This is a genomic window from Afipia carboxidovorans OM5 (assembly GCF_000218565.1).
In the GTDB taxonomy this organism is placed as follows: Bacteria; Pseudomonadota; Alphaproteobacteria; order Rhizobiales; family Xanthobacteraceae; genus Afipia; species Afipia carboxidovorans.
This window is the reverse complement of record NC_015684.1, coordinates 1,651,441-1,765,227: the sequence shown is the minus strand read 5'-3', so window position 1 is coordinate 1,765,227 and position 113,787 is coordinate 1,651,441. Positions and strand designations below refer to the sequence as shown.

Genomic DNA, 113,787 nt, shown 5'->3' with positions numbered 1-113,787 from the left:
ACTTTAATGGCTTTGGTTCGCGACCCCTCGACGGGTGTGACCGTCGTGACTTCGACGATCGTACCCCGCTTCAGACCCTCGACAGGCAGGCGCGTGTCGACAGCCGGCGGCGGGAGGTTTCCCAGCGCGACGGCGATCTGATCGAGCAAAGCTGCCGCGTGAGCCGCATAGTCCTCGCGAAGCGGTTTACGCTCCTGCCTACGGGCCGGAAACGTGTAGGCCGCCGTCTCTCGAAAGGCATTGATTGAAATGTGTGTGCGGCTTCTCGCGCCGAAATCGTCAGGCTCCGCCATGAGACCCTACTTGCAGATGAGTTGTTCCTTTGCCTCCGGTCAGCGGAGCCTCCCTAACGACCGGATTGGCGGCGGAACTTTCCCTTGAGGGTCTGGCGGTTGTGAAGCGCGTCGCGCAACGCCTCGACCGACACTTTCGTTGCGCCTTCGAGAATTGCATCTTTAACCACGGCGTCAGCGGCTCGCACCAGTTCGCCCTGGCTAAGCCCTTCGAGGGTGGGCTCCAGTATCGGCCATGACTTCGAGGCGATCTTGAACTTGCCGAGGCGGCTCTCAACAATTGCCCGCGCCGCTGCGACGTCGGGCAGCGTGTATTCGATCACCTCGTCGAATCGCCGAGCCAGCGCTTGGTCGAGAATCTCGACATGATTCGTGGCGGCCAAGACGAGGCTGTCGGTCGAGTTCGGCTCCTCCATAAAAGCGAGCACCGAATTGAGGACACGACGGATTTCGCCAACATCGTTGGCCTCCCCGCGCCGAGCGCCGATCGCATCGAACTCGTCCAGAAGATAGACGCCGCGTGTCTGCGCAATCTGGTCGAAGAGCAGCCGCAACTTGCCAGCCGTCTCGCCGAAGAAGCGACTGAATAGCGACTCCAATCGCACGGTGAACAGTGGAAGCCGCAGTTCGCCTGCGAGCGCGGAGGCGGTCATCGTCTTGCCAGTGCCAGGCGGCCCAACGAGAAGCATGTGGGTGGTTGGTGTTTGGCCGTGCTCGCGCAAGGTGGCGCGTTCTTGCTGCTGGCGGACAATACGGTTCAGGCGGGCGCGAACGTCATCGGCCAGGACCATGCTTGCCAGCGTGATTTTCGGATAGGCGCTGTCGACCAGCCCCTGCAATTCACCTCTGGGCCGGGCCAACGGAATCGGGGTTTGACCGCCGGCCGGCTTGCCCATTCGCCGTTGATCGCGGGCCTTCTGGACGAGACGCTTCAGCTTCTCCGCCTCCTCCCCCCGGCCTTGGCGGGCCTCTTGGGCGGCGAGTTGGAGGGCGATGGAGAGGAATTGGTCCTCGTCGCCCTCAATGTGCGAATTGAGGAGCGCGAGAAGGTGTTTCGTCGACATGCTCGCCTCCTTTCTTCGACCGGGCGCGACTCGAGGATGCCCATAGACGCCTAAAATGGCGTAAAAGCGAACAAAACACTAACGGAATAAGGCGGCCCGCGCCATAGGTCGCGCGGAAATGGGCTGGGGACTTATCGGTACTCTGCGGGCGGGCCCCAGGTGATGGACGCCCGGGCCGACCGGCGTATCGCCCGATTCGAGGTGGCAGCGGCTTTGCGCCCTTATCGCACCAGACAGGCCGCGGAGCAAAACGATGATCGATGTCTTGCGAATGGGATTCTCAAAGGAGCATCTGCTTAAGATGACCCAGGAGGAACGCGCTGCGTTTCTTTTGTTCGGGTACACATCGAACCAAGCCAATGTGCTCTGGAAAGTAATCATCGCATCGTTGAACCGCGATCCGACCGACCCGGTCGATGCACGCGTCTCCGCGGCCCAAACCCAAGTCCTGGTAAGGCTCATGATCGGCGTGTTGTGGGAGGCTTGGCGGGCGGTCGAGACATATTTCCTGAAAAGCCCGCTCGGACGTGAATATCGGCCCTTGCTAGATGCAAGTGCAGGTGAAGCGCTGGATAGCTTGCAGAAGTATTTCGGTAAGCGGAACGAGATCGCCATTCTTCGCAATTCTTTCGCCTTTCACCATCCGAAGCCCAAGGAGATCGAAGCCGGGTTTCAAAATGCTTCCAACAGCGCAGACGTCGTCGACGACGAATGGGCTGTCTATTTTACGCGCGGGCTATTGAATTGCTGTTTTTTCATGTCGGACATGGCGATCGCGCACGGCATGGCTGAGGCGCTGAATGAAAGCGACGTACTGAATGCGCATAAGCGACTTCTTCCCAAATTGGGACCTATCGCCAATGAGCTTTCGGAGTTCACATTCGGCTTCGCGGCCGCCGTTTTCAAAAAACACGTCGGGCACGAGGTGTTGGCGGTCGTTGCCGCGAAATTCGATGACGTTCCGAATATGGACGACGTTACATTGCCCTTTTTTGTGGAACTAGAGCTTAAGGCTGGCGGGCTGCTGCGTCCCCATTTGACCCCACAGGAAGATACGAAGACCAGCTAACGTGGTGCGTCGCGGCCTCCCGGAACCGCAAACGGCGGTGAATTGAGGTTCTACCATTTTGGCGCCCAGTTCCTTCCCGACGATGACCGAAATTGAAAACTGGGTCATGTCGCCGCAGTCAGCCCCGCGCAGAACAGGAGCCCCTGTCATGTCGAGACTCGCAATTGCCCTCGCGTCGACACTCGCCGCAACCGCGGCCCATGCGCAAAATTCCGGCTCTGGACTGCCACAGAATCCCACAGTTGGCGGTGAGGACAGAACACGGCCATTTCTGTTCGATGCCCGATTGCCCGGTGACGGAATCCGGGAGCGCACGCACGGTCCCAATCATCATCCCGGCGTTGGCACCATCGTAATGCCCCCGAAAGCAAGCCAGCCTGAGCGGCGTTGAGGCTCCTACAGCCGCGTCTGTCGAAACTGCGCTCGCGCCTTCCGGAATGCTTTGTCCGTCGCCATGAAGCGCTGGATCATCGGCACGACCAGCTTGATGGGATCTGGTGCAGGAGTATTTCCGCCATCGCGCGCCAACACCTCGGCGTAAGCGGTCAGGTCCCGGTAAATAGCGCCTGGGAATTTGACCATGCGATTGACCGGCTTGTCATCCTCGATGGTCTCCAGCTTCAACTTGGTCATGACGGCTCCTTCGCCGCTCCATAGGGCTGCAATATGAGGTCACGATTGACGATCACGCGGACGGGGAATCCCGGCCGTATAGTGAGCGTCGGCTGAATGTTGAGCTGACGGCCGACGATTTGCCGACCGATCTGGCTGGTGCTGTTCGACGTGCCTTGCCGTAACGCTCGGGCAATATCGCTCTCATTGCCCGAATAGCCTGCCTCCGAGCCGACGCTGAGCAGCGTCGACAACAACGCCGCCTTGAAGAGCTGACCCCAATGATAGTCGACGTCGTCCTCGAGCCCGGAATAACCTTCGGCGTCGGCACCGGGCTGCCGCTCCAACACGATCGACGTGCCGTTCGGCATGATGATGCGATTCCAGACCAGCAGCACGCGCGACTGCCCGAACGCGACCTGACTGTCGTACTGACCGATCAGCCGTGCGCCTTGTGGGATGAGAAGCTGCTTGCCGGTCGGTGTATCGTAAACCTGCTCCGTCACCTGCGCGGTGATCGTACCGGGCAGATTGGATTTGATGCCGGTAATCAGCGCAGCGGGGATGACGGTGCCGGCCTGCACGACATAGGGCGACGCCTTCTCCTGCACGCGATCAGGCGTGACGGTGCGCCGATCGACGGCGGCATTGACGAAGGCGAGCTTGCGGTCCTGCATGTTCTGCGCCGCACCCGGATCGAGCGGCGGCGTTTCGGCCGGCAGCGTGAGACCCGCCGCCGGATCGACGCGGCCAATCGCGGGCGCAGATGCGACCGTCGCCTGCACGCCGCGGCTGTCGGTGAAGACCTTGGCGACGCGTGCGGCTTCGATCTCGGCGAGACGACGTTGTTCGGTCGGATCGGCGCGCGGCGTGCGGATATCCGGCGCGACGACGGGTTTGCCTTCATCCTGCGCACTCACGATCGGACGCCCCAGGTCGCCCGGCAGCGCCGGGCCGAGCTTGGGAATGCCGGTGTAGTCCTTCGGCAAGCCGGCGAGTCCGTCCGCCGGCGTGCGGTTCTCGGTGCTGTAGAGTTCGGTCGGCGATTGGTTGGCGCGGCGGTTGGCATCGAGCGCCCAGAACAGCGCGGCCATGATGGCGACGGCGCTGACGCTGCCGAGCGTGATGAGCACCTTGCGCGACAGGCGCGTGACGCGCGGCTGTTCGGGCCGCAAGCGCAGCTCGGCACGGATATCGCCGGGAGGCGGATTAGGTAGGTCGGTCATCAGAACAACCTCAGGCCACGCCCCGGCCGGCCGTCGGTGCGCACGATGCGCACGCGCTTCTCGCTGTCCTTGTCGCCCAGGCGCAGTTCGGCCGCGGCGAACAGACGATCGACGACGTAATAGTTCTGGCGGGCGCGGTAGTTGACCAATTCGGAATTGCCAGACGGTCCGATGACGAACAGCGGCGGCATCTCGCCCTGGCCGATCCCGGACGGAAACTCGATATAGATTTTGTTGCCGTCGTCGAAGGCGCGCAGCGGCCGCCACGGCGCGTCGTCGCCTTCGATCTGATAGCGGAAGTTTAGTTTCGAGATATCGACGCCGGACGCGACCGGCTGCATGAGCGCAGCCTGTTGGTTCCGCCGGCGCAGCGCGATCAACTGGTCCTGCGGATACTGCCACGATACCGAAGCCATGTAAGTCTTCTCGGTCGATCGCAGCTCCATGTGGTAGGTGCGCAGGTTAGTGTTGATGACGAGGTTGGTTTGAAGATCGGGCCGCGTCGGCTTGACCAGGATGTGGACCTGCGCGGCGCGACCGGAGCCGCTGAGCGTGTCGCCGACGATCCAGCGCACGGTGTCGCCCGCGGCGACCGGCCCGGCTCCCACAAGCTGCTCGCCGGGCTGAAGCGCGATGTCGGTTACTTGTCCGGGCGCGGCATAGACCTGATAGAGTGCGCCGACGACGAACGGATAGACCTGCACGGCATTGATGAAGCCGTTGCGCACGGGCTGCATCCGTGCCGCTTCGTTCGCTTGCGCCACGCGCTTCTTCGGATCGGCCGGTTCGGGTTTCGTCTTTCCCGCATTGACGGGCTTCAACTGGCCCGGCAGCGGCAACGGCTTCGGCAGCTCGACCACCTTCACCGGACCGACGGGATCGGCGCTGAGCACAGCGGGCGCGGCATCGTCGTAATTGATGTCCGGCGGAATGAACTTGTTGGCGCAGCCGGCGAGCGCCGTCGTCGCTAGGATTATGGCGACCAGCACTGACAACCGACGCAAGCTTCTGCGCGCGGCATTCTTCATATTGTTCCCCATCACCCCATCTCCTTCGACCAGTTGATTGCGTTGACGAACACACCGAGCGGATTAGCGCGCAGCTTGTCGGCGGTGCGCGGCTGCTGGATCACGACGCTCAGGATGGCGGTCCAGCGTTCCGTGCCGGAGAGCTGGCCGTTCTCGTAGCGGCGCTCTAGCCAGGCGATCCGGAAGCTCTCAGGTGATGCGCGGATGACGCTGGAAATCTCGACCGCGACCTGCTGCTTACCGACCTTCGCGAAGGGATCGTTGCCGCGCGCGTAATCGTTGAGCGCGATGGCGCCGCGATCGGTCGTGTAGTCGTAGGCGCGTAGCCAGTTTTGTCGCACGATGACGGGATCGGCGGGAATGCTGCGCACCTGCTCGATGAAGCGCGCGAGATGCCACGCGATCTGCGGATCGGTCGGCTTGTAGTCCGCGATGGCGGAGGCCACAACCTGCGCCTCGCCGAACTTGTCGACCTGCACCACCCAGGGAACGACGGTGCCCAGCGTCGACTGCCACACGAGCGCGGCCGCGAAGCCGCCGGCGAGCGCCAGTGAGCCGAAGGCCATCATACGCCAATTCTTGGCCTGAACGCGCGCGCTGCCGATGCGCTCATCCCACACCTGCGCGGCTTTGAGATAGGGAGTTTCGGGTTCGGGCGTGCGCGCATAGCGGACGGAAGGTCGGCGGAAGAGATTCATTTGCGGTCATCCTGGTCGAGAGAAACGGACATGGAGCCGCCGCCGTGATCGCCAGAGCGCACGGCATGGGCGGCGGCGGTCGCGCCGTGGCTCATGGTCTGGCTGCGTTTCATGCGCGCGGCCCAGTTGGGCGGCGCCGACGAAGCCGCTGCTCCCGCACCTGTCGCCCCGCCCGTTGAGGTATTGCCCGCAGCGACCGCCGACCCCGCAGATGCCTGTCCACCGGCAGCGTTCGATGCGGCGGCCCGGCCCGCCGCATAACTCGACCGAAGGGAATCCGCCCCCGACCGAAGGGATTGGGTGGCGCGCGACACCGCCTGCCGGACCGGTTGAACAGCCGCTCCAGCGCCAGCCTTGGCCACGCCACCGACGCCGGCAGCCGCCTTCCTCATACCGGATGCGCCAGAGGCCGAAGCCGACTGCCCGTAGGATTGGGCGACGCCGCCCGCGAGGTATGCGCCGCCGCGTGCGCTTGCCGCCGACAAGCGGCCGCCGGTTCCGATCGCGCTCGCCGCGCCGGAAATGCCCGCTGTCGCTCCCATCACGCCAGCCGCGCCGATGCCGGCGGCGGCAAGGCCGGTGCCAACGGCGGCTCCCGCACCGAGTTGCGGTGCGCCGGAGACGAGCCCGGTGGCGATACCGGGACCGAAGATCGACAGGCCCATCAGCGACAGCGCACCGAGCACGAGTGCCAGCGCGTCGGTGATGGTCGGCGTGCCGGAGAATCCGGTCGTGAACTCACTGAACAGGCCGGAGCCGATGCCGACGATGACGGCGAGCACCAATATCTTGATGCCGGAGGCAACGATGTTGCCAAGCACCTTTTCGGCGAGGAACGCGGTCTTGTTGAACAGCGCGAAGGGGATCAGGACGAACCCGGCTAAGGTCGTGAGCTTGAACTCGATCAACGTGACGAAGATCTGGACGGCGAGGATGAAAAAGGCGATGAGCACGATCGCCCAGGCGATCATCAGCACCATGATCTGCACGAAGTTCTCGAAGAAGGAGATGTAGCCCATCAGGTCGCCAGCGGCCTTGAGGATGGGAGTGCCGGCGTCGATGCCGACCTGCGCGACACGGCCGGGTTGAAGCAGCGTGTCGGCCGTCATCGACGATCCGCCGGCCTTCAGGCCGAGGCCGCTGAAGGACTGGAAGACGATGCCGGCGAGCTTGTTGAAGTTGCCGATGATGAAGGCGAAGAAGCCGATATAAAGTGTCTTCTTGACGAGACGCGCAAGTACGTCTTCATCAGCGCCCCACGCCCAGAATAGGCCGGCCAGCGTGATGTCGATGACGATCAGCGTGGAGGTGAGGAATCCGATCTCGCCGCCGAGCAGACCGAAGCCTGAATCGATGTAGCGGGTGAAGGTCTCCAGAAAGCGGTCGATGACGCCGGTGTTCATGGCTTCGCCCGCTCCGCATTGCCCTCAAGAAAATGATGGCGGCTGTCGGCCCACGCCTTCTTGCAACCGGCGTCGTCGAGCGCGGCGGCGCCGATCTCGCGGCAGCGGAGCAATTCGCCAGCGTCAGGCTCCCCGCCTCGGGATTTGACGGTTTGTTCTGGCGATCCCTCTGGTCCATTCGGACGCAGCGCAATGGCGCAAGCGGCCATGACAGTGGCAAATGCGAGGACAGCGACGACTTTGGCTGCAACTCTCCAATCCATGTCCGTCCCCTCAGTCGTGAAACATACGAACGGGTGTGGGGCTGTAGCTGCTTCCGATCATAAAGCGGCTGAACTGCTCGCGCGATTGCTCTTGCGCCGCGGCCTTGCGGGAGTTTTCAAGAGCGTCGGCCCTGCCCTGTGCGGCGAGCATCGCGGTGAGATCGGCAACCTGCCGTGCCTGAACGCCGAGAAGCTGGTTGCCGGCCTGCGTCGCCTGGAGCAGGCCGACGGCCGATTGGCTGGTGTCAAGCAGCGTGCTGGTCTGGGAGCGCGTGCCCTCGAGGTTCTGCACAGCGACAGCGCCCGCCTTCAGCGAATGTTCGTAGGCCGACAAGGATTGTTGCCAGCGATCGCGTGCCAAAGCGGCAAGTTGAGCGTCGGACTTGCCGGCCGCAAAGTTCTGGAAGGTCGGCGAGAACTGCGCCTCGATATTGCTGACGTTGTAAGCCAGCTTATCAGCCTCCCCCATCAGCCGCTTCATTTCGGCAAAATTGCCCTCAATCTGCGAGAGAACTGACGTCGGTAGCTTCGTTAGCTGCTTCGCTTGATTAATGAGCATCTGCGTCTGATTGGCGAGCGAAGTGACCTGATTGTTGATCTGTTGCAGTGCGCGCGCGGCAGTCAGAACGTTCTGCGCGTAGTTACTCGGGTCGTAGACGATGTCGAATGCGACCGCGCCGCCGGGCGCGAGCGCCACGACAAGCGCGAGCGCTCCCGCAGCGATCGAGCGGGGATAACTCAGGCGGGATACGGACAGAATCATGATGGCCTCTCCTGTTCTGACGGCGTGATGCGCGGCGGCTGACGCGTCGCGGCGGACGCATCGATCGCATCGATGACATTGGTGAGATTGGGAACGAGGTCGCCGGCCCAGGCGAGGTCGTTGGCGTAGAGCCACGCTTCGAGGAAGTACGGCCGTGCGCCGTCGCGCAGTAGCTCGTCGATCAGCGCGTGCGCGGCCTTGTCCGACGATGCGCAGAGCGCCAGTGCGACAGCGCCAAGACCAAGCTCGAACAGCCGGTTGCCGCGTCGTGACTGGCAGTAGTAGTCGCGCTTCGGGGTCGCCCGCGCGATGATTTCGATCTGCCGGGCATTGAGCCCGAACCGCTCATAGACGGTCATGATCTGAGGCTCGATGGCGCGTTCGTTGGCGAGGAAGATGCGTGTCGGGCAACTCTCGACCAGCACGGGCGCGATCGGCGACGCTTCGATGTCGGCAAGCGACTGCGAGGAGAACACGACGCTGACATTCTTTTTTCGCAGCGTCTTGAGCCATTCCTTGATCTTGTCGGCGAAACCGCCGTCATCGAGCGCGCGCCAGCCTTCGTCGATGACGAGTAGGCTCGGCCGTCCGTCGAAGCGGGCTTCGATGCGGTGGAACAGATACGAGAGAACCGCTGGCGCGGCCTTGGTGCCGATAAGTCCCTCGGTCTCGAAGGCTTGGACGGTCGCCGTGCCGAGATGTTCGTGCTCGGCATCGAGCAGACGGCCATGTGCGCCGCCGATGCAGTATGGCCGCAGCGCCTGCTTTAGCACCGAGGACTGCAACAGCACGGTCAGGCCGGTGATGGTGCGCTCCTCGACCGGCGCCGAAGCTAGCGAAGTCAGCGCGGCCCAGATGTACTCCTTGACCTCCGGCGTGATGGCGACGCCTTCGCGCAGGAGAATGTCGACCAGCCAGTCGGCGGCCCATGCCCGTTCGGGAACGTGATGGATGAGCGCCAGCGGCTGGAGCGAAACTGAGGTGGATTCCGCGTCCTCGGTGAGTGAACCGCCCAGGTCCAGCCAGTCGCCACCCATCGCCAGCGTCGCAGCGCGAATGCTGCCGCCAAAGTCGAATACGAACACCTGCGAATGATGATAGCGTCGGAACTGGAGCGCCATCAGCGCGAGTAGCACCGACTTCCCCGCCCCGGTCGGTCCCACGATCATGGTGTGGCCGACGTCGCCGATATGCAGCGCGAAGCGGAAGGGGGTCGCCCCTTCTGTCTTGGCGTAGAATAATGGCGGCGCGCCAAGATGTTCGTCCCGCGCCGGCCCGGCCCAGACCGCGGAGAGCGGCATCATGTGCGCCAAATTAAGCGTCGAGATCGGCGGTTGGCGGACGTTCGCGTAGGTCTGGCCGGGGATGGAGCCGAGCCAGGCTTCGATGGCATTGACGCCTTCGACGATGCAGGTGAAGTCGTGCGACTGGATGACCTTTTCGACCAGCCGCAGTCGTTCGTCGGCGACGGCGCGATCGGCGCTCCACACGGTGACGGTCGCGGTGACATAGACTTCGCCGACCTGATCGGAGCCGAGGTCCTGCAAGGCCGCGTCGGCATCGGCGGCCTTGTTGGCCGCGTCAGTGTCCAGCAACACCGACTGCTCGTTCGTCATCACCTCTTTCAGGATCGCGGCAACGCTTTTGCGCTTGGCAAACCATTGCCGCCTAATCTTCGTGACCAGCCGCGTCGCATCCGTCTTGTCGAGCATGATGGCGCGCGTCGACCAGCGATAGACGAAGGCGAGCCGGTTGAGGTCGTCGAGAATTCCGGGGAATGTCGTGGTCGGGAATCCGATGATGGTGAGCGTGCGGACATGGAAATCGCCAAGCCGCGGTTCCAGCCCGCCGGCAAGCGGCTGATCGGCCAGCAGCGCGTCCAAGTGCATCGGCGTCTCGGGCACGCGCACCTGATGCCGCTTGGTCGAGATGGTCGAATGTAGGTAGGTCAGCGTCTCGGCGTCATCGAGCCAGTCGGCTTCCGGCACAAAGCCTTCGACCAGGTTGAGCACGCGGTCGGTCCGGTCGACAAAATTTTTCAGCAGTTCCCACGGATCGACGCCGCCGTGCTCGCGGCCCTCATAGAGCCAGGCTTCCATGCGCGAGGTTTCCTCGGCAGGCGGCAGCCAGGCGAAGGTGAGGAAGTAACTCGACTCGAACAGGACGCCGGAGTCCTCGAACTGCTCGCGGCGCTCGATATCGAGGAGCGCGGATGCGGAGTCCGGAAACAGACTTTCCGGATAGTCGGTGGCGGGATGGCGCTGCGCCTCGACGAAGATCGCCCAGCCGGAGCCGAGACGGCGCAAGGCATTGTTAAGCCGCGCTGTCGTACCGACCAGCTCGGCTGGCGTCGCGCTGTCGAGATCGGGACCCCGAAATCGCGCCGTCCGTTGAAACGATCCGTCCTTGTTGAGCACGACGCCCGGCGCAACCAGCGCGGCCCAGGGCAGAAAGTCCGCAAGCTGCGCGCTCTTTTTCCGGTATTCGGCGAGATTCAGCATGGGCTCTCCTCACACGTCCATGTGCGCCGGGTAACGCAGGTGCCGGCGGCCGACGTCGACGAACTGCGCGTCACGCTTCGCCGCCCATATCGCGGCGAAATGCCCGATCGCCCAGATGACGAGGCCCGCGATCCACAGGCGCAGGCCGAGCCCGACCGCGCCTGCGAGCGTGCCGTTGGCGATGGCGACCGTGCGCGGCGCACCGCCGAGCAGGATCGGCTCGGTGAGCGCGCGATGCACCGGCGCGAAGAAGCCGCGGACGTCTTCCTCCATCACACCAGCGCTCCGCCGCCGAAGCTGAAGAAACTCAAGAAGAAAGAGCTGGCCGCGAAGGCGATCGACAGGCCGAATACGATCTGAATCAGCTTGCGGAACCCGCCACCCGTATCGCCGAAGGCGAGCGTGAGGCCGGTGGTGATGATGATGATGACCGCCACGATCTTAGCCACCGGCCCCTCGATGGATTCGAGGATTTTTTGCAGCGGTTCTTCCCATGGCATCGACGAACCGGAGGCATGGGCCGGCGCCGCCATCAACAGCGTGGTCGCGGCGAGCACGGTCGCATCGGTCAAGCGACGGCGCACACGAGACAAGGCAAGCAAGGTCATTCAAGGTCTCCTTTCGGAAATGCCGGGGATGGGAGCAGCGCGTTGAGCGTGTGATAGTCGCCGGTGGCCGGATCGAGCCCGTCAACATGAGCGATCTCGGCAAGACGCCGTTCGGCGCCGCGGCCTGAAAGAACGGCGACGATGTCGATGGTCTCGGCGATCAGGGCACGCGGCACCGTGACGACGGCCTCCTGCACGAGTTGCTCCAGCCGACGCAGCGCGCCGATCGCCGTGTTGGCGTGGATGGTGCCGATGCCGCCGGGATGTCCGGTCCCCCAGGCTTTGAGAAGGTCGAGCGCTTCGCTGCCCCGCACCTCGCCGACCGGAATACGATCGGGACGCAGGCGCAGCGATGATTTCACTAGATCGGAGAGCGAGGCGACGCCGTCCTTGGTCCGCAGCGCGACAAGATTCGGCGCGGCGCATTGCAGCTCGCGGGTATCTTCGATCAGCACCACGCGGTCGGAGGTCTTTGCCACCTCTGCCAACAGCGCGTTGGTCAGCGTGGTCTTTCCGGTCGAAGTGCCACCTGCGACCAATATGTTCTTACGACGCTCGACCGCGAGCCTGAGTACGTCAGCCTGCGCTGCGGTCATGATGTTCGCTGCGACGTAATCGGCGAGCGTGAACACGGCGACCGCGGGTTTGCGGATCGCAAAGGTGGGCGCCATGACGACGGGCGGAAGCAATCCCTCGAAGCGTTCGCCGGTCTCCGGCAGCTCAGCCGAGACGCGAGGCGAGCCGGGATGCACCTCGGCGCCGACATGATGCGCGACCAGGCGCACGATGCGCTCTCCATCGGCCGGGGTCAGCACGTCGTCAGTGGCGACAAGACCTTCGCGCAGCCGGTCGACCCATAGCCGGCCGTCCGGATTCAACATCACTTCGACAATGCCTGCGTCCTCAAGGTAGCGGGCGATCGCCGGACCAAGCGCGGTGCGCAGCATCCTTGCGCCGCGCGACAATCCTTCATTGCTGTGGTGATGACCCGCCATCGTGCCCCCGCCTCGGCCATCCGCAAGACGATCAGATGGCGACGGGGACAATCAAGAAAGGCAGAACTTGCAGATGGGCAACATGATTTATTGAAGCTCTCGTAGTCCGGCGTAGCTCATCGTAGGCCATCGAAAAAATACTTGAAATATTCGGAGCCGCCCGCCGCGTCCGACGCTGCCCGAGAACAGGTCAGGGCCGAATCAACATCGCCTCTTTGAGCGCATTGCGGAGGGTATTCAGGACCGGATTGATGTTGTCCGGCTTCCAGCAAACGATATAACCGACGCGCGTGGCGCCGTTGCCGTCATGCAGAGGCCGGAAGACGACGCCGAGGCCGGTTAAGCCCGACGCGGATTCACATTGCAGGCTGATGCCTTTGCCGCTGCCCACTTCGCTGAGAATATTATCGCGGTTGAGACGGAGGGTGACGATTTCAGGGCGGTCCGAAGGTGCAGCCAGATGGCGGAGCAGAATGTCCCGGATATCGGGGCCGGGATCGTGGTGGCCAATGATGAATCGCTCGCCCTTCAGTTCCGACCAATAGATGACGGATTTGTCCGCAAGCGGATGCCCCAGCGGCAACGCCACCATGAGATGCTCCGACCAGAGCGCGAGGGACCCGAGAACCTCGCACTTGCCGGTGTCGCCCAGGATAATCGCGGCGTCGACCCGTCCGGAATGAAGGCCGGCGATAATCTCCGCGAACGGCGCTTCGAGCAGCTCAAGATCAACGTCGGGATAGCGTTCGCGGAATTCGTCGATGAATGTGCGCAACGCGCCTTGCGAGAGCGATTTGTATAAACCGACAACGATCCGCCCAAGCGTGCCGGCGCCACTTGCTTTCGCGCGCTCGGCAAGACGGTCGAAATCTTCAATGATCCGGCGCGCGTCGACGACGAACTCCTCTCCGGCGGGCGTTAGACGGGCACCTGAGGTCGAACGAACGAACAACGCGACCGTAAGCTCATCCTCAGCCTCCTTGATGCGCTTGCTGATAATCGGCTGCCTCACATTGAACTCATGCGCGGCGGCGCTAAAGCTGCCGTTGCGAGCACTGGCAACGATATAGCGCAAATGACGCAGGTCCAACCCTTCCTTCCCTTCTATCACATAGCCGGACGATCGCCCTCGAAACGCTGCATCAGATATGAAGAACGGCTTCGTTCGCACGCGACTCTTCGTCCTCGATCTGAACCGTCACGTGATCAATGCCGAACTCCTCTCTCATGATCCGACGAACTTCCTGCAACACTTTCCGACCTGCCGCGAGGTCATCGACAACAACGTGACAACTCATCGCGTCAAATCCGGAGGTGATCGTCCAAACATGCAAATCATGTACGGCAGTCACTGCTTGGATACTCGCGAGCTTGCGCTCAAGTGCCGTGACGTCGACATTCGGCGGAACGCCTTCCATAAGAATGTGCGTAACCTGTTTCAACAAAACCCATGTTCGAGGTACGATGAATAGGCCGATTCCGGCACCGATGATCGGATCAGCAAGCCACCAGCCTTTCCACATCATCAACAAGGCCGCAACGATCACTCCAACCGACCCAAGCATGTCACCCAGGACCTCAAAGTAGGCTCCCTTTACGTTCAGGCTTTCGGATGAACCTGCCGCCAGCAGCCGCATGCTGACCAGATTGACGGCAAGACCGACGACAGCCACCGCCAACATAGGACCGCTCAGAATTTCCGGGGGAGACATGAAGCGCTTGTAGGCTTCGTAGAGGATGTAGACAGTCAGCAAAAGAAGGACGACAGCATTCGTCAGCGCGGACAGCACCTCCATTCGCAGATAGCCATAGGTCCGCTGTGGCGTCGCCTCACGCGCTGCAAAACGGATAGCCAGAAGGGCGAGCGCTAGACCACCCACGTCGGTCAACATGTGCGCGGCGTCCGCCAATAGAGCGAGACTTCCGGTAACCAGTCCGCCAATGATCTCAGCAAACATATACGTCGCGGTCAGTCCAAGCGCCCAACCTAACCTGTTCGCATGACGAGCTGCGGCCGTTCCAACGCTTCCTCCACCGTGCATTGATCAGCCCTCCTTTTCATCCATCGCGAGGTCAGTGCGAAGCTTAGTTTCGAGCTCGTCCAGAAGAAAGAAACTGACGTCGTCGATCGACCCATGCCCTTTAGCGAAAGGCTGCTCGAGAAGCCGGACGAGGTACAGTGCGTAAACGAACATGTACGTTATGAAGCCAAACATCAGGGCTGAAGCCGGATCTCCCTCGGTCTTCAACAACAACATCATGAACACGATCGAGATCACCAACGTTTGCACCAAAACATGTACGGAAGGTACAAATTCCACTCGTTGAATCTGGTAGATTCGCAATACGGACCGCCTGATCGAATCCTGCAATGTGCGCAGCCGGACAACGAAGTTCGCGGCCATTCCCATCCCCTCGAGACGACCCAGGATCGGCGTCAGCTTTCCGATCTCTTCAAGTACCGGCGGTAGATTCTTGTGTCCGTTGGTGTGGTCGAGGCCGGCACGCAGCTTCTCGATCATGCCGATGAGAACGGTTCGAGAACCCCGAAGGTCGAAATCAGGGTTGATCACTGCGAAGGATTCAAGATCACCGTCAATCGCCTCGATCGAGCTCCGGATATCCGCAGGAATGCGCTCAGCTTCCTTGTAATCGGCCAGAATACTCGAGAGCAGAAATCCGATAATGAAAATCGCGCCTCCAATGCCACTCGTCAGAAGCCTCGTAAGCTCGAGTATTTCGAATCCGAAATAGTGGACTGCGCCTTTGAGCGCTCCGAGCAGAACCACAATCGTTCCCACTAGGAAGAACAGCCGGAACTTCTTTCGAAGGCTGATATCCGCACCGCCAAAATGAAGATGCCCAAGGAGAGAGGTTGTCACTTCCAGATTTCCTTTACATCTGACACCGTGAAGTGCCTTCCATTCCACTGAAACTTCTGTGTACGTCTCCGCTTTAGAACCTCAAGACCGACCGTAGGGCCATCATTCGTCAACCTGACGTCGTCTGCATACGTGATGAACACAAGACGATGACGCTCGCCTGACTTCAGATAGACCTGATGCAGACATCCATTGTCGTTGCAGATCGCGGCGCGATTTGCGCATGCAAAATCCTCAAAATGAAGCGAAATGAACCTCGCCCCATAAGATTCTATCGAGAGTGAGAAATAATGAGCCGCTGCGGCTTTACTTCCGCACGCGCGCGCCCGCCGAAGCACCGCTTTGCGAATATCAGGAGGAAGTCTTTCAATATGTTCGGGCGCCCATGGATTCTCCGAAGCCAATCCGCCACGCGCCGACGCCGACTGGATGATCGGAAGGATCGCCACAGCGACTGTTCCCGCCATTGCAAGAAAGCATTTCATCCGCCTTCTCCCAAGTGTTCGAATAAACGGTAAGCGTTATGTCTTCCGATAGCCCATTCCTAACTGGTCGATCGGTTGAAGCGAACGCCAATCTGCTTATCCTTGATCCAGGTGATGTGGCACTCGCGTTTGAACGATTCCGCTGGAATCAGTAGCAGGAAGTGCGTCGGAATTCCGAGTGGCGATTCTACGTTCAGCAACGCACCGCTCGAACTGAGATTCCGTACAACACAGTCAATGGCGGCTCCTCGAAATGAAATCGTCCCAGCCTTGAACACTTTCTTTCGTCCTTCCTGTCGACGCTCCGCCATGACATTTCTCCACGCCCAATCAATCGAACCCCGTGTCAACATTCTCCATACGGGTTTGCTCAAGATCGACTTCGGTCCTTTGGCGAAAGCAGGCGCAACGCATTAAGAGTCACCAAGACGGTTGCTCCAGTATCGGCAAGGATCGCAGGCCAAAGGCCTGTCACACCGGCAATGGTCGTGACTAGGAATGCCGCCTTTAACCCGAGAGCAACGGCAATGTTTTGGTGAATGTTCGTCATAGTCCGCTTGGATAGAGCGACCATTGCCGCGACGTCGCCAACTCTTCCGTTCAGAATCGCGGCATCGGCCGTTTCCAAAGCGACATCCGTACCTCCTCCCATAGCAATTCCAACATCTGCCGCCGCCAAGGCGGGCGCGTCGTTAATGCCATCTCCGACCTTTGCAACAGACTGTCCGCTCCTTTGTAGGTCGGTTACCAGGCGCTGCTTGTCATGCGGCAGCAGTTCCGCTTTGACCTCAATGCCTAACCTGTTGCCGATTGCTGTTGCGGTACGTCGATTGTCGCCGGTCAGCATCAAAGTGCGGATACCTGCCGCTGTCAGTTGCTTAAGACCGTCCTTCGCGTCCGAACGCGGCTCATCACGCATGGCAATGGCGCCGGCGATCTCATCTCCGATCAAAAGCACGGAAACGGTTTTGCCTTCATCGTTAAGTGCTTCGATCTGGGCAATTTGGTCTGCGGTCAAACCCGATATTTCCCCGACGGCTGCGGGCGATCCGAGGAAAACTTTCTTTCCTTCGACGTTTGCCTGAACGCCCTTCCCTCCGATCGCTTTAGAATCCTCGGCGGAGGAAACGTGAATGCCCTTTTCGGACGCCAATGCCAGGATTGCGATGGCGAGTGGATGGCTTGATCCGGATTCCAGCGCGGCTGCGACTTGCAACACGTCCGTCTCCGGACGAACGAAGCCGATGACATCCGTCACTTGGGGTTTGCCGGCGGTCAGCGTGCCCGTCTTGTCAAAGCAAGCAACCGTAATTCTGCCAATGCGTTCAAGAACGGCACCTCCCTTCATGAGGAGACCGCTGCGGGCACCGGCGGCGAGGCTCGCGGCGATTGCTGCTGGCGTCGATATAACGAGGGCGCAAGGACAGCCTATCAGGAGGATTGCCAACCCCTTGTAGATCCAACCGCCCCAATCTGCGCCGAACCACCACGGAGGAATGATCGCGACCAGTGCCGCGACCACCACCACGCCGGGGGTGTAATAGCGGGAAAAGCGATCGATGAACCGTTCCGTGGGTGCCTTTGATTCTTGGGCTTCCTCGACGAGACGGACAATTCGCGCGATGGTGTTGTCTGTTGCGGCGGCGGTTACCCGAATGCGTAAAAGGCCATCGCCATTTACCGTTCCTGCGAAAACAACCTCATCAGGACCTTTCCGAACCGGCGTACTTTCGCCCGTAACGGGGGCTTCGTCGATCGAGCTATCCCCTGACAGGATCGCTCCATCGGCCGGGATTCGGTCACCCGGCCTGACATGGATTGTTGCTCCGACCTCAAGGCTCTCGGCCTGCACCTCTCGGAGTCGGCCATTGTCTTCGACGAGAGCTGTTTTGGGAACGAGATCACCGAGATTCCGGATGCTTGCGCGGGCGCGGCTGGCAGCGACCCCCTCCAACAATTCTCCGATCAAGAACAGAAACACCACCGCTGCCGCCTCTTCGGTCGCACCGATGACGATTGCTCCAACCGCAGCAATCGTCATCAGCATTTCGATCGAGAACGGCGTTCCGGCAATCGCGGCAACAACTGCACGCTTTGCGATCGGAATGAGTCCGACCATCATCGCGAGCAGAAATGCCCACTGCTCGATCGCCGGGCTGGCTTTTCCGACCACGAAGGCGACGGCCAAAGCTGCCCCGGAAGCGATGGTCAAAGCGCTTTTTCTTGTCCGCCACCATGGCTTGTCGTCATCATCACTCTCATGTGTATGAGAATGAGCGCTCTTTCCGGTTGAGGTCGATACTTCAACGGCATCTCTCTGGTCCGCTTCGCCTTTGAACTCCCGGGAGCCCGTTACCGTATAACCGAGCCTGACAATCTGAGTCTTTATCGCCTCGGCATTCAATCGATCATTTCGAACGGTAACCGTGCCGCCCGAAACCGATACTTTTACCTCCGCAACGCCGGGTATACGCCGAAGCGCGTTCTCAATCTTGACCGCGCAACTCGCGCAATCCATTCCTTCCACCCGCATGCGGATCGTGAATGCATCAGACTGCGTCATGATCGGACCTCGATATTTGATCACGATTCACTTCCGTAACGGACTCCGGGGGCAGAGATTCGCGACGAAACAGCACGTAGAGCGCAGGAAGAACGAGCAGTGTCAGAATGGTTGAGGAGATGATGCCACCGATGACCACGGTCGCGAGCGGACGCTGGACCTCGGCTCCTGCCCCTGTCGCAATGGCCATCGGAACAAAACCAAGCGAGGCCACAAGGGCGGTCATGAGGACCGGTCGCAGGCGGGTTAATGCACCCTCATGAACTGCCGCAAGGATCGATTTGCCTTCTGAACGCAAACGCTCAATGAAGGTGATGATCACCAAGCCATTCAGCACCGCGACGCCAGACAATGCGATAAACCCGACGCCCGCACTGATCGATAGCGGGATGCCCCGAAGCAGCAGGGCAAGGATACCCCCCGTCAACGCGAGCGGAACTCCACTGAACACCAAGAGAGAATCCGCAGCCGAACCGAAGGTCATGAAGAGCAGGATGAAGACGAGAAGCAAAGCGACCGGCACGACGATCGTCAGCCGCTTCGTCGCCGAAACCAACTGCTCGAACTGCCCGCCCCAACTCATCCAGTACCCGGCTGGCAATTTGACTTTCGCCTCCACGGCGCGCTGAGCCTCCTCCACAAACGAACCGAGATCTCGATCGCGCACGTTGGCCGTGACGACGATACGTCGCTTGCCGTTTTCGCGGCTGATCTGGTTGGGACCGGGCGCGGCGTCCACCTTGGCGATCGATGATAACGGGATGTAGCGCATGCGCGCCAACGGCGAAGACGACGACCACGACGCCTTCTTCGTGTTCGCCTCGGCTTCCCTTGGCGGCAACGGGATAGGTAACGCGCGGATTGCCTCGATATCGCCCCGAAGATCCTCCGGAAGTCGAACAATGAGATCGAAGCGACGGTCGCCCTCATAAACCTTTCCCGTGGCCTTACCGCCGACAGCAATCTCAACGAGGTTCTGGACATCACCGACGCTTAGCCCATACCGCGAAAGAGCTTCGCGATCGAGCTTTACCGTCAAGATGGGAAGTCCCGACACCTGTTCGGTCTTGAGATCCGCGACTCCTTTGATGGGTTCGATCGCGGACTGGACCTGTCGTGCCACTTTGAGGAGCGTTTCGAGATCATCTCCGAAAATCTTGACGCCCACATCAGCCCGGACGCCCGAAATCAGCTCGTTGAAACGAAGCTGAATCGGTTGCGATATCTCGTACTGGCTTCCAGGTATCTCATCGGCCGCCTGCTGTATCTCGCTTACGACGTCGGCTTTGGATTTTTCAGGATTTGGCCATTGGTCACGCGGTTTCAGCATGACGTATCCGTCCGATATCGACGGCGGCATGGCGTCAGTCGCGACTTCGGCAGTACCTGTTCGTGCGAAGACGTCCTTCACTTCCGGAATTTTCTTGACGCGCCGCTCAAGAGCCTTTTGCATCTCTAGCGACTGCGTGAGGCTGGTCCCTGGGATGCGAATCGCCGCCAAGGCAACATCGCCTTCGTCCAAGCTCGGAATAAACTCTCCGCCCATTTTAGTGGCAGCGACGCCGCTGGCGATCACGATCACGACGGCCGCGATCGCCACTGTTTTGCGGTGACGGATCGTCCAATCGAGGAGCGGCAAATAAACGTGCCGTGCCCCGCGCATGAAGACGTTCTCCTTTTCGGAAACCTTCCCGGTCACGAACAGAGCAATAGCGGCAGGCACGAATGTCATTGAAAAGATCGCGGCACCGAGCAAAGCCATCAGCACTGTCAAAGCCATCGGCGTGAACATCTTGCCTTCCACGCCGGTTAGCGTCAGTACCGGAAGATAGACAACCGCAATGATCATCGTACCGAACAAGCTGGGTTTGATCACCTCCCGCGATCCCGCGAGGATGGTTTCGAACCGTTCAGGCGCCGTCAAAAGTCGACCCCGTCGGTGTTGTTCCTCGGCCAATAGCCGCAAACAGTTCTCAACGATGATCACGGCACCATCGACGATGATGCCGAAGTCGATCGCACCAAGACTCATCAAATTAGCGCTCACGCGGGTTTCAACCATGCCCGTGATCGTAAACAGCATCGACAACGGGATGACGCATGCTGTCACGACGGCCGCCCGGATGTTGCCGAGAATGAGGAACAAGATCGCAATGACCAGAATTGCGCCCTCAATCAGGTTTTTCTCCACCGTCGCAATCGTTGCCTCGACGAGATGCGTACGATCGTAGACGGCGTTCGTGATGATCCCCTCAGGCAGTGATTTGGCAATTTCAGACAGTTTGGCCGCAACGGCTTGTGCGACTGTCCTGCTGTTGTCTCCGATCAACAGCATCGCAGTTCCAAGGACCGTCTCCTTTCCGTCTATCGTTGCCGCACCGGTCCGCAAATCCTTTCCCTCGCGAACTTGAGCCACATCGCGGACACGAATCGGGATTCCGTCCCGAGCGCCAATGACGATATTGCGGATCTCCTCGCTATTTGCGACCTGCCCGGGCGTGCGGACGAGATACTGTTCGCCGTTGCGCTCGATGTAACCGGCGCCGACGTTGTTATTATTGGATGCCAGCGCCGTCATGACGTCGCTGAATCCCAACTTGAACGCCATCAGTCGTGCCGGATCGGGTAGCACGTGGAATTGCTTCTCATACCCGCCGATGGTGTTGACCTCGACGACGCCCGGCACCAGACGGAGCTGCGGTTTGATGATCCAATCCTGAATAGTTCGCAGATCGGTCGGCGAATACTCTTTGCCGTCGGGGGTTTTTGCGCCGGGTTTTGCTTCAACCGTATAGAGGTAGATTTCTCCAAGGCCAGTGGATATCGGCCCCATGCCGGTCTCGATACCCGTGGGCAGTTGGTCTTTCACCTGTTGAATTCGTTCATTGACCAATTGCCGCGCAAAATAAATGTCGGTGCCGTCCTTGAATACTACCGTGACTTGGCTGAGGCCATAACGCGACAACGATCGGGTGTAGTCGAGCTTCGGTAAACCAGCCATCGCTGTTTCAATTGGGAACGTGATGCGCTGTTCCGTCTCGAGAGGTGAATAGCCCGGTGCCTGCGTGTTGATCTGGACCTGCACGTTCGTGATGTCTGGGACGGCATCGATTGGCAGTCGTGTGAAATTCCACACGCCAAAAGCCGCAACGCCAACGACGGCCATCATGACGAGCCATCGCTGTCTGATTGCAAAGGTGAGAATGCTATCAATCATCGATCAGTCCCCCTGCTTCCGTATTCCCGGATACGATGAAGCATCGCTATCGGCTGGGTGAAGATCAGACCGTCGCCCTTACTGCCGGTCCACGCCGAACGAGCGATGGCATCACAGATTCGATCCACAACGGCGGTCCGACAAACAACGCGAAGCTCAAGGTGGACTTGGTAAGAGAAATTGTGTTCGGTAGCGAGAAATTCACCTCCGGCTCCGCGCCCCCGTCCTTGACCCCGTACCTGACTCAGTGTGAACCCGGGAAACTCTGGAAGATCATGCAGGGTTTTCACGACATGCCCTTCCATGTTGGGCTTGATGAACGCAGTGATCATCATCAATTGGCCAGCGTCACTCATGCTCTGCCTCCGACTTTCCAATCTCTGCCTTCACGACGAAGCTGTTCTCGGCGACATACAGTTCGCCAGTCGACAGACCTTCGAGGATTTCCACGTGCTCCTTGTCACGATCCCCCGTCTTGACACTGCGTGCTTCTAGTCTTTCTCCTTCGCGCACGAATACGACGGGCTTGTCGTCTAGGGTTTGCAGCGCCGTCACCTTTACCGCGATTGCCGCGCGTCGATTACTCAAGGCAACGCGTCCTCGAACGAATAAGCCGGGCCGCAGGCGGCCGGTGGAGTTGGGCACTACTGCCCGAGCAACGGCACTTTGTGTCTCGGATGATCCAATTGGGGCGAGGTAGGAAATCTGACCAGTCACCGGAGGCATGCCATCTTCGAGATCGATTTCCACTCGATCCCCTACCCGTACGCGCTGCAGGTCTTTGCTGTAGACGGACAGATCCACCCAAACCGACGAAAGATTTGCGATCGTGAACGCAGGCTTCTGTTCCGAGGCGTATTCGCCGAGCGAAACCTGACGATCAATGACCGTACCGTCGATCGGTGCTTTCAGATCGTAAGCCGTGAGGCTTTGGTTGCTTTCGATCCTGGCCATCAGTTCGTCCTTTCGAACGTTGTCTCCGATGCGCTTCTGGATTGAGCGGACAATTCCCGGAAATCGCGGCGTTACCTGAACAAGGTTTTCCTGATTTTCTCGAATGATACCGTTCAGGACGAGCACGTCGTTCAAGGTCGCAGGCTTGACCGTTTCGAGTGACATACCGGCGGCCGCCACGCGAGCATCGCTCATTTGTGCGCTGTCGCCTTCATGTCCGTCGGCCGCTTCGGAGACCTTATTGTAAGCGGGCGCCCTTCCTGGGTTCTGAGAACCCGGGCCAGCCTTGAAATAGAGCGCAGCTCCCACAAGGAGGCCCAGACCGAGAACTCCAAAGATTGCCTTTCGGAAAACGTTTTTCATCGAGCGCTCTCCCGCGCCAAAGTAAATGGATTGCCAACCAAACCTTCGATGGTTGCAACGGCGACGTGGAAATTCTGTTGGGCTTCCTGCTCCCTCAGTTGCGCCTGCGTCAGGTTTGCTTGGGCGTCGAGCACTTCGAGAAGCGAGTAGCGTCCTTGGCCATACCCTTCGGAAATCTCTTCCGCGGCGGCTCGTGCCTTGGGAATTGCTGAGGTCCGTAGTATTGCAAGTTCACGTAACGAGCCTTGCAAACTGTCGTAGGCACGCCCCGCAATGACGATCAACGTGTTGCGATTCGCCTGGCGTTCGGCTCGCACCTTGGCAAGGTTCTCCTGTGCCGAGAGAATATTGCCCTGGTTCTGATCGAAGATCGGAATGGGAACGGATATCCCGAGACGCACTCCATCACTGCCGGTTTCGTTGAAGTGACGCCAACCCGCGCTAATGCGTACGTCGGGATATGGTTTGAGCCGCGCAACCAACAACTCCGCGTTGCGCTGAGCATAAACCGCAGTCCATCTTACGAGCTGCGGATTTTGGTCGATCGCGTGAATGACCGATTGGAACGATGGCGGACGCCCCAACGCCTCCAATTTTCCAGAGACGCTTGCGAATTTCGGCGCCGCATCGCCCATCAAGACCGAAAGTTCGCGACGCGCGCTTGCCAATGACGATCTAACGCGCTCTCGATCAGCTTTCACGAGAGCAGACGCCACCTCGGCGCGACCTACCTCCGCAGGCGAGGAGGCACCAGTATCGACGCGCTTCTGTAGAAGTGGGCTGAGTTTGTCGATGGCGGAGATCTGGTCGTCGAGTATCTGGATGCGCCGCTGCGTGCCAAGCACCGTCAGAAAGGCGATGGCTGTTTCAGAAAGCACTTCGAGCCGAACAGCCTTTCGTTGGATCGTTGCGGTCTCAACACCAGCGGTTCCGACTGCTATGCGCGCTTCTCGCTTGCCAAAGAGCTCGAAGAGCTGGCTGATTTGCAGAGTAGTTTCCGCAGACCTCGTTCCACGATATGGGCCTGAGCCGAAAGAGTTGTCCTGCTCGTACGACAACTCAGGATTGATGAGCTTACCAGCCTGAATGCGCTGACCAGACGCAATGCCGATATCTCGCTCCGCGGCAGTGAGGCGCGGACTCGCAGCGAGAGCGTGTTGAAGAGCAGTTCTAAGCGTTAGGGGTCGCGCATTGGCGGGACAAGCCAGCCAAGGAACGATGAGAATTGCGGCCGCACACGCGAAGCGCGTGGCAGCACCATTGCATGACATGGAATCAACCTGACAACGGACGAGATTTGGGCGCGAATGCGCCCGGCGATCACGTTCAGGTCAGGAACTTTGGCGGAGGAGGATCAATTCCGCTGTCCACCACGTGCAGCTCGGCGGAGCGGGTCGCAACCATTTTACGGGCTGGCTTAAGGACGACGATAGGGCCGACCGGAGTCGGCACCGAAACCGAAAAACAACCGTGGCAATGATGCTCGACGATGACGCCCTGATCCGGTTGCCCCGTCTTTCCCTTCACGAGGGAAATAACCATTTGACCCGATGGATTGGTTACGTCGACATCATATACGCCATGCAACACCCCGCTCACGATGTACGCGATCAGGACAAGCGCGGCCACAATACCGCGTGATGAACGCGATAACGTTAAGCTAAGCTTGGTAGTGGATGGCGACAAAGAAGCTCCCTTCGGATCAGGTGTTGCAGCTATTAACATGTGCCACGCCGTATGTCGACGCGAAACAATGTTACATTTCTATTGTTGCCAATTCCATTGATGCAATTTGGAACCGTCTATTTACCGAAACCATATGACGTTCGTTGCGACGGAATAAGTTCCGGCGGCGTTCTACGGGAAGCTTTTACAGAACATCTTCGTACTACGGCCTCGGGTCACGTGGGCGTGAAGTGTTTGTGCTGGAAGAGTCCATGTCTTCTGTAATCTCCTGCCTGAGCCTCGGCCCCTTGGCGAGACGCCGACCGAGCGCTTCAAGGAATTTATCGTAGCGCTCACCTCCCTTTGCTTGAGCGGCAGCCTGGGCGATTTCCGATAAGGACGCGGTTGATGTCAGCCAGGCTCGCATGAAGATGGCGAAGGCTTCGTTGGCAATACCGATGTCGCGTTCCAGCCGTTGGATGTTGCGATCGATCCGGTCAAGGCGTTTGGCCAAAGCGGCCTCCCGGCGCTCCTCGGCATCAGGCGACAGCAACGAGGCAATGGCCGCCTCGGCGATCATGGAGCGCGACTGGGCGTGACGCCCCGCGTGGTCGGCCAGGCGATCCGACAGATCCGGATCGAGATAGATCGAGAGCCGCTTTTTCCTTTGGGTCCGCGGCGCGATGTCGGAATGCTGCGACATGACCTACAACTCCATGCCATCGCCGGGGTCCAACGCGATCCGCCGGGCCATCAGTCGCATGTCGTGCGCCAGCACCCGGTTGGCTGCAACCTTACGCTCCGGCTCATCAGCATCGGGATCGAACTCGTTGGCAGGAGTCCTCACCGGCTCCGGCGCGATGTCCTTATGCCACTCAAGCCCAGGTTCGCGGCGGAGCCCCGAATTGGCTGGATCGTCATCCGGCTTGGCCGCACCTGTCGCTGGTGGCGCACTTTGCTGTGCAGCGGCGCTGTTGCCCGTCGGCGCCGCGACTGGCTTCAGCGCCGACCAGTCGTCAGGCTTCGGCGTGAGGCCGGCTTTCGGGTTCTGCGGAACAGGCAGCAACCGTTCCTTGAACCGCGCATCTTCGTAATAGCGCGCCTTTCTGGCGCGGACTGGCGGCACGCCGGCGACCATGACGATCTCGTCGTCGGGCGGAAGCTGCATCACCTCGCCTGCGGTGAGCAGCGGCCGCGCGGTCTCGGAGCGTGAAATCATCAAGTGTCCGAGCCAGGGCGCGAGACGATGACCGGCATAGTTCTGCATGGCGCGCATCTCCGTTGCCGTGCCGAGCGCGTCCGATACGCGCTTCGCGGTACGCTCGTCGTTGGTCGCGAAACTCACGCGCACATGGCAATTGTCGAGGATGGAGTTGTTCTGACCGTAGGCTTTCTCGATTTGGTTTAATGATTGAGAGATAAGAAATGCCTTGATCTGATAGCCGGCCATGAAGGCGAGCGCAGATTCAAAGAAGTCGAGCCGGCCGAGCGCCGGAAATTCATCGAGCATCAGCAACAGGCGATGACGGCGGCCTTTCGCGTGCAGGTCTTCGGTCAGCCGCCGCCCGATCTGGTTAAGCACGAGGCGCACGAGCGGCTTCGTCCTGCTGATATCGGATGGTGGCACCACTAGGTAGAGCGTGGTGGGCTTATCGCCGGACACGAGATCCGTGATGCGCCAATCGCAGCGGGCCGTCACTGCGGCAACGACGGGATCGCGATAGAGGCCGAGGAATGACATGGCCGTGCTCAAGACGCCGGAGCGTTCGTTGTCCGACTTGTTGAGCAGTTCGCGTGCCGCGCTGGCGATGACGGGATGCGGCCCCTTCTCGCCGAGATGCGGCGTCGTCATCATGGCGGACAGCGTCGACTCGATGGGTCGCCGCGGGTCCGACAGAAAGGCGGCGACACCGGCGAGCGTCTTGTCCTTCTCGGCATAGAGGACATGGAGGATGGCGCCGACCAGCAGTGAATGGGATGTTTTCTCCCAATGATTGCGCTTCTCCAACGAACCCTCCGGATCGACTAGCACGTCGGCGACGTTCTGGACGTCTCGCACTTCCCATTCGCCTTTGCGCACCTCGATCAGCGGATTGTAGGCGGCCGAGTTCGCATTGGTCGGATCGAACAGCAACACTCGGCCAAACCGTGCCCGAAAGCCCGCGGTCAATTCCCAATTTTCTCCTTTTATATCATGCACGATCGACGCGCCGGGCCATGTGAGTAACGTCGGTACCACGAGACCGACACCCTTCCCGCTCCGCGTCGGCGCGAAGCACAGGACATGCTCGGCGCCATCGTGTCGCAGATAGGTTCGGTCCAGGCGGCCGAGAACGACTCCATCGTCTCCGAGCAGGCCCGCGGCTTCGATCTCATCCGGCTCGGCCCAGCGAGCCGAGCCGAATGTGCGCACATCCTTGGCCTCGCGCGCACGGTAGATCGACATGAGGATTGCGACGACGATCGCGACGAGGCCACCCGAGGCGGCGATCCCGGCACCCTCCAGAAAAATGTGCGGCGCGTAGGCATCGAAGAAGAACCACCACCAGAAAAAGGCCGGCGGCGGATAGATCGGCAGGCCGGCCAGCGAAAACCAAGATGAGCCGAGTTGCTGCTGAAAGCCGAGGCGCCACGCAACCCACTGCGTCGCGCTCCAGACCGCGAGCAGCACGATAGCGAACACGACAACGATCTGGCCCCACGCAACACGGCTGGTTGACACAGCGAGCAAACCTCCCTGCCCGGCGCAATGCTGCGAAGAAGAGCAAGGAATGCGGAGGTTTCAACTGCGTCTGTGTCAGTTATCGTAGAACAGCGTAGATGGTCGAAAAAATACTTGCGGGGTGCGGAGAGAAAATCTCCAACGTCCAACGTAACGATCAGCGCTCAGCATCCAGTCCCATCTGCCAAAAATCGGCTTCGAGGCGCGACGCCTTGCCGAATGTCGCAGCGAGTTCGTCGAAGCGCCGCTCTGTCATCGCCCGTGCTGCAAGATCGTCGAGATGGCGTCGCGCTTTGGCCGCAACGCCCTGATAGGCATCGCCCGCATATTCGGCGATCCATTCGCGATAGGGATGGTTGCCGAGCGCGTCGACGCCGTCAGGCACCAGGTTGCGACCGATCTCGGCATAGCCGATGACGCAGGGGGCGAGCGCGACATACAGGTCGAGCAGGTCGCCGGCTGCGCCGCAATCCAGCACGAAGCGGGTATAGGCCACCGTCGCCTGATGCTCGGGCGCGGCCTCGATGCCCTCCGGTGACAACCCCCATCGGCCGCACAGCCGCACATGTAGATCCATTTCGTCGAGGATGGCGGCCAGCCCGGCTTGTGCCGCCTTCATGTCCGCGAGTGCGCGGCTCTTGTAGGTTGCGAGCGCATAGGCGCGGGCAAACTGGATCAGAAACAGGTAGTCCTGCACCAGATAGGTGCGGAACGCCGCTTGCGGCAACGCGCCCGCGGCCATCTGGCGGACGAAGTCGTGGTCGACATAACTCTGCCAGTCAGTGGTTGCGGCTGCCTTCAGCCGGTCGAAGATGTCCATCACGCAATCCTCTGCCGGGCTCCCCTTGGTTGACGGACGTTGTACGGGAGCTGGGGACGGATGTCACCGCGTCACAAGCCGAGGCCGCGTTGTCTGCCAAAATTCCAATCTATCCCGCCGTCGGCGCGGGCGACGCCGGAAATGTGCTGCCCGATGTGCTTCTCGATCGAGGGCGTCCAGGGTACGAGCTTGAAGCCAAGGCCATCGTTAATCATGGCGAAGCGGCCGGAGGCGAGCGAGAAGCGCCGGCTGTAGGTGCCGGCGACAAATTCGCCGTCAGCGGATTTCTGGAACGGCGTGCCGGTCTCGGCCGCGAGCCGGTCGCCGAGGGCGTCCAGCTCACGTTGCCGGAGCGTGCCGATCAGGTTTCGATTGAACTGGATGCGCTCGCCATCGCGCCGCGCCATCCCCTCCTGAATTAGGTGTCCGGCGCGGGCCTCCATCGCCTGCTTCACCTCCAGGCCAAAGCCACCGCCGAGATCGACCGGATCGCGGGCAACAAGCTGGCGGTCGAGCCAGGTTGCGCCGCTCGCCGTGGTCTGGGCTTCGATCGACAGATCGGAGCGCGTCGCCAACGCCACGCGCCGATTGCCCTTCGCATCCTCGAAGGATCGCAGCTCGACGATCGAGCCCGGCGCGCCGTCGCCGGCCGACTCCATGTCCGGCAGCTTGATGTGGTGGGTGCGGCCGTCGACGCCGTCCACCACCGCATAGGCTGTCCCATACAATTCGTTGTCGAGACCGCGTTCGACCAGCCGGCCGATGATTGGGGAGCCGTGCGCCTCGCCGGCCAGGACATAGTCGCCTGCGCCACGGGCGATGCCCTGTTTGTCGAGGGCACGGTGCATCCGCTTGATGATGTCGTTGCGCTGGCCGAGCTCGCGCAAGGTCGACTCCGCACCTTCTGCCATGACCCACTGGCCGGGGCCGATGGCCTCGGCAAGGCCGAGGTGTTCGAGATGGCGCAGGCGTCCGGCCTTCTGCGTCAGGTATGCGTCGGGCTGCCGGTCCGGTGACGGCGCCACGTCGATGACGCCCTGCTCGTTGGCGTCGCGGACAAGCTGGCGGTCGAGCTGTGTCCAGCGCTCGGCCTCGATTTGGCGGCTCAGCGCACGGCTGATGTCGAGATCGGTGCGCGGTCCAAGTTCCTGGGTGATGAGATCCTGCGCGCGATCGCGCATCCCGCTCTTGATGTAGTCACGGTCGATCACGAGGTCGCGGCCGTCGGCGGCGTTACCCCGCACGATGACATGGACATGGGGGTTGTCGGTGTTCCAATGATCGACGGCGACCCATTCGAGTTTCGTGCCGAGGTCCTTTTCCATCTGCGTCATCAGCTCGCGGGTGAAGCGCTTCAGATCATCCATGTCGCTTGCGTCCTCGGGGGATACGATAAAGCGGAAGTGGTGGCGGTCATCCTTGCAGCGCTCGGTGAACTCCTTGACGTTGGCGTCGTCGGTCTCGGCCCCGAACATCTTCGCGCGCTCGCCGTCGCGGGTGACGCCGTCGCGGCGAAGGTAGTTGAGGTGGCGGGCAAGCGGACCGCGCTGGCCCTTGTTGCGGACCACGAGCGCCTTGACAGTGCAGAAGCGCGTGCGGCTGGTGATGAGGCGATTGGCGCGGATGCTGGCGACGCGGCCGCGCGCGAAATGCGGCCCGCGGCCCGAGATGATCTTGCCGGAGCGCGAGATGCGGCCCCCGGCCTTCTGCGCGGCGGCGAGCGCCTGGGCGACGAAAGGCAAGGTGCGCTGCGCTCGCGATGAGCGGATGCGGCCTGGACGGACACGGAAATCGTCGTCGCGCGTCATGAGTGAATCCGCGATGTGCGATATTCGCTGAAATCATTCGCGAAATGGGAGACACGCACATCGCGGCACAGAGCCGCGATGTGCAAGAAATCGGAAAAAGCAGAATCAAAACAACCGACCGTCCAAGCCGCGATGTGCGGCTTTTTATCTTGCCTTCCTGCGGTTGTTGCCGGAGAGCACCCTCGGCTCCCTGCACATTTTACGATTGCGCACGCCGCGAAGCGGGAGAATACGATGTTCATCGCTGTTCTCCATCGGCGTGCGGCCTTCGCACGAAGAGATCATCGGACAGCGGCATGAGCGCCGACAGATCGACGATCGCAGGTGCGCTCGATAGTCGGCCGGAAGGAAGATCGGACATCGTCGAACCGTCGTCGGGATGAACGGCGGATCGCCCGACGAAGATCGGTCCGCGGGACCAAGATCGACGCGAGGCGATGCCGGCCATCCGCATGACAGGCACCTTGCCGCCGATCATCGACGCGATCTTCGCGACGTATTCGACGGTCTCGGCCGGCAGCGCGCGGCCGTTCGCAAGGTGTGCGTCGTAGCGCGTCGGACCTGCATTATAGGCGGCGAGCATCGCGACGATCGAGCCGTAGCGATCGTGCATCTCGCGCAGGTAAGCCGCGCCGGCCATGATGTTGGCGCGCGGCTGCCAGGGATCGCTGCCGAGGCCGTACCGCGCGTGCAGTTCGTTCCACGTCTTCGGCATGATCTGCATCAGGCCCATCGCGCCCTTGGGCGATCGCGCGGTCCGGTCGCCGGAGCTTTCGACGGTCATGACCGCGCGTATCCAGCGTTCGGGAATGGTGAAACGCTTCGCCGCCTCTGCGATATGCGCCGCCCAAGGATCGACCGTTCCGGCGGTCGAGACGCGACGTGTGGGCGGCGGATCGGCCGACGCACAAGATGCGGCGGCAACGATTACGCCGCACGCGATCAACGTCGCCATGATCGACGACAGGAGAGCGCAAGAACCGCCAGCCCGAGACGCCATCAGCCTGCCACCGTGCTCGCTTCGGTCAAGGGCAAGGCTGCGCCGGCCGTACGGCCGCCCTTGACCTGCGCTGCGCGCGACGGCCGCCTGACGGGCGATCGGGTCGGAGGGATGATCCGCGATCCGATCGATCAGAGGGATGACGGCAGATAAGGATCGGAGTGACGCGCGCATCGTCTCAACCGTGCCTGTCCGGCTTTTCGCCACGGCTCGTCTTGCCGTTGACGAGATCGACGATGAAGCCACTGGCGAGACGCACGCCCATGACAACATCGTCCAGTCGGTAGTTGTTGTTGTTGCCTCTGAGGCGATAGCCGGCGTCCTCCACCACGCGCACGTCGAACCATCGATGCGGTGCGGTCTGGCCCCAGTATTTGCTGCGTCGCTTGATGCGCGCGACGAGTTGCTGATCCGTCATGTCAGTCTCCGTTGGTTGAAAATCAGACAGGCGTGGGTTCAGCCCTTGTCGTCGCGCTTCGACGGCCGGTTCCACATCAGATTCCAGACCTTGGCGTCGGCCTCGGACTGGAACAGCGCGGCGTGCAGCGGCTGGGTGAAGGTCGGATCGTCGATGCGGATCGACAGATAGTCGCCGGCCTTCTCGCCGCTACGATTCCAGGCAGCGCCGACTTCGAGGTCATTGGCGGCGAAGATGCGATGGTCCGGCGCGTTGTCGGCGTCGGATTTCTCGGCCGTGCGAATGGTCAGCTCGACGTCGAGCGCGAGCGTGCGAACGCTGCCGCTGAAGCCGGTCTTGGTCTTCGTGAACGTGCCGATCTGGGGCATTGCGATGATCCTTCCATGGTTGGAGAAGCGAGCCGTCACGGCTCGTCTGAGACCGGCGCGCGGAGGGATTCCGCGGCCGGATCGGTGGCGTCGGTGGTCCAGACGGGAATGGCGCGGCCGACGATCGTGGTGACGGGAAGCGGCCCGAAATAGCGGCTGTCGAAGCTGTCGGGGCTGTCCCAGTTCATGAAGAAGGCTTCGCCGGCGCCGAGCGTGCGGCAGCCCTGCCAATCGGGCAGCGGGCGACCGCGCGTATCGCGCGCGAGCGCCTGCCCGTAGATTCCGCCATAGGCGATGATGGCGCTGCCACGCCGGCAGACGGTCGCGCCACCGAGCGCCAGCACGCGCTTGATGAGCGGCAGGCCGCGCGGCAAGTAGCGGCGTTCGTCGAGAAACGCCGCCAGCTCCGCGGGCGGCATGACGACGGCGAGATCGGTGACGTCGACATGATCGCCGGGCACGATCCGGTAGAGCCCGACCGGAACGCTGGCGGATGCGTTCCAGATGAAGCGAATGTTCGGAGGGCTCCAGCTTGGCGCGACGATCAGCGCCACACTGGCGAGCACCGAAAGAAGCGTTGCGCGGCGCTCGATCATCGCAGCACCTCGCGTCGGCGCAGCCAGGCGCGATGCTGCTCGTGGCTGTAGATGCGGAACGGCTCGTTGACGCCGATGCGATGGCCGAGATGCCGCCAGTGCTCCGGCGCAACGTCGGCGGGGTCGATGCCGAGTGCTTCGATGGCGTCGATCGCAGCAAGCACGCGCTCGACCTTCGGCCAGCCGCTGATGCGCAACAGGATATCGCCACCCGGCCGGACGAAGGGCAGCGTCTGATAGGGCTCGCCGGCTCCGACAGACCGCACGATGTCGATCCGCGAAATGATGGTGCCGTATTCGTTGGCCGCCCAGCGGACGAGAGCGAAGACGCTGCTAGGTGCGAAGCTGACGATACGCCGATGACGGTCGAGACGCTGTTCGTCGGCGATCCGGCCAAAGCGGATGCGGTGCTCGATGCGCTTCTCCCGCCACGTCAGCTCGACCAAAGTGCGATCGGCTGGCGCACTGTTCGCGCGCAGGCCCGCCGTCATGGCTGCGCTCCTTCAGCGAGCGGCAGAACCGAGGCGATGCGCGCTCGCGCAAGCTCGGCCATGCCGGCGTCGATCTCGCAGCCGAGATAACGGCGACCGGCGAGCCGGCAGGCTTCGCCTGCCGCGCCGGAACCTGCGAACCAGTCGCCCACGAGGCCCCCTTGCGGGCAGCTCGTGCGGATCAGAATCTCGATCAGGCCGGAAGGCTTCTCGGTCGAATGGATCGCCGTGCCGTGGCAGTTGCGTGCGTAGATGACGGAGCGCATCAGGCGCGGCCCGCCGTCCTCGCTGACATAGTGGCCAACGTCGATATGGCCGGTGTGCGGCGGTCGCATTTTGCGGCGCACGGTGCGCGCCGTCGCATCGGGCGTCGTCTGCACGTCGTTGTAAACGGCGCTCCACGGCGCATCCGCGCGATAGAACTGCGCGACCAGCTCATGCACGCGCTTGAAGCGATCGGCATGAAAGCTCGTGCCGTTCTGCTTCTCCCACACGATTTCCTGCGCATAGCGCAGGCCAGCGTCGGCGAACTGGTTGGCCGTCGCCATGAAACAGCGCAGCGAGCCGAACCCCCAGAGCGAGCCTGATGGCTTCAGCGCGTCGCACGCGAGCCGCAGCCAGCCGTCGACGCGGCGATCCCAGGCGAGCGACGTGTCGCCGTAGGGCGGATCGGCCAGGATCAGGTCGAAGGGACCGCGCGGCGGCATCAGGACGCGGCAATCGCCGACGATCACAGAAAAGTCGGTGATCGTCATGATGCGATCTCCGACGTGCGCGCGGCGCGGTGCGGCCGTCCACATTCCCGCGATTTGGCGAGCCGCGTTAGCAAGAGTCCGAAGGACTCTGAGTTAGGGAAGTTAGAGGGGGCCGAATCCGCCTTGTCGCGCCAGTGGGTTACGAGACGCGCGCGTTCCCAATAGTACGGGACTCGCGTTCCGAATAGTACGGGTGTCGGCGTTCCTAATAGTACGGGTCCGTCCACACGTTTTGCACCGGGACCGGGATAGGACACGTTCATCGCGTCCCTCCCCGCCGCTGGCGCGGCGCGACGATGCGATCGGAATCAGCCGGCTGGAAGATCAGGCGCTGCCGTCCGTCGGGATCATCGATTAGCGTCAGGCGGTAGCCGGGCAACGGCTGGCGCTGGACGATGGCGCGCAGCTCGAAGCGGAAGCGGCGCAGCGGCGACAGGCTGCCGGACTTCAGATGCAGATGCGCGAGATCGAAGCTCCAGCCGTGCGTCTGGCGTCCGCCGTACTTGCGCACGAGGCGATAAAGCCAGCGCTCGAGGCCGCCGGTGAGATGGAAATAAGCGCGGTCGATGGTGAGGATCAGTGCGTCGTCGAGGACGCCGGCGTAGAACCAGTCCGGCAGGATCAGTTCGATGCCGAGCGGCCGGCCGGTCGCGTCGAGACGCTCTTTCCATTCATTGATCCAAGAAAAACGATGCCGCCGTCGCTCGGAGGGCTGGCGGATCGAGGTGACGACGGTGGTGGATTGCAGCCGGTCGAGCGCCGCTTTCAGGCGGTCGTAGCTCAAACCGGAATCGCTGCGGCCGACAAAGGTGAGGATCTCATACGGCGTGGCAGCCATCAGCCGTGACGTGCGCAGACCACGGTCTCGTGCATCGACAATCTGACTCGCGGCCCAGATCAGCACATCCGCGTCCCAGATCGTCGCCATGCCGTGCTCGGCAGTTGCCTCGACCCGGATCGACACCTCGCCCATGCGGAAGTCGATCGGCGTCACGCGGCGGACCTTGGCGAGCGAGAAGAACGGCCAGGACATGAGGTCCTGCGCGTCGCGCGCGGCGATGTCGCCGGCGCGCGCCCGGAAGAGTTCGAGCTGTTGATCGTCGTATGGGCGGCGCACCGACATGGCGACGCTCAGCGCGCCGTGCCGGCCACATGGCCGGCAGCGGATTCAGCCGTAGACTGGCGCGCGGAGGCGTCAATCCATGCCTCGATGTCGGCGATCGTATAGACCACGCGGCCGCCGAGCTTGTGATAGACCGGCCCGGTGCCGTCGCAGCGATGCTTCTCAAGTGTGCGTGGTGAGAGACCGAGAAGGCGCGCGGCCTCGGGCGTTCGCACGAAGCGCGGCCAAGTCTTCTCGGTCTTCTCCAACATTGCAGGGCTCCGTCGCAGCCGCCACGAGGGCGGCGAGTCGGATGCGACGATGGCGAAGAATCTCCGGCCCGGCGGAGTGACAAAAATCGGGGGTCTCTAGGGAAAGTGTCCCCCATCTGCGCGGATCGGTCGGCGTCAGCGATCGGGATCGCGCGGCGAGAGCCAGCGCAGATAGCCGCCCTCGATCATGTCATGGCAGGCTTTCAGAATGCGGGCGAGCTGGCGCCGCTCCGGCGCGTTCTTCCAGTCGATGGCGCGCAGGGCCTCGACGCTCTTGTTGAGAAGGATGCCGGCAACGATGCGATGGGAGGCACCAGATTCCACGCCATCCCAGGCGCGCAGCATCAGCGCCGCACGATGGAGCTGGAACGCAGTCAGACATTGTGCGCGCGGCCAGCGGCCCGAGCGCCGTCCTTCCATCCGTCGCTTCAGTCGCGCGGCATTCCGATGGCGCCACCAGAAATGCTCGTCGAACGGAAGGAAGACACCCGATCTCGCCGGTTCATTGCCGTGTGGAAGCCAGAGCTGGTGATCGCCTTCCTCATCTGCGGCGATGGCGTGCAGGCCATCTCCCGTCAATTCGCCGAGGACGGTCAGCGTTCGCGGATCAGGCAGCGAAGCAGCCGCGAAGCCGTCCGGGGCAGCACTGACAATCAGCGTGGCAGGGAAGCATTGCGCCCGCCACACAGGATGCGCGATCACTGCCGATGCAGAAGGGTCGGCTGGGAAACGCCAACCCCCAGCGGCGCGAGAGTCGGTCGATGGCTTCCGTCCTCGTCGTGCCGCCGGCGGCGATCTCCGTCAACGCTGCTGCGTAGTCCTGCCGATATTGTCCGTTGCGGCGGAGAAACTCGAAGCTCACGCCACCACGATCGAGGTGGCCCAATTCATTCTCAAATTGTGATGATCGCCAGTCTTGAAGCGGCTCCATGTTGTTTTCCTCCCAGCCCGGTCTTTGGGAATGATTCGTGTACCGGGGCGCTGGGAAGGGCTGCAACGCAGATAATCGGAATGCGAAACGATCGCCGTCCGAGCAATCATGAGTTGCATGTCTGATGCAGAATTTCCGCGCGGCTCACTGCATCCGCGGCTGGAGAAGATGCCGATAGCCATGCTCCGTCATCCAGCGTGCGCGCGCCAGGTGACTGTCATGCATGTGCTTGGCGCGCAGCGGATCGGCATCAGCATCGAGGCCGAAGACGATCTTGACCACCTCGCGCCAGTCGGCGCCCTCCTCGGCCGCGTCGAGCAGCCGGAGATAGGTGGCGAGATGGGCTTCGTCATAGGCGTTGACCCGCTCGGTCAGCGGCGGGCTGTCCTTGAAGCCGGACCTACTCATTAGCGTATTTCCCGAACCCGTTCCCCATTCTCACAAACAGGTTATCCACCTGACCTGCAATAGATTTGCGACAACATTCCCTCGTCGAAAGTGGAATGACGTCATGCCGCGGACGCGATAGCAGGTCGACCGGCGCGGCGAATCTCTGACCAGTCCCAGCCTCCGACTATACCGAATAGGAACGATCATTCCTAGAACGATCGTTCCGATTCTGGCTCCCATGCGTCATGGACCTGAAGGAGGTCATGGCGATCAACATGCGTCGACTGCGCTATGACAAGAAACTGACGCAAGAGGAGCTGGCCGAGCGCTCGGGCCTGAGCATGCGCTATGTCGGCTCGATCGAGCGCGGTGCGGTATCGGCAAGTGTCAGTGTGCTGGGTAAGGTGGCTGACGCGCTGGGCGTCGATCCGTGCGACCTGATCCGGGTGCTGAAGCGCTGACCATCGCCACACCGAGATCCCGCGCAAGCGCGTGATTTCTGATCCGACAATTGGAAAGTTCGTGGGTGGATCGCGAGCCGGGCGCAGCCCGGCGAGCGGCGGCCGTGCCGTCCAGGCGCGGCCGCGCCGCCGATCCGGGTTCACGGATCGGCGGAAAATTGCTAGTCTTTATCTCTTCGGAAATCGTGCGAGACGGCCTTGTGTCCGGCCGCGCCGTCGATCATGACGACGCGGCCTTCTCTATTATGCGGCCTTCTCCAGCAAAGTCTTTGCCCTCCCCTCCAGTTCAAGCCGCGTGTCCTGATGCGCCTTGGTGCGGGCGTGCGCCGTCATGCCCTGCACAAAGTCAAAGATTGATTCCGGTGGGCGGCCTTCCTCCTGCAACACGGTCTCGATGATCTTGCCGGTCTCGGCCTTGCTGAACCCGCGCTTGCGCAGGAAGGTTTCGCGGTCGTCATCGGTGCGGGCAACGATGCGCTCCCGCGCCGCCTTGATGCCGGCCACGAATGGCGCGGGCGAGGAATGGGCGAAGCTCGTCAATGCAGGCGCGGCCTCGTGCGCAAACCGCTGCGCCGCAAACTTGCTGTGCCGGATGCTGATTTCCTCGAAGCCTTCCACGCCCCAAAGGTTGCGGTTCATGCAGACCGCGCGAAGATAGAAAGACGCAATGCCAAGCGTCTTCGATCCGACTTCGCTATTCCAGCAATAGAAGCCCCGGAAATACAAATCCGGCTCGCCGTTCGGCAGGCGTCCCGCTTCGATGGGATGCGTATCGTCGACAAGGAAAAGAAAAACATCCCTGTCCGAAGCGTAAAGCGTGGTGGTGTCCTTCGTGATGTCCACGAAAGGATTGTGCGTCATGGTCGCCCAATCCAGCACGCCCGGCACCTTCCACATCGTGTCACCCGTGCCGTTGCCCGCGATCTTCATCACGGCCGCGACAAGTTCGTGATCCCAGATGCGGCCGTAGTCCGGGCCAGTCATGGCGCGCAACTCGATGCGGCCGTCTTCCGCCTCCAAGGTCTTCACAAGCTCGGCGCGGTGCGACAGCAAACCATGCTGAAGGTTGATGCCTGCCAGCGGCGCGGGAAGCTGCCGCATATAGGTCGCGGGCGCGCCCACAAGGCTACACAACTGCCCAAAGCTCCAATGCGTCGGCGCAACGGGCTGCTCCTGCCCCGGCACGATCAACGCGAGCCGTTCCGCATTCTCCCGGCTCGCTTCGACGCGCACGGCGCGGCTCTCCACGGTGCGGGCCTTGGCGCGATCCGCCCGCGTCTTCACCGCGTCGTAAAGCTCGGTGAGCGACAAATAACGCTCGTCATCGGGACGCGAAAACCATTCCGACGATACGCGGCCGATGCGCTGCCCGCGCGAGATGTCCACCCGGAAACCGCTGTTCACTGCCTGCTGGTTCTGGCTGCTGCTGATAAAGTTCATTGTCCTGTTCCTTTCCCGTTAATGCCGAAGGCATGTCCCCCGACATGCCTTCCGGGGGCGCGTGAGCGCGCGGGGATGGAGGGGGCACATGCCGGCGCGCGGGGCCGGGCTGCGGGTCGAGCGGAGCGGATGACGATCGTGAAGCGGTCGTGATGATCGGCCGCTTTGCGAGACTGCGGCCCTGCCCCGCAACAGGCGACATTTGCGGGGAGCAAGGGGTAAGACCCCTTGGCTCCCCACTCCGATCGGCAAGGCTCTCGCCGCAGCCGATCAGGACAACGGGAGCGCAGCTCACCGCATTTTCTTTCTTGGGCGATGGCGGAGATTAGCATGGCAAAGCCCCGCTTTCGCGGGGCTCGGCCGGTGGCCTGTGCTAGGCGGCGGCGCGGCGGCGCGACCAGATGAGCGCCATGTCCTCGTCGCTCTCGACCAGGCTCGCATAGATCGGAGCGGGGAAGCTCGGATCGTCCAGCTTGACCGAGAGGTAGGCGTTGCCCTTGTCGGACTTCTTCTTCCACGCCGCACCGAACTCGGTGGTTCCGGCGAACACGCGGAAGTCGGGGCCGTTTTCGGTCTCGCCCTCGGCCGGCACGAACTTCACCGACTTGACATTGAGCGTCAGGGTCTTGACCGAGCCAGCGTAGCCGTTGTCGGTGCGCGAGAAAGTGCCGATTGTAGCCATGATGCGATTTCCTTCTGTTGATCGGACCGCGACCATCGCGATCTCGATGAAGGTCGACAGACCGGGGACGATCGGCCCGCACCCCTTGGGGCCGGAACGAAGTGGAGGGCGGCCGGCGACAGCTTTTTTGTCTTTCGCGATGCAAAGCCGAAGGCGGCGGAAAAAAGCTGGCGTCGGCCGTTGCGGGATTAAGATCGAGGCGACGCGCTTCGTCGCCGGTCTTCGGTCAGACCTGATAAATCGAGTTCGTGTTGGGCGTGGTTTGGTCAGCAGAGTGACGGGAAATCGCGTCATGGCTGCAATCGATCCGCGCTTTCTCCAATCGCACCGACAACGGCTTCGCTGGCGCCGTCGCGGGCAAGCCCCTCACGCTCAATGTCATCCTCAGCGTCGGTAAAATTCCCTGCCGGCCGCGGTCGAGCGAGACCGAAAACGGTCCCGATTTCCGCCCCTGTGTTCGCCGTGACGAACCGCCGCGTTCGGTGCGGCGTGGGAGATGGAGGCCCATGCGACAAGGGCAATCGCTGCCTCTCTCTTGGCAAGCTGAGCGACCCGAGCTTCCCCGCTCCGATCGACTCGATGCGAGCCTGGTCGAGAGCGACGAGGACATGGTGCTGCCATCTGTTCCCGGCGCTGTGCCGCCGCCTAGCAGCGCCCGTTCGCGTAGGCGAAGCGCGTTACGGCAAGCGCCAGCATGAACGGCAGCGCATAGATCGCCAGCATATAAGCGAGGACGCACATCATGCCGGTCAGCGTGACGGTGACAACGATCAGCGCGATCATGTCGCGTCCTGCCTCTATGATGAAGGCGATCCGGCGTCGTCGTGACGACGCGCCGGATCGCGGTTTTCAAGTCACGATCATCCCGACGTGGTGTGCGATCTTGGCGTAGTTGCTGAGCCGGTGTTCGGCCTTGAAATAAAGGTCGCGCTCGACAGGCAGGCCGAGCTTGCCGCGCACGTCCTCGATCTCGAACAGCATTGCGTAGCCGAGTTCGGGGCAGCCCATACCGAGGTCGCACAAGCCGAACAGCCTCATATCAGAACCTTCGGGATAGGCTTCGGTGAAGAGCCACGTCGCCGCCGCGTCTGCCATGAACAGCGTCACGACCGGGAACGGATCGAAGCCGTCACGTTCCTCGCTGGTGCGGCCGTTCTCGATCAACTTGGCCAGCAACTCGTCGGGGATCAGCGGTTCGGTGCGGGGATAGCGCGGCGTCATGATACGCTCTCCCCTGCCGGTTCGTTGACCCGGTAGCGAACGCGGTGTGCCGCAATGGCTCCGGCCTGCCGCGCCAGCTTGCGGGACAGCGCGTCGATCTCGCCGCGCCGCTGAAAGCGCAACGCGATGACATTCGCCTGAAAGTCGCGCTCATCGGCGCGGCTCCAGGTGGCGGAGGCGCGGTCGTGCTGGCGGGCTTTGACGCGGCTGCTCGTGGTCATCCGTTCGGCGCGCGCTTCGATCTGCCGTTCGATGACGGCAAGGTGGCGCGCGCTCTCGGCGTGCGCCCTCTCCATGCGGGCCAGCATCGCCCGCTGCTCTGCATCGATGTTCATGGTCATGGTTCCTGATGTCGTGCGGTCGAGGTCCCCGGCCGCGCCGATCAGGCGCGGCCGGAAATTCCTCGTGCGGTATGGGAAAGCTGGCCGGAGCCGCGCGGCGGCCCCGGCCGTGGCTGCTCACTCGGCGGCTTCGTGGAAGCCTGCGCCATCCTCGGCCGCCGCATCATGATCGGCGGCGAAGTCCGCTACTTCCGGCTCCGTCGCATCCGGCATAGCCGCAACCGAGTCGGGCTGCGGGGTGGTGCGCATCAGCGGCGGGAGCCATCCGGTCCCGACAAGAAGCTGCTCGGCGGCTTCCGCCATCGGCTGCTTCTTCAAGCTGGCGATGCGATCCGCTGCCTCGTCGCTGACGGCTTCGCGCACGGCGGCGAGAATGTGCGCCTTGGTGATGCGGCCGAGATAGGTCCGCACCGTGGGCGTCCAATGCGCCGTCATGTCGAGCGCAAGCGCGGTCGCCAGCCTGTCCGCCGTCTCATGGGCGCGCGGCTTCTTCTCCGCAGGCAACTTCACTGCGTTGACGGTCTGCGAGGCGCAATGCGCGAACAGCGCCATGACGCTCGCATGGTCCAGCCCGGCGATGAAGTCCCAAAGGTCCGCCACGTTGCGCGGCATGTCGGCCGCCCACCCGGCATGACGATCCGCCAGCGCCTTCGCCGCCGCCGTATCCTCGATGCCGTCCGCATGCCCGCCAAGGTACGTGCTGCTCGGACGGATTTCGAGGCAATGCGCCTCTGCACCGCGATAGAAGGTCTGCGCGGCGAGCGCATGGGTGACGGCGATCAAGGCCATGTCCGGCTGCTCGCCAAGGGCGAGACGCAGGCCAAGGGTGCGATGCGCGGTGAGGTCGCGGATGAGAAGGTCCGACAGCGGCTTGCCGTCATCCCCCGCACCCTCGTCCTCCGCTTCAAGGTCGGAAACGTCGTTGCCGCCCTCGTCGCCGTCCTCGATGATCTCGCCGTCGCCGTTGACGCGCACGCCGTCGATGACGGTTTCGCCGTCCGCGCCTTCCTCCGGTTCGGGCCTCTCGTCCTCGGAACGGATGAAGCCGCGTTCGATGCGGGCTTCCCCATCCGAAGACAGTACGACGAACACGCCGCCGCGCGCGATGTCGTCGGGATCGTAGGCATGACGCAAGGCGTCGATGCGCTCGATCTCGGCTTCAAGCTCCCCGAAACGCTCGTCCACATCGTCGGGAAGCTCATCCGCACCTTCATGCTCCGACGACAGGCGGTCGTATTCCTCCTGCGCGGTGGCATAGGCCGCTTCCTCCGCTTCGGAAAGCTCCACCTTCTGCGGATAGGCGCGGCGCAGGCCGTGGGCATGGGGATAGTCGATATGGGCTTGCACCCACTTCCAGCCTTCGGCGTCCTGCAGCGACTGCGCGATCCATTCCAGCTTGCCGATGACAAGCCGGTCGAGCAACGCGGCGTCCTCGAAATAACCGCCGCGATCCTCCGTGAACAGGTCGCGGATGATCGTGCCGCCGTTCTCAAGGTAATCCTCCGCGCCGACGAAGATCGCACGCCGATCCGTTGCCGGAATATGCGTCCTCATGAGGTCGCGACGGATGACGGAAGGCTCGCGGTTATAGGAGAGGTTTTCGTAAACCTGCTCCTGCCGCGCATGGTCCTCGGTGATGGCGAAGGCCATCAACTGGTCCAGCGTCAAGCCGCCGTCGCGATAGACCTGCATCAGCTTGGGGCTGACCGCGCCGAGGCGAAGCCGCTGCTTCACCACATGCGCGGTGACGCCGAAGCGGGCCGCGATTTCCTGCGCTCCCCAACCGCGCGTTTCCGCAAGCTCGCGGAAGCGCTCGAACTCGTCGGCGGGGTGAAGGTTCTCGCGCGTGACGTTCTCGTCAAGGCTGATCTCGGCCGCGTCGTTCACCGTGTCGATGACACAGCGGATCGGCTCCGCCTTCTTGATCTCCTTACGCTTCACGCGAAGCAACTGCGCCAGCCTGCGGCCTTCGCCGACAGCGACGAGATAGCTGCCGGTCGGCTGTCCCTCCGCGTCACGCTCGGGCTCCACCACAAGGTTTTGCAGCATCCCCTTCACGGCGATGCTCGCGGCCTTCGCCTCGATAGACGCCTCGCTGTGCGGCGTCTTGCGGGCGTTCTTCGGATGCTTCTTGAGCTTGTTGAGCGGAATGAAAACCGTCTCGCCGCTTGCCGCGACCGACACGGCTTCCGCGCCGGTCTCAACCGCCGCACCAACTTCCGCCGCCGCGTCCTCGATGCTGCGAACGTCCACGTCCGCCGCCGCTTCCGCCACCGTCGCAACCGGGACGGCCTTCGCCTTCTTCGATGTCCTAGCCATTGTTCCAATCCTTTCTGCGTTAATGCCGGAGGCATGTCCCCGACATGCCTCCCGGGGGCGCGTGAGCGCTCGGCAGAGAGGGGGGCGGCTACCGGCGAGCATGGCCGGGCTGCGTTGCGAGCGAGGTGGATCGGAAGGTGTTGGAAAGTGCCGATGATGCGCCGCCTTGCGAGCGCGCGGCCCTGCCATCGCGCAGGCGGTAGTCGCGGGGGAGAGATGGCCGAGACCATCTCTCCCCACCAACGATCGGCAAGGCTTTAGCCGCAGCCGATCACAACAAAGCGCGCGAAGCGCTCCGTTCCTGCGTGCAGGCTGTGACAATAGCTGGCGACCCTATCGACTCAGAAGGACGCCGCCGTCGATCTTGCGGCCGATCGGTTGCGACAGATACGTCACCGCCGAAATCTTTTCTCATGTTCCGATATTTTTTCGATGCGCTGCGCTTGGCTACGCCAATGTTCGCGCACGAAGGGATCGCCATCTTTTCGCAGGCGTAGTTATCTGTTTGTATCTTTCCATGAGCAAAGATACGAACACCCCGCGACGCACAATGTTAATCGCCACAAAGAAGGCGATTCGACGCGCTGAGCTGCGCCGGATCGTACCTTTGGCAGATTCAACCATCTACGAACTTGAGCAGCGTGGAGAGTTTCCCCGCCGCTTCTACCTCACGGCGCGATGCGTCGTGTGGGATCTGACAGAGGTTGAAGACTGGATCGATCAACGACGGCGCGCCTCAGAGGCATCGCTCATTAAGCGAGCGCCCCTGCCCGATGTCCGTCAGCGGAAGACGCGCCCGGTCAGGCAGTAGCCGCCATCACCCCTGGGAACTGCATTGCCGGCGGATACAGGACCGGCGTGTGATTTCGGTCTTGTTCCCAAGCCTCCACCATGTCCGCCCACTCTTGCAGCATGTGACGGCGTTGGTGCTCATACTCGGCTTTATTGTACACGCCGCGCGAGCTGCGCCCGTCTTCGTGCGCCAAGCACTTCTCGATCCAGTCACTATTGAAGCCGATCTCGTTCAGCAGGGTTGACCCTGTGCGACGCAGATCATGCACGGTGAATGGCTCCAGGGCCAATCCGAGCTTATTGGCGCGATCCGCAACCGCCGTTGTAATCCGGTTGAACGTCGCGCGCGACATTGGAGCATCCGCGTCGTATCGGGACGGCAAGAGATAGTGGGAATTTCCTGCGCATGTCTTGAGCGCGATCATGATGTCGAGCGATTGCCGAGACAAATAGACATTGTGCGGTTTGCGGCGCTTCATCCGCTCCTTCGGAATGCTCCAGACCGCATTCTCAAAGTCGACCTCACTCCAAACGGCGTCGAGCAATTCGCTCTTGCGCACCATTGTCAGGAGTATAAGGCGAAGACCGAGACGAATGGTGGGCAACGTCGGAACGTGCCTGAGTTGGTCGAGCATGATCTGAATTTCGGTTGGCGTGAGCGACCTGTCCTTGGGCGCAAAGGTTGCGATCGAAGCAGGACCAACCTCCTCCGCCGGATTTGCGGTCTTGTCGCCATTCAATATCGCATAGGCGTAAATCTGTTTGACGATGTCGCGAACATGAATGGCGGTTGCCGGCGCACCACGATCCTTCACCTTGACGCATTGGGCTCGAAGATCGTCGGGCGTGATCTCGGATAGCAGGCGATTTTTCCAGACAGGCAATATGTCGCGATCGAAAATCGCCTTGCGCATGGCGCGAGTACTGTCGGCCATCGGCGCCGACTTGATCCAGCGCTGACCAACGGCGCCGAATGTCTCGCCGAGGGCGACGCGCCGCTTCGCGCGCTGCTTCTCCTGAGCCGGTGAGCGCCCCTCTGCGATATCTTTCTTCGCAGCGAGACACCGATCGCGCGCCTCGGCGAGCGACAGGCCCCCAGGTCCGTAGCGGCCGATGGTGAGGGTCTCCCGCCGGCCATTCAGGCGGTAGTCCATTCGGAAGGTTTTCGTGCCTGACGGAATGACCAGGACGTACATACCGTCACGGTCCGTCACCTTAAAATTTTTATCCTTTGGTTTCAGACCTTTAAGCTCTGTATCGGTCAGCATTCTCAGCCTCGCAAAGGCTCGGAGCGCAGGAAATTGACCGTCATTTTGTCCGTCACGAAAAAGACCGTCAAGCAAATTTAATATCTCTGGTATTTCAATGAACTATATCAAACTACGGCGGCTTGCTGCCCGAATATCGGCTGACGGTTTTTTGTTGGAGGGATGTTCGCAGATTTTGAAGACCGTCAAAAAGACCGTCAAAGCGAGGCGTTGACGTTCAATACACTTCAAGCGATCTCGGAGTAAATATTTCGATTTATCAGTTGGTTACATCGTATTTCAGCGTAGAAGCCGATAGGCTCTGTCAGAACTGAATTATTCCCACTCGATCGTGCCAGGCGGCTTGCTCGTCACGTCGTAGACCACGCGGTTGACGCCCTTCACCTCGTTGATGATGCGGGTTGCGGTTTCGCCGAGAAACCTCATGTCGAACGGATAGAAATCCGCCGTCATGCCGTCGGTCGAGGTCACCGCGCGCAGGCCGACCACGAATTCGTAAGTCCGCCCGTCGCCCATCACCCCGACGGTTTTCACCGGCAGCAGCACGGCGAACGCCTGCCAGATCGTATCGTACAGACCGGCGCGGCGGATTTCCTCGATATAGATCGCATCCGCCTGCCGCAGGATGTCGAGTTTCTCCGGCGTGATCTCGCCCGGGCAGCGGATCGCAAGCCCCGGTCCCGGAAACGGATGGCGGCCGACGAACACATCCGGCAGGCCGAGTTCTCGGCCCAAGGCGCGCACTTCATCCTTGAACAGCTCGCGCAGCGGCTCGACGAGCTTCATCTTCATGCGCGCGGGCAGGCCGCCGACATTGTGATGCGACTTGATCGTCACCGAAGGCCCGCCGGTGAACGACACGCTTTCGATCACGTCCGGATAGAGCGTGCCCTGCGCGAGGAAATCGGCACCACCGATCTTCTTCGCTTCCTCATCGAACACATCGATAAACAGCCGGCCGATGGTCTTGCGCTTCAGTTCGGGATCGGTGACGCCCGCAAGCTCCCCCAGGAATGTCTTGGACGCATCCACATGCACGAGCGGAATGTTGTAGTGGTCGCGAAACAGGCTCACCACCGTCTCGGCTTCGGCCATGCGCAGCAAGCCGTGATCGACGAACACGCAGGTGAGTTGATCGCCGATCGCCTCATGGATCAGCACCGCCGCCACCGCTGAATCGACGCCGCCAGAGAGGCCGCAGATCACCCGGCCCTGGCCCACCTGCGCGCGGATCTTCTCGATCGCCTCTTCGCGGAAGGCGCGCATGGTCCAGTCGCCCTTCAGGCCTGCGACCTTGCGCACGAAATTGCGGATCAGTTTGGCGCCGTCCGGCGTGTGCACCACCTCGGGGTGAAACTGCATCGCGTAGAACTTGCGCGTATCGTCGGCGATGATCGCGATCGGCGAACCCGCCGCCCTGGCCACACCGCGGAAGCCTTCGGGCAACTTCGTGACGCGGTCGCCATGGCTCATCCAGACGTCGTGCTGCTCGCCCTTCTTCCAGACGCCCTCGAACAGGGCGCAGTCGTCGGTGATCTCGATGGCGGCGCGGCCGAATTCGCGATGGTGCCCGCCCTCGACCATGCCGCCAAGTTGCTGCGCCATGGTCTGCTCGCCGTAGCAGATGCCGAGCACCGGCACACCCGCGGTGAAGATCGACATCGGCGCGGACGGCGCGCCTGCCTCCAGCACCGAGGCCGGGCCGCCCGAGAGGATCACGGCTTTCGGCTGCATCGCCGTGAAGGCCTGCTCAGCTTTCTGGAAGGGGACGATTTCGGAATAGACGCCCTCTTCCCGGACGCGGCGGGCGATCAATTGCGTGACCTGAGAGCCGAAATCGACGATCAGAATCTTGTCGTGCGCGGCCGCCACATCGGGCGTCGCGGACGTGCTCTGGCGGGGTGCTGTCATGGCTGGGAGATACGCGAGGGGGGACGGACTCGCAACCCCGGAACGCTTGCAAAACCGGGCTTATCGGCAGGTTTAACCGCACTCATGCGGAATGTCATGCGGGGCTTGACCCGCGCATCCATCAAAAAGAAGAGTCTCTTCAAGAAGATGGATTGCCGGGTCAAGCCCGGCAATGACGATCCTTGTATCCAATCGCTATTTTCCGACGTCGCTCTATCCCGCCTTGCGCAGGAGCGACACGAAAAACCCGTCGGTGCCGGTGCGCAGCGGGGTCATCAGAAGCCCCTGCGGCGACAGGCGCACGGCTTCCCTGAAAGCGGCCGCCCGCTCGCCCAGCGCCGCGATCACCTCGGCCGGCGGCATCACGGTAAAGCCCGGCTCGCGCGCGAGGAAGGCCTCGATCTGGCCGCTGTTCTCCTGCGGCAGCACCGAACAGGTGATGTAGGCGAGCCGCCCGCCGGGCTTGACCAGCGAGGCTGCGCGCGTGAGCACCTCGACCTGATCCTTGAGCCGGATTTCCAGCGCGCCGGGCCGCATCCGCCATTTCGCGTCGGGGTTGCGCCGCCACGTCCCGGTGCCGGTACAGGGCGCGTCCACCACCACGAGATCGGCTTTCCCGGAAGCATCGGCCAGCACGTCCTCCGCCCCGCGCGGGGAGCGGATTTCGGCATTGTGGACCCCTGCGCGCGACAGCCGCTGGTGGATCGGCGCAAGCTGGCGCTTGTCGCGATCGGTCGCGAGCAGCCGGCCCTTACCCTGCATCATCGCCGCGAGCGCCAGCGTTTTGCCGCCCGCGCCCGCGCAAAGATCGACCACCTGCTCGCCGGGTTTTGCCTGCGTGAACAAGGCCGCGAGCTGCGATCCTTCATCCTGCACTTCAACGCCACCTTTAAGGAAAATCTCCTCGGCATGAACGCCGGGGTTGCGCGCATCCGCCCCGAGCACGATGCGAAGGCCGAGCGGCGACCATGGCGTCGGCGTGGCTCCAAGGTGCGAGAGTGCGGCCTGCGCCTTCTCCCGCTTGGCCCGAAGCGTGTTGACCCGCAGGTCGAGCGGCGCGCGGCTCGCCATCGCGGCCGCTTCCTTGACGCGATCATCGCCAAAGGCTTCCGCAAAATGCGGATCGAGCCAGGTGGGGTAATCTCCCGCGATATCGGATGGCGCATCGGCAAGTGTGCGGGTCGCAAGCGCATTGCGCTCGGCATCCGACAACGGCACAGGCGCAAAGCGCTCACCATTGCACAGGCTAGCAATGGCTTCGACGTCGAGACCACGTTCGAGCTTGAGTGCCCCGAGCAGCCGCGCGCGGGCGCTGTCGTCATCCATCAAATAGGCGCTCGACGCGTGGCGGCGCAGCGCGTCGAACACCAGCCCCGCAATCGCGGCACGGTCGCCCGAGCCGGCAAAGCGGTGCGCGGTGCCCCATGATTTCAGTGCGTTCTGGGCGGGGATGCGTTCGGCCTCGATGGCGCCGAGAACGTCGATGGCGGCGGAGAGCCGCGCGGCGGGCGTCATGTCTGGCCTTCAATCTTTGCTAGAGTTGTGGAAAGAGAATTCGAAGCGCGAAGTACACCCACATCGCCAGCAACACCAGTGTGCCGGCGGTGAAGAACGAACCGTGGGCCTTTTCACGGCTGCTTCGCAGCAGAATGCCCGCCTGCAGCGCCTCGATGGCGAGGAACACCCACGCCAGCAGCACCATCACAAGATCGGCCTGCCGCAGCGTGATGGCATAGGCGACGAGCACGTAGAACAGAATATGCAGCGGAAAGCTGAACGCGCCTTCCGCGATCGGTCCGGGCCGTCCCCGTCGCAACAACACCACGAAGGTCAGCGCCACGAGAACGAAGACAGGCAGTAAAATGCCCTGATACATCATAACGGCATCTCCAAACATCAAAGTATGGATCGCCCGTGCGCGCACACCTTGAAGAATGCGGCACGGGCTCGCCGTTGATAACTACACACCGCCGGGATAGTTCGGGCTCTCGCGGGTGATCGTCACGTCGTGGACATGGCTTTCGCGCAAGCCCGCACCGGTGATGCGCACGAACTCCGCCTTGGCGTGGAATTCCTTCAGCGTCTTGGCGCCGACATAACCCATCGCCGCGCGAAGTCCGCCCGCGAGCTGATGCAGCACGTTGGCCACCGGCCCCTTATAGGGTACCTGCCCCTCGATGCCCTCGGGCACGAGCTTCAGCGTATCCTTGATGTCCTGCTGGAAGTAGCGGTCGGCCGAGCCGCGCGACATCGCACCGACCGAGCCCATGCCGCGATAGGCCTTGTAGGAACGGCCCTGCCACAGAAACACTTCGCCGGGCGTCTCGTCGGTGCCGGCGAGAAGCGAGCCGACCATCGCGATATCGGCACCGGCAGCGAGCGCCTTGGCAAGATCGCCCGAGAACTTGATGCCGCCATCGGCGATCACCGGAATGTTGGCCTTCTTCGCGGCCTCGACCGACTCCATGATCGCGGTGAGCTGCGGCACGCCAACGCCCGCGACGATGCGGGTGGTGCAGATCGAGCCCGGCCCGATGCCGACCTTGATCGCGTCCGCGCCGGAATCGATCAGCGCCTGCGTGCCGTCCCTCGTGGCGACGTTGCCTGCCACGACCTGCACCGCATTCGATTGCCGCTTGATGCGGTTCACCGCATCGAGCACGCGCTGCGAATGGCCATGCGCGGTATCGACCACGACGACATCGACGCCCGCGTCGATTAGCCGTTCGGTCCGCTCGAACCCGCCGTCGCCGACCGTAGTCGCGGCGGCGACGCGCAGGCGGCCGTGCGCATCCTTGGAGGCCAGCGGATAGGCCACCGCCTTCTCCATATCCTTCACGGTGATGAGGCCGACGCAGCGATACTGATCGTCCACCACCAGAAGTTTCTCGATCCGGTTCTGATGCAACAGCCGCTTGGCTTCGGTCTGGCTCACGCCCTCACGTACCGTGATGAGCTTCTCATGCGTCATCAACTCCGACACCTTCTGGTTCGGATCGGTCGCGAAGCGCACGTCACGGTTGGTGAGGATGCCGACAAGCTTGCCGGGCTGGCCGTTGCTGCCGCCGGTCACCACCGGAATGCCGGAGAAGCCGTGATCCTTCATCATCGCCAGCGCATCGGCGAGCCGCGCGTTCGGATCGATGGTGAGCGGGTTCACCACCATGCCGGATTCGAACTTCTTCACCTGCCGCACCTGCGCGGCCTGCCCTTCCGGATCGAAATTCCGGTGAATGACGCCAAGGCCACCGGACTGCGCCATGGCGATCGCCATGCGGGCTTCGGTCACGGTATCCATCGCCGAGGCGATGATCGGAATATTGAGCGGAACGGCGGGGGTCAGATGGGTACGCAGATCGGCGTCGGAGGGCATCACTTCCGACAACCCGGGCTTCAACAACACGTCGTCGAAGGTAAATGCTTCCCGGATTGCCTGATTGATAGACGCCATTGCCAACTCCCTCCAGCGGCATCCCGCCGCGCTTGTATCTCAGGATAGGCAAGGTCCGGCGGCGCTGAGGCACCACGCGGGGAATCGTCGCCCATCGATGGGATTGGCGCTGGTCGATAGCATGTCGACCCCACATTTCAAAGACTTTCTCGCGACTTTTGCCGTCTTTTGCAGGCTTCATCGCAGCCCTACCCGGCCGGAACGGCCATTCTCACGGCGAGTTGACGGGACCAGCGCGAACCGCTCAATCACGGCCGACGCGACTCACCCACCGGCGGGCTATACCCGCTGGTCCTACCAACTGCGACCGACCCCACTATGCAGAAAGAACGCCTGATTCCGCTGATCGTCGCCTGCGCCCTGTTCATGGAGAACATGGACTCGACGGTAATCGCGACATCGCTACCGGCGATTGCCGACGACATCGGCACCAGTCCGCTGACGCTCAAGGTCGCGATCACGTCCTACCTTCTTTCGCTGGCGGTGTTCATTCCGGGCAGCGGCTGGATGGCGGACCGCTTCGGCGCGCGCAACGTGTTCGCCTGCGCCATCGCCGTGTTCATGGCGGGCTCGATCGGCTGCGCGATCTCATCCTCGCTCACCGATTTCGTTATCGCCCGCATCCTGCAAGGCATGGGCGGCGCGATGATGATGCCGGTCGGGCGACTGGTGCTGCTGCGGAGCATCGACAAGAGCGCGCTCGTCAACGCCATGGCGTGGGTGACGGTGCCTGCCCTGCTCGGCCCGGTGATCGGCCCGCCGCTCGGCGGCTTCATCACCACTTATTTCTCGTGGCACTGGATCTTTCTGATCAACATCCCGATCGGTATCCTCGGGATTTATCTCGCGATCCGCTACATCGATCCGATCCGCAGCGACAACCCGGAGCGGTTCGATCTCATCGGCCTTCTGTTCGCGGGCCTCGCGGTCGCGGGGCTGGCCTTCGGGCTGTCGGTCGCGGGCCTCAACCTGCTGCCGTGGCAACTCGTGATCGGACTGATCGTCGGCGGCGCGGTGTTCGGCCTGCTCTACATCATGCACGCACGTCGGACCGCCTCGCCGGTGCTCGACTTCTCGCTGCTGCAACTGCCGACGCTGCGCGCGAGCCTCGGCGGCGGCTTTCTGTTCCGCGTCGGCATCGGCGCGCTGCCGTTCCTGCTGCCGCTGTTGATGCAGATCGGGTTCGGCCTGTCGCCATTCCAGTCCGGCATGGTGACATTCGCTTCCGCCATCGGTGCGATCGGTATGAAGACGCTTGCCGCGCGCATCATCCGCACCTTCGGCTTCCGCCCGGTGATCCTGTTCAACGTGTTCGTCGCGTCGGCTTCCGTTGCCGCCTGCGCGCTGTTCACACCGGCCACGCCGCTGCTTCTGATCATGATCATCCTGATCGTTGGCGGCTTCTTCCGCTCACTGCAGTTCACCGCGATCAACACGCTCGCCTATGCCGAGGTGGAGACGCCGCAGATGAGCCGCGCCACCACGCTTGCGAGCGTCAACCAGCAGCTTGCGATCTCGACCGGCGTTGCGATCGGCGCGTTCGCGGTCGAGGCGACGCAGCACTTCCGGCAGGCGGCTGAATTGAGCGCCGCCGACTTCTGGCCGGCGTTCGTCGTGATTTCGCTGATCTCGCTGACGTCGTTCTTCTCGTTCTATCGCCTGCCCAACGATGCCGGACATCAGGTCTCGGGCCGCAAGGTCGAGGCGATGGAAGGACCGAAGGCCGCCGACACCGTCGCCAACGAGACGACGGCGGACGTTCGCGACCAGCGGCTAGGGTGATGTTTCCTGTCAATTTGAGCGAGGTGTGAGCGCCACCTCTCCCGTGGGGAGAGGTCGGGGGCGGAGCGATAGCGAACGCCACCGGGTGAGGGCGTACGGTGCTCAAGAGACGCCAGGAGCCCCCTCACCCGCTCGCATAGCCGTCAAAGACGCGCGTAAACGCGCTTATGGCTCGCGACCTCTCCCCACCGGGGAGAGGTGAAGAAAGACGACTTGTTGATGCCCGGCGTAAAGCCGGGCATGACGGAGAAATATGTTTCCGCCAGAGCGGATACTCCCTGGATTGCTTCGCTTCGCTCGCAATGACAGTGATCGGACTAACCCCCGCGAAAGCCCATCGCGAGCACGTAGCGCTCCGAGGAATCCTGTCGGCTCGCCGCCGGCTTGACGTGGCGCACGGTTGCGAAGTTGCGCTTCAATTCCGCCTGCAGCGTCGCATCCGCTCCGCTTTGAAATACTTTCGCAAGGAACGTGCCGCCCGGATTGAGCACTTCGGCCGCGAATGCCGCAGCACTTTCGACAAGGCCGACGATGCGCAACTGATCTGTTTTGCGATGGCCGGTCGTGTTCGCCGCCATATCGGACATCACGATATCGGCGCCGCCGCCCAGCATCGCGCGTAGTTTTTCCGGCGCATCATCACTAAGAAAATCAAGCTGCGCGAAGGTCACGCCCGGAATTTCACCCATCTCCAGCAGATCGATGGCGATCACCTTGCCCCGGCCCGCTTCCGCGCCGACGCGCTTCGCCGCGATCTGGCTCCAGCCCCCCGGTGCCGCGCCGAGATCGACCACCGCCTGCCCTTGCTTGAGGAAATGATACTTGTCGTCCATCTCGCGCAGCTTGTAGGCCGCGCGCGAGCGGAAACCGTCGCGCTTGGCCTGCGCGACATAGGGATCGTTGAGCTGGCGCTCCAGCCACAGCTTCGATGACAGCTTGCGCTTGCCACCGCTCTTTACCGTGACGTGCAGCCGCCCGGTCGTGTCCTTTGCCATGATCCGCCTTGAATGCCTGTCGCGCGCCTATGCAGCCGGGATATAGCCGTCTTCGCGCATCATTTCGACCAGCATGCCCTCGCGCAGGCCGCGGTCGGCCACCCGCAGTCGCGAAACCGGGAACGCATCGCGGATCGCATCGAGAATGGCGCAGCCCGCGAGCACGAGGTCGGCGCGCTCGGTGCCGATGCAGGCGTTGTCGGCGCGCTGGCGATAGGTCATCGACATCAGCCGCTCCACCGCGGCGGTGATGTCTTGATTGTTCATCCACAAGCCATCGACACGGCGGCGGTCGTAACGCACGAGCCCGAGGTGAAGCCCCGCCACCGTCGTCACGGTGCCCGAGGTGCCGAGGAGATGCATGCCGTCGATGTCGTCGCCATGCGCGGCCGCGAACGGCGCGAGATGCCTTGCGACTTCACCGACCATCGCCGCATAGGATTCGCGCGTGACGTCGATGCCGCCGAAATGCTCGGCCAGCGTCACCACGCCGACCGGCAGCGAAATCCACGGGCCTTTCACCGGCGGCGCATCGGGCTCGCCGTCGGGCCGCATCAGCTTCACGACTTCGGTGGAGCCGCCACCGATGTCGAACAGGATCACGCCGCGCGCGCGCTCATCGAGCAACGGCGTGCAGCCGATCGAGGCGAGCGTCGATTCCGTTTCGCGGTCGATGATCTCGAGTTCGATGCCGGTCTTCTCGCGGATGCGCGAGAGAAATTCATCCGAATTATCCGCCGCGCGGCAGGCTTCGGTCGCGATGGTGCGGCGGCGATGCGCGCTGCGCGCGTCCATCTTGTCACGGCACACCGACAGCGCACCGACGGCACGCTCGATCGCGGCTTCGCTGATGCGGCCCGAGGAGACGATGCCTTCGCCAAGCCGAATGATGCGCGAGAACGAATCCACCACGCGGAAGCTGTCGCCCGAGGGGCGCGCGATCAACAGCCGGCAGTTGTTGGTGCCGAGATCGATCGCCGCATAGGCTGGCAGACCAGACGCCTGGCTCGGTTGCGCCTCGCCCGCCACCAGGTTCGACCGTCGCTCGAAAACGCGGGGCTGGGCATGCTCCGTCATGCAGATCCAAATCTGCGCCTTTCAGGCAAAGCCTTGGTTGAAGGCCAAACCCTGAGACGCGAAACACCATTCGGTGTTAAATCTATCAGCGCGACCGATCCGTGCAACCCATCCGGTCAAGACCCGCGGGAACACCGCAAAAGGCCGCTCCCCCGCGGCTTCCTCATTGCGGGCGGCCATGATATCGCAACGCAAAACGTAAACCCCGACGTTCTGGACCGATGCGAATCTATATCGATGCCGATGCCTGCCCGGTGAAGGAGGAAGCCTATCGCGTTGCCGCGCGCCACCAATGGCCGGTGAGCGTGGTGGCGGGCAATTTCATCCGCGTGCCCGACGATCCGCAGATCGAGCGGATCGCGGCCGGTCCCGGCATGGACGCGGCCGATGACTGGATCGCGGCGCGGGCGACGAGTGGCGATATCGTCATCACCGCCGACATTCCGCTCGCGAGCCGTTGCGTCAAGGCAGGCGCGGCCGTCATCGCACCGAACGGAAAGGCTTTCACGGAGGATTCGATCGGCATGACGCTTGCGGTACGCAACCTGATGAGCGACCTGCGCGAGAGCGGCGAGATCACCGGCGGGCCACGCGGCTTTTCGCCGAAGGACCGCTCCGCTTTTCTGTCGACCCTCGACCAGACCATCCGCCGCATCGCGCGCACGCAGCCGCAAGGCTGAGAGACGGAACGAAGAAACAGGCTGATATGGCTCCGCTGATCCAGTTGAAAGACATCGCGCTCACCTTCGGTGGCACGCCGCTGCTCTCCGGCGTCGAGTTGGCCGTCGAGGCCAACGAGCGCGTCTGCCTTGTCGGGCGCAACGGCTCGGGCAAATCCACTTTGCTCAAGATCGTCGCGGGATTGATCGAGCCCGATCGCGGCACGCGCTTCGTGCAGCCCGGTGCGACGGTGCGTTATCTGCCGCAGGAGCCGGATTTCGCCGGCGCTGCGACGACACTCGCCTATGTCGAAGCGGGCTTGAGCCCCGGCGACGATCTCTATCAGGCGCGCTACCTGCTGGAGCAGCTTGGGCTGACCGGCGAGGAAAATCCGGCGAGCCTGTCCGGCGGCGAGGCGCGCCGCGCTGCACTTGCCCGCGTGCTGGCGCCCTCGCCCGACATTCTTCTGCTCGACGAGCCGACCAACCATCTCGATCTCACCACCATCGAATGGCTGGAAAGCGAACTGGCCTCACGCCGCAGTGCGCTGGTCATGATCAGCCACGACCGGCGCTTTCTCACCAACCTGTCGCGCGCGACCGTGTGGCTCGACCGCGGCGAGACGCGGCGCATCGAGAAAGGCTTTGGCGCGTTCGAGGCGTGGCGCGACGAGGTGCTGGCCGACGAAGAACGCGAGCAGCACAAGCTCGACCGCAAGATCGTGATGGAAGAACACTGGCTGCGCTACGGCGTCTCCGGCCGGCGCAAGCGCAACGTCAAGCGACTCGGCAATCTGCACGCGCTGCGGCAGGCGCGGCGCGGCTATCGCGGCGCCACCGGCAAGGCGACGCTCGCCGCCGCCGAGTCCGATCTCTCCGGCAAGCTCGTGGTCGAGGCGAAGCATCTCGTCAAATCGTTCGGCGAACGTCCGATCGTCAACGACTTCTCGACCCGCATCGCGCGCGGCGACCGGCTCGGCATCGTCGGCCCCAACGGCGCAGGCAAGACGACGCTGATCAATCTTTTGATCGGTACGTCACCGCCCGACAGCGGCACGGTGCGGCTCGGCGCCAACATCGAGATGGCGACGCTCGACCAGCACCGCGAAAGCCTCGATCCGAAATCGACACTCGCGAATGCTCTCACCGGCGGGCGCGGCGACACCATCATGGTCGGCGGCAAGCCGAAGCATGTCGTGAGCTACATGAAGGACTTCCTGTTCAGCCAGGAGCAGGCGCGCACGCCGCTGGAGGCGCTGTCCGGCGGCGAACGCGGGCGGCTGATGCTGGCGCGCGCGCTGGCAAAGCCGTCGAACGTTCTGGTACTCGACGAGCCGACCAACGATCTCGATCTCGAAACGCTCGACGTGCTGGAAGACATGCTCGGCGAATACGAGGGTACGGTGATCCTCATCAGCCATGATCGCGACTTCCTCGACCGCGTCGTCACCTCGGTGATCGCGCCGGAGGGCGAAGGCCGCTGGGTCGAATACGCCGGCGGCTATTCCGACATGCTGGCGCAGCGCGGCAGCGACCTCAAGGAAAAGGCCGTCAAGGGCACAGCCGCATCCGCAAAGGTTGCAAAGGCTCCGCCCTCCGCGCCTGCTTCGACGGCCGCGCCGAAGCGTCGTCTCAGCTTCAAGGAGAAGCACGCGCTGGAAACGCTGCCCAAGACCATGGCGAAGCTGCAGGCCGAGATCGCAAAGCTGCAAACGCAACTCGACGACCCGACGCTTTATGCCCGCGACCGCAAGGCGTTCGACGCCGCCTCGGCGGCGATGACCAAGGCCCACGCCGAACTCGCGAGCGCCGAAGAACAATGGCTGGAATTGGAAATCCTGCGCGAGGATATCGAGAGCGGGACGTGAGCCTGCACTTCACGAGGCGTCACGAAGCTCGACAGCCAGCGCGTCGCGAAAGGCTTTGATCGGAACCGCAAGACGGCCCGGTGGCGGCCGATGAACAACCCACGCTCTCACGGCCGGCTCGAAGTTTTCAACTTTAACAACCTTGAGCTTGCTCCGCAGCGGGCTTCGCTTCAGGGCGATCGGAGTGACGAGACCGATCCCGACACCGCGCGCGACGAGAGATAGCCGAAGCTCAGGATCCAACGCTTCGACTGCAATGTTGAACGGAAGATGGGCTGCATCGAAACGGCGCTTCAGCGCCCGGCGGAAGCCACACCCATCCTGATTGATGACCCAGGGGAGATGCGACAAGCCCGGAAGGTCCACCGACTTCGGCACTTTCATGTCGCGTGCCACGACAAAGGTAACGGCTTGCGTTCCGAGGTCGTCACAAACCAGCTCCTCCGGCGGCGTAACGCCATCCGGCAAACAGATCGCGGCAGCGTCGAGCTGGTTGCGGCAGACCCGCTCCGCATGATCGGGCGACCATCCTGACACGATGTGCACGCTCAAAGCCGGAAATTGCGCGCGCAGCATATCCAGAGGCGCGCTCAAGGCGGCTTCCGACAAATACGGTGTAACGCCGAGGCGGAACTCGCCACGCACCACGCCATCGGCGGCAACGCCCGACTTGAGATCATCGAGCGTTCGGAGGACCCGACGCCCCTGCTCGTAAGCTTCACGTCCCGCAGTAGTCGGCTTCAGCGGCTTCGACTGCCGGTCGAGCAGTTCAACGCCAAGCATCTCTTCAAGACTCTGCACACGGCGCGTCACGCCAGGCTGGGTGAGATTGAGACGCGTCGAAGCCGCGACGATCGAGCCCGTTTCGACGACCGCGATGAAGGCGGCAAGGTCGTTTGTGTTCATAACAAACTCGCATATATATTATCATAACAATTCAATTGTTGCATATTGAGCGGGCTGATTAAAGGGCCTCTTCCCTAAATTCGAGGCTCCTCATGACCTGCCTTCAGCCTGCCCTCTCGTCTCATCGAACGGTGCCGCGCGCGTTCGTGAGGCTGGGCGCCCTCGCGACCGGCGTCATCGTCACCAATCTGTCTGCTCCGCAAATTCTCGTGGCGCTGATTGGCTCATCCTTCGGCATATCCACCGCGCAGGCAGGCATGGTCAGCACCCTGACCCTGCTCGGTTATGCCGCCGGATTGTTTCTGCTGGTCCCGCTTGCCGACATCTTTGAAAATCGCAGCCTGATAGGCCTCACGCTCGGCTGCACCGTCGCCGCAGCAGCCTGCACCGCCCTGGCGCCGACGCCGTCCTTGCTGTTCCTGTTCGTATTCGTGCTCGGCGCATTTTGCTCCGCGATCCAGATGCTCGTGCCACTCATCGCCGCGATGGCGCATCCATCCGAACGCGGGCGCGTCATCGGCGATGTCATGGGTGGATTGATGGTTGGCATCATGCTGTCCCGCCCGCTCGCGAGTTTCATCGCAGACATCTGGGATTGGCGCGGATTCTATGCGGCATCCGCAACCGCGATCGCAGTTATCGCAATCGCGCTGATGCGGCGGCTGCCCCGCTGCAGCCGGCCGCGCGCATAAGCTATGTCGGACTGCTGCGGTCATTCTGGACATTGTGGCGCGATGAACCCGTCCTGCGGGTACGCTCATGGACAGCCTCGCTGGCCATGGCATCCTTCTCCGCCTACTGGACCGCCATTGCGCTGCGGCTATCCGCTGCTCCCTTCAACCTCACGCCGCGTGGCATTGCCATCTTCGCATTGGTCGGCGCTGCCGGCGCGATTGCAACGCCGCTCGCAGGCCGAATGGGAGATCGCGGCTGGACGCGACAGGGATTGTGCGCATCGCATCTCCTCATCATCGCGGCCCTTGCGCTATGCGCATCCGCCGAATTCGTCTCCTCGTGGGCATTGGCGCTCGTCATGGAAGCCGCCGGCGCCATTCTTCTCGATGTCGGCTTCACCTGCGATCAGACTTTAGGCCGCCGCGCCGTCAATCTGTTGCAGCCGGAAGCACGAGGCCGCATCAACGGCCTTTATGTCGGTTTGTTTTTTATCGGCGGCGGTGTCGGCGCTGCCGCCGCAGGTCTTGCGTGGTCATATGGAGGGTGGTTCGCGGTCTGTCTGGTTGCCGGGAGCTTTGGATTTATCGCCCTGATGACGGATGCGATGACCACCGGAACGCCATAACGCAAAACCGCGCCTCGAAACCATCGAGGCGCGGTTTGTCTGATGCGATCCCGTTACGGATCAACTCACTTCGTCAGCGGGCAGCCGCTTTCCTTCGCGGTCGGATAGGCCTTGTCGCCCGGCACCGTCGCGATCAGCTTGTAGTAGTCCCACGGCTTCTTGCTCTCGGCCGGCTTCTTGACCTCGAACAGATAGAGATCGGTGACCATGCGGCCGTTGGGAAGAACCTTGCCGTTGCCGGTGAAGGCGTCGTTGACCGGCAGTTCCTTCAGCTTCTTGGTGACGGCTTCGGTGTCCTTGGTGCCGGCGGCCTTCACCGCCTTCAGATAGGACGTGACGGCCGAGTAAGTGCCTGCCTGAACCATGTTGGGCATGCGGCCGGTCTTCTTGAAGAAGCGCTCGCCGAAATCGCGCGACTTGTCGTCACGATCCCAATAATAGCTCTCGGTGAGTTGCAGGCCCTGAGCGGCCTGCGTGCCGAGGCCATGCACTTCGGCCAGCGTGAACAAGAGCGCCGCGAGTTTCTGGCCGCCCTGCACGATGCCGAATTCCGCCGCCTGCTTGATGGCGTTCGAGGTATCGAGGCCTGCGTTGGCAAGGCCGATGACCTTCGCCTTCGAGCTCTGCGCCTGCAGCAGGAACGACGAGAAGTCCGACGTATTCAGCGGGTGACGCACCGCGCCGAGCACCTTGCCGCCCTTCTCCTTCACGATCGCCGCCGTATCCTGCTCCAGCGAATAGCCGAACTGATAGTCGGCGGTGAGGAAGAACCAGGTGTTGCCGCCCGCTTCCGTCAGCGCGCCACCGGTGCCGACGCCGAGCGCATGGGTGTCATAGGCCCAGTGGAAACCGTAAGGCGAGCAGAGGTCGCCGGTGATGCGCGAGGAGCCCGCGCCGACCACCATGTCGATCTTCTTCTGCTGCTTGGCGAGTTCCTGCACGGCAAGCGCGACGGAGGACGTCGTGAGTTCGGTTACCATGTCGACGTGCTCGACGTCGAACCATCGCCGCGCGATGCTCACGCCAAGATCAGGCTTGTTCTGATGGTCGGCATCGACCAGCTCGATCTTCTGACCGAGCACCGAGCCGCCGAAATCCTCGATCGCCATCCGCGCCGCTTCGACTGACCACTTGCCGCCGAAGTCGGCATAGACGCCGGATTGATCGTTCAGAACGCCGATCTTGACGCCCTGTGCAAACGCAGGGCCTGCAAGGCAGATGCAGGCCAGCGCCGAGATCGCCGACAGATATTTTGACTTCATGTTTCACTCCACAGTTATTTTTTGCAGCGCAGAATAAATAGACGGGAGAATGTACGCGCCGCAGCCTAGCGGTTTTATACGACAGGGCTATCATCCTATCGTCCGAAATGCACCGGGTGGAGACGGGCCAGCACACCCTGCCCCGCCGCGATGCCGGTCGCGAAGGAGGCCTGCAGCAGATAGCCGCCCGTCGGCGCTTCCCAGTCGAGCATCTCACCCGCAACAAATACCGAGGGTCGCTTCACGAGGGAAAAATCGGCCCTGATATCCGTGAAGGCAACGCCCCCGGCGGTCGAGATCGCACGCGCCAGTGAAGCCGGCCCATCGAGCCGCAGCGGCAGCGCACGGACGAGCCCGGTCAGTTCGTCCGATGCCAGCGCGGCAAGCCTCGTGCCACGATAGAGTGCAGCCTCATGCAGCAGGCCGATCGCAACGGGCGGCAACGCCAACACCTTGCGCAGGAAGGTCGCGACCGACTGCTTGCCGCGTGGGCGCGAGAGCCGCGTAACCAACTCCTGCTCAGACAGGTCCGGCCGCAGATCGATCGAGAGGATGGCGTGGCCTTGCGCCCGTGCCGTCTCGCGCAAAGTCCGCGACAGGGCATAGACGCCCCCACCCTCGATGCCGTCTCTGGTGATGACGATCTCGCCGCGCGAGGTCTGGCCTTTGCAGGCGAGCGCCACATTCTTCAGCGGCTGCCCCTCGAAGCGATCGCGGAACGACGCACTCCAGTCGATGCGAAAGCCGCAATTGGCAGGTTCGAGTTCGGTGACGGCGATGCCTTGCGCCGAGAGGATATCGCGCCAGTCGCCGTTCGCTCCCAGGCGCGGCCAGCTTGCACCGCCGAGCGCCAGCACGCTCGCACGTGGCGCAACGCAATGCTCGCCGTCCGGCGTCGCGAAGCGCAACGCGCCTTCCTCGTTCCAGCCGAGCCATTGGTGGCGGAGTGCAAAGCGCACCCCGAGATGATCCAGCCGCGCGAGCCATGCACGTAATAAAGGTGACGCCTTGAAGGCTTTCGGAAACACCCGCCCGCTGGTACCGATGAACGTTTCCTGCTTCAGCCCGTGCGCCCATTCGCGCAGCGCCTGTGGTGGAAACGCAGTAACGGCATCGCGCAGCAGCGGCGGTGCCGCGCCATAACGTGTGAGAAACGTCTCCAGCGATTCGCTGTGCGTGAGATTGAGACCGCCGCGCCCGGCCATCAGGAATTTTCGCGCACCCGAGGGCATGCGCTCATAGACGGTGACGGAGAATCCCGCTGCGGCGACCGTTTCGGCCGCGATCAATCCGGCCGGGCCCGCTCCGACGATAGCGACATCCGGCACGCTCACACCATCACGCCAGTTTCATTCCCTCGACTGGCGTCGTAGATGCGCGATGATTCCGGAAAAGTCCACCGCCCCATGGCCGGCTTCCGTGAAGGCCTCATAGAGTTCCTGCGCGTGCGTGCCGAGCGGCGTCGCGGTGCCGGTAGCGCTGGCGGCATCCTGCGCCAACCGCAGATCCTTCAGCATCAGCGCGGCCGCAAAACCCGGCTTGTAGTTATTGTTCGCGGGCGATGCGGGCACCGGGCCCGGCACCGGACAATAACTCGTCAGCGACCAGCACTGGCCCGACGACGTCGAGGCGACATCGAACAGCGCCTGATGCGACAGCCCGAGCCGTTCGCCGAGGCTGAAGGCCTCGCACACACCGATCATCGAGATGCCGAGGATCATGTTGTTGCAGATCTTCGCCGCCTGCCCCGCACCCGCGCCGCCGCAGTGAATGATCTTCGCGCCCATCTTTTCGAGAATTGGCTGCGCCGCCGCAAAGGCCTTCGGCTCGCCGCCCGCCATGAAGGTCAGCGTCGCGTTCTTCGCGCCGATGGTGCCGCCCGACACCGGCGCATCGACCGACCGCAGACCGGCCGCCGTTGCCAGCTCATGCGCCTGCAAGGCGCTTGCGACATCGATCGTCGAGCAATCGATCACCAGCGTGCCCCTGGCAAGCCGCGGCACGATCTCGCGCCACACCGAGAGCACATGCGCGCCCGCCGGCAGCATGGTGATGACGGTGTCCGCGCCCTCGATCGCCTCGGTGAGTTGCGTGACGGTTTTGACGCCCGCGTTGGCCGCCGCATCCCGCAGCGACTCGACGAGATCGAAGCCGGTGACAGTGAGCCCCGCTTTCACCAGATTGGCGGCCATCGGCCCGCCCATGTTGCCAAGACCGATAAAGCAAATGCCTGCCATGACCCGCTCCGTCTGATGATCGCGGGCGGAGCTTAGCGAGGGAATGGCACTCGCGCGACGTCAACCTAAGAACGAGAACGGCGTGCCCCGATTGGTGGAGCCATTCCCTGCCGTCACCACCAGATTGTGATCCGATCTCCTGCTATATGACCGGTATCATATCGCTCCCCGACTTCGATAAACCAGGCTTCTCATGATCTCCCATTGGCTCTCGGCGCGTCTCGCCCGCCACGATATCTATTACGGCTGGGCCGTGGTCGCCGCGACCTTCCTGACGACGCTTGCGAGCGCCGCCTCGATCAGCGCACCGGGCGTGTTCATCGTGCCGCTCGAGCAGGAGTTTCAGTGGAGCAACGCCGAAATCTCCAGCGCGCTGTCAATCCGCCTGCTGCTCTACGGGCTGGTCGCGCCGTTCGCCGCCGCCCTCATCAACCGCTACGGCATGCGCAATGTCGTAATCTCCGCGCTGACGACGATTGTGGCAGGCCTGACGCTGTCGCTGTTCATGACCGAGGTCTGGCAGTTGATCCTGCTATGGGGCATCGTGGTCGGCACCGGCACCGGCATGATCGCCCTCGTCCTCGGCGCGACGGTTGCCGCGCGCTGGTTCGTCAAGCGGCGCGGGCTCGTCGTCGGCCTGTTCGCCGCGAGCACGGCGACCGGCCAGCTTCTGTTTCTGCCGCTGTTTGCCAGGCTCACCGAACTCTATAGCTGGCGCGTCGCCACCATCGCGCTCTGCATTCTGATGGCGATTGCCGCCCTCTCCGTGCTGCTGGTGGTGCGCGATCGTCCTTCCGATCTGGCATTGCGCCCATTCGGCGGCGATGGAAGCGAGCCGATCGCGCCGCCGCCGATTGAGACCTCGATCACATCTTCCGCGCTCAACGCGTTGCGGGACGCATCGCAGAGCCGCACCTTCTGGGTGCTGTTCTTCACCTTCTACATCTGCGGGGCCAGCACCAACGGCCTGATCCAGACTCACTTCATCGCGCTGTGCGGCGACTATTCCATTCCGGCGACAGGGGCTGCGACGCTGCTCGCGGCGATGGGCATCTTCGATGTCATCGGCACCATCTGCTCGGGCTGGCTGTCGGACCGTTACGACAACCGCTGGCTGCTGTTCTGGTACTACGGCCTGCGCGGTCTCTCGCTGATGCTGCTGCCGTTCACCGACTTCACGCTTTACGGCCTGTCGCTGTTCGCCCTGTTCTACGGGCTCGACTGGGTCGCCACCGTGCCGCCGACCGTGCGCCTCTCGGCCGCGACGTTCGGGCCCGAACGCGCCAACCTGATGTTCGGCTGGATTTTCGCCGGCCACCAGCTCGGCGCCGCCTCCACCGCGCTCGGCGCCGGGATATCGCGAACCTATCTCGCGAGCTACCTGCCCGCGTTCTTCTTCGCCGGGCTCCTGTGCCTGATCGCCTCGCTCGCCGCCCTGTCGATCCGCCGTGACAAACGCCCCGCAGTCGCCTAGAGCGTTTTCGAGCGAAGTGGAAGCCGGTTCGCGTGAAGAAAACGCGTCAGAACAATAGCCTAGAGCTTTGCTTTTAATTCCATCAAAAGCAAAAATGCTCTAGGTCTGTGGGACCAGATCACATTCACAGGACGGGGTTTATGCGGCGGGTTGTTGTAACAGGCATGGGAGCGGTGTCCCCGCTCGGCTGCGGCGTGGAAGCCAACTGGTCGCGGTTGATTGCCGGAAAATCAGGCCTGCGCCGCTTGCCGGACGAGGTGGTCGGCGAACTGTCCGCCAAGGTCGCAGGCCTCGTGCCGAACCTTGACGAGGACCCGGAGGCCGGTTTCGACCCCAATCGCGCCGCCCCGGCCAAAGATCAGAAGAAGATGGACCGCTTCATCCTGTTCGCGCTGCTTGCAGCCGAGGAAGCGGCGGCTCAGGCCAACTGGCACCCCACCTCGGAACAGGAGCGCGAGCGCACGGCGACCATCATCGGTTCCGGTGTCGGCGGCTTTCCGGCGATTGCCGATTCCGTGCGGTTGGCCGACTCCCGTGGCGTGCGGCGGCTGTCACCCTTCACGGTGCCCTCCTTTCTCGTCAATCTCGCAGCCGGTCAGGTCTCGATCCGCCACAGCTTCAAGGGTGCGCTCGGTGCGCCGGTGACGGCCTGCGCCGCTGGCGTGCAGGCGATCGGCGATGCGGCGCGGATCATCCGCGCGGGCGAAGCCGACGTTGCGCTTGCAGGCGGTGCGGAAGCCTGCGTCGAGCGCACCGCGCTCGGCGGCTTTGCGGCGGCACGCGCACTGTCGTCTGGATTCAACGACACGCCCGAGCAGGCCTCCCGCCCCTTCGACAAGGCGCGCGACGGTTTCGTGATGGGCGAAGGCGCGGGCCTTCTGATGCTGGAAGAACTCGAGCACGCGCTGGCGCGCGGCGCCAGGCCGATCGCCGAGCTTGTCGGCTACGGCACCAGCGCCGACGCCTATCATATGACCTCCGGTCCCGAGGATGGCGACGGCGCGCGCCGTGCCGTCGTGCAGGCCTTGCGGCAGGCCGGGCTCGATCCCTCGCATATCCAGTATCTCAACGCGCACGCCACCTCGACGCCGGTCGGCGATCTCGGTGAACTCGCGGCGATCAAGGCGGTGTTCGGCACGAACAATAGCGTCGCCGTGAGTTCGACCAAATCCGCAACCGGCCATCTGCTCGGCGCAGCCGGCGGCCTCGAGGCGATCTATTCGGTGCTGTCGCTGCGCGATCAGATCGCGCCGGCCACGCTGAACCTCGACAACCCGGACGATGCGGCCGAGGGCGTCGATCTCATCCGCGGCGAGGCTCGCAAGATGAAGATCGACCATGTGCTGTCGAACGGCTTCGGCTTCGGCGGCGTCAACGCAAGCGTGATCTTCCGCAAGATATGACAGCACAACCGCGGTGTGTGCTCCCTCTCCCCATTGGGGAGAGGGTTGGGGTGAGGGGCTCTAAATGCCTCGATTAAATATCTAGCTCCCCTCACCCGCTCACTTCGTTCGCGACCTCTCCCCATAGCTCGTCGAAGACGAGCGTAAACGCTCTTATGGAGGAGAGGTGAAGGAAACACCGCCGCAAAATCAACCGTCAAATTGGTGAACTCGCACAGCAGCAAGCCGCGCTACTCCGCGGCTTGTGACACCGCGTCCTGCGGCTGCGGATGGCCACGGTCGGACGGCGGCGGGCGCCGGCCCAGTCCCGAGACCCAGTTCGAGACGCGGTCGAGATAGAGATAGATCACCGGCGTCGTGAACAGCGTCAGCATCTGGCTGACGAGCAAGCCGCCGACCATGGCGTAGCCGAGCGGCTGGCGGATTTCCGAGCCGGTGCCGTGACCGAGCATCAGCGGCACGCCGCCAAGCAGCGCCGCCATCGTCGTCATCATGATCGGGCGGAAGCGCAGCAGCGCCGCCTTGCGGATCGACTCCTCCGGCGACAGTCCCTCACGCTCGGCGACGATCGCGAAGTCGACCATCATGATGCCGTTCTTCTTCACGATGCCGATCAGGAGCACGATGCCGATCAGCGCGATCAGGCTGAAATCGAATCCGAACAGCATCAGGATCGCGAGCGCACCGACGCCCGCCGACGGCAGCGTCGAGAGAATCGTGAGCGGGTGGATGTAGCTCTCGTAGAGGATGCCGAGGATCAGATACACTACGATCAGCGCGGCAAAGATCAACAGCGGAATGGTGCCGAGCGATTGCTGGAACGCCTGCGCGGTGCCCTGGAAGCTTCCGTTGAGCGTCGGCGGCGCGCCGAGTTCTTCCATCGCCTTCTGCACGGCGTCGGTCGCCTGCCCGAGCGCCACGCCCTGCGCGAGGTTGAAGCTGATGGTGATCGCCGGGAACTGGCCCTGATGGCTGATCGAGAGCGGCCGCACCGGGTCCGTCGTCCAGCGCACGAAGGTCGAGAGCGGCACCTGCTCGCCGGTGTTGGGCGACTTGATGTAAATCTTCTGCAGCGTCTCGAGATCGCCCTGTAACTCCGGCAGGATTTCCATCACCACGCGATAGGTGTTGAGTTGGGTGAAATACTGCGCGATCTGGCGCTGGCCGAATGCATCGTAGAGCGTATCGTCGATGAGTTGCGGCGAGATGCCGTAACGTGACGCGGTATCGCGATCGATCGTCAGTGTCAGCGTCGTGCCCTTGGTCTGCTGGTCGGTCGCAACGTCGCGCAGTTGCGGCAGCGTCTCCATCTTCGCCAGAATCTTCGGCGCCCACTCGTTCAATTCGTCGAGGTTGGCATCCTGCAGCGTGTACTCGAACTGTGTGCGCGTGGCGCGGCCGCCGAGCCGCACGTCCTGCGACGCCTGCAGGAACAATCGCGCACCCTCGACCTTCTCCGCCTTGGCGCGGATGCGCGCGATGATCTGCGGTGCCAGCGCGGTGCGCTCGCTGCGCGGCTTCAGCGTGATGTAGAGACGTCCGGTATTGAGCGCGCTGCCGCCCCCGCCGATCGCCATCGCCACGCTTGCGACATCGGGATCGTCAAGCACGATCTTGCCGAGCTCTTCCTGCTTGCGCTTCATCTCGGCGAAGGAAATATCCTGCGACGCCTGCGAGGCGCCGGTGAGAAGGCCGTTGTCCTGCTGCGGGAAGAAGCCCTTCGGGATCGCCAGGAACAGGATCACCGACAGCGCGACGGTCGCGAAGAACACCATCAGCGTCGTGAAACGCCAGCGCATCACGAGGTCGAGCCCGCGCTCATAGGCGTGCAGCATGCCGTCGAACATGCGCTCGCTCCACTGGTAGAGCTTGCCGTGCTGCTGACCTTCGCGATGCGGCTGCAGGAAGCGCGACGCCATCATCGGCGTCAGCGTCAGCGACACGATCATGGAGACGAAGATCGTCATCGCGAGTGTGACGGCGAATTCGCGGAACAGACGGCCGATGATGCCACCCATCAGCAACAGTGGAATCAGCACCGCGACCAGCGAGACGCTGATCGACACGATGGTGAAGCCGATTTCACGCGCGCCTTTCAGCGCCGCCTCATAGGGGTCCTCCCCCTTTTCGACATAGCGCGAGATGTTCTCCAGCATCACGATGGCGTCGTCGACCACGAAGCCGACTGCAATCGTCAGCGCCATCAGCGACAGATTGTCGAGCGTATAGCCCACGACCCACATCAGCGCGCAGGCGCCAAGCAACGCCAGCGGCACGGTGATGCTCGGGATCACCGTCGCCCAGAAGTTGCGCAGGAACAGGAAGATCACCATCACCACCAGCGCGATGGTGAGGAGCAGCGTGAACTGCACGTCCTCGACCGCGGCGCGGATCGTCTGGGTCCGGTCGCTCATGATCGTGACATTGACCGCGGGCGGCAGGCCCTTCTCCAGCCGCGGCAGTTGCGCCTTGATCTTGTCGACCGTCTCGATGACGTTGGCGCCGGGCTGCTTGAACACGACAAGGAACACGCCGCGTTTGCCGTTCGCCCATGCTGCCTGCTTCATGTCCTCGGGGCCGGCTATCGCCTGCCCGATATCGCGCACCCGCAACGGTCCACCGTTGCGATAGGCGATGATGACGTCGTTCCAGTCCTTCGAGGACGGCAACTGGTCATTGGCATAGATCGTATAGCTGCGGGTCTTGCCGTCGATATTGCCCTTCGGACTGTCGACAGTCGTTTGCGCAAGCTGCAGGCGCACGTCCTCGAGCCCGAGCCCTTTGGCGACAAGCTTTGCCGGATCGATCTGCACACGGATCGCAGGCTTCTGCTGGCCACCGATCAGCACCTGCGCGACGCCAGTGATCTGGCTGAGCTGCTGGGCGAGCTTGCTGTCGATCGCGTCATTGACCTCGATCAGCGGCATGGTGTCGGACGTCGCCGACAGGATCATGATCGGCGCGTCGGCCGGGTTCACCTTGCGATAGGTCGGCGGGCTCGGCAGGTTCTTCGGCAACTGTCCGCTTGCGGCGTTGATCGCCGCCTGCACGTCGTTTGCCGCACCATCGATCGCGCGGTTGAGATCGAACTGGATGGTGATCGAGGTCGAGCCGAGCGAACTTGTCGAGGTAAGCTGGGCGACGCCCGGGATCTGCGCGAACTGCCGCTCGAGCGGCTGCGCGACCGAGGACGCCATGGTTTCAGGGCTCGCACCCGGCAGACTCGCCGATACCTGGATCGTGGGGAAGTCGACCTGCGGCAGCGGTGCAATCGGCAGCGCCGGATAGGCGACAAGGCCGACGAACAACACGCCCACCATCAACAGCGATGTCGCGATGGGGAAGCGGATGAAAGGAGCCGAGAAGCCTGAGCCCATGGTCAATCAGCTTTCGGTTCGGTGTCGCCGGAAGCCACTCTGGCCGCCAGCAACGATCCCGCCTGAACGCGATATTGGCCGCGCGTCACCACCTGCTCGCCCGGAGAAACTCCCTCCTCCACAAGGCTCCTGCCGCCTCCGGAGACCCGGACCTTGATCGGCTTCACCACCGCCTTGTTGCCCTCGCCCACTGCAAAGACGAACAGGCCATCGGTCCCGTGCTGCACGGCTTCTTCGGGAACCACGGTCGCATCCTTCGCCGTCTCGACAAGGAGGCGCGTGGACACCGACAGGCCCGGCCACAGCGCGTGATCCTTATTGTCGAACGTCGCTTTCAGGCGAATGGTTCCGCTGGTGGAATCCACCTGATTGTTGATGAGCGCAAGCACGCCATCTGAAAGTTTCTTGCGCCCGTCGGAGGTGTAGGCCTCGACCTTCAGCGCGCCGCCCTTCATCGCATTGGCTATCGCCGGCAACTGCTGCTCGGGCGCGGTGAAGATCACCGAGATCGGCTCGACCTGCGCGATTGTGACGATGGCAGTCTGCGCCGCAGCGGTGACGATGTTGCCGACATCGACCATGCGGATGCCGGTGACGCCCGCGATCGGCGCGCGGATACTCGCATAGTCCAGCTGGGTCTGCGCGTTGTCGATCGCCGCCTGATCGCCCGCGATCTGCGCCGTCAGTTGCGCGACCTGGGCACGCTGGGTATCGACGGTCTGGCGCGTGGCGAACTCGCCGAGCTTGGTCGAGCGCGCGAGATCAAGGTGTGCGTTGTTGAGGCTCGCCTCGTCCTGCACCTTCTTGGCTTTCGCGGCATCGAGCGCTGCCTGGAACGGGCGTGGATCGATCTGCGCCAGCAGATCGCCTTCCTTGACGAACTGCCCTTCCTTGAAAACGATCTGCGTGATCTCGCCGTCGACGCGCGTGCGCACCTGCACGGTGTTGAAGCCCTGCACGGTGCCGAGGCCCGACAGATAGACCGGGAAGTCCGCCTTCTCGACCGGCGCAATCGTCACTGGCACTGCAGGCGGGGGCCCTGCATGGGGCTTGCGCTCATCCATGCGATACCAGACCACGGCGACGATGCCGACGATCGCCAGGACGATCAGCGAGCTTCCCCAGCGAGGCATTCCAGACTTGCTCATACGTTTCTCGTGAACCCGTAATTTTCCCGAAGCGTCGTTTTTCTCGACGCTGATCGCGATTATTTAGTATGCGAGCACTTAATGTGATAGCATGCTAATGAATTATTCGTCAGACTAGTGTGGTGGTTCAGAAGTTCGCTTCATTTTCTCTGCAGGCCCCTCAAGCGAACTTCTGAACCCAAACCACACTAGAACCATAGATTTGCTAGTGTCCTTTCGAATCCGAAGTTCGCTACTGAGGGCGCCGCATGATGTGGCGAACTTCGGATTCGGGACACTAGTCAACCTCTTGCCCCCGCTTTTGGCTGCAGTCCATCGCCCATGTCGCTCGATCTCAAACGGCAGTTAATCACCCAGTTGATCGAATCTTCCCGGTTGCTGCGCAATTATATTGAGCACCGGGCCAAGAGCCGCGGCACCACGCGTGCACAATGGATCGTGCTCTTTCGGCTGCGTCAGCAGGAAGGTTTGTCGCAGGTGGACCTCGCCGAGGTGCTGGAATTGCAGCCAATCTCGCTGGTCAGATTGCTGGATCGCCTTGTCGATCAAGGTCTTCTTGAACGCCGGCCACATCCGGCCGACCGCCGTGCCAATCAACTATATTTGACCGCGGCGGGACGGCAGTTGGTCGATGACCTCGACAGCCTGCGCGATTCTATCGCAACCGAAGCGCTCCGCGGCGTGCCGGTCGCCTCGCTCCAGAACGCGCTCAACGCGCTTCTGCAGGTTAAGGATAACGTCAAGAACGGCGGCAGCGAGAGTGCGGCAGCGGCCTCGCCCTCACCCGCCGTGCGACGGACACGCCGATGAACGGCCGCGGGCGGCGCCGCGCTCACGTCTTCCGAAGTATCGTATCGAGGTAAAAACCCACCTCAGCGGGATTTGGCCCGGCGCGGAAGGTGGACGCAGATCGCATAGATGACGATCGGCGTCACCAGCATCAGCCACGACAGCCCATCCCAGACGCCGTCGCCGACGAGCGCAGCGACGAGTCCGACAATACTCAGGACGCCGATCAACAACGGCACCGCGAAGATCTGCGAGAGCGTGCGGTGCGGGCGGAAAATGCTACGCCCGCTCATGACGCCTGCGGCTCCAGTGCGGAGGGGTTCGCGACGGCGCGTTCGACGCTGACGCTGGTCTTGCGCCGCCGCAGCCAGAGATAGAGTCCTGTCACCAGCAGCACGATGGTGATGATGTCGAGGATCGCCCAGATGATCTTCAGCGGCATGCCGCCGTAGTCACCGAAGTGCAGCGGCTGCGACAACAACAGCGTCGAGACGTACCACGGCATCTCGCGGCTGTCGGTCAGGACGCCGGTTTCCGCATCGATCAGCGCGGGCTTCAACAGCCGCGAGGTCAGCGGCGTGTTGCCATGCAGGAACACCGCATAGTGGCTCTTGCTGCTGAAGATCGAGCCCGGGAACGCGACGAACGCAGGCTTCATGTCGGGCTCGGCCTTCCGCGCAACCTTCACGGCCTCCTCGATCGAGGCCGGGTTCGCGACAAGGGGGCGATCCTTGTACTGCACCGTCATCGCAGCGAGCTGGTCGAACTGCCAGTACTTGATGACGAGGTCAGCCCAGGTATTGATGACGCCGGTGAAGCCGACGACGAGCGTCCACATCACAAGCAGGATGCCCGCGAGATTGTGCACGTCGAGCCAGCGCACCACACGCCGCCGCTCGCGCCGGTAAGTGCCGAACGGCAGCTTCCGCATCGAGGGTGCATAGACCACGATGCCGGAAATGATCGCGATGCAGAACAGGATGCCCATGAAGCCGAGGAACAGCTTGCCCGGCAGGCCCGCGAACATGTCGGTGTGCAGCTTCAGCATGATGTAGGTGAAGCGCTTGGTGAAATCCGGCGCATCGAGATAGGCCGCGGTGTGGGCATCGACACGCGCCAGCTTGTTGTTGGCCGGATTGTCGGTGATCGATTTGCCGACGCTGACCATCACCACGTTGGGATCGTCGCGGTCCCAGATCAGGAAATGCGGCACCGTCTCCGGCAACGCGACCCGCACGGCCTCCATCACCTTGTCGAGGTCGGCGCGCGGCGTGCCGGGCGCCACCTGCTCCGCCTTCACCTGCGCGTGCAGGACCTCATCGATCTCCTCGTGGAAGATCAGCGGCAAGCCGGTCACGCACAGGAGCAGCATGAAGACGGTGCAAATGATGCTCGACCATTTGTGCACCCATCCCCAGCGCCGAAGTGATTTGCTTGCCGCCAAGTCGATCTCCTTCAGTTCCAGCTATACTTCAACGTCGCCAGCACCCGGCGCGGTTCGCCAAGACCGCAATACGGCAAACCGGTGAAGCAGGTCGACACATAGTACTTGTCGAACAGGTTGGTGGCATTCACCTGCAGCTTCAAGCCCTGATACTGGCGCCCCAGATACCCGAAGTCATAAGACACCGATGCATCCATCAGCCCATAGCCGGGAATGATCACGGTGTTGGCGCCATCACCAAAGCTCTCGCCGATATACCTCACGCCCGCACCCAGACCGAAACCGGCGATGGGTCCGCTGCGGAAGGTATAGAATCCCCACAGCGAAGCGTAGTGGCGCGGAACGTTGACGACATCCTTGCCGAGATCGCCCGAGTTACTGGAGGTCACCTTCGGCTCCATGTAGGTGTAGCCGCCGACGACATCGATCTCATTCGACAGGCTCGCCTTGGCGTCGAACTCGATGCCCCGCGCCGTCACTTCGCCCGTTTGCACGCTGAAGCGCGGATCCACCGGATCGGCGGTCAGAACGTTCTGCTGCTTGATATCGAACGCCGCGATCGTGAACAGCGCCTTGGTGCCGGGCGGCTGGAACTTGATGCCGATCTCCTTGCCCTCACCCGTGGTCGGCTTGAAAACACCCTGCGGGCCAGCGCGGGAGAAACCGACTAACGGCTGGAACGATGTGGAGTAGCTGATGTAGGGCGAGATGCCGTTGTCGAACAGATAGGACAGCCCTGCCCGCCCGGTCCACGCAGAGTAGTCCTGACGGATCACCGTGCCGGCCGCGAGATGATCGACCGTATCGGCCTGCCAGTTGTCGTGGCGGCCGGTCAGCGCCAGAGTAAAGCGATCGAATTTGACCTCGTCCTGCAGGTAGACACCGACCTGGCTCTGCTTCGAGGTCTGATACAGCGACGGATACAGATACGCGTTCGGATTCACTTGACCGTAGACCGGCGCGTAGGCGTTGAGCGGATACAATTCGCCGACTATCCCGACGCCTGGGATAAAGCCCATGCTCGAGGAAAAGAACGCCGTCGACTTCGCATCGAGATAGTCGACGCCGACCAGCATCTTGTGAACCAGCGGGCCGGTCATGAAGTCGGCCTGCAACTGGTTATCCAGCGCGAAAACCTTGGAGTCCGCCAGCACGCGGTTGGCGCTGCGCTGGATGATGCCGCCGCTTAACGACGGATCGCCCGTTTCGTTGCGAAGCGAGGTGACGTCCGACTTCACCTCGCTGTAGCGCAGGTTCTGGCGGAACTGGAACATCTCGTTGAAGCGGTGATCGAAGCTGTAGCCGATCATCGCGCTTTCGCCCTTGGTGCGATCGTAATCCGGCTCACCGAGATAGCGGCTATAGGGAAGCCGCCCGAGCGGGCTCGGATACAGCGTGCCGACGCCCGGCACATACTGCTGCGGCTGCCCCTTGAGGTTGTCGCGCGTATAGCTCGCCAACACGGTGAAGTTGGTATCGGTCGTCGGCCGCCAAGTCAGGCTCGGCGCAATGAAGATACGCTCGTCGGTGTTGTAGTCGATCCAGGTATCGGACATCCGACCGAGACCGACGATGCGATATAAAAACTCCTTGTTGGCATCGATCGGCCCGCTGAAATCGAAAGCGCCCTGCGCGCGGCCGTAGCTGCCGGTCTGCAGTTCGATCTGGTTCTGTCTGTAAGGCGTGGGCCTTTTGCTCACCATGCTGATGAGGCCGCCCGGAGAGGTTTCACCGTAAAGACCCGACGACGGCCCCTTCAGAATTTCCAGTCGCTCCATATTCCATGGCTCAATCCGGGTCTGCGCGAACGTCACCATCGGATCGATCGGCAACCGCAGGCCGTCGAGATAACGCGGCGCGAGGAAGCCGCGCACCTTGACGTCGTTGCTGACCGAGCTTGCGCCGTAGATTTCGGTCATCACGCCCGGCGTGTAGCGCAGCGCCTCGTTCATGCTCTGCGCCTGCTGCGCGGCGATCTGATCCTGCGTCACCACGGAGATCGATTGCGGCGTCGTCAGGATCGGTGAATCGGTTTTCGTCGCGGTCGCACTCTGGTTGGCAACATAGCCATTGACCGGTCCGTTCGCACGCTCCGGTGCTCCGCGGCCATCCGCAGCGCGCGCGGGCGGCGCCTGCTCCGCGCCTCTGCCGCGTGTAGCGCTACGCGCCGTGGTGCGCGAGTGCGACGAGCGCCGCGCGGTCGCCCGCCGCTTGGCCTGCTGCTTCGGCGCATCGACGGTGACTGCGGGAAGCGTTGACGAGGCGGCTGGCGCAGTCTGCGCGATCGCAGGCGATGGTGCATGCAGCACCAACACCAGATAGCTCACCGCGCCCAGGCCAAGTGCACGCCCCCAGATCTTCGTCATCCCCGTCACGCCCCAATCATCATCGTTACTCCGCCATGTGCGGATTCGATTTTCCTCCTATCACGCTCTGTTGCGTCGACACGGCAACAGCACCTAGAAGCCTTCAAAACTCGGCATTGCTGCTGCGCGCGTGACATCCCTGCATCACGCGGACGCGCATTGTGTTTTGATATATTTTAAACAGTTCTAATTTTGCGGGTGCGTTATCTCGCAAGGCGAGCGGACAATGCACGCTCACATCAACATGTCGCGACGCGAAGTGATCGCGCGTCTAGAGTGATGTCGGCTGGCGATAGGCCGGTTGTGCGCAAGGAGCGTGGCGGCAAAAGAATATGTGAAGCACATATGCAGAGTGATAAAGGCGCAGTTCGCGAGCGACGCGGCCGCGCGCGTTCCCTCACCGGAACGGCAATGCTGGCTCTCAGAGGTTCGAGCGGCTTACAGGCCCGCGAGCGTCGGCAGGATTCCGAATTCGCCGATCGTCACCAGCGTCGTCATCACCCCGTCGCGGTGCGGGTCGCTCAATCCGAGAACGAGAATGGAGAACAACCCAAGAGCTACGATAATCAGCGCCGGCGAGGTCGAGCCATCGCTCGTGCCGGTCGCCTTCTTGTCTAATGCCCGCATGGCATAGCCTCGCTTCCGCGCCGATCGAGGCCGCCCTATGCAGCCGCTGGCGGAAATCAGGTTTCCTTCGGCGCAAGCGCCGGCAGGAGCCGTTGCGAGGCATCGCAGGACTCCTGCCTGCTCCATCATTATATGTCTTTGAAGGCCGCCTTATTTTAGCCATATGGTCGCAGGGCCGGCCCAAGATGGCCTAAACCCAAATCCGAGGGGCAACCTGCAATTATTCACCGGACCGGGATGATCCGCGCGTTTTGCAGCGCAAGGGCCGGAAAGGTGTAGACCGGCGGCCATTCGCCCATTATATCCACCCCGCAATCGCGATTTGCCGCGAATCCGAGACGCACCGCGTCGGCTACCGGCAAACGTTGGGGAATGGTGTAACGGTAGCACAACAGACTCTGACTCTGTTTGTCTTGGTTCGAATCCAGGTTCCCCAGCCAAATCCGAAAGTTAATCGTCAAACACCACGCCGAGCCGGTAGCCCCTTCGCCAGACCACATGGCAAGGAAGGCTCAGATTGTCCTCTTCGATAAAGAGAATGAACTCGTCGGGAATGCCGGTCTGATCTTCGACCTGGATGGCCGCGCCGGTGATCGAGAGGTCGCGAATGACGCAGCCGGGCGCATGCCGCCCATATCCGATGGTAGCTGATTTTGACACGCGATAGCGCGGCGCGCGCCTGGTCTCGACCACGACCATCTCCCCGTCATCGTGGCTAACACGTAGCCTGCCCAGCAGAATATTCGGGGCGGCTTAATGGCCGGATAACGCACTAATCTATGTTAATCCGTCGTCCCAACCTTAGGTGGTAAAATCCTGCCTTTAGCGGTATCCAAGGAAGGGAAGTGGCAAAGCCGGGCTCAATCCGCTTTCCGCGGGGGCGGTCGCTACCCTCGCAAGTCCGCCGGCCCCCTCCCCGTGCCCAAATCCTGACGCCCGGCAGGTGCCGGTCGGTATAACTTCCGTTTATCTCTTAACAATTTCTGCAATATGACAGGCGCATAGTCCGGCGAGCATAACCTGTTCAAAGCCGCCTGTCATGCTGCCACCGCCCGTCCCGCAGATCGCCTCCCTCGGCCGCGTCGTCTCCGTACGCGGCTCGCAGGCTCGTATCGGCGTGATGGCGAGTCCGGAAGTGACGGCCACCACGCTGCGCGCCACTGTCGGCCAGTTCTTCGGCATCCGCGGCGCGAAGGCCACCATCGTCGCGATCATCACCGAGATGTCGCGCGAGAACATCGACATGCGCGACAACCATGTCGCCATCGCCTCGGTCGATCTGCTCGGCGAAATCTCCCGCGAGGGCCGCTTCCAGCGCGGCGTCACCAGCTATCCGACCATCGGCGATGCCGTCGACATCCTCACGGCGGACGAGCTGCGCGTGATCTACACGCCGACCGGCCGCGATCAGGTCAACATCGGTACGCTGCAGCAGGATCAGGCGATCACGGCCTACGTCAACATCGAGGAAATGCTGAGCAAGCATTTCGCCGTGCTTGGCTCCACCGGCGTCGGCAAATCGACCAGCGTGTCGCTGCTGCTCAACGAAATTCTGGTCGCGCGGCCTTCGCTGCGCGTGTTTCTGCTCGACGTGCACAACGAATACGGCCGCTGCTTCGGCCCGCGCGCATTGGTGCTGAACCCGCGCAATCTGAAGCTGCCGTTCTGGCTGTTCAATTTCGAGGAGTTCGTCGACGTCCTGTTCGGCGGCCGCCCCGGCGTGCCCGAAGAAATGGAAGTGCTGTCGGAAGTCATTCCGATCGCCAAGGCGACGTATCTGCAATACGCGAACTCCGAGCGGATCGGCCTAAAGCGCATCGAGACGCGCGCCACCGGCTTCACACCCGATACGCCCGTGCCCTATCGCCTTGTCGATCTGATCTCGCTGATCGACGAGCGCATGGGCAAACTCGAGAACCGTTCCTCGCGCATCATCTATCACAAGCTGATCCAGCGCATCGAAGTCGTGCGCAACGACGCGCGCTACAGCTTCATGTTCGAAAATGCGAACGTCGGCGGCGACAGCATGGCCGAAGTCGTGAGCCATCTGTTCCGCCTGCCCGCCAACGGCAAGCCGATGACGGTGATGCAGCTCGCGGGCTTCCCCGCCGACGTTGTGGATTCCGTCGTCTCGGTGCTGTGCCGCATGGCGTTCGATTTCGGCCTGTGGAGCGACGGCGCCTCGCCACTGTTGTTCGTCTGCGAGGAAGCGCATCGCTACGCCTCCGCCGACCGCAGCATCGGTTTCGGGCCGACCCGCAAGGCGGTGTCGCGCATCGCCAAGGAAGGCCGCAAATACGGCGTCTATCTCGGCCTCATCACCCAGCGTCCGGCCGAGCTCGATGCGACTATCCTTTCCCAGTGTAACACGCTGTTCGCGATGCGCCTTGCGAACGAGCGCGACCAGGGCATTCTGCGCTCCGCTGTTTCGGACGCCGCCGCAAACCTTCTGTCGTTCGTGCCGTCGCTCGGTACCCGCGAGGTGTTGGCCTTCGGCGAAGGCGTCGCGCTGCCGACGCGGCTGCGCTTCAAGGAAGTGCCACAGCATCAGCTTCCGCGCAGCGAAGCGACGATTGCGACGACACCGTCTTCCGACAGCGGCCACGATGCGTATTTCGTGTCCTCCGTGATCGAACGCTGGCGCGGCTCGACCACGCATCGCGAGGCGCCGAGCGATCCACATGTCTCCGACCGTTTTGCCGAGCGCGTCGGCGATCATTCGCTGCAGCGGCTTGTCGACTCGCCGCCGCTGCAAACCATCTCCCCGCTCGGGCTCGATACCGAGCGCTATTCGCTGCTGAAGAAGCCGCTGCGCTAAATCAGCCGCTCGGCTTCAAAGTTGTGATGCCTTGTCCGGGGCATCGCCCGCTCCTATCCTCAAAGCGATAGAGCAAGGACGTCCGCGACCCGTCATGGCGAGCCAACCCGATCTTCCCGAGAGCGACGACCGCGTGGTGAAGTTCAGCCCACGCCCGGCCGCGCCCGCGCCGTCTTCGCCGCCGCCTGCGCACGACGCGGCCGACGACCGTCAGCGGATGTGGGCGAATCTCGCGGTTACGGCATTTGCCGCCGTGCTGATCGTGGTCGGCATCTGGCTGTTCTCCGCGCTCAACAAGATGGGCAAGACCCAGGATTGCATCATGCAGGGCCTGCGAAACTGCGGTGAAATCAGCACGCCGCCGCGCAATTAGGCTATCCGTCGGGCCGCCGGACCATCCGTCGCCACCATTGAACTCGCCGCCCCGCTCCGTTATACGAACATTTACTTCGGGCGCGCCGGCGGGGGTTGCGGCGACCGCCCCGTCCCCCTTTTGCGCCGGCTGGCGTTTACCGAGAATAATCAAAGGCTTAATGAATGTCCTCAACGTTCGATCAAGTCGCCACGATCATCGCTGAAACCTGCGATATCCCGCGCGATACCATCACGCCGGAAAGCCACGCGATCGATGATCTCGGCATCGACAGCCTCGACTTCCTCGACATCGCATTTGCGATCGACAAGGCGTTCGGCATCAAGCTGCCGCTTGAGAAGTGGACGCAGGAGGTCAACGACGGCAAGGCGACGACGGAACAGTATTTCGTTCTGAAAAACCTCAGCGCGCGCATCGACGAGTTGGTCGCGGCCAAGAGCGCCTGACGCGCAGCACCAATGCGCCTCGAATATTTTCAGATGGTTGATCACATCGCCGATCTCGATCTCGGCGAGCGGCGGATCACCGTCACCTCGCGTGTGCCGCAACAGAGCACGGTGTTCGAGGGCCACTTCCCCGGCCATCCGCTGATGCCGGGCGTGCTGCTCATCGAGACGATGGCGCAAACGTCTGGCTGGCTCATCATCGCGCTGCTGAAGTTCGAGCGCATGCCGTTTCTCGCCTCCGTCAAGGAAGCGAAGATGCGCGACTTCATCAAGCCGGGCGAACCGCTCACGGTCGAATCCCGCATCGTTCACGACGGCTCCGGCTTCGCGGTCACCGAGGCGAAGATCAGCGTCGACGGCAAGGTGAAGTGCAACGCGGACCTCACCTTCCGCCATACTCCGTTTCCCAACGCGGACCTGCGCGGCCATATGGAACAGATGGCGCGGCAGATCGGCTTTCCCGAGCAGGCCAAACTATGAACGACAAGACGACGGCCCGCGAGGTCTGGATCACCGGCATAGGCCTTGCGTCTTCACTCGGCGAAGGTCTCGACGAACACTGGGACGCACTGCAGGCGCGCCGCATCAATGTCGACGAGACGACCTTCGCGCCCTACCCCGTGCATCCGATCGTCAAACTGAATTACGACGCGCAGATCCCGAAGAAGGGCGATCTGCGTCAGATGGAATCCTGGCAGCGGATCGGCACCTACGCGGCCGGTCTCGCGCTCGAAGGCGCGGGCCTCAAGGGCAACACCGACATTCTCTCGCGCATGGACATGATCGTCGCCGCGGGCGGCGGCGAGCGTGATCTCGCAGTCGATGCCACCGTGCTCAACGACCAGGCGCAGGGCAACGCCGCGCCGGGCGCGCTCAACGAACGTCTGATGGGCGGGCTGCGACCGACACTGTTTCTGGCGCAGCTCTCGAACCTGCTCGCGGGTAACATCTCGATCGTCCATGGCGTCACCGGCTCATCGCGCACCTTCATGGGCGAGGAAGCGGCCGGCACTGATGCATTCCGGATTGCGCTGGCGCGCATCGTCTCCGGCCAAAGCGACATCGCGCTGGTCGGCGCCGCGCACAATGGCGAGCGCAAAGATCTTCTGATGCTCTACGAGTTCGGCGACTTCGCGCTCAAGGGCAAGGCGACGCCGGTATGGGCGCGCAATGGCGAGGCAACCGGCTTCGCGCTCGGCTCCGGCGGCGTGTTTCTCGTCATCGAATCGAAAGAACATGCGCAGGCGCGCGGCGCAAAGCCGTTCGCGCGGCTCTCGCAGGTCGTGGCCGATCATGCGCGCCGCACCGTGCCGGGCAATGTCACCGCGGTGCTCGATGCGCTGTGGGCGAAGCTCGGCGTTCCCACTGATACGCCGATCATCACCGGCGCCACCGGCGCGGCTTACCCAACCGATGAAGAGCGCGCGTTCCTCAAGAAACACGCCAATGCGCCGGTGCGCGGGCACGCGACCTCGTTCGGCCATCTGATGGAAGCGCAATTGCCGCTCGGGCTCGCGCTCGCGGCACTCTCCATCGCCAAGGGAAAACTGTTCGCGGCGAACGATTCGACGGGCGTCGAGATTGAAAGCGCCGCCTCGCCGTCCCAGATCGTCGTCATCGGCATCGGACACTGGCGGGGCGAAGGCATGGCGCTCGTCGAGCGCGTTCCGGCCTGACAATCGGAGGCAAACGCAATGACCGCAGCGAAAGATCAGTTCGGCCGTCCCACCGTCGTCGTCACCGGCATGGGCGTCGTCACCTCGCTCGGCGCGGGCAAGACCGACAACTGGCAAAAACTCACCGCGGGCCAGTCCGGCATCCGCACTATCACGCGCTTCCCGACCGATGGCCTGCGCACCACGATGGCCGGCACCGTCGATTTCATTCCGATCGAGCCGTTCGTCTCCACGACGCTCTCCGACAAGCTTGCCGACCTCGCCGCCGAAGAAGCGGTGACGCAGGCCTCCATCGGCAGCAAGGGCGACTTCCCCGGTCCGCTGTTTCTCGCGGTGGCGCCGGTCGAGGTCGAATGGATCGCGCGCTTCGAGACTGCGCGCGCAACCGGCTCCGCGTCCGGCATCGATTACGACTCGATGCTCAAGGCGAGCGGCGGCGGCAGGTTCGCCGACTTCCACAAGCGCTTCCTGTTCGGCTCGGTCGCCGATCATCTGGTCGAGCGGTTCGGCACCAAGGGCTCGCCGATCTCGCTATCCACCGCATGCGCATCGGGCGCGACCGCGATCCAACTCGGCGTCGAAGCGATCCGCCGCGGCGAGGCCGATGCCGCGCTCTGCGTTGCGACCGACGGTTCGGTCAATCCCGAAGCGCTGATCCGCTTCTCGCTGTTGTCCGCGCTCTCCACTCACAACGAGCCACCGGAAGGCGCCGCCCGCCCCTTCGCCAAGAACCGCGACGGCTTCGTGATGGCGGAAGGTGCAGGCGCGCTGGTGCTGGAGAGTTATGAAGCCGCGACCGCGCGCGGCGCAAAGATTCTCGGCGTGCTGGCCGGATGCGGCGAACTCGCGGATTCCTTCCACCGCACCCGCTCGAGCCCGGACGGCAAGCCGATCATCGGCTGCGTCCGCAAGGCGCTCGCCGACGCCGGCATGAGCGTCGAGCAGATCGACTACATCAACGCCCACGGCACCGGCACGCCGGAAAACGACAAGATGGAGTATCTCGGCATCTCCACCGTGTTCGGTGAGCGCGCAAGCCAGATTCCGGTGTCGTCCAACAAGTCGATGGTCGGGCACACGCTGTCGGCCGCGGGCGCGGTCGAGGCAGTGTTCTCGCTGCTGACGCTGGAGCACCAGCGGATTCCGCCGACGATCAATTACGACATTCCCGATCCCGCGATCCCCTTCGACGTGGTTCCAAACGAGGCTCGCGATGCGAAGGTGACGGCGGTGATGTCGAACTCGTTCGGCTTCGGCGGCCAGAACGCGGTGCTGATCCTCACCCGCGAACCGGCGTGACTGCGTCGCTGTTAAAGGCATCCCGTTTTTCGTCATGGCCGGGCTTGACCCGGCCATCCACGCATTTCCCTGCTGATCTTTCGTACAGACGTGGATGCCCGCGACAAGCGCGGGCATGACGGCGCTGGGAATGCCACCTTCCCTTTCTCCCACAAGGGGCGAGGGTTAAAAGAGTCCCGGTTGACGCGCCCCCGCCAACCGGCGATATCCCTTCCAGTTTTCACCATTTCCCGCAGGAACAGCCTTCAATGCGCGCGCTGACCCTCGTTGCCGATCGTAACCTGACGATCGTGGACATGCCTCCTCCGCCGCCGCCCGCGGACAATGAGGTGCAGATCCGCGTCCGCGCGGTGGCACTCAACCACATCGACGTCTGGGGCTATCGCGGCATGGCGTTCGCCAAGCGCAAGATGCCGCTCGTGGTCGGCGCGGAAGCCTCCGGCGAGATCGTCACCGCGGGCAAAAATGCCACGCGCTTCAAGCCTGGCCAGAAGGTCGTGATGTATGGCGCGCTCACTTGCGGCACCTGCAAGGCCTGCCGCGAGGGCCGCGACAATCTCTGCGAAAACGTCGCCGGCATCATGGGCTTCCATGTTGACGGCTTCGCGCGCGAATTGATGAACCTCGACGGGCGGCTCGTCATCCCGGTGCCGGACAACGTCAGCCTGCGCGACGCCGCCTGCGCGCCGATCGCCTTCTCCACCGTGCAGCACATGCTGTTCGACAATGCCAAGCTGCAGCCGGGCGAGACCGTTCTCGTTCACGCCGGCGGCTCGGGCATCGGCACCGCCGCGATCCTGATGGCGAAGGCCATCGGCTGCACCGTCATCACCACGGTCGGCAGTGATGCCAAGATCGAAGGCGTGAAGGCGCTCGGCGCCGATCACGTCATCAACTATCGCAAGGATCGCTTCGAGGGCGAGACACGCAAGATCACCAGGAAGAAGGGCGTCGACGTCGTGTTCGAGCATGTCGGCGCGGACACCTTCAACGGCTCGCTGTTGTGCCTCAAACGCGGCGGCCGCCTCGTCACCTGCGGCTCGACCTCCGGCCCCACCACCACCATCAACCTGATGCAACTGTTCCAGCAGCAATATCGCATCATCGGCTCGTTCGGCGCCTCGATGCGCAACATCGCCGAAAGTCTCGACAAGATGGCGCAAGGCATCAAGCCGATCATCGACACCGAAGTGCCGGTCGAGGACGTCGAGAAGGCGCTGGTGCGGATGGAGAGCCGTCAGGTGTTCGGCAAGATCATCGTCACGCTGTAAATGGCGCACCTCGTCCTTCGCTCGAAGATCATTCTCCGCAACAAACTCATTGCGGCGAAGAATGCTGCCATCGGCGTGGCCGCAATCACACTGCTGCGGGTGACGCGCTATTTCGACGCCGAGAAGACCGGAAACTTTTTCGCGCGCATCACCCGCACGCTCGGCCCGTGGTGGCCGGAAAATCGCGTGGCGCGCGCCAACCTCGTCGCCGCCTTCCCCGAGAAGTCATCGCAGGAGATCGACACGATCCTCACCGGCGTGTGGGACAATCTCGGCCGCGTCGGCGCGGAGTTCGCCCATCTCGATCATATCTGGCATTACGATGACGCGACGCCCGACAAGAACACCGTCGAGTTCGGCCCCGGCACGCAGGAGCGCTTCGCAGAGCTGAAGAACGACGGCCAGGGCGCGCTGATCTTCGCAAGCCACCTCGGCAACTGGGAATTGCCCGCGCTTGCCGCCGCGGCACACGGGCTCGATTCCGCCGTGTTGTTCCGCCGCCCCAACATCGCCGCCGCCGATCGTGCGATCCAGTCGATCCGCGCCATCAACATGGGCGAGATGATCGCGAATACGCATGATGCGCCGGTCCGCATTGCCGGCATGCTTCAGCGCGGGCTTCACATCGGCATGCTGGTGGACCAGCATTTCGGCCGCGGCGTCGATGTCACCTTTTTCGGCCGCACGGCGAAGGCGAATCCTCTGCTCGCCCGCCTCGTCCGACGGATCGATTGCCCGATCCACGGCGTGCGCGTGGTGCGGCTGCCGAACGGGCGCTTCCGCGTCGATCTCACCGAGCGCGTCGAGCCCGCGCGCAATGCCTCCGGCGAAGTCGATATCCAGGGCACGATGCAGCGTGTGACGTCAGTGATCGAAGGCTGGGTGCGCGAACATCCCGAGCAATGGCTGTGGCTCCATCGCCGCTGGCGGTGAGCGGACACCAAACTGTCATTGCCGGGCTCGACCCGGCAATCCATCGTCTTAAAAGACTCTTCTTTTAAGATGGATGCGCGGGTCAGGCCCGCGCATGACGACGATAATGGTCGCCAAGCACCGCTCGTCGCAATCTGCTCCCTCGCCCCGCATAGCCCGTCGAAGACGGGCGTGAACGCCCTTGTGCTGGGGAGAGGGTCGGGGTGAGGGGCGAGACTGCGGGCCAGGTTGCGAAATGCCCCTCACCCGCCTTGCTACGCAAGGCGACCTCTCCCCGTAAACAGGGAGAGGTGAAGGCAGGTATCACCGCCCCGTCTTCACCTTGGTCCACAGCCGGTTGATGGCGCGCTGCATCGCCGGTGCGCGGGCGGTGATGATAAAAAGCCGCTTCATGACTGTCTCGTCGGGATAGACGCCGCGGTCGTTCACCACTTTCGGATCGACCAATTTCTGCGCAGTCAGATTGCCGCTGGCGTAACCGAGGAAACTCGAATTGCGCGCCGCGATCTCCGGCCGGTACAGGAAATCGATCAGCGCATAGGCCTCATCGACATTCTTCGCATCCGACGGGATCGCGAGATTGTCGAAGAACATCTGCGCGCCCTCCTTCGGGATCGCGTAGGCGATCTCGACGCCGTTCTTCGATTCCGCCGCGCGCTTCTGCGCCTGCTTGATGTCGCCGGACCAGCCGACCGCAAGACAGATTTCGCCGGTCGCAAGCGCGCTGAGATACTCCGACGAATGGAATTTGCGGATGAAGGGACGGATTTTCTGCAGTGCCTCGCCGGCCTTCTCCAGGTCCTCACGCCGCGTCGAATTCGGATCGAGGCCAAGCCAGTTCAACGCCGCGGGGAGAATGTCGTCGGCGGAATCCAGCATGTGGATGCCGCAATCCTTGAACTTGGCGATCTTCTCCGGATTGAAGATCGTGTCCCAGCTATCGATCGCCGCGTCCGGCCCGAGAATTCGCCGTGCCGCGCCGACATTGTAGCCGATGCCGGTCGTGCCCCACATGTAGTTGACCGCATGCTCGTTGCCGGGATCGTATTGCGCGAGGCGGCCCATCACCTCCGGCCAGGCGTTCGTGAGGTTCGGCAGCCTAGTCTTGTCGAGCTTCTGGAATACGCCCGCGAGAATCTGCCGCTGCAGGAAGTAAGCCGTCGGCACCACGAGGTCGTAGCCGGATTTTCCCGCAAGCAGCCGCGTCTCCAGCGTCTCGTTGGCGTCGAACGTATCGTACACGACCTTGATGCCGGTCTCTTTGGTGAACTCGTCGAGCACACCCGGCGCCATGTAGCTCGACCAGTTGTAGAAGTTCACCACGCGCTCGGCCGCATGCGCGGGCAAGACGCCAAGCATCACCGCAAGCGCAAGACTTATTGCCTGAAGCCCAATCGCCTGAAGCCGCATCGCCCTCTCCCCTTACGGCCGCAGTACGCGCGACAACCGCTCCAGCGCGGCGTCGAGCGTCGCATCCGATTTCGCGAAGCAGAACCGCACCACCGATGTCACCGGTTCTTCCTCGTAGAAAGGCGACACCGGAATCGAGGCGACCTTGTGCTCGATCGCAACACGCTTGCAGAACGCTTCGTCGGTCTCGTTCAACCCAAGCGGCGCAAGATCGACATTGAGGAAATACGTGCCCTGCGATTGCAGCACCGGAAAGCCGATGGCGCGCAGGCCATTCGTCAGCCGGTCGCGACTTTTCGCAAGCTCGGCACGCATCGTGGTGAAGTAACTATCGGGCTTGCCGAGCCCATAGGCCACCGCAACCTGCAGGTTCGGCGCCGTGGTGAAGGCGAGAAACTGGTGCGCCTTGGCCAGCACGCGCAGCAACGCGGGCGCGGCACAGACGAAACCGACCTTCCAGCCGGTCAGCGCGAAGATCTTGCCCGCGGAGCCGATCTTCACCGTGCGCTCGCGCATGCCGGGAATGGCGATCAGCGGAATATGTTCGCGGCCATCGAACACGATGTGTTCCCACACCTCGTCGCAGATCGCGACCGCATCGAACTCTTGGCAGAAGCGCGCCAGCAATTCGAGGTCCTCGCGCGGATACACCACCGCCGCCGGATTGAGCGGATTGTTGAAGATCACGAATTTGGTTTTCGGGGTGAAGGCCGCCCGCAGCGCCTCCTCGGTCAGTCGCCAGTCCGGCGGCTTCAGCGGCACGAACCGCACGGTGCCGCCCGCGCGGCGGATCAGCGGCACATAGGCGTCGTAGAACGGCTGGAAGACCACCACCTCGTCGCCCGGCCCGACAAGACCGAGGATCGCGCCCGCCAGCGCTTCGGTCGCGCCCGACGTCACCATCACTTCGGTCGCGGGATCGAACGTCACGCCGTGCCAGTGCGCGTAGTGGCTCGCGATCGCGGATCGCAGCTCCGGCAATCCCATCATGGAAGGATATTGATTGTAGCCATTGAGCACGGCGTCGGCGGCCTTCTGGCGGATGTCCTCCGGCCCCGGCCCGTCGGGAAAGCCCTGCCCCAGATTGATGGCGTCGTGGTCGCGCGCGAGCTGCGACATCACCTCGAAAATCGTCACCGGAAGATCGGAGAAAATCGTGCTCATATCGCCCGCAATGAGAGAACGATGACCTCAAACGCAAGTGCGCCCGATGCGTTAACCGCCAATTTTGGTCGGAAGGCCCGCCGCTTTCCAGCCGATCATGCCGCCGGCGAGATGATGGTTGTAGGGCTTGCCGGCGGCCTGCGCCGCGAGCGAGGCCGTCACCGAGCGCTTGCCGGAACGGCAGGCGAACACCACGGTCTTGCCGTTCGGCTCGGGCAGTGTCGCGGGGTCGAAATGCGACAGCGGTGCGGTGGTCCCCTCGGGATAGGCCTCGGCCGCGGTCTCGTTGGGCTCGCGCACGTCGATCAGGAGATAACGTCCCTCCACGAGGCCCTTCGCCACTTCCTGCGGCGTCAGATCGTGAACTTTATCGGTCTCGGACAAGCATGCCTCCGTGCGGTGTGAGCCCGCGCAAACTCCCCCTTTGCGGCCGCAAAATCAAGACCGTCACCAGCGCCGGGCGGGCCTGTCCAAGGGGTCAGATCGTCACTTGTGTTCCCACCTCGACGACGCGGCCGGTCGGGATCTGGAAGTAGTCGGTGGCGTCGTTCGCCGAGCGGCTCATCGCAATGAACAGATGATCCTGCCACATCGGCATGACGGATTGCGCCGCCGGTTTCAGCGACCGGCGCGAGACGAAGAACGACGTCGCCATGATGTCGAACTGCCAGCCGAGCTTGCGCGCGATCGCCAGCGCCTTCGGCACGTTCGGCGTTTCCATGAAGCCGAAGTTCAGCCGCACGATGGAAAATTTCTCGCTGATGCCCTCATATTCGACGCGGTCGATCGGATCGACACGCGGCGTCGTCGCGGTGCGGATAGTGAGAATGACGTTGTGCTCGTGCAACACCTTGTTGTGCTTGAGGTTATGCAAAAGCGCGGTCGGCACGAATTCCGGATCGCTGGTGAGAAACACCGCGGTGCCCTTCACGACATGCGGCGGGCGCTTCTCGATGCTCTTGATGAGATCGCGCAGCGGCACTTCGGTACGGCGGGTCTTGTTGAGCAGGATCACGCTGCCGCGCCGCCACGTCCAGATCATGACGACGAGGCAGAGCCCGAACAGCAGCGGCACCCACGCGCCCTCGAACAGCTTCAGAAGGTTCGCGGTGAAGAAGCTCGCATCGACGAACACGAGCGGCACGACAACCGCAGCCGCCATCGCCGCGCGCCAGTTCCACAGCTTCCACACCACGATAAAGCCCATGATGCCGTCCGCCACCATGGTGGTGGAGACCGCGATGCCGTAGGCGGAGGCAAGGCCGCTCGAGGTGCGGAACAGGCCGACCAGCAGCAGCACGCCGATCAGCAGCAGCGTATTGACGCGCGGCAGATAGATCTGGCCCGCATGCGCCTCCGAGGTGTAGCGAACCTCGAAGCGCGGCAGCAGGCCGAGCTGGATCGCCTGCCGCACCAGCGAATACGCGCCCGTGATGACGGCCTGGCTCGCGATCACGGTCGCCACCGTCGCAAGCACGATGGCCGGGATCAGGAACAGCGGCGGCACCATGCGATAGAAGGTGTTGTCGATCGTCTCGGGATGGGCGAGCAGCATCGCGCCCTGCCCGAAGTAGTTGATGAGAAGCGCGGGCAGCACGAAGAACAGCCACGCCGACTGGATCGGCTTGCGGCCGAAATGGCCGAGGTCGGCATAGAGCGCCTCGCCGCCGGTGACGCACAGGAACACGGCGCCGAGCGTCACCAGCCCGATCTCGCCATGCGTCAGCATGAACGACACCGCGTAATACGGATTGATCGCCGCGAGCACGGTGAGGTCGTCGGCAATGTGCAGCGCGCCGAGCACCGCGAGCGCAAGAAACCAAACGATCATCACCGGGCCGAACGCCGCCGCGATCCGGTTGGTACCGCTGCTCTGCACCGCGAACAGCGAAACCAAAATCAGCACGGTGAGCGGCACGACGTAATGCTCGAACTCGGGTGCGGCGAGCTTGAGACCTTCGACCGCCGACAGAACCGAGATCGCCGGCGTGATCATGGAATCGCCGAGGAACATCGCCGCACCGACGACGCCGAGCGCGAGCAGCACCCAGGTCTGGCGGCCGAGCGCGCGCTGGCCGAGCGCCATCAACGATAGCGTGCCGCCCTCGCCGTTGTTGTCGGCGCGCAAGAGCAGCAGCACGTATTTCGCCGTCACCACGATGAACAGTGCCCACAGCACCAGCGAGAGCACGCCGAGCACGATCGGGCGGGTGATCATCCCGGCTCCGGCGGCGTTGTGCGCGGCTTCGCGGAAGGCGTACAGCGGCGAGGTGCCGATATCGCCGAACACGACGCCAATGCTGCCGACCGTCAGGCGCCAGAAGCCGTGAGCGGGAGCGGCCTCTTGAGGGAGGTCCGTGGACGTTTCGCTGGATGTCATGAAATGGAGGCGCCTATGATCTTATCGCCCCAGCGCGGTCTGAAAGGCGGTCTGGAAGGGCGATCAGGGCAGACCGTATAGCACCGAGCGGGCCGCCTGCCCAAGATGGGAGCTGGCGGAACTCACATTAAGGCTGAAGAGCGAATACGGTAATATAATACAGATTACGGCTTCAGATCAGGCGGCAGCGGCGGGTCTTCCCGCATCAGCGTGATGGTCACGCGGCGGTTCGCGGACAGCGTCGGATCGTCCGGGAACAGCGGCTCGGTATCGGCCTTGCCCGACACCGAGAAGATGTGAGTCGCGGGCAGCCCCTCATTCTGCAGGATCTGGCGCACCGCGTTGGCGCGGTCGGCGGACAGGTCGAAGGCATCGTAGCCCGGCCGCAGCGGCACATTCGCCGAGGTGTGGCCGACGATCGCAATCCGCAGCGGCGACTGGCGCAGCGGCGCGGCGAGCTTGCGGATCAGCATCCGGGTGCGCTCGTAAGGCTCGCGCGAGCCTTCGGCGAACATCGAGCGGCCATCCTGATCGACGATTTCGAGGTTGAGACCGTTCTTGGTCTCCTCGAACATGATGTGCTTCGACAGCTCGGTCATCTCCGGCATGTCCTGCAGCGCCTGCCGCAGCGAGGCCGAGGCGAGCGCAAATTCACGGTCGGTCTTGATCCGGGCACCGTAGAGCTTCGCCATCTCCTTCTCGTCCGGAGACGGCGTATTGGACGCCTCCTCCGGCGGAATGTGATCGACGTTCTTGAGCTTCGGCCGCGTCGGCAGGCCGTCGGTTTCGATCACGCCGGAATAGCGCGCATCGTTCTGCACGCCGAATGCCTCGCGCATCGAGCCCGCAACGATCTTGAGCTTGGTTTGGTCCTGATTGGAGAACGCAACCAGCATGACGAAGAAGCTCATCATGAGGCCCATCAGGTCGGCAAAGGTCACGAACCAGCCGTGGCCTCCCGCATGAGCATCACCGCGCTTCTTTCTTGCCATGGTCCCTGGTCCGGCCTGTCAGAGGGTTAAGCCGGCACCGGCTCGCCAGACTCGTGACGGTGCTTTTCGGGCAGGTACGCAAGCAGCATCTCGCGCACGAGCGTCGGGCTCTTGGCATCGCGGATCATCAGGATGCCGTCGATGATGATGGTGCGGTTGGTTTCCTCGTCGAGCAGCTTGCCGTGCAGCTTGTCGGCGATCGGCAGGCAGAACAGGTTCGCGATCACCGCACCGTAGAGCGTGGCGAGCAGCGCGGTCGCCATGTAGGGGCCGAGCTTCGAGGGGTCGGTCATGTTGGCGAACATCTGCACCATGCCGATCAGCGTGCCGACCATGCCGAACGCGGGCGCGCAATCGCCGACCGCGCGGTAGATCTTGCTGCCCTCCTCGAGGTGCATCAGGAAGTTGTCACGGTCGCGCTCGAGATTGTCGCGAATGAAATCCATGTCGTAGCCGTCTGCGACGTAGCGGATACCCTTGGCCAGGAACGGGTCCGGCGTCTCGACCTTTTCGAGGCCCATCGGGCCCTGCTTGCGGGCGATCTCGGCAAGACCGGCGAGTTCGTCGACGAGGCTGCGTGCCGTCGAACGGCTCATGGTGAAGGCGTATTTCGCACCAAGCGGCAGGCCGTGAAGAATGGAGACGAGCGGGAAACGGATCAGCGTCGCGGAGATCGAGCCACCGAAAATGATGATCATCGCATGTTCGCTGATGAACATGTGCAGGTCGCCGCCTGTCAGGATCAGCATGACAATAACGATGCTGCCGGCGACAAGCCCGACGCTGGTGGTGATATCCATCGAATACTCCGACGCTCGCAACCCTTCTGGGCGCTCGGAGGAACCCTAGGCCCGCGCAATTAAATTCGCGTAAAGCGATGCGTTGAGATCGGATGGAAAAACCGCATGAAAATGCACACGGCGCGCCTCATCAGCGCGCCGCGTCAATGCTTTGGTAACCATTGAAGGCAACCGAGGCCTGCGGGAAGCAGGCTCACGCCTTTGCGCGGCTCAGTTGAGCCGCACCGGATGCTCGGGATCCGTCGGCGGAGGCGGCGGCGTAAACGGCTCCGCGGCGCTCGATGAAGCGCCTGCTGTCGCCGCAGCCGCGGCGCGTTCGGCCCGCACCGCCCGCTCCTGCTTGCGGTACGACGCCCAGCCGATCGGCAGCGAAGCGAGATAGAGCAGCGAGCCGACGCTCAGCACGTACCACGGGTAGCTGATCAGCACGGCGATGAAGAGCACCACGAAGATCACGAGTGGCACCGCCGCTTCCGGCGAGACGCGGGCACCGAGCTTCTTGCCGGAGAACACCGGCAACCGCGACACCATCAGGAACGCCATGGTGAGCGTGAAGATGAGGATCACGGTCGAGGGCAGTTGCGGCAGCCCGATCAGCACCAGATACATCGGCAGCAGCACGCAAAGCGCGCCGAGCGGCGCCGGAACGCCGGTGAAATAATTCGCCGCGAACGGCAGGTCGCTCGGCTCGTCGATCTGCGTATTGAAGCGCGCGAGCCGCAGGCAACTGCTGATCGCAAAGATCATCGCCGCGATCCAGCCGACATTGTTGAGGTCGTGCAACTGCCAGAAATACAGGATCACCGCAGGCGTCACGCCGAAGTTCACGAAGTCGGCGAGGCTGTCGAGTTCGGCACCGAACCGCGACTGGCCCTTGATCATGCGCGCCACGCGGCCGTCGATGCCGTCGAGAATGGCGGCGAACACGATCGCACCGAGCGCGAGTTCGTTGCGGCCCTCGATCGACATGCGGATGGCGGACAGGCCCGCGCACAACGCGAGCAGTGTGATGACGTTCGGCACCAGCACGCGCACCGGAATCGAGCCGAAGCGACGGCGCTGCATGTCGGAAGGATCAGGCGAAAAAGGTGTACTCATGGCTGTCTATATACCGCTCCTCAACCGCTTCGCCAATGTGGCGGAACGCCGGTGAAGGCGCCGCCGCACGGCCCGGAAGGTTAATCGGTCCGGTAAACGCGTCCGCCATCGCCGATCTGGAAGTCGGCCAGCACCGTTTCGCCCGCAACGGCCGTCTGTCCGACCGAGACGAGCGGCTTGCCGCCCTCCGGCAGGAAGACATCGAGCCGCGAGCCAAACCGGATCAGGCCGAAGCGCTGGCCCGCCGCAAGGCTTTCGCCCTCGCGCACGAAGGAGACGATGCGCCGTGCCACAAGGCCCGCGATCTGGACCACGCCGATGCGGCCGGCGGGCGTCGAGATCACGAGCGAGTTGCGCTCGTTGTCCTCGCTCGCCTTGTCGAGTTCGGCGTTGATGAACTTGCCGGGACGGTAAGCGATGCGCTCGATCCGCCCCGCCACCGGGCTGCGGTTCACGTGGCAGTTGAACACGCTCATGAAGATCGAAATCCGCATCAGGGGCTGGTCGCCGAGGCCGAGTTCGGCCGGCGGCACCACCGGCGTCACCATCGACACGCGGCCGTCGGCCGGCGCGATGACGAGGCCTTCGCGCACCGGCGTGGTGCGCACAGGATCGCGGAAGAACAGTGCGCACCAGATCGTGAGCACCACCCCGATCCAGCCGAGCGGCGCCCACAGCCAGAACAGAATCAGGCTCGCGAACGCAAAGCCACCAATGAAAGGATATCCCTCCGGATGGATCGGCGGGATCTGCGCGCGAATGGAATGAGCGATGGACATCGATGAAAGACCCTAACGATCGTCGTTCGCCTCTCCCGTTGCGGGAGAAGGTGGCGCGCCGCGCGGCGACGTGCCGGGAAAGGTATCGGCCGGATGGCCCGCCGCTGCGACAATGCAGGCAACTGCGGCGTCCGTATGGTTCCGCACCTCATTATTCCAGAAATGCTTCCCCCGAAACCCCTGTTCGGCGCGCCTGTAGCCATTCAAGGGCAATGGTCCCCTCCCGTCATTGCGAGCAGAGCAAAGCAATCCAGTGTCTCATGGTGGGAGCCGCCAACGTGTCCCGGGCGCGATGCAGCGTGCAACGCTGCTTCGCAGAATCGGGACCATTCCACATCCCGAATCTGGAACGGCCCCGGATCAGCGGAGCAACATTCCATGCCGCACCGCGTCCAGGGCACAGCTCATGATTCGAGATGTCGCTTGCTCGCAGTGATCGCCTGCCCTACTCCGCCGCGTCGCGCGTGGGGCGCGGATCGTCGGGGCGCGTGGCGTCGTGCTCGGCGGGTGCATCCTCCGCGAGCTTTTCCTCATGCGGGGCCGGCATCTCATCCGCAGGCACGGGACCATCTGCCGCGGCCTCGTCGGCGAGTTCGTCGTTGCCGAACTTGGCAAGCTTCTCGCGCGCCTCGTCGGCCTCGCGCTGCCTGTTCCACATGCTCGCATAGAGCCCGTCGGCGCCAAGAAGCTGCATGTGAGTGCCGCGTTCAACGATATGCCCGCGCTCCAGCACGATGATCTCGTCGGCATCGACGATGGTGGAGAGGCGGTGCGCGATCACCAGCGTGGTGCGGTTGCGCGACACCTTCTCGAGCTCGTCCTGAATCTCCCGCTCGGTGTGGCTGTCGAGCGCCGACGTCGCCTCGTCGAGCACGAGGATCGGCGGCCCCTTGAGAATGGTGCGCGCGATCGCGACGCGCTGCTTCTCGCCACCCGACAATTTCAACCCGCGCTCGCCGACTTCCGTCTCGTAGCCCTGCGGCGACATGCGGATGAAGCCGTCGATCTGCGCCATCTGCGCCGCCGCCTCGACCTCCGGGTCGGTCGCATCCCAGCGGCCATAGCGGATGTTGTAGCGGATGGTGTCGTTGAACAGCACGGTGTCCTGCGGCACCATGCCAATCGCGGCACGCAGCGAGGTCTGCGTCACATCGCGGATATCCTGCCCGTCGATGGTGATGCGCCCCTCCTTGATATCGTAGAGGCGGAACAGAAGCCGCGAGATCGTCGACTTGCCCGCGCCCGAGGGACCGACGATCGCAACCGTCTTGCCGGCCGGCACCTCGAACGAAATGCCTTTGAGGATTTCGCGGTCGGGATCGTAGCGGAAGCGCACATCCTCGAAACGCACCGTGCCCGCGCTCACCTGCAGCGGCTTGGCGCCGGGCCTGTCCTTCACCTCCGGATTGCGGATCAGCACGTTGAACATCATCTCGATGTCGATGATCGCCTGCTTGATCTCGCGATAGACGAAACCCATGAAGTTCAGCGGCTGGTAGAGCTGGATCATCATGGCGTTGATCATGACGAAGTCGCCGACGGTCTGCGTGCCCGCGCGGATGCCGAGCGCGCACATCACCATCGTCGCGGTGATGCCGAAGGTGAAGATCACGGTCTGCCCGGTGTTGAGCCAGGCGAGCGAGGTGTAGGTCTTGACGCTCGCGCGCTCGTAGCGCTCCATCGAGACGTCGTAGCGCTGCGCCTCGCGCGTCTCCGCGCCGAAATATTTCACCGTCTCGTAATTGAGCAGCGAGTCGATCGCCTTGGTGTTCGCCTCGGTATCGGACTCGTTCATGCGGCGGCGAATGTCGATCCGCCACTCGGTCGCGACATAGGTAAACCACATATAGGCGAGCACGGTGCCGAGCGTGACCAGCACATAGCGCCAGTCGAACTGATAGAGCAGCACGACCATCATCAGGCCGAGTTCGACCACGGTCGGCGCCAACTGCTGCACGGCAAGCCGCACCATGGTCTCGATGCCGGTACGGCCGCGCTCCAGAACGCGTGTCAGGCCACCGGTCTTGCGCTGCAGGTGAAAGCGCAGCGACAGCTCGTGCATGTGCACGAAGGTAAGATAGGCGAGCTTGCGCACCGCATGCATCGCGACCTTGGCGAAGATGCCGTCGCGCAGTTGCGTGAACACCGCCATCAGAATGCGGGTGCCGCCATAGGCGAGCGTCATGATGACCGGCGAGGCGATCGCCCACACCAGCCAGTCCGACGAGGCAATCGGTGCGGTGCCCTGCCCGTTCAGTGCATCGGTCGCCCACTTGAAGGTGAACGGCACGATCAGCGTCAGCGCCTTGGCGATGATGAGCAGCACCATCGACCAGACCACCCGCATCTTCAGGTCGTGGCGCTCGCCCGGCCAGAGATACGGCCAAAGCTGCACCAACGTCGCCGTCATCGAGGCGTCGGTCATCTTCCGCGCCGGGCGGCTCTGGGCAGTTGGGGCGTTTTGGGCGGTCATTCACAATCCTGCGGCGACGGAGCGGGCAATCCGGGCCGGGCTTCGATTCGGCTTCACGAGCCCGTCATATAAGACCTCCGGGGCGATTTCGCACCCGGCCGGGGCGATCTTTCTCCTGACCCGTACCCCACCGGCCCCCGGCGCGCCCTGCCGCCGCCTTGACGGTGCCACAAGGCCGTCCCACATCAAGGGCATGACCAAGAACGAAATCAATACGAATACGATCAATAGTGTCTGCGTTTATTGCGGTTCAGGCCCTGGTACAGACCCCAAGTTCATGCAAGCGGCGACCGACTTCGGCAGAATTCTTGCCGAGCAGAACGTCGGCCTTGTCTATGGCGGCGGCTCGATCGGCCTGATGGGCGCGGTCGCACGCGGCGTGCTCGACAATGGCGGCCGCGTGACGGGCATCATCCCGACCTTCCTGACCCAGCGGGAAAACGCGATGGACCAGGCGCAGGAACTGATCGTCACCGCCAACATGCACGAACGCAAGCAACTGATGTTCGACCGCGCGGATGCCTTCGTGGCGCTGCCCGGCGGCATCGGCACGCTGGAAGAGCTGGTCGAGATGATGACGTGGTCGCAACTCGGGCGGCACACCAAGCCGATCCTGGTCGCCAACGTCGCTCATTTCTGGGACCCGTTCCTGGCGCTGCTCTCGCATATGCGCCAGACCGCGTTCATTCGCGCCGAGCTCCCGGCCGGCGTGCTTACCGCAAGCCGCGTGGAGGACATCCTGCCGCAACTGCGCGCCGCGGCTCACGTCTCCGCATCGACCCGCGAGCCGGTGGCCGACGAGACCGTTACGGAAAAGATGTAAGGCGTTTTGGCCGAAACATACGAACCGTCATGGCCGGGCATAGCCCGTCAAAGACGGGCGTGAACGCCCTTTCGTCCCGGCCATCCATTTTTAAGGATGGATGCGCGGATCAAGTCCGCGCATGACAAGCGAGAGATCGCAACAGCGGCGTCCCCTCACGCCGGGGCGCCGGCCTTCACCAGCTTGTAGGTCAGGGAATCCATCAGCGCCTGGAATGAGGCGTCGATGACGTTCGACGACACGCCGATGGTGGTCCAGCGCGCACCGTTCTCGTCCTCGCTCTCCACCAGCACGCGCGTCACCGCTTCGGTGCCGCCGTTGAGGATACGGACGCGATAGTCGACGAGCTTGAGCCCGTCGATATAGCTCTGATACTTGCCGATATCCTTGCGTAGCGCGACGTCGAGCGCATTGACCGGACCGTTGCCTTCCGCCGCCGAGATCAGCACCTCGCCCGCGACGTCGACCTTCACCACCGCGAGCGCAACCGTGTTCGGCCGGCCCTGTCCGTTGGTGCGCTGCTCGACATTGACGTCGAACTGCAAGACGCGGAAGTAATCCGGCACATGGCCGAGCGTGCGCCGCGCCAGCAACTCGAACGAGGCCTCGGCGGACTCGTAGGAATAACCGCCCGCCTCGCGCTCCTTCATCTCCTCAACGAGGCGCGTGACCTTGGGGTCGCTCTTGTCGAAGGCGATGCCGGCGCGCTCCAGCGCGGCCAGCACGTTCGAGCGGCCTGCCTGATCGGATACCAGCACCTGACGGTGATTGCCGACCAGCTCCGGCACGATATGTTCGTAGGTGTGCGGGTCCTTCAGCACGGCGGAAGCATGAATGCCGGTCTTGGTGACGAACGCACTCTCGCCGACATAGGGCGCATGCTTGTTCGGCGCACGATTGAGGATTTCGTCGAGCGCGCGCGACACCTGCGTCAGCGTCGCTAGCTTCGCATCAGTGACATTGATTTCGAGCGTATCGCAGAACGGCTTCTTCAATTTCAGTGTCGGGATCAGCGAGCAGAGATTGGCGTTGCCGCAACGCTCGCCGAGACCGTTCAGCGTACCCTGAATTTGCCGCACGCCCGCGCGCACCGCGGCGAGCGAGTTCGCCACCCCCTGCCCGGTGTCGTCATGGGCATGGATGCCGAGATGGCTGCCGGGGATATGCTTCGTCACCTCGCCGACGATCGCCTCGACCTCATGAGGCAACGTGCCGCCATTGGTGTCACACAGCACCACCCAGCGCGCACCGGATTCATAAGCCGCCTTGGCACAGGCCAGCGCGAAGGCCGGGTCTTCCTTGTAGCCGTCGAAGAAATGCTCGCAGTCGAGCATCGCCGTGCCGCTCTTGGCGACGGCCGCGCTGATGCTGTCGCGGATCGCGGCGAGGTTCTCCTCATTGGTGGTTTCGAGCGCGACGCGCACCTGATAGGCCGACGCCTTCGCGACCAGACAGAACGCATCCGTCTTTGCAGCCAGCACGGCGGCAAGACCGGGATCGTTCGACACCGAACGCCCGCTCCGGCGCACCATGCCGAACGCGACAAACTTGGCGTGCGAAAACTTCGGCCGCTCGCTGAAGAATTCGCTGTCGGCCGGGTTCGCGCCCGGATAGCCGCCCTCGATGTAATCGACACCAAGCTCGTCGAGCATCTGCGCAATGATACGCTTGTCGTGCAGCGAAAAGCCGACGCCCTGCGTCTGGGCGCCGTCGCGCAATGTGGTGTCGAAGAGATAGAGTCGTTCGCGGCTCATGGGGTCAGGGCCTTATGATGAAAGTCGTGACGGATCGGACGCCGGATCAGTAAGCGTTTTCGTCATCGTGGTGTTGGCGAGCCATTCGTCGCCGATCGAAACCGAGTTGCGTTGCTGCGCGGTATAGCCACGCGCTGCGAAGAAGCCTTGCGCGGAATCGCTCGCATCGACGCTAATGCGCTTGGCGCCGCGTGCCGCCGCAAGCCGCTCCAGCGCATCGCACAGCGCAGTGCCAACACCGCGCTGCGCCGCATGGGGATGCACGAACAGCATGTCGAGTTGCTCGGTCCCTTTCAGCGAGGCAAAGCCGACCGGCGAGCCTTCCAGTGTCGCGACAAGCGTCAACTGCGTGCCGAGCCGCTTGCCGAACGCCGCCTCATCCTCGGCACGCGATGCCCACGCCTCGCGCTGCGCTTCGGAATAGCTGTCCTCGGTCAGTTCCTCGATGCTCGCGATGAAGATCGCGGCCACAATCGAGGTATCGGCCGGCAGAAACGGCCGCAGCCCGACGTTGGGGCGTGCCTGCGCCATCACCAATATCCCAGAAGCTTGAGGGCGAGCGCGGCCGCACCCGCGATCACGCACCATTTCAATACGATGTAATAGCGCCAGCGGCGCGGAAAAGGCGTCTCCGGTGGTTTCATCGCGCGATCTCCATCTTCCCCTCTCCCCTTGTGGGAGAGGGTGGCGTCGCGCGAATGCGAGACGCCGGGTGAGGGGTAGCCGCAAAACGGTACCAAGCGTCATGCGCGGACTCGACCCGTGCATCCATCGCGATCGGATGGATTGCCGGGTCAAGCCCGGCAATGACAGCCATCGGGACATGCGCACTCATCGCGCGATCTCCCAGGTAGTGCCTTCCTTGGAATCCTTGATAGCAACGCCCATCGCCGCAAGCTCGTCGCGGATGCGGTCGGACTCTTTCCAATCCTTGCGCGCGCGGGCGGCAGTGCGATCGGCGATCAGCGCCGTTACCTGTGCCGCATCGACGCCACTGGCCTCACGCTTGCGCGCATCCCATGCGTCTTTTGTTTCCGAAAAGAAACCGAGAAAGCGCAGCGAGGCCGCGAGCTGGTCGCGCTGCGCGGCATCGCCCTTCTCCGCCTGATGGCGCAGGCCATGCAGCGCGGCGACGGTCTGCGCGGTGTTGAGATCGTCGCACAGCGTCTCCATCACGGTGTCCGCCGGCGCGCTCCCCGCGGCATCGCCCGCGGTTGCGTACCAGTCGTCCAGCGCCTTCGCGCTTTCCTCGAGTCCCTTCAGCGTCCAGTCGATCGGCGAGCGATAATGCGTCTTCAGCATGTTGAGGCGCACGACTTCGCCCGGCCAGTCCTGCAGCAGTTCGTTGATGGTGACGAAGTTGCCGAGCGACTTCGACATCTTCTCGCCTTCGACCTGCAGGAAGCCGTTGTGCAGCCAGTAATTCGCCATCGCATGCGTGCCGTGGGCGCAGCGCGATTGTGCGATCTCGTTCTCGTGGTGCGGGAAGATCAGATCCAGCCCGCCGCCGTGGATGTCGAACGTCTCGCCGAGATAGGCCGCGCTCATTGCCGAGCACTCGATGTGCCAGCCGGGCCGCCCGCGCCCCCACGGGCTGTCCCAGCCCGGCTCGTCGGCGGAGGATTGCTTCCACAACACGAAGTCGGCGGCGTGCTTCTTGTGCGCGTCCACCGCGATGCGAGCGCCCGCCTGCTGCTCCTCGAGCTTGCGGCCGGAGAGCTGGCCGTAATCCGGCATCGAGGCGGTGTCGAACAGCACTTCGCCGTTGGCCTCATAGGCATGGCCGCGGTCGATCAGAGTCTTGATCAGCGAGACCATGTCGGTCTTGCCGTCAGGCCGCGGCAGCACGAAGTCGGTCGCGCGCGGCTCGACGGTCGGCTGCAAGCAACCCAGCGCATCGACATCGGCACGAAACTGCGTCGCGGTCTTTTCCGTGACCTTGCGGATCGCCTCGTTCAGCGGCAGGCCGGGATAGTCGCGCAGCGCGCGGTCGTTGATCTTGTCGTCGACGTCGGTGATGTTGCGGACATACGTGACGTGGCTGTCGCCGTAGATGTGCCGCAGCAGGCGGAACAGCACGTCGAACACGATGACCGGGCGCGCATTGCCGATATGGGCGAAGTCGTAGACCGTCGGCCCGCACACATACATGCGTACATTGCGCGGATCGAGCGGCACGAAGGCGCGCTTGTCCTTCGTCAGCGTATCGTAGAGTTTCAAGTCCATAGACAAACCGTCCGGTTGGGCCGGGGGCGTCCACTACTCTCGATTTGAGAAAAGACGGCTCCAGCCAGCGAATCGCTAGCTAATAATCTCGCGGCAAATGCCGAAAAACGAGGGAGAACCGTTCATGGCCGGCACAATGGCCAGCACAAGTCGCCCCGTCAAGAGGCTGCCCGGTCGCGCCGCCGATAACGCTAACGCTTCAGTCCAACGCTGTCTTGAGGCTCCCGCGCGCAGGGTCTAAGACGACGGCCTCTCCGGCGCGCTCCGCCCGCGCTATGGGCCGCAACCCCTTGGTTAATCATTCTTAATGTTTTGGCCGTATTGGTGGCGCTCTCGTGATTCCCGGTTTGGTGCTTCCATGCGATTGAGTTCCGCGGCTGCGTTCTGCGCCGCCCTGTTGATGGCCTCCCCCGCTTTTGCCGACAGCCGGGTTTTCATCTTCGCGAGCCAGCCGGACGGCTACGGCATCGACGAATGCCTTGCCAGCGGCGCAAGCTGCGGCGCGACCGCGGCGAGAATGTATTGCGAATCCCGGCAGTTCACGCAGGCGAGCGCCTACCATCGCCTCGCACCGGAGGACGTGACCGGCGCCATTCCCGCCTCGACGACGGTGCGCCCCGGCGACAATTACATCGCCATCACCTGCCAGCGGTAACGACAGCCCGCATGCCTTGACGGTTGCCTTGGGACCGCCTCGAAATCGGCGTGACCTTGCCGTCTGAACGGGCTATGGGGAAATCGCGTTGGCCGCACCCGCGGCCCCTTCCCGGATATGCCGTTGCCGATGCTTTCCCGTTCCCTGCCGCTGCTCGCCGCCCTCGCTCTTGCGGGGCTGACGGCCCCTGCTTTCGCGCAAGGTTTCGAGGGCGGTCAGGGTAGCCCGATGTGCCAGCGGCTCGAAGGCCAGCTTGCCGCCATCGATCGCAGCCAGGGCGGCGGCAATGCGGCCAAGGCCGAGCAAATTCGCCGCTATGAGGATGCAGCCGCCCGCCAGCAGGGCGAACTCGAGCGGGTTCAGGCCCATGCGCGCAATCAGGGCTGCGACAGCTCCGGCTTCTTCTCGCTGTTTTCCGGCCGCTCCGCGCAGTGCGGCCCGATCAACAACCAGATTCAGCAGATGCGAGCGAACCTCGACCAGATCACCACGAATCTGGAGCGGCTGCGTGCCGGCTCCGCGGGCGGGGCGGACGATCCGCAGCGCCGCTCGGTGATCCTCGCGCTCGCACAGAACAATTGCGGCCCGCAATACGCCAACATGGCGCGCTCCGGAAATTTCCTCAGCAACCTGTTCGGCGGCGGCGGTCCCGAGCCCGGCGATTACGGCGAGGGCTCGACGCAGTCGGGCACCTATCGCACCGTCTGCGTGCGAAGCTGCGACGGCGCCTATTTCCCGATCTCGTTCGCGACGGTACCGAGCCGCTTCGCCGACGACGAGCGCACCTGCAAGAGCCTGTGCCCGAACGCGGACGCAACGCTCTACACCTACCACAACCCGGGTCAGGACATCGCGCAGGCGGTCTCGATCAACGGCCAGCCCTACGCGCAATCGCCGAACGCCTTCCGCTTCCGCACCCAGTACGACAAGACCTGCAGTTGCCGTGCGCCCGGGCAGAGCTGGGCCGACGCGCTGAAGAATGTCGACAATTCGAGCGCGGCGGAGCATGGCGACATCATCGTCAGCGGCGAACGCGCCAAGCGCATGTCGCAGCCACGCGCCACCCCGACGAAGAACGTCGCGCCTGCTGACCCCGCGACCGCCGCCACGCCGCAGCCCGCTCAGCCGGACAAGAAACCCGGCGAGATCCGCTCGGTTGGCCCGACCTTCATGCCGAATAATAACTAAGCAGGTTGTGGTTAGCTGGACTCAGCAACTCAGGACTTGAACAAAGCTTAGGCTCCACCTCTCCCGTGGGGAGGAGGTGGAGGCGAGAGCGATAGCGAACGCCTTCGGGTGAGGGCGTACGGTGTCTCAAGTACGCTTCGGCCCCCCTCACCCACTCCCCACCGGGGAGAGGTGAAGAAAGAATCGGGACGAGCGCACGCGACCGGCGCACTCAGCCAAGAACACAATACAGCCACATTATCTTTTCGGGCTTTTTAGCCGTCGAACACGCCCGTTGAATCGCGCTGCGCGCGCGTCACCAGCGAATGATCCGGCGACGGTTCGGACTCGCCATTGTCGCGGAAGCGATTGGTGATCGGATAGCGACGGTCGCGGCCGAAACTCCGGCGCGTCACCTTCACACCGGGTGCGGCCTGACGGCGTTTGTATTCCGCGAGATTCAACAGACGATCGATGCGCATCACCGTGTCGCGATCGAACCCCTCCTCCACGATCTCGGCCACCGACATATCGTGTTCGACAAGCCGTTCGAGAATGCCGTCGAGAATATCGTAAGGCGGCAGCGAGTCCTGATCGGTCTGGTTCTCGCGCAACTCCGCCGTCGGCGGGCGCGCGATGATGCTGACCGGAATGACCTTGCCAGAGGGGCCGAGCGCGCCTTCCGGCTTCCATGAATTGCGCAGCGACGACAGACGAAATACTTCCGTCTTGTAGATATCCTTGATCGGATTGAAGCCGCCGTTCATGTCGCCGTAGAGCGTCGCGTAGCCGACCGACATTTCCGACTTGTTGCCGGTCGTCACCAGCATGTCGCCGAACTTGTTCGAGATCGCCATCAGCAATACGCCGCGCGTGCGCGCCTGCAGGTTCTCCTCGGTGACGTCGCGCGGCTTGCCCTTGAACGTATCCTTGAGAATGCCCTCGAATCCCGTCACCGCCGCCGCGATCGGCAGCACCTCGTAACGAATGCCGAATGCGCGCGCGATCCTCGCCGCATCCTCGATCGATTCCTTCGCCGTAAAACGATACGGTAGCATCACGCCGCGCACGCGCTCCACGCCGATCGCATCGACGGCAATGGCAAGGCACAGCGCGGAGTCGATACCGCCCGAGATGCCGAGCAGCACGCCGGGAAAACCGTTCTTGCCGACATAATCGCGAAGGCCGAGCACGCAGGCGGCATAGTCCGCGCGATCGCCTTCAAGCATCGGCGACACCGGACCCTTGCAGGTCCAGCCGTTCTCGTCGCGAAGCCAGGTCAGCGTCGTGATGGATTCCTGAAAGCACGGAAGCTGCGCTGCCAGCGAGCGGTCCGCGTTGATCGCGAACGACGCGCCGTCGAACACCAATTCATCCTGCCCGCCGACCTGATTGAGATAGATAAACGGCAGCCCGCTTTCGGTAATCCGCGCCACCGCCATCGAAAGGCGGATGTCGTTCTTGTTGCGTGCATAGGGCGAGCCGTTCGGCACGATCAGAATTTCCGCGCCGGTCTCCGCAAGGCATTCGACGACGTTCTCGTATTCCGCCGACTCTTCCATCCAGGTATCTTCACAGATCGGCACGCCGATGCGGACACCACGAACGGTCAGCGGCCCCGCGGCGGGGCCGCGCGCGAAAATGCGTTTTTCATCGAACACGCCATAGTTCGGCAGATTGGCCTTGAAGCGCAGGCCGGCCACGCGCCCGCCATCGAGCAGCGCAACGGCGTTATAGAGTTTGCCCTCGTCCACCCACGGCGTACCGATCAGCACGGCCGGCCCGCCATCAGCGGTCGCGCGCGCGAGCGTCTCGATCTCGGCGCGGCAGCGCGCCTGAAATGCGGGCTTGAGCACGATATCTTCCGGCGGATAGCCGCACAGGAAAAGCTCGGGCAGAACGAGAAGACTCGCGCCATCGGCGGCCGCCTTGGCACGTGCGGCCCACGCCTTGGCGGCGTTACCGGAAATGTCCCCGACGGTCGGATTGATCTGCGCGAGTGTGACGACGAAGCGTTCGGATTGGGCCATGCAACGAGTTTATCCCGCTTGCCGCAACGGCGGCAATCTCATGCGATAAGCGGGCCATCGAAACGATGACCCGCTTCTGCAATCAAAGGCCCGCTACCGCCGGCAACGGCTGCGCCTTGCGGTCGCGACCCTGCTTGAGGAATTCGGCGATCAGGAAGGCCATGTCGATCGACTGCTCGGCATTGAGCCGCGGATCGCAGACCGTGTGATAACGGTCGTTGAGATCCTCGTCGGTGATGGCCCGCGCGCCGCCGATGCACTCGGTGACATCCTGCCCCGTCATCTCGAGATGCACGCCGCCGGCATGAGTACCTTCCGCGGCATGAACCTCGAAGAACGACTTCAACTCGGACAGGATGCGATCGAACGGCCGCGTCTTGTAGCCGCTCGTGGAGGTAATGGTGTTGCCATGCATCGGATCGCACGACCATACCACGGCCTTGCCCTCGCGCTGTACCGCACGAATGAACTGCGGCAGCGTATCGCCGATCTTGTCCGCGCCCGAGCGGTTGATCAGCGTCAGCCGCCCCGGCTCGTTGTCCGGGTTCAGGATGTCGATCAGCTTCAGAAGTTCGTCGGGCTTCAGCGACGGACCGCACTTCAAGCCGATCGGATTCTTGATCCCACGGAAATACTCGACATGCCCGTGATCGAGTTGGCGCGTGCGATCGCCGATCCAGAGCATGTGACCCGAGGTTGCGTACCAGTCACCCGTCGTGGAATCGACGCGCGTGAACGCCTGCTCAAAGCCGAGCAGCAGCGCTTCGTGGCTGGTGTAGAACTCGGTCGCGCGCAGTTCCGGATGACTCTCGAGATTGAGGCCGCAGGCGCGCATGAAGTTCAGCGCGTCGGAAATGCGGTCCGCCAATTCCTTGTAACGGCGCGACTGATGCGAATCCTTCACAAAGCCAAGCATCCACTGATGCACGCTGCCGAGATTGGCGAAGCCGCCGGTCGCAAACGCACGCAGCAGGTTCAGCGTCGCCGCCGACTGCCGGTAGGCCGCAAGCTGGCGGCGCGGATCTGGCACGCGCGCTTCCGGCGTGAAGGCGATGTCGTTGATGATGTCACCACGATAGCTCGGCAGCTCGACGCCGTTGACCTTCTCGGTCGGCGAGGAACGCGGCTTTGCGAACTGGCCGGCGATGCGACCGACCTTCACCACCGGCAGGCCGCCGGCATAGGTCAGCACCACCGCCATCTGCAGAAAGACGCGGAAGAAGTCGCGGATGTTGTTGGCGCCATGCTCGGCGAAGCTCTCGGCACAATCGCCGCCCTGCAACAGGAACGCCTCGCCTGCGGCCACGCGCGCCAGCGCCTTCTTCAGGTTGCGTGCCTCACCCGCAAAAACCAGCGGCGGGAAGGTCGCAAGCTGCGCCTCCACATCCGCCAACGCCTTCGCGTTCGGGTAATCCGGGACCTGCAAAACCGGTTTCTTGCGCCAGCTCTCGGGCGTCCACCGCTCAGCCATAACTGAAAAACTCCTGCTCGATCGCCATGATCGGCCGCCGCTTATATACACAGGCCGCAACGCGCTTTCCACCCGGCAATTCGGCAAGCCTGCTCAACGGGTTAAGGGATACGCCCGGCCCGGCTTCCCTGCAGTGCGGCAAAGGCTCCGCCCGAGGCATCCGCGCGGCAGACGACCCGGCCTCCCCGCGCTGACCGGACGAAAGCCTTGAGCGATCGGTGGGAACCACCCGCGTTAGCAGCAATCGCTCTACAGCGGCGGCAATCGCTCTGGGGCAGCCGCCGATCGCATTCGATAGACCATCACGGTGGCACCGGCAGAGCGTGTCACCGATCTCCGACCGCTTCGATTGCGCGTCTCACGCGCGATGCGCAGTTCGCCCGGGATCGAACACCAAGATCGAACGCAGGAGTTTTCAAAGATGAACCAGATGATCCGCACGCCGCAGAAGACAAAAGCGAACACTCCCTTGCCTCGCAGCAAAGCGAAGCCCGACGAACTGGTCCCATCGCGCTATGCGGTGCGGGTCGGCGACATCGACGTGCTGGTGGTCAGCGATGGCGTGCTGCCGCTGCCGACCAAGATGCTGGCGCACAATGCCGCGCCGGCCGACCGGGCCGCATGGCTGGACGATATGTTCCTGCCACAGGACGCATTCGACTGGGCACTGAACGTGGTCGTGGTCCGCAGCGGCGGCAAGACCATCCTCATCGACGCCGGGTTGGGGTTCGACCCGGACCTGCATTTGCCGCGCGCGGGACAATTGGCCAAGCGGCTGGCCGCCGCCGGCATCGATCTCGGGTCCGTGACCGATGTGGTGCTGACCCATATGCACATGGATCACGTTGGCGGATTGCTCGTCGAGGGCGTGAAGGAGCAACTCCATCCGGACCTGCGAATCCACGTCGCGGCCGCGGAGGTCAAATTCTGGGAGTCGCCCGACTTCTCCCACACCGCCATGCCGCAGGGATTCCCTGACGCGCTGCGGGCAACCGCCAAGCGGTTCATGGACGAATACCGCAGCCAGTTTCAGTTGTTCGACGAGACCCACGAAGTGGCGCCGGGAGTCGTCGCCTATCGCACCGGCGGGCACACGCCCGGGCACAGCGTGGTCCGCCTTGCATCCGGCGGCGAGGCGCTGACGTTCGCAGGCGATGCCGTGTTCGCGGTCGGGTTTGACCAGCCCGACTGGCACAACGGCTTCGAGCATGATCCCGAAGAAGCGGCGCGCGTTCGCATCCGTCTTTTGCGGGAGCTGGCCGAGACCGGCGAGATGCTGGTCGCCACTCACCTGCCCTTCCCGTCCGTCGGCCGGGTGGCAGTCGATGGCGACGCTTTCCGTTGGGTGCCGGTGTTCTGGGATTACTGATCGCGCATTGGGTCAGGACAAAACAAAGGCGCGGACTCGGCATGAGTCCGCGCCTTCAATTGTGCTTTGTCATTCCGGGATGCGGCAAAGCCACAGGCCCGGAATCTCGAATGTCTGGACTCCGGGTTCGCTTGCTTTGTTCACGCCCGGAAAAACGTGTCGTCACGCCCACTCAGTTGTCAGCAATGCGGATACCGGCCGGTCCGTTCGCCTTCAATGCGCCGGTCTTTTTCAGTGGCTTGCCATCGAAATCGAACACCATGATCTCGTTCTCGATCATGCATTGCACCAGCACCTGGGTTGCGTCCTTGTTGAAGGTCAGTCCCTGACACCAGTGACCGACATTCGCCTCCGTCACGAAGCTGAGCTTCTTGTCCTCAAGACGGAAGATTCGCAGCAGGCCGTTATCGTTATAGATCGGCGCTGCTTTCGCCTTGTTGGAGCCATTCATGACGGCCAGCGCGAGATATTTACCATCGCGTGAGAGCGTCATGCCCTCGGGCGTGGTCCCGACCGTGACGGTGTCGATCGTGCGCGGCGGCTTCGCCTGCACATCGATGATGCTCACCGTGTCGGCATCGCCATTGCCGTTATTGAGGCCAAGGTCAGCGACGAGCGCCACATCGCCCTTCGGCGACATGGTGATGCCGTAGGGCCGCAGACCCGCGCCGACATCGCGCTTGGTGTATTCGACCTTGTCGCCGTCGATCTTCAGCACCGAGACCTTGTGGTCCCCGTCACGCGTGACGAAGGCGAGCTTGCCGTCGGGCGTGAACGCCACCGCGCATGGGCCGGACTTCGGCGCACCGAAATCGATCTTGCCTGCGGGCGTCAGCGTCTTGCCGCTGATCTTGAAGATCGACACCGTGCCGTCGGCGCGGTTCGCAACAAGCGCGAGATCGCCCGCCGGGCTGATAGACACGCCAGCCGCGCCCGCTCCTGCTTCGAGCGTTGCGGAGACCACTGGCGGCTTGGCCGTGAGATCGATCACCGAGAGCTTGTTGTCGGGCACGACCTTTTTCGGATCGGCCGGATCGACTTTCATCGCACCGGTGACGAGTGCGAACGATTCATCCTTGGCGACGGCGACACTGGTGGGCGGGCCGACCGCACTCGCGGGCGCCGGCACTTCGGCGATGATCTTCGGCGGTGACTGGTTGAGATCGATGATCGACACGGAATCCGTCACCAGCGGATCGCGAACCATCGACTTGCCGTCGTCCAGAGCCGACTTTCCATCGTTGGCCGATACCGCGATCTGGGCTGTCGCTGCTGCCGGCGTCAGCAACGCGAGAGCAAAAACAAGGGCATATGTCCGAGGCGCCTGATGAAACATGGATGACCTCCCACCCGATCGTTTTCTGCAAGGCGGCGCACGGGCAGCGCCCGCCTGTCAGACAAGCTAACACCGCGGCGGGCGATGTCGTCCACTCCGCAGTTGGTGGGAGGCGATATTTTCCGGAAATGCTATTCGGCTGCCTGGCGGACGTGCCGTGCGCTCGGGGTCCGCATGGTGACGAGTTCTTCGGCGCTCGTGGGATGCAACGCCATGGTGGCGTCGAAGTCAGCCTTGGTGGCGTTCATTTTGATCGCGATCGCAACGACCTGGGTGAGTTCGGCGGCCTCCGGCCCGACGATATGGCAACCGAGGACGTGGTCGGTGCTGCCATCGACCACAAGCTTCATCAGCACGCGGCTGGTGCTGCCGGACATCGTCGCCTTGATCGGGCGGAAGTCGGCTTTGTAGATGTCCACCCGCTCGTAACGCTGCCGCGCCACCTCTTCCGTCAGGCCCACGGTACCGACCTGCGGCTGCGAAAACACTGCCGTGGGAATGTCGTCGCGATCGACGCGAGTCGGCTTGTTACCGAACACGGTGTCGGCAAAGGCGTGCCCCTCGCGGATCGCCACCGGCGTCAGGTTGAAGCGATGGGTGACGTCGCCGACCGCATAAATGTGGGGGACGTTGGTGCGCGAATATTCGTCGACAGCGATGCCGCCGCTTTTCGGATCAAGCGCGACACCGGCCTTCTCAAGACCGAGGCCCTTGATGCTCGGGTGGCGACCGATCGCGAACATCACCTGATCGGCCGCGACGCTCGATCCGTTCGACAGATGCGCGGTGAAGAGATCGTCATGGCGCTCGACGCGATCGACCGTACACGAGGTCAGCAACGTAATGCCGGCCTTTTCCATCTCGCCACGGACATGCTTGCGAACGTCGTCATCAAACCCGCGCAGAATGTTGTCGCCGCGATAGATCAGCGTCACATCGGAGCCGAGGCCGTTGAAGATCGACGCGAATTCAAGCGCGATATAACCGCCGCCCTGAATGACGATCCGCTCGGGGAATCTTTCCAGATGGAAAACCTCGTTCGAGGAAATCACATGCTCAATGCCGGGAATCGCCGCGCCATGATTGGGCGTGCCGCCGGTCGCAATCAGGATGCATTTCGCCGAAACCGTCTCGCCGCTTGAGAGCCGCAGCGTGTGCGCGTCCTCGAACACCGCCCGCGCCTTCACCGTCCGCGCGCCAGCCTTCTCAACGTTTGCCGCATAGAGGCCTTCAAGCCGTGCGATCTCGGCGTCCTTGTTGGCGATCAGCGTCGGCCAGTCGAACTCCGCTTCCGGAATGCGCCAGCCAAAGCCCGCCGCATCCTTCATTTCGGTCGATACCAGCGAGGCCAGCATCATTAACTTCTTCGGCACACAGCCACGGATGACGCATGTGCCGCCAAAGCGATATTCCTCGGCGATCATCACTCGCGCGCCATAACCAGCGGCGATCCGCGCGGCACGCACGCCGCCTGAGCCGCCTCCGATCACGAACAGATCGACGTCGATATCCGCCATATGCTGCGAGCCCCGCGCAAACGGCATTCACGGGACCAGCCCGCGAATGCCGCGACCAGATGTTAGATGGCCTTGCCGCGGGCTTTCATCTCGGCGCGGAACTTGTCGATCACCTGCTGGGAGAAAGTCTGTGCCCACTGATCCATGAAGCCGCGCGCGGCTGCGAAGATCTGCGGCTCCTGCTCGATCACCTTCTTGCCGAGCGGCGACTTGTACCAGGCGACAAGCTCCTTCAACTCCTGCTCGGTGAAACGCGAGGCGTAGATCTTGGCGATCTGGTCGCCGATTTCCTTCTCGCGGCCCGCCATATCCTTGGCAACCTTGAGCGCGACTTCGTTGAGATCCTTCTGGTAGTTCAGATTGCTCTGCAGAAGGGTATTCTTGCTGCGCTCGACGAGACTTGGCACGGCTTCTTTATAAAGCTCCTGGATGTGCTTGTCGGTCAGGATTTCCTTGGCGGAGGCAATCGCCGCTGCTGATGGATTGGGATTCGACTGCGCGAACGCGGAGCTCGCCATCAAGCCGACAAAGCCAGCCGCCAGAAGGGCGTAAATCGTCTTTTTCATTTCAAACTCCTCAAACCCGGCCTCGCGGCCGATCAACGATACGAATCCCCTGCGAGCCAGCGAGAATCGCCGTCTTCGCAAGGCCGATGAACAATCCGTGCTCCACCACCCCGGGGATCGCACTGAGAAGCGCGGCCAGGCGCGGCGGCTCCGGGATGCGTCCCAGATGAGCGTCCAAAATCCAGTGGCCGCCATCGGTGACAAAAGCATGGCCATCCGGCCCCTGCCGGAGCGTTATTTCACCCGTGACACCCGCCTCGGCGAAGGCCGTGGCGAGCGCCCGGCGCGTGGCGCCAAGGCCAAACGGGATCACCTCCACCGGCAGCGGGAATCGCCCGAGCGTCTCGACCCATTTGCTATCGTCGGAGATCACGACCATCCGCGTCGAGGCGGCAGCGACGATCTTCTCGCGCAGCAGCGCCCCGCCACCACCTTTGATCACGTCGAGCGAGGGCGCGATTTCATCAGCGCCGTCGACGGTCAGATCGAGATGGTCGACGTCATCGAGCGTGGTGAGCGGCACGCCGCAGCGCTCCGCATCGGCGCGCGTCCCCTCGGAAGTCGGCACACCGACGACGCGCAAGCCCGCACGCACGCGTTCGCCCAGCAATTCCACGAAATGCTTGGCCGTCGAGCCCGTGCCGAGACCAAGTTGCATCCCATCGCTGACATACTCGAGCGCACGTGCCGCAGCAGCCCGCTTCAGCTCTTCTTTCGACATCGTCTCTACAACCTCGTGATCGGCAACGGCGCGGCGTTTCTACCCTCGATTTCGCCCGAGGAACAGGCTCGCCGGTCCCGTCCTATGAGGATTTTTACCGTCTCTTGCATTAGCCACGGTCGCGGAGTAGCGATCGTTCATGACCACATCCTCCCTTATTGTTTTCGATCTCGACGGCACGCTGGTGGACAGCGCGCCGGACCTCGTCAATGCCCTCAATTTCGTGCTGGAGCGCGAAGGGCTGACACCGGTACCGCTGGCCCCAGCACGAAAGTTCATCGGCGCAGGCGCACGCGCCATGATCGAGCGCGCGCTCGAAGCAGAAGGCCGGACCTGCACGCCGGACTACGTTTCGAAAATGACCGAGGACTTCATCGTCTTCTACGGCGACCATCTCGCCGACAACACCCGCCCCTTTGAGGGCACCGAAGATGCGCTCGACGATCTCGCAAGTCGCGGCCACCGTCTCGCCGTCTGCACCAACAAACTCGAATGGCTGTCCAAGCGGCTGCTCGACCGACTCAACATGAGCGGACGATTCTCCGCCATCTGTGGGGCCGATACCTTCGGCGTGCAGAAGCCCGATCCCATCATCCTGCGCCAGACCATCGCCCGCGCAGGCGGCGCGATCTCATCGTCGATCATGGTCGGCGATTCCGGGACGGATATCGGTGTCGCCAAGCGGGCCGGCGTGCCGGTGATCGGGGTCGATTTCGGCTACACGCCGATTGCGATCAAGGATCTCGAGCCTGATCGCCTGATCTCCCATATGCGCGAACTGCCGGCGACGGTCGCTGACATGAACTCAAAGAAGTGATCCCAATCCATTGATCCCAATCAATTTTATTGGGTTCATCGGCGCTTCTGCATTAACTTCATCTGTCAACATATCCCGCCATCCCGTTGCGCTCATATGCCGCGACCCGTATGGTTGAGACGCGGGGACCGTGCGCGGGGCGCACCAAAAACGGATTTGTCATGCGTATCGTTCTGATCGTTGCAGCAGGACTTTGTCTTGCCGGCTGCTCGTCCACGGACTTCTTCAAGAGCACGCCGCCCGAGGCGACGTTGCAGCTCGACTCATCCCCCGGTGGCGCCGACGCCACGACTTCGGTCGGCCCCGGCTGCAAAACGCCCTGCTCCGTCAAGGTGCCCGCGGGCGAGAACTTCACCGTGACCTTCACACTGCCGAAATATCAGCCTGAAACCGTGCAGGTGACGGTCGTGAAGCAGCCCGGCAGCGATCCGATCCTTGATCCGAATCCGGCCGTCGCCGAACTGACCGCCCTGCCTCAGCCAGCGAAGAAGCCGCGGCGCAAGCCGAAGGCTGCTCCCAAGGCGTCGTCGGCAGCGCCGGCCGCGGCACCTGCCGAGCCCGCCCAGGCTGCTCCGCCCCAGCCCGCGCTTACGCCGTTCCCATCCACCCGCTAAGGCGGCGATAGGACCATTTGGCAAGGCAAGAGAGCCATTTGGCGCGGATTGTCCGATTGTAAGGGGTTCCTCCAGAGCCTACATTGAGTAGGCGCGTACCGGCGATTTTGCTGGAACCGCGTCTGCTGGCGGACATGATGAACACACCTTCCGATGCGACGACCGGCCCCACTCCGATGATCGACCCGTTCGGGCGGACGATCACTTACCTGCGCGTGTCGGTGACCGATCGCTGCGATCTGCGGTGCTTCTACTGCATGTCGGAAGACATGACGTTCCTGCCGCGCACCGACCTGCTCACGCTGGAAGAGCTCGACCGCCTGTGTTCCGCCTTCATCGCCAAGGGCGTGCGCAAGCTGCGCCTGACGGGCGGCGAACCGCTGGTCCGGCGCAATGTCATGTCGCTGTTCCGTTCGCTCTCGCGCCACCTCAAGAGCGGCGCGCTGAACGAACTCACCCTCACCACCAACGGCTCGCAGCTCGCGAAATACGCCGCCGAGCTCGCCGACTGCGGCGTCCGCCGCATCAACGTCTCGCTCGACACCCTCGATCGCGACAAGTTCCGCGCCATCACCCGCTGGGGCGATATCGACAAGGTCCTTGCGGGCATCAAGGCCTCACAGGAGGCCGGGCTGAAGGTGAAGATCAACACCGTCGCCCTCAAGAACATGAACGAGGAGGAGATTCCCTCGCTGATGCGCTGGGCGCACGATCAGGGCATGGACATGACCCTCATCGAAGTCATGCCGATGGGCGATGTCAGCGGCGGCCGCCTCGACCAGTATGTTCCGCTCTCGATGGTGCGCTCCCGCCTCGCCGGCCAGTTCACGATGACCGACCTCACTGAGAGCACCGGCGGACCGGCACGCTACGTCAGCGTTGCCGAGACGGGCGGCAAGCTCGGCTTCATCACGCCGCTCACGCATAATTTCTGCGAATCCTGCAACCGCGTCCGCATCACCTGCACGGGTACGTTGCATACCTGCCTCGGCCAGGAGGACGCCTCCGACCTGCGCAAGCCATTGCGCGCCTCCGCCGACGACGCCCTGCTTTCCGCCACGATCGATCGTGCGATCGGCCTGAAACCCAAGGGCCATGATTTCGTGATCGACCGCCGCCACACCGGCCCGAGCGTCAGCCGCCATATGAGCGTGACAGGCGGCTAAAGCTCATAGCTTCGGATATCGCGGGCCTCGGACGCACGAGGCCCGAGGAAAGCGATCCGAACGGTGGATGCCGAAAAAACGCGCAAGACGGGCGTTCCTTAGCCGGGGCACTCTCTCCGACCAATCCCTCCAAACTTCCGATTGACTGGTTCTTGGCCCACTGAAATTGTGGTTTTGCACGGCGGCCCAGTTTGCGGCCGTGTGTACCTATGGGGGCTTAATTTGCAGGCTTTGCTCAAGCTTAGTCGCGGCATCGACGCAATGACGACGACGATCGGACGCTGGCTGTCATGGCTCATTCTGATCGCGGTCATCATCTCATCTGCTAACGCGACGATCCGCAAAATCTTCGACGTCTCCTCGAACGCCTATCTCGAATTGCAGTGGATGTTATTCGGCGCGGTGTTCCTGCTCTGCTCGCCATGGACGCTTCTCAAGGACGAGCACATCAAGATCGACATCGTCAATCACCACCTGCCCCTCAAGGTGCGAAGCTGGATCGACCTGATCGGCCACGTCTTCTTCCTGATGCCGTTCTGCATCGTCGTGTTATGGACATCGATCCCGTTCTTCCTCGTCTCCTATCATCAGAACGAACAGTCGTTCAACGCCGGTGGCCTGCCGCAATGGCCCGCCAAATCCCTCGTCGTGCTGGGCGCAGCGCTGCTTCTCGTGCAGGCGATCTCTGAAATCATCAAGCGCGTTGCCGTGATGCAGG

Annotated in this window: 108 protein-coding genes and 1 tRNA gene (2 of these 109 cut by a window edge); 28 read left to right on the top strand and 81 right to left on the bottom strand. The window is 62.9% G+C overall.

Features of this window, described 5'->3' with window-relative positions:
- Nucleotides 1–293, bottom strand: partial view of a S8 family peptidase gene (locus OCA5_RS08230; protein WP_012563557.1) — the 5' portion only. Its footprint begins 2,251 nt before the window's first position; 293 of the gene's 2,544 nt are visible here — the first part of the coding sequence; it begins with the start codon at nt 291–293; its stop codon lies off the left edge, out of view.
- A 53-nt stretch (nt 294–346) separates the two neighbouring features.
- Nucleotides 347–1,357 (bottom strand): AAA family ATPase, encoded by a 1,011-nt coding sequence (locus OCA5_RS08225; RefSeq protein WP_012563558.1) that lies wholly within the window; start codon nt 1,355–1,357, stop codon nt 347–349.
- A gap of 253 nt (nt 1,358–1,610) precedes the next feature.
- Here OCA5_RS08225 and OCA5_RS08220 point away from each other — a divergent pair, with 253 nt between their 5' ends.
- Nucleotides 1,611–2,426 (top strand): hypothetical protein, encoded by an 816-nt coding sequence (locus OCA5_RS08220; protein WP_012563559.1) that lies wholly within the window; start codon nt 1,611–1,613, stop codon nt 2,424–2,426.
- Between the two features lie 396 nt (nt 2,427–2,822).
- On the opposite strand, the gene OCA5_RS08215 is transcribed toward OCA5_RS08220, so the two are convergent.
- The 37 genes from OCA5_RS08215 to OCA5_RS08045 all read right to left on the bottom strand — a co-directional run bounded on the left by OCA5_RS08215 (nt 2,823) and on the right by OCA5_RS08045 (nt 36,343).
- Nucleotides 2,823–3,059, bottom strand: a complete 237-nt coding sequence (locus OCA5_RS08215) for a DUF2274 domain-containing protein (protein ID WP_012563560.1) — start codon at nt 3,057–3,059, stop codon at nt 2,823–2,825.
- On the bottom strand, nt 3,056–4,264 hold the full coding sequence (locus tag OCA5_RS08210; RefSeq protein WP_012563561.1) for a TraB/TrbI/VirB10 family type IV secretion system protein: 1,209 nt from the start codon (nt 4,262–4,264) through the stop codon (nt 3,056–3,058). The genes OCA5_RS08215 and OCA5_RS08210 overlap by 4 nt, the downstream gene beginning before the upstream one ends.
- Entirely contained in the window at nt 4,264–5,304 is a 1,041-nt protein-coding gene (trbG, locus tag OCA5_RS08205) for a P-type conjugative transfer protein TrbG (protein ID WP_012563562.1), read from the bottom strand. Before trbG ends, OCA5_RS08210 begins: the two co-directional genes overlap by 1 nt.
- The gene (trbF, locus tag OCA5_RS08200) at nt 5,304–5,990 is read right to left on the bottom strand and encodes a conjugal transfer protein TrbF (protein WP_012563563.1); all 687 of its coding nucleotides are present in this window, start codon (nt 5,988–5,990) and stop codon (nt 5,304–5,306) included. Before trbF ends, trbG begins: the two co-directional genes overlap by 1 nt.
- Nucleotides 5,987–7,393 carry a P-type conjugative transfer protein TrbL gene (gene trbL / locus OCA5_RS08195; protein ID WP_012563564.1) on the bottom strand — a complete coding sequence of 469 codons (1,407 nt, stop codon included), beginning with the start codon at nt 7,391–7,393 and terminating at the stop codon, nt 5,987–5,989. The genes trbF and trbL overlap by 4 nt, the downstream gene beginning before the upstream one ends.
- Nucleotides 7,390–7,656, bottom strand: coding sequence for a putative entry exclusion protein TrbK-alt (trbK-alt, locus tag OCA5_RS08190; protein WP_042200768.1), 267 nt, complete (start codon nt 7,654–7,656; stop codon nt 7,390–7,392). Before trbK-alt ends, trbL begins: the two co-directional genes overlap by 4 nt.
- A gap of 10 nt (nt 7,657–7,666) precedes the next feature.
- Nucleotides 7,667–8,419, bottom strand: a complete 753-nt coding sequence (gene trbJ / locus OCA5_RS08185) for a P-type conjugative transfer protein TrbJ (RefSeq protein ID WP_012563565.1) — start codon at nt 8,417–8,419, stop codon at nt 7,667–7,669.
- A complete protein-coding gene (trbE, locus tag OCA5_RS08180; protein ID WP_012563566.1) occupies nt 8,416–10,920 on the bottom strand; it encodes a conjugal transfer protein TrbE in 2,505 nt (834 codons plus the stop codon). The genes trbJ and trbE overlap by 4 nt, the downstream gene beginning before the upstream one ends.
- A gap of 9 nt (nt 10,921–10,929) precedes the next feature.
- Nucleotides 10,930–11,193, bottom strand: coding sequence for a VirB3 family type IV secretion system protein (locus OCA5_RS08175; protein ID WP_012563567.1), 264 nt, complete (start codon nt 11,191–11,193; stop codon nt 10,930–10,932).
- Complete coding sequence (locus tag OCA5_RS08170) at nt 11,193–11,528, bottom strand: TrbC/VirB2 family type IV secretion system protein (RefSeq protein WP_012563568.1); 336 nt, start codon at nt 11,526–11,528, stop codon at nt 11,193–11,195. Before OCA5_RS08170 ends, OCA5_RS08175 begins: the two co-directional genes overlap by 1 nt.
- Entirely contained in the window at nt 11,525–12,523 is a 999-nt protein-coding gene (trbB, locus tag OCA5_RS08165; protein ID WP_012563569.1) for a P-type conjugative transfer ATPase TrbB, read from the bottom strand. Before trbB ends, OCA5_RS08170 begins: the two co-directional genes overlap by 4 nt.
- 190 nt (nt 12,524–12,713) lie before the next feature.
- Nucleotides 12,714–13,613 (bottom strand): LysR family transcriptional regulator, encoded by a 900-nt coding sequence (locus OCA5_RS08160; protein ID WP_013913038.1) that lies wholly within the window; start codon nt 13,611–13,613, stop codon nt 12,714–12,716.
- Between the two features lie 52 nt (nt 13,614–13,665).
- Nucleotides 13,666–14,565: a cation diffusion facilitator family transporter gene (locus OCA5_RS08155; protein ID WP_012563571.1), complete on the bottom strand. Its 900-nt coding sequence runs from the start codon at nt 14,563–14,565 to the stop codon at nt 13,666–13,668.
- A gap of 3 nt (nt 14,566–14,568) precedes the next feature.
- On the bottom strand, nt 14,569–15,405 hold the full coding sequence (locus tag OCA5_RS08150; protein ID WP_012563572.1) for a hypothetical protein: 837 nt from the start codon (nt 15,403–15,405) through the stop codon (nt 14,569–14,571).
- Nucleotides 15,402–15,890 carry a hypothetical protein gene (locus OCA5_RS08145; protein WP_012563573.1) on the bottom strand — a complete coding sequence of 163 codons (489 nt, stop codon included), beginning with the start codon at nt 15,888–15,890 and terminating at the stop codon, nt 15,402–15,404. The genes OCA5_RS08150 and OCA5_RS08145 overlap by 4 nt, the downstream gene beginning before the upstream one ends.
- A gap of 59 nt (nt 15,891–15,949) precedes the next feature.
- Nucleotides 15,950–16,201, bottom strand: coding sequence for a PilZ domain-containing protein (locus OCA5_RS18745; RefSeq protein ID WP_013913037.1), 252 nt, complete (start codon nt 16,199–16,201; stop codon nt 15,950–15,952).
- A 59-nt stretch (nt 16,202–16,260) separates the two neighbouring features.
- Entirely contained in the window at nt 16,261–18,453 is a 2,193-nt protein-coding gene (locus OCA5_RS08140; RefSeq protein ID WP_012563575.1) for a heavy metal translocating P-type ATPase, read from the bottom strand.
- Complete coding sequence (locus tag OCA5_RS08135; protein WP_012563576.1) at nt 18,440–21,670, bottom strand: efflux RND transporter permease subunit; 3,231 nt, start codon at nt 21,668–21,670, stop codon at nt 18,440–18,442. The genes OCA5_RS08140 and OCA5_RS08135 overlap by 14 nt, the downstream gene beginning before the upstream one ends.
- On the bottom strand, nt 21,667–22,026 hold the full coding sequence (locus tag OCA5_RS08130) for a P-II family nitrogen regulator (RefSeq protein ID WP_041559582.1): 360 nt from the start codon (nt 22,024–22,026) through the stop codon (nt 21,667–21,669). The genes OCA5_RS08135 and OCA5_RS08130 overlap by 4 nt, the downstream gene beginning before the upstream one ends.
- Nucleotides 22,019–22,987, bottom strand: coding sequence for a divalent metal ion exporter adaptor subunit IhpB (ihpB, locus tag OCA5_RS08125; protein WP_012563577.1), 969 nt, complete (start codon nt 22,985–22,987; stop codon nt 22,019–22,021). Before ihpB ends, OCA5_RS08130 begins: the two co-directional genes overlap by 8 nt.
- The gene (ihpA, locus tag OCA5_RS08120; protein WP_012563578.1) at nt 22,984–24,258 is read right to left on the bottom strand and encodes a divalent metal ion exporter subunit IhpA; all 1,275 of its coding nucleotides are present in this window, start codon (nt 24,256–24,258) and stop codon (nt 22,984–22,986) included. The genes ihpB and ihpA overlap by 4 nt, the downstream gene beginning before the upstream one ends.
- Before the next feature lie 55 nt (nt 24,259–24,313).
- On the bottom strand, nt 24,314–24,712 hold the full coding sequence (locus OCA5_RS18740; RefSeq protein ID WP_244396064.1) for a hypothetical protein: 399 nt from the start codon (nt 24,710–24,712) through the stop codon (nt 24,314–24,316).
- Nucleotides 24,713–24,875: 163 nt separating this feature from the next.
- Nucleotides 24,876–25,355 carry a CopG family transcriptional regulator gene (locus OCA5_RS08110; protein WP_012563579.1) on the bottom strand — a complete coding sequence of 160 codons (480 nt, stop codon included), beginning with the start codon at nt 25,353–25,355 and terminating at the stop codon, nt 24,876–24,878.
- 3 nt (nt 25,356–25,358) lie between these two features.
- Nucleotides 25,359–27,374, bottom strand: coding sequence for a conjugal transfer protein TraG (locus tag OCA5_RS08105; protein ID WP_012563580.1), 2,016 nt, complete (start codon nt 27,372–27,374; stop codon nt 25,359–25,361).
- Nucleotides 27,375–27,531: 157 nt separating this feature from the next.
- Nucleotides 27,532–28,194 (bottom strand): TenA family protein, encoded by a 663-nt coding sequence (locus tag OCA5_RS08100; RefSeq protein WP_012563581.1) that lies wholly within the window; start codon nt 28,192–28,194, stop codon nt 27,532–27,534.
- 71 nt (nt 28,195–28,265) lie between these two features.
- Entirely contained in the window at nt 28,266–30,002 is a 1,737-nt protein-coding gene (locus tag OCA5_RS08095; RefSeq protein ID WP_012563582.1) for a relaxase/mobilization nuclease domain-containing protein, read from the bottom strand.
- Nucleotides 30,003–30,240: 238 nt separating this feature from the next.
- Nucleotides 30,241–31,002, bottom strand: coding sequence for a lytic transglycosylase domain-containing protein (locus tag OCA5_RS08090; protein ID WP_012563583.1), 762 nt, complete (start codon nt 31,000–31,002; stop codon nt 30,241–30,243).
- A gap of 178 nt (nt 31,003–31,180) precedes the next feature.
- Nucleotides 31,181–31,420 carry a hypothetical protein gene (locus tag OCA5_RS08085; RefSeq protein ID WP_012563585.1) on the bottom strand — a complete coding sequence of 80 codons (240 nt, stop codon included), beginning with the start codon at nt 31,418–31,420 and terminating at the stop codon, nt 31,181–31,183.
- Nucleotides 31,421–31,458: 38 nt separating this feature from the next.
- On the bottom strand, nt 31,459–31,788 hold the full coding sequence (locus tag OCA5_RS08080; protein WP_012563586.1) for a DUF736 domain-containing protein: 330 nt from the start codon (nt 31,786–31,788) through the stop codon (nt 31,459–31,461).
- 35 nt (nt 31,789–31,823) lie between these two features.
- Nucleotides 31,824–32,384, bottom strand: a complete 561-nt coding sequence (locus OCA5_RS08075) for a S26 family signal peptidase (protein WP_012563587.1) — start codon at nt 32,382–32,384, stop codon at nt 31,824–31,826.
- A complete protein-coding gene (locus tag OCA5_RS08070; RefSeq protein ID WP_012563588.1) occupies nt 32,381–32,875 on the bottom strand; it encodes a DUF2840 domain-containing protein in 495 nt (164 codons plus the stop codon). The genes OCA5_RS08075 and OCA5_RS08070 overlap by 4 nt, the downstream gene beginning before the upstream one ends.
- Entirely contained in the window at nt 32,872–33,630 is a 759-nt protein-coding gene (locus OCA5_RS08065; protein WP_012563589.1) for a DNA-methyltransferase, read from the bottom strand. The genes OCA5_RS08070 and OCA5_RS08065 overlap by 4 nt, the downstream gene beginning before the upstream one ends.
- A gap of 259 nt (nt 33,631–33,889) precedes the next feature.
- Nucleotides 33,890–34,753, bottom strand: coding sequence for a replication initiator protein A (locus tag OCA5_RS08060; protein ID WP_012563590.1), 864 nt, complete (start codon nt 34,751–34,753; stop codon nt 33,890–33,892).
- A gap of 8 nt (nt 34,754–34,761) precedes the next feature.
- Nucleotides 34,762–35,004 carry a helix-turn-helix transcriptional regulator gene (locus OCA5_RS08055; RefSeq protein WP_012563591.1) on the bottom strand — a complete coding sequence of 81 codons (243 nt, stop codon included), beginning with the start codon at nt 35,002–35,004 and terminating at the stop codon, nt 34,762–34,764.
- A 135-nt stretch (nt 35,005–35,139) separates the two neighbouring features.
- Nucleotides 35,140–35,706: a DUF2285 domain-containing protein gene (locus OCA5_RS19475; protein ID WP_244396065.1), complete on the bottom strand. Its 567-nt coding sequence runs from the start codon at nt 35,704–35,706 to the stop codon at nt 35,140–35,142.
- Complete coding sequence (locus OCA5_RS19630) at nt 35,612–35,935, bottom strand: transcriptional regulator domain-containing protein (RefSeq protein ID WP_422836366.1); 324 nt, start codon at nt 35,933–35,935, stop codon at nt 35,612–35,614. Before OCA5_RS19630 ends, OCA5_RS19475 begins: the two co-directional genes overlap by 95 nt.
- Nucleotides 35,936–36,079: 144 nt before the next feature.
- Nucleotides 36,080–36,343 (bottom strand): DNA -binding domain-containing protein, encoded by a 264-nt coding sequence (locus tag OCA5_RS08045; protein ID WP_012563593.1) that lies wholly within the window; start codon nt 36,341–36,343, stop codon nt 36,080–36,082.
- A 227-nt stretch (nt 36,344–36,570) separates the two neighbouring features.
- Between OCA5_RS08045 and OCA5_RS08040 the strand changes: the two genes are divergently transcribed.
- Entirely contained in the window at nt 36,571–36,786 is a 216-nt protein-coding gene (locus OCA5_RS08040; RefSeq protein WP_012563594.1) for a helix-turn-helix domain-containing protein, read from the top strand.
- A 243-nt stretch (nt 36,787–37,029) separates the two neighbouring features.
- Here OCA5_RS08040 and OCA5_RS08035 read toward each other — a convergent pair whose 3' ends face one another.
- The 6 genes from OCA5_RS08035 to OCA5_RS08015 form a co-directional block, all read right to left on the bottom strand.
- Nucleotides 37,030–38,226 (bottom strand): hypothetical protein, encoded by a 1,197-nt coding sequence (locus tag OCA5_RS08035; RefSeq protein ID WP_012563595.1) that lies wholly within the window; start codon nt 38,224–38,226, stop codon nt 37,030–37,032.
- 373 nt (nt 38,227–38,599) lie between these two features.
- Complete coding sequence (locus tag OCA5_RS08030) at nt 38,600–38,908, bottom strand: DUF736 domain-containing protein (RefSeq protein WP_013913034.1); 309 nt, start codon at nt 38,906–38,908, stop codon at nt 38,600–38,602.
- A 645-nt stretch (nt 38,909–39,553) separates the two neighbouring features.
- Complete coding sequence (locus tag OCA5_RS19380; protein WP_012563599.1) at nt 39,554–39,691, bottom strand: hypothetical protein; 138 nt, start codon at nt 39,689–39,691, stop codon at nt 39,554–39,556.
- A 66-nt stretch (nt 39,692–39,757) separates the two neighbouring features.
- Complete coding sequence (locus OCA5_RS08025; RefSeq protein WP_012563600.1) at nt 39,758–40,129, bottom strand: DUF2958 domain-containing protein; 372 nt, start codon at nt 40,127–40,129, stop codon at nt 39,758–39,760.
- Nucleotides 40,126–40,464 (bottom strand): hypothetical protein, encoded by a 339-nt coding sequence (locus OCA5_RS08020; RefSeq protein WP_013913032.1) that lies wholly within the window; start codon nt 40,462–40,464, stop codon nt 40,126–40,128. Before OCA5_RS08020 ends, OCA5_RS08025 begins: the two co-directional genes overlap by 4 nt.
- A 123-nt stretch (nt 40,465–40,587) precedes the next feature.
- A complete protein-coding gene (locus OCA5_RS08015; RefSeq protein ID WP_012563602.1) occupies nt 40,588–42,789 on the bottom strand; it encodes a ParB/RepB/Spo0J family partition protein in 2,202 nt (733 codons plus the stop codon).
- A 517-nt stretch (nt 42,790–43,306) separates the two neighbouring features.
- On the opposite strand from OCA5_RS08015, the gene OCA5_RS08010 reads away from it, so the two are divergent.
- Nucleotides 43,307–43,600: a helix-turn-helix transcriptional regulator gene (locus OCA5_RS08010; RefSeq protein WP_041559584.1), complete on the top strand. Its 294-nt coding sequence runs from the start codon at nt 43,307–43,309 to the stop codon at nt 43,598–43,600.
- Here the strand turns inward: OCA5_RS08010 and OCA5_RS08005 are convergent.
- From OCA5_RS08005 to guaB, 5 genes are all read right to left on the bottom strand, one after another.
- Nucleotides 43,590–44,849 carry a tyrosine-type recombinase/integrase gene (locus OCA5_RS08005; protein ID WP_012563604.1) on the bottom strand — a complete coding sequence of 420 codons (1,260 nt, stop codon included), beginning with the start codon at nt 44,847–44,849 and terminating at the stop codon, nt 43,590–43,592. The two genes, OCA5_RS08010 and OCA5_RS08005, sit on opposite strands and share 11 nt — an antisense overlap.
- 315 nt (nt 44,850–45,164) lie before the next feature.
- A complete protein-coding gene (gene guaA, locus OCA5_RS08000; protein WP_012563606.1) occupies nt 45,165–46,760 on the bottom strand; it encodes a glutamine-hydrolyzing GMP synthase in 1,596 nt (531 codons plus the stop codon).
- Nucleotides 46,761–46,973: 213 nt separating this feature from the next.
- Entirely contained in the window at nt 46,974–48,275 is a 1,302-nt protein-coding gene (locus OCA5_RS07995) for an RsmB/NOP family class I SAM-dependent RNA methyltransferase (protein ID WP_012563607.1), read from the bottom strand.
- Nucleotides 48,276–48,294: 19 nt separating this feature from the next.
- Nucleotides 48,295–48,639: a hypothetical protein gene (locus OCA5_RS07990; RefSeq protein WP_012563608.1), complete on the bottom strand. Its 345-nt coding sequence runs from the start codon at nt 48,637–48,639 to the stop codon at nt 48,295–48,297.
- An 81-nt stretch (nt 48,640–48,720) separates the two neighbouring features.
- Complete coding sequence (gene guaB / locus OCA5_RS07985; protein ID WP_012563609.1) at nt 48,721–50,211, bottom strand: IMP dehydrogenase; 1,491 nt, start codon at nt 50,209–50,211, stop codon at nt 48,721–48,723.
- A gap of 318 nt (nt 50,212–50,529) precedes the next feature.
- On the opposite strand from guaB, the gene OCA5_RS07980 reads away from it, so the two are divergent.
- On the top strand, nt 50,530–51,993 hold the full coding sequence (locus OCA5_RS07980) for an MFS transporter (RefSeq protein WP_012563610.1): 1,464 nt from the start codon (nt 50,530–50,532) through the stop codon (nt 51,991–51,993).
- Between the two features lie 317 nt (nt 51,994–52,310).
- Here the strand turns inward: OCA5_RS07980 and OCA5_RS07975 are convergent, their stop codons facing one another.
- Both OCA5_RS07975 and OCA5_RS07970 read right to left on the bottom strand, forming a co-directional pair.
- Nucleotides 52,311–52,988 carry an RlmE family RNA methyltransferase gene (locus tag OCA5_RS07975; RefSeq protein WP_012563611.1) on the bottom strand — a complete coding sequence of 226 codons (678 nt, stop codon included), beginning with the start codon at nt 52,986–52,988 and terminating at the stop codon, nt 52,311–52,313.
- Nucleotides 52,989–53,015: 27 nt separating this feature from the next.
- Nucleotides 53,016–54,065, bottom strand: a complete 1,050-nt coding sequence (locus OCA5_RS07970; RefSeq protein WP_013913030.1) for a Ppx/GppA phosphatase family protein — start codon at nt 54,063–54,065, stop codon at nt 53,016–53,018.
- 221 nt (nt 54,066–54,286) lie between these two features.
- On the opposite strand from OCA5_RS07970, the gene OCA5_RS07965 reads away from it, so the two are divergent.
- Nucleotides 54,287–54,745, top strand: a complete 459-nt coding sequence (locus OCA5_RS07965; RefSeq protein WP_012563614.1) for a YaiI/YqxD family protein — start codon at nt 54,287–54,289, stop codon at nt 54,743–54,745.
- 26 nt (nt 54,746–54,771) lie between these two features.
- Nucleotides 54,772–56,592: an ABC-F family ATP-binding cassette domain-containing protein gene (locus OCA5_RS07960; protein WP_012563615.1), complete on the top strand. Its 1,821-nt coding sequence runs from the start codon at nt 54,772–54,774 to the stop codon at nt 56,590–56,592.
- Nucleotides 56,593–56,601: 9 nt separating this feature from the next.
- Here OCA5_RS07960 and OCA5_RS07955 read toward each other — a convergent pair whose 3' ends face one another.
- A complete protein-coding gene (locus OCA5_RS07955; RefSeq protein WP_012563616.1) occupies nt 56,602–57,498 on the bottom strand; it encodes a LysR family transcriptional regulator in 897 nt (298 codons plus the stop codon).
- Nucleotides 57,499–57,590: 92 nt separating this feature from the next.
- On the opposite strand from OCA5_RS07955, the gene OCA5_RS19470 reads away from it, so the two are divergent.
- Together OCA5_RS19470 and OCA5_RS19465 are read left to right on the top strand one after the other, a co-directional pair.
- Nucleotides 57,591–58,190, top strand: coding sequence for an MFS transporter (locus OCA5_RS19470; RefSeq protein ID WP_012563617.1), 600 nt, complete (start codon nt 57,591–57,593; stop codon nt 58,188–58,190).
- A gap of 86 nt (nt 58,191–58,276) precedes the next feature.
- A complete protein-coding gene (locus tag OCA5_RS19465) occupies nt 58,277–58,798 on the top strand; it encodes an MFS transporter (RefSeq protein WP_012563618.1) in 522 nt (173 codons plus the stop codon).
- A gap of 65 nt (nt 58,799–58,863) precedes the next feature.
- On the opposite strand, the gene OCA5_RS07945 is transcribed toward OCA5_RS19465, so the two are convergent.
- The 3 genes from OCA5_RS07945 to mmsB form a co-directional block, all read right to left on the bottom strand.
- A complete protein-coding gene (locus OCA5_RS07945) occupies nt 58,864–60,060 on the bottom strand; it encodes an ABC transporter substrate-binding protein (RefSeq protein WP_012563619.1) in 1,197 nt (398 codons plus the stop codon).
- A 95-nt stretch (nt 60,061–60,155) separates the two neighbouring features.
- Nucleotides 60,156–61,394 (bottom strand): BaiN/RdsA family NAD(P)/FAD-dependent oxidoreductase, encoded by a 1,239-nt coding sequence (locus OCA5_RS07940; protein ID WP_012563620.1) that lies wholly within the window; start codon nt 61,392–61,394, stop codon nt 60,156–60,158.
- 15 nt (nt 61,395–61,409) lie between these two features.
- Complete coding sequence (mmsB, locus tag OCA5_RS07935; RefSeq protein WP_012563621.1) at nt 61,410–62,297, bottom strand: 3-hydroxyisobutyrate dehydrogenase; 888 nt, start codon at nt 62,295–62,297, stop codon at nt 61,410–61,412.
- Between the two features lie 193 nt (nt 62,298–62,490).
- Here mmsB and OCA5_RS07930 point away from each other — a divergent pair, with 193 nt between their 5' ends.
- Both OCA5_RS07930 and fabF read left to right on the top strand, forming a co-directional pair.
- Complete coding sequence (locus OCA5_RS07930) at nt 62,491–63,771, top strand: MFS transporter (RefSeq protein ID WP_012563622.1); 1,281 nt, start codon at nt 62,491–62,493, stop codon at nt 63,769–63,771.
- Nucleotides 63,772–63,911: 140 nt separating this feature from the next.
- Entirely contained in the window at nt 63,912–65,174 is a 1,263-nt protein-coding gene (gene fabF, locus OCA5_RS07925) for a beta-ketoacyl-ACP synthase II (protein WP_013913029.1), read from the top strand.
- A 230-nt stretch (nt 65,175–65,404) separates the two neighbouring features.
- Here the strand turns inward: fabF and OCA5_RS07920 are convergent, their stop codons facing one another.
- Nucleotides 65,405–68,551 carry a multidrug efflux RND transporter permease subunit gene (locus tag OCA5_RS07920; protein WP_012563624.1) on the bottom strand — a complete coding sequence of 1,049 codons (3,147 nt, stop codon included), beginning with the start codon at nt 68,549–68,551 and terminating at the stop codon, nt 65,405–65,407.
- 2 nt (nt 68,552–68,553) lie between these two features.
- Complete coding sequence (locus tag OCA5_RS07915) at nt 68,554–69,699, bottom strand: efflux RND transporter periplasmic adaptor subunit (RefSeq protein ID WP_012563625.1); 1,146 nt, start codon at nt 69,697–69,699, stop codon at nt 68,554–68,556.
- 321 nt (nt 69,700–70,020) lie between these two features.
- On the opposite strand from OCA5_RS07915, the gene OCA5_RS07910 reads away from it, so the two are divergent.
- Entirely contained in the window at nt 70,021–70,509 is a 489-nt protein-coding gene (locus OCA5_RS07910) for a MarR family winged helix-turn-helix transcriptional regulator (protein ID WP_012563626.1), read from the top strand.
- Nucleotides 70,510–70,571: 62 nt separating this feature from the next.
- On the opposite strand, the gene OCA5_RS07905 is transcribed toward OCA5_RS07910, so the two are convergent.
- The 4 genes from OCA5_RS07905 to OCA5_RS07890 form a co-directional block, all read right to left on the bottom strand.
- A complete protein-coding gene (locus OCA5_RS07905; RefSeq protein ID WP_012563627.1) occupies nt 70,572–70,781 on the bottom strand; it encodes a hypothetical protein in 210 nt (69 codons plus the stop codon).
- Nucleotides 70,778–71,932, bottom strand: a complete 1,155-nt coding sequence (locus OCA5_RS07900; RefSeq protein ID WP_012563628.1) for a PepSY-associated TM helix domain-containing protein — start codon at nt 71,930–71,932, stop codon at nt 70,778–70,780. Before OCA5_RS07900 ends, OCA5_RS07905 begins: the two co-directional genes overlap by 4 nt.
- Nucleotides 71,933–71,943: 11 nt before the next feature.
- Complete coding sequence (locus OCA5_RS07895; protein WP_012563629.1) at nt 71,944–74,298, bottom strand: TonB-dependent siderophore receptor; 2,355 nt, start codon at nt 74,296–74,298, stop codon at nt 71,944–71,946.
- Between the two features lie 438 nt (nt 74,299–74,736).
- The gene (locus OCA5_RS07890; RefSeq protein ID WP_012563631.1) at nt 74,737–74,925 is read right to left on the bottom strand and encodes a hypothetical protein; all 189 of its coding nucleotides are present in this window, start codon (nt 74,923–74,925) and stop codon (nt 74,737–74,739) included.
- A gap of 366 nt (nt 74,926–75,291) precedes the next feature.
- On the opposite strand from OCA5_RS07890, the gene OCA5_RS07885 reads away from it, so the two are divergent.
- Nucleotides 75,292–75,365, top strand: a tRNA-Gln gene (locus OCA5_RS07885).
- A gap of 10 nt (nt 75,366–75,375) precedes the next feature.
- On the opposite strand, the gene OCA5_RS07880 is transcribed toward OCA5_RS07885, so the two are convergent.
- Nucleotides 75,376–75,624, bottom strand: a complete 249-nt coding sequence (locus tag OCA5_RS07880; protein WP_012563633.1) for a PilZ domain-containing protein — start codon at nt 75,622–75,624, stop codon at nt 75,376–75,378.
- Nucleotides 75,625–75,964: 340 nt separating this feature from the next.
- Here OCA5_RS07880 and OCA5_RS07875 point away from each other — a divergent pair, with 340 nt between their 5' ends.
- The 8 genes from OCA5_RS07875 (at nt 75,965) to OCA5_RS07840 (ending at nt 83,741) form a co-directional block, all read left to right on the top strand.
- Nucleotides 75,965–77,743 (top strand): ATP-binding protein, encoded by a 1,779-nt coding sequence (locus tag OCA5_RS07875; protein ID WP_012563634.1) that lies wholly within the window; start codon nt 75,965–75,967, stop codon nt 77,741–77,743.
- 94 nt (nt 77,744–77,837) lie between these two features.
- A complete protein-coding gene (locus OCA5_RS07870) occupies nt 77,838–78,116 on the top strand; it encodes a hypothetical protein (RefSeq protein WP_012563635.1) in 279 nt (92 codons plus the stop codon).
- Between the two features lie 164 nt (nt 78,117–78,280).
- Nucleotides 78,281–78,562 carry an acyl carrier protein gene (locus tag OCA5_RS07865; RefSeq protein ID WP_012563636.1) on the top strand — a complete coding sequence of 94 codons (282 nt, stop codon included), beginning with the start codon at nt 78,281–78,283 and terminating at the stop codon, nt 78,560–78,562.
- Between the two features lie 12 nt (nt 78,563–78,574).
- On the top strand, nt 78,575–79,042 hold the full coding sequence (locus tag OCA5_RS07860) for a 3-hydroxyacyl-ACP dehydratase FabZ family protein (protein WP_012563637.1): 468 nt from the start codon (nt 78,575–78,577) through the stop codon (nt 79,040–79,042).
- Nucleotides 79,039–80,238 carry a beta-ketoacyl-ACP synthase gene (locus tag OCA5_RS07855; RefSeq protein WP_012563638.1) on the top strand — a complete coding sequence of 400 codons (1,200 nt, stop codon included), beginning with the start codon at nt 79,039–79,041 and terminating at the stop codon, nt 80,236–80,238. Before OCA5_RS07860 ends, OCA5_RS07855 begins: the two co-directional genes overlap by 4 nt.
- Nucleotides 80,239–80,256: 18 nt before the next feature.
- Nucleotides 80,257–81,537 carry a beta-ketoacyl-ACP synthase gene (locus OCA5_RS07850; RefSeq protein WP_012563639.1) on the top strand — a complete coding sequence of 427 codons (1,281 nt, stop codon included), beginning with the start codon at nt 80,257–80,259 and terminating at the stop codon, nt 81,535–81,537.
- A 248-nt stretch (nt 81,538–81,785) separates the two neighbouring features.
- Entirely contained in the window at nt 81,786–82,808 is a 1,023-nt protein-coding gene (locus OCA5_RS07845; RefSeq protein ID WP_012563640.1) for a zinc-binding dehydrogenase, read from the top strand.
- The gene (locus tag OCA5_RS07840; protein WP_012563641.1) at nt 82,809–83,741 is read left to right on the top strand and encodes a lipid A biosynthesis lauroyl acyltransferase; all 933 of its coding nucleotides are present in this window, start codon (nt 82,809–82,811) and stop codon (nt 83,739–83,741) included.
- 303 nt (nt 83,742–84,044) lie between these two features.
- On the opposite strand, the gene OCA5_RS07835 is transcribed toward OCA5_RS07840, so the two are convergent.
- From OCA5_RS07835 to OCA5_RS07795, 9 genes are all read right to left on the bottom strand, one after another.
- Nucleotides 84,045–85,100: a polyamine ABC transporter substrate-binding protein gene (locus tag OCA5_RS07835; RefSeq protein WP_422836369.1), complete on the bottom strand. Its 1,056-nt coding sequence runs from the start codon at nt 85,098–85,100 to the stop codon at nt 84,045–84,047.
- A gap of 63 nt (nt 85,101–85,163) precedes the next feature.
- Nucleotides 85,164–86,315: an aminotransferase gene (locus OCA5_RS07830; RefSeq protein ID WP_012563643.1), complete on the bottom strand. Its 1,152-nt coding sequence runs from the start codon at nt 86,313–86,315 to the stop codon at nt 85,164–85,166.
- A 51-nt stretch (nt 86,316–86,366) separates the two neighbouring features.
- A complete protein-coding gene (locus OCA5_RS07825; RefSeq protein WP_012563644.1) occupies nt 86,367–86,699 on the bottom strand; it encodes a rhodanese-like domain-containing protein in 333 nt (110 codons plus the stop codon).
- A gap of 94 nt (nt 86,700–86,793) precedes the next feature.
- The gene (locus OCA5_RS07820; RefSeq protein WP_012563645.1) at nt 86,794–88,695 is read right to left on the bottom strand and encodes a potassium transporter Kup; all 1,902 of its coding nucleotides are present in this window, start codon (nt 88,693–88,695) and stop codon (nt 86,794–86,796) included.
- 164 nt (nt 88,696–88,859) lie between these two features.
- Nucleotides 88,860–89,687, bottom strand: coding sequence for an OmpA/MotB family protein (locus tag OCA5_RS07815; RefSeq protein WP_012563646.1), 828 nt, complete (start codon nt 89,685–89,687; stop codon nt 88,860–88,862).
- A gap of 26 nt (nt 89,688–89,713) precedes the next feature.
- Nucleotides 89,714–90,487: a motility protein A gene (locus OCA5_RS07810; RefSeq protein ID WP_012563647.1), complete on the bottom strand. Its 774-nt coding sequence runs from the start codon at nt 90,485–90,487 to the stop codon at nt 89,714–89,716.
- 210 nt (nt 90,488–90,697) lie between these two features.
- Complete coding sequence (locus OCA5_RS07805; RefSeq protein WP_012563649.1) at nt 90,698–91,585, bottom strand: CDP-alcohol phosphatidyltransferase family protein; 888 nt, start codon at nt 91,583–91,585, stop codon at nt 90,698–90,700.
- Between the two features lie 80 nt (nt 91,586–91,665).
- Entirely contained in the window at nt 91,666–92,364 is a 699-nt protein-coding gene (locus tag OCA5_RS07800; RefSeq protein ID WP_012563650.1) for a phosphatidylserine decarboxylase, read from the bottom strand.
- Nucleotides 92,365–92,809: 445 nt separating this feature from the next.
- Complete coding sequence (locus OCA5_RS07795) at nt 92,810–94,789, bottom strand: ABCB family ABC transporter ATP-binding protein/permease (protein WP_012563652.1); 1,980 nt, start codon at nt 94,787–94,789, stop codon at nt 92,810–92,812.
- A 241-nt stretch (nt 94,790–95,030) separates the two neighbouring features.
- On the opposite strand from OCA5_RS07795, the gene OCA5_RS07785 reads away from it, so the two are divergent.
- Nucleotides 95,031–95,660, top strand: coding sequence for an LOG family protein (locus tag OCA5_RS07785; protein ID WP_012563653.1), 630 nt, complete (start codon nt 95,031–95,033; stop codon nt 95,658–95,660).
- A 155-nt stretch (nt 95,661–95,815) separates the two neighbouring features.
- Here the strand turns inward: OCA5_RS07785 and cimA are convergent, their stop codons facing one another.
- The 3 genes from cimA to cysS form a co-directional block, all read right to left on the bottom strand.
- Complete coding sequence (cimA, locus tag OCA5_RS07780; protein ID WP_012563654.1) at nt 95,816–97,414, bottom strand: citramalate synthase; 1,599 nt, start codon at nt 97,412–97,414, stop codon at nt 95,816–95,818.
- Nucleotides 97,415–97,426: 12 nt separating this feature from the next.
- A complete protein-coding gene (locus OCA5_RS07775) occupies nt 97,427–97,945 on the bottom strand; it encodes a GNAT family N-acetyltransferase (protein WP_012563655.1) in 519 nt (172 codons plus the stop codon).
- Nucleotides 97,946–98,245: 300 nt separating this feature from the next.
- A complete protein-coding gene (gene cysS, locus OCA5_RS07765) occupies nt 98,246–99,640 on the bottom strand; it encodes a cysteine--tRNA ligase (RefSeq protein ID WP_012563657.1) in 1,395 nt (464 codons plus the stop codon).
- Between the two features lie 358 nt (nt 99,641–99,998).
- Here cysS and OCA5_RS07760 point away from each other — a divergent pair, with 358 nt between their 5' ends.
- Both OCA5_RS07760 and OCA5_RS07755 read left to right on the top strand, forming a co-directional pair.
- Nucleotides 99,999–100,295, top strand: coding sequence for a hypothetical protein (locus OCA5_RS07760; RefSeq protein ID WP_012563658.1), 297 nt, complete (start codon nt 99,999–100,001; stop codon nt 100,293–100,295).
- Nucleotides 100,296–100,424: 129 nt separating this feature from the next.
- Nucleotides 100,425–101,483, top strand: coding sequence for a DUF2865 domain-containing protein (locus OCA5_RS07755; RefSeq protein WP_012563659.1), 1,059 nt, complete (start codon nt 100,425–100,427; stop codon nt 101,481–101,483).
- Nucleotides 101,484–101,737: 254 nt separating this feature from the next.
- Here OCA5_RS07755 and OCA5_RS07750 read toward each other — a convergent pair whose 3' ends face one another.
- Both OCA5_RS07750 and OCA5_RS07745 read right to left on the bottom strand, forming a co-directional pair.
- Nucleotides 101,738–103,492, bottom strand: a complete 1,755-nt coding sequence (locus OCA5_RS07750) for an NAD+ synthase (RefSeq protein WP_012563660.1) — start codon at nt 103,490–103,492, stop codon at nt 101,738–101,740.
- 82 nt (nt 103,493–103,574) lie between these two features.
- Complete coding sequence (locus OCA5_RS07745) at nt 103,575–104,963, bottom strand: class II 3-deoxy-7-phosphoheptulonate synthase (RefSeq protein WP_012563661.1); 1,389 nt, start codon at nt 104,961–104,963, stop codon at nt 103,575–103,577.
- Between the two features lie 421 nt (nt 104,964–105,384).
- On the opposite strand from OCA5_RS07745, the gene OCA5_RS07740 reads away from it, so the two are divergent.
- Nucleotides 105,385–106,332: an MBL fold metallo-hydrolase gene (locus OCA5_RS07740; protein ID WP_013913023.1), complete on the top strand. Its 948-nt coding sequence runs from the start codon at nt 105,385–105,387 to the stop codon at nt 106,330–106,332.
- Nucleotides 106,333–106,504: 172 nt separating this feature from the next.
- On the opposite strand, the gene OCA5_RS07735 is transcribed toward OCA5_RS07740, so the two are convergent.
- From OCA5_RS07735 to rpiA, 4 genes are all read right to left on the bottom strand, one after another.
- Nucleotides 106,505–107,668, bottom strand: a complete 1,164-nt coding sequence (locus tag OCA5_RS07735; RefSeq protein WP_012563664.1) for a YncE family protein — start codon at nt 107,666–107,668, stop codon at nt 106,505–106,507.
- A 131-nt stretch (nt 107,669–107,799) separates the two neighbouring features.
- On the bottom strand, nt 107,800–109,185 hold the full coding sequence (gene gor, locus OCA5_RS07730; RefSeq protein WP_013913022.1) for a glutathione-disulfide reductase: 1,386 nt from the start codon (nt 109,183–109,185) through the stop codon (nt 107,800–107,802).
- A 62-nt stretch (nt 109,186–109,247) separates the two neighbouring features.
- Nucleotides 109,248–109,751 (bottom strand): DUF2059 domain-containing protein, encoded by a 504-nt coding sequence (locus OCA5_RS07725; RefSeq protein ID WP_012563666.1) that lies wholly within the window; start codon nt 109,749–109,751, stop codon nt 109,248–109,250.
- A 10-nt stretch (nt 109,752–109,761) separates the two neighbouring features.
- Nucleotides 109,762–110,472 (bottom strand): ribose-5-phosphate isomerase RpiA, encoded by a 711-nt coding sequence (gene rpiA / locus OCA5_RS07720; RefSeq protein ID WP_012563667.1) that lies wholly within the window; start codon nt 110,470–110,472, stop codon nt 109,762–109,764.
- Between the two features lie 139 nt (nt 110,473–110,611).
- Between rpiA and OCA5_RS07715 the strand changes: the two genes are divergently transcribed.
- From OCA5_RS07715 to OCA5_RS07700, 4 genes are all read left to right on the top strand, one after another.
- Nucleotides 110,612–111,289, top strand: coding sequence for an HAD family hydrolase (locus tag OCA5_RS07715; RefSeq protein ID WP_012563668.1), 678 nt, complete (start codon nt 110,612–110,614; stop codon nt 111,287–111,289).
- Between the two features lie 161 nt (nt 111,290–111,450).
- Nucleotides 111,451–111,903, top strand: coding sequence for a hypothetical protein (locus OCA5_RS07710; protein WP_012563669.1), 453 nt, complete (start codon nt 111,451–111,453; stop codon nt 111,901–111,903).
- 134 nt (nt 111,904–112,037) lie between these two features.
- Nucleotides 112,038–113,069, top strand: a complete 1,032-nt coding sequence (gene moaA / locus OCA5_RS07705; RefSeq protein WP_012563670.1) for a GTP 3',8-cyclase MoaA — start codon at nt 112,038–112,040, stop codon at nt 113,067–113,069.
- A gap of 222 nt (nt 113,070–113,291) precedes the next feature.
- Nucleotides 113,292–113,787, top strand: the 5' portion of a protein-coding gene (locus OCA5_RS07700) for a TRAP transporter small permease subunit (RefSeq protein ID WP_013913021.1). It continues 101 nt past the right edge of the window; only the first 496 of its 597 coding nucleotides appear in the window; its start codon is at nt 113,292–113,294; its stop codon lies off the right edge, out of view.

Excerpts from the sequence above, each read along its gene's own strand:
- OCA5_RS08020 (WP_013913032.1), bottom strand. The coding sequence starts at position 40,464 with ATGAACATCGATGCAGAGCAGCGGGCGATGCTGGCCCGCATGGAGAGG.
- OCA5_RS08140 (WP_012563575.1), bottom strand. The coding sequence starts at position 18,453 with ATGACGCAGTCTGATGCATTCACGATCCGCATGCGGGTGGAAGGAATG.
- OCA5_RS08135 (WP_012563576.1), bottom strand. The coding sequence starts at position 21,670 with ATGATTGATAGCATTCTCACCTTTGCAATCAGACAGCGATGGCTCGTC.
- OCA5_RS07710 (WP_012563669.1), top strand. The coding sequence starts at position 111,451 with ATGCGTATCGTTCTGATCGTTGCAGCAGGACTTTGTCTTGCCGGCTGC.
- moaA (WP_012563670.1), top strand. The coding sequence starts at position 112,038 with ATGATGAACACACCTTCCGATGCGACGACCGGCCCCACTCCGATGATC.
- OCA5_RS07810 (WP_012563647.1), bottom strand. The coding sequence starts at position 90,487 with ATGGATATCACCACCAGCGTCGGGCTTGTCGCCGGCAGCATCGTTATT.
- trbK-alt (WP_042200768.1), bottom strand. The coding sequence starts at position 7,656 with ATGGATTGGAGAGTTGCAGCCAAAGTCGTCGCTGTCCTCGCATTTGCC.
- OCA5_RS07880 (WP_012563633.1), bottom strand. The coding sequence starts at position 75,624 with ATGGTCGTGGTCGAGACCAGGCGCGCGCCGCGCTATCGCGTGTCAAAA.
- OCA5_RS08035 (WP_012563595.1), bottom strand. The coding sequence starts at position 38,226 with ATGAACTTTATCAGCAGCAGCCAGAACCAGCAGGCAGTGAACAGCGGT.
- gor (WP_013913022.1), bottom strand. The coding sequence starts at position 109,185 with ATGGCGGATATCGACGTCGATCTGTTCGTGATCGGAGGCGGCTCAGGC.
- OCA5_RS19630 (WP_422836366.1), bottom strand. The coding sequence starts at position 35,935 with ATGGAGCCGCTTCAAGACTGGCGATCATCACAATTTGAGAATGAATTG.
- OCA5_RS07945 (WP_012563619.1), bottom strand. The coding sequence starts at position 60,060 with ATGAAGTCAAAATATCTGTCGGCGATCTCGGCGCTGGCCTGCATCTGC.
- OCA5_RS08030 (WP_013913034.1), bottom strand. The coding sequence starts at position 38,908 with ATGGCTACAATCGGCACTTTCTCGCGCACCGACAACGGCTACGCTGGC.
- fabF (WP_013913029.1), top strand. The coding sequence starts at position 63,912 with ATGCGGCGGGTTGTTGTAACAGGCATGGGAGCGGTGTCCCCGCTCGGC.
- OCA5_RS07870 (WP_012563635.1), top strand. The coding sequence starts at position 77,838 with ATGGCGAGCCAACCCGATCTTCCCGAGAGCGACGACCGCGTGGTGAAG.
- OCA5_RS07860 (WP_012563637.1), top strand. The coding sequence starts at position 78,575 with ATGCGCCTCGAATATTTTCAGATGGTTGATCACATCGCCGATCTCGAT.
- OCA5_RS08015 (WP_012563602.1), bottom strand. The coding sequence starts at position 42,789 with ATGGCTAGGACATCGAAGAAGGCGAAGGCCGTCCCGGTTGCGACGGTG.
- OCA5_RS18745 (WP_013913037.1), bottom strand. The coding sequence starts at position 16,201 with ATGGCGGAGCGTCGACAGGAAGGACGAAAGAAAGTGTTCAAGGCTGGG.
- OCA5_RS07835 (WP_422836369.1), bottom strand. The coding sequence starts at position 85,100 with ATGCTTGGCGTCTTGCCCGCGCATGCGGCCGAGCGCGTGGTGAACTTC.
- OCA5_RS08100 (WP_012563581.1), bottom strand. The coding sequence starts at position 28,194 with ATGGACATCTTCGACCGGCTGAAGGCAGCCGCAACCACTGACTGGCAG.
- OCA5_RS07855 (WP_012563638.1), top strand. The coding sequence starts at position 79,039 with ATGAACGACAAGACGACGGCCCGCGAGGTCTGGATCACCGGCATAGGC.
- cysS (WP_012563657.1), bottom strand. The coding sequence starts at position 99,640 with ATGGACTTGAAACTCTACGATACGCTGACGAAGGACAAGCGCGCCTTC.
- OCA5_RS08010 (WP_041559584.1), top strand. The coding sequence starts at position 43,307 with ATGAGCAAAGATACGAACACCCCGCGACGCACAATGTTAATCGCCACA.
- OCA5_RS18740 (WP_244396064.1), bottom strand. The coding sequence starts at position 24,712 with ATGTTAATAGCTGCAACACCTGATCCGAAGGGAGCTTCTTTGTCGCCA.
- ihpA (WP_012563578.1), bottom strand. The coding sequence starts at position 24,258 with ATGTCATGCAATGGTGCTGCCACGCGCTTCGCGTGTGCGGCCGCAATT.
- OCA5_RS08005 (WP_012563604.1), bottom strand. The coding sequence starts at position 44,849 with ATGCTGACCGATACAGAGCTTAAAGGTCTGAAACCAAAGGATAAAAAT.
- OCA5_RS07845 (WP_012563640.1), top strand. The coding sequence starts at position 81,786 with ATGCGCGCGCTGACCCTCGTTGCCGATCGTAACCTGACGATCGTGGAC.
- trbG (WP_012563562.1), bottom strand. The coding sequence starts at position 5,304 with ATGGGGAACAATATGAAGAATGCCGCGCGCAGAAGCTTGCGTCGGTTG.
- OCA5_RS07775 (WP_012563655.1), bottom strand. The coding sequence starts at position 97,945 with ATGGCGCAGGCACGCCCCAACGTCGGGCTGCGGCCGTTTCTGCCGGCC.
- guaA (WP_012563606.1), bottom strand. The coding sequence starts at position 46,760 with ATGACAGCACCCCGCCAGAGCACGTCCGCGACGCCCGATGTGGCGGCC.
- OCA5_RS07785 (WP_012563653.1), top strand. The coding sequence starts at position 95,031 with ATGACCAAGAACGAAATCAATACGAATACGATCAATAGTGTCTGCGTT.
- OCA5_RS08170 (WP_012563568.1), bottom strand. The coding sequence starts at position 11,528 with ATGACCTTGCTTGCCTTGTCTCGTGTGCGCCGTCGCTTGACCGATGCG.
- OCA5_RS08220 (WP_012563559.1), top strand. The coding sequence starts at position 1,611 with ATGATCGATGTCTTGCGAATGGGATTCTCAAAGGAGCATCTGCTTAAG.
- OCA5_RS08075 (WP_012563587.1), bottom strand. The coding sequence starts at position 32,384 with ATGATCGAGCGCCGCGCAACGCTTCTTTCGGTGCTCGCCAGTGTGGCG.
- OCA5_RS07760 (WP_012563658.1), top strand. The coding sequence starts at position 99,999 with ATGCGATTGAGTTCCGCGGCTGCGTTCTGCGCCGCCCTGTTGATGGCC.
- OCA5_RS07995 (WP_012563607.1), bottom strand. The coding sequence starts at position 48,275 with ATGACGCCCGCCGCGCGGCTCTCCGCCGCCATCGACGTTCTCGGCGCC.
- OCA5_RS08055 (WP_012563591.1), bottom strand. The coding sequence starts at position 35,004 with ATGTTGGAGAAGACCGAGAAGACTTGGCCGCGCTTCGTGCGAACGCCC.
- OCA5_RS07715 (WP_012563668.1), top strand. The coding sequence starts at position 110,612 with ATGACCACATCCTCCCTTATTGTTTTCGATCTCGACGGCACGCTGGTG.
- OCA5_RS07965 (WP_012563614.1), top strand. The coding sequence starts at position 54,287 with ATGCGAATCTATATCGATGCCGATGCCTGCCCGGTGAAGGAGGAAGCC.
- rpiA (WP_012563667.1), bottom strand. The coding sequence starts at position 110,472 with ATGTCGAAAGAAGAGCTGAAGCGGGCTGCTGCGGCACGTGCGCTCGAG.
- OCA5_RS07735 (WP_012563664.1), bottom strand. The coding sequence starts at position 107,668 with ATGTTTCATCAGGCGCCTCGGACATATGCCCTTGTTTTTGCTCTCGCG.
- OCA5_RS07745 (WP_012563661.1), bottom strand. The coding sequence starts at position 104,963 with ATGGCTGAGCGGTGGACGCCCGAGAGCTGGCGCAAGAAACCGGTTTTG.
- OCA5_RS08045 (WP_012563593.1), bottom strand. The coding sequence starts at position 36,343 with ATGAGTAGGTCCGGCTTCAAGGACAGCCCGCCGCTGACCGAGCGGGTC.
- OCA5_RS07905 (WP_012563627.1), bottom strand. The coding sequence starts at position 70,781 with ATGAGCGGGCGTAGCATTTTCCGCCCGCACCGCACGCTCTCGCAGATC.
- OCA5_RS07930 (WP_012563622.1), top strand. The coding sequence starts at position 62,491 with ATGATCTCCCATTGGCTCTCGGCGCGTCTCGCCCGCCACGATATCTAT.
- OCA5_RS08175 (WP_012563567.1), bottom strand. The coding sequence starts at position 11,193 with ATGGAGGAAGACGTCCGCGGCTTCTTCGCGCCGGTGCATCGCGCGCTC.
- OCA5_RS08130 (WP_041559582.1), bottom strand. The coding sequence starts at position 22,026 with ATGAGTGACGCTGGCCAATTGATGATGATCACTGCGTTCATCAAGCCC.
- OCA5_RS08110 (WP_012563579.1), bottom strand. The coding sequence starts at position 25,355 with ATGTCGCAGCATTCCGACATCGCGCCGCGGACCCAAAGGAAAAAGCGG.
- OCA5_RS08225 (WP_012563558.1), bottom strand. The coding sequence starts at position 1,357 with ATGTCGACGAAACACCTTCTCGCGCTCCTCAATTCGCACATTGAGGGC.
- cimA (WP_012563654.1), bottom strand. The coding sequence starts at position 97,414 with ATGAGCCGCGAACGACTCTATCTCTTCGACACCACATTGCGCGACGGC.
- OCA5_RS19470 (WP_012563617.1), top strand. The coding sequence starts at position 57,591 with ATGACCTGCCTTCAGCCTGCCCTCTCGTCTCATCGAACGGTGCCGCGC.
- OCA5_RS08095 (WP_012563582.1), bottom strand. The coding sequence starts at position 30,002 with ATGACGCGCGACGACGATTTCCGTGTCCGTCCAGGCCGCATCCGCTCA.
- OCA5_RS08215 (WP_012563560.1), bottom strand. The coding sequence starts at position 3,059 with ATGACCAAGTTGAAGCTGGAGACCATCGAGGATGACAAGCCGGTCAAT.
- guaB (WP_012563609.1), bottom strand. The coding sequence starts at position 50,211 with ATGGCGTCTATCAATCAGGCAATCCGGGAAGCATTTACCTTCGACGAC.
- OCA5_RS08145 (WP_012563573.1), bottom strand. The coding sequence starts at position 15,890 with ATGAAATGCTTTCTTGCAATGGCGGGAACAGTCGCTGTGGCGATCCTT.
- OCA5_RS07895 (WP_012563629.1), bottom strand. The coding sequence starts at position 74,298 with ATGACGAAGATCTGGGGGCGTGCACTTGGCCTGGGCGCGGTGAGCTAT.
- OCA5_RS07795 (WP_012563652.1), bottom strand. The coding sequence starts at position 94,789 with ATGACCGACGCCTCGATGACGGCGACGTTGGTGCAGCTTTGGCCGTAT.
- OCA5_RS08210 (WP_012563561.1), bottom strand. The coding sequence starts at position 4,264 with ATGACCGACCTACCTAATCCGCCTCCCGGCGATATCCGTGCCGAGCTG.
- trbE (WP_012563566.1), bottom strand. The coding sequence starts at position 10,920 with ATGCTGAATCTCGCCGAATACCGGAAAAAGAGCGCGCAGCTTGCGGAC.
- OCA5_RS07890 (WP_012563631.1), bottom strand. The coding sequence starts at position 74,925 with ATGCGGGCATTAGACAAGAAGGCGACCGGCACGAGCGATGGCTCGACC.
- OCA5_RS07725 (WP_012563666.1), bottom strand. The coding sequence starts at position 109,751 with ATGAAAAAGACGATTTACGCCCTTCTGGCGGCTGGCTTTGTCGGCTTG.
- trbF (WP_012563563.1), bottom strand. The coding sequence starts at position 5,990 with ATGAATCTCTTCCGCCGACCTTCCGTCCGCTATGCGCGCACGCCCGAA.
- OCA5_RS07915 (WP_012563625.1), bottom strand. The coding sequence starts at position 69,699 with ATGAGCAAGTCTGGAATGCCTCGCTGGGGAAGCTCGCTGATCGTCCTG.
- OCA5_RS08070 (WP_012563588.1), bottom strand. The coding sequence starts at position 32,875 with ATGACGGCGGGCCTGCGCGCGAACAGTGCGCCAGCCGATCGCACTTTG.
- OCA5_RS07840 (WP_012563641.1), top strand. The coding sequence starts at position 82,809 with ATGGCGCACCTCGTCCTTCGCTCGAAGATCATTCTCCGCAACAAACTC.
- OCA5_RS07955 (WP_012563616.1), bottom strand. The coding sequence starts at position 57,498 with ATGAACACAAACGACCTTGCCGCCTTCATCGCGGTCGTCGAAACGGGC.
- ihpB (WP_012563577.1), bottom strand. The coding sequence starts at position 22,987 with ATGAAAAACGTTTTCCGAAAGGCAATCTTTGGAGTTCTCGGTCTGGGC.
- OCA5_RS08065 (WP_012563589.1), bottom strand. The coding sequence starts at position 33,630 with ATGACGATCACCGACTTTTCTGTGATCGTCGGCGATTGCCGCGTCCTG.
- OCA5_RS07910 (WP_012563626.1), top strand. The coding sequence starts at position 70,021 with ATGTCGCTCGATCTCAAACGGCAGTTAATCACCCAGTTGATCGAATCT.
- OCA5_RS08085 (WP_012563585.1), bottom strand. The coding sequence starts at position 31,420 with ATGACGGATCAGCAACTCGTCGCGCGCATCAAGCGACGCAGCAAATAC.
- OCA5_RS08155 (WP_012563571.1), bottom strand. The coding sequence starts at position 14,565 with ATGCACGGTGGAGGAAGCGTTGGAACGGCCGCAGCTCGTCATGCGAAC.
- OCA5_RS19380 (WP_012563599.1), bottom strand. The coding sequence starts at position 39,691 with ATGATCGCGCTGATCGTTGTCACCGTCACGCTGACCGGCATGATGTGC.
- OCA5_RS07815 (WP_012563646.1), bottom strand. The coding sequence starts at position 89,687 with ATGGCAAGAAAGAAGCGCGGTGATGCTCATGCGGGAGGCCACGGCTGG.
- trbJ (WP_012563565.1), bottom strand. The coding sequence starts at position 8,419 with ATGATTCTGTCCGTATCCCGCCTGAGTTATCCCCGCTCGATCGCTGCG.
- OCA5_RS08090 (WP_012563583.1), bottom strand. The coding sequence starts at position 31,002 with ATGGCGTCTCGGGCTGGCGGTTCTTGCGCTCTCCTGTCGTCGATCATG.
- OCA5_RS07850 (WP_012563639.1), top strand. The coding sequence starts at position 80,257 with ATGACCGCAGCGAAAGATCAGTTCGGCCGTCCCACCGTCGTCGTCACC.
- trbB (WP_012563569.1), bottom strand. The coding sequence starts at position 12,523 with ATGGCGGGTCATCACCACAGCAATGAAGGATTGTCGCGCGGCGCAAGG.
- OCA5_RS07980 (WP_012563610.1), top strand. The coding sequence starts at position 50,530 with ATGCAGAAAGAACGCCTGATTCCGCTGATCGTCGCCTGCGCCCTGTTC.
- mmsB (WP_012563621.1), bottom strand. The coding sequence starts at position 62,297 with ATGGCAGGCATTTGCTTTATCGGTCTTGGCAACATGGGCGGGCCGATG.
- OCA5_RS07755 (WP_012563659.1), top strand. The coding sequence starts at position 100,425 with ATGCTTTCCCGTTCCCTGCCGCTGCTCGCCGCCCTCGCTCTTGCGGGG.
- OCA5_RS07820 (WP_012563645.1), bottom strand. The coding sequence starts at position 88,695 with ATGACATCCAGCGAAACGTCCACGGACCTCCCTCAAGAGGCCGCTCCC.
- OCA5_RS07875 (WP_012563634.1), top strand. The coding sequence starts at position 75,965 with ATGCTGCCACCGCCCGTCCCGCAGATCGCCTCCCTCGGCCGCGTCGTC.
- OCA5_RS07805 (WP_012563649.1), bottom strand. The coding sequence starts at position 91,585 with ATGAGTACACCTTTTTCGCCTGATCCTTCCGACATGCAGCGCCGTCGC.
- OCA5_RS07865 (WP_012563636.1), top strand. The coding sequence starts at position 78,281 with ATGTCCTCAACGTTCGATCAAGTCGCCACGATCATCGCTGAAACCTGC.
- OCA5_RS07960 (WP_012563615.1), top strand. The coding sequence starts at position 54,772 with ATGGCTCCGCTGATCCAGTTGAAAGACATCGCGCTCACCTTCGGTGGC.
- OCA5_RS08080 (WP_012563586.1), bottom strand. The coding sequence starts at position 31,788 with ATGCCCCAGATCGGCACGTTCACGAAGACCAAGACCGGCTTCAGCGGC.
- OCA5_RS07990 (WP_012563608.1), bottom strand. The coding sequence starts at position 48,639 with ATGATGTATCAGGGCATTTTACTGCCTGTCTTCGTTCTCGTGGCGCTG.
- OCA5_RS07975 (WP_012563611.1), bottom strand. The coding sequence starts at position 52,988 with ATGGCAAAGGACACGACCGGGCGGCTGCACGTCACGGTAAAGAGCGGT.
- OCA5_RS07740 (WP_013913023.1), top strand. The coding sequence starts at position 105,385 with ATGAACCAGATGATCCGCACGCCGCAGAAGACAAAAGCGAACACTCCC.
- OCA5_RS08040 (WP_012563594.1), top strand. The coding sequence starts at position 36,571 with ATGGACCTGAAGGAGGTCATGGCGATCAACATGCGTCGACTGCGCTAT.
- OCA5_RS19465 (WP_012563618.1), top strand. The coding sequence starts at position 58,277 with ATGGCATCCTTCTCCGCCTACTGGACCGCCATTGCGCTGCGGCTATCC.
- trbL (WP_012563564.1), bottom strand. The coding sequence starts at position 7,393 with ATGAACACCGGCGTCATCGACCGCTTTCTGGAGACCTTCACCCGCTAC.
- OCA5_RS07920 (WP_012563624.1), bottom strand. The coding sequence starts at position 68,551 with ATGGGCTCAGGCTTCTCGGCTCCTTTCATCCGCTTCCCCATCGCGACA.
- OCA5_RS07970 (WP_013913030.1), bottom strand. The coding sequence starts at position 54,065 with ATGACGGAGCATGCCCAGCCCCGCGTTTTCGAGCGACGGTCGAACCTG.
- OCA5_RS07800 (WP_012563650.1), bottom strand. The coding sequence starts at position 92,364 with ATGTCCATCGCTCATTCCATTCGCGCGCAGATCCCGCCGATCCATCCG.
- OCA5_RS08025 (WP_012563600.1), bottom strand. The coding sequence starts at position 40,129 with ATGACGCCGCGCTATCCCCGCACCGAACCGCTGATCCCCGACGAGTTG.
- OCA5_RS08060 (WP_012563590.1), bottom strand. The coding sequence starts at position 34,753 with ATGTCGGTGCGCCGCCCATACGACGATCAACAGCTCGAACTCTTCCGG.
- OCA5_RS07830 (WP_012563643.1), bottom strand. The coding sequence starts at position 86,315 with ATGAGCACGATTTTCTCCGATCTTCCGGTGACGATTTTCGAGGTGATG.
- OCA5_RS07750 (WP_012563660.1), bottom strand. The coding sequence starts at position 103,492 with ATGGCCCAATCCGAACGCTTCGTCGTCACACTCGCGCAGATCAATCCG.